Raw genomic sequence first — 115343 nt, 5'->3', positions numbered from 1 at the left:
GAGAGCTGCAAATCAATCGTTTAACTTTGCGTATACACATTCAAGAGATGTCGTTTGGCCTGATGGGGTCAAAGCAGAAGAGCTGATCTATGTTTTGAATCTTTAGTTAACCTGCTTCCTGCTGTTGATCAATTACTGCGTTCAGTCCGGTCTGAACGCAGCAACTGATCTATAAAATACAGCGCATGGAAACAAGCTTTAAAGTTCGTTTTCGTGCGAACTGTTGGGTGCTTTCGGATTATATTGCTGGACATGATCAACTTTGGCAAATAGGTGTGGACCATTCATTTCAATTCCTGCCGCTAAAAAGTCATCGAGGATCAATTGAAAAATTTCAGATTTTGCCAGTTCAATTTCCGCGGATCTAGCGATGTAGACATTCAGTTCATATAAAACATAAAAGTCGTCTAATTTTTTTTGCAAGACGAATGGGGCAGGACTAAGGTTGACTCTTTTTATTCGTGGCGGGATGTTCAGCAGCAATTCGTGGATACGTTGCCAAGGTTCTTCATAACCGACTGTCAATTCCACCTGAAAACAAATTCCCTCTTCAGAGAATGTCGAATAATTGACGGTATTTCCCGAAAGTACCGAGGAATTGGGAATGGTAATTTCTTCATTTTTTATCGTTCGAAGCCTGGTTACCAGGGGGGATTTTTCGATAACAACGCCCGTTTTGTCGGCGATAGTGATACGGTCTCCGATACGGAAAGGACGCATATAGGTGATCACAAGCCCCGCTATGATATTGGAAATCGCAGAAGATGACCCCAAAGAGAACAGGACACCAATAAATACGGATATTCCTTTAAAGATATCTGAATTTGCGCCGGGTAAGTAAGGGAATATGAGCACCAGCGTGAAGGCTTGGAGCAGAAAACGAACAATAGTAAAGGTTGGCATGGCAAAATCGCGATGAAAACCATTGACCTCTAATTTGCCTTTGTCAATTTCGCTAAAAATATACTTTATGAATCGAACGGCATACCGCATGACAACGAGTATGACAAATACAGTAATCAGATTGGGAATATAATCCCAAATGGCCAAAACTGCAGTCTTCAGGGGCTTTGTAAAAAGTCCAATGAGATTGGATGCCCAGCTCTGTGTAAATGGAAAGACACTAAAGACAATCGGCAGCATGATAAAGGCAATGAGTACGATCAAGCCCCAACGTAAGATATTTATGGCATTAATAAACATCCGTGTTTTTTGTACGGAGGTGACAAGGACGTAATTTTTGATCTTAATGTCTTTGATCCGCTGTGTTCTTTCTGTCAATATACGTCGCGTACCATATTTTTTCAATTTGTTTATCAATAGAATCAATATCGAAAAAACGACTAGAATGAGAAATACAAGCCCAATACGCGTAAGAAGTTTTGTAATGCTGTTATCAGCACGTTCCGTTTTGATTGAATCCTGAATTCTTTTTAGGTAGTTTGCCGCAATCTCTTCTTTGCTTTTTCCTTCAAGAAGGGCATCGAGTTCTGTGACGGAAGTTATGACGAGATCTTTATAAACGATGTCGGCACTTATTTCGCTGTTTTCGATTTTAAAGGAATCTACTTTCACAAAATCGTCTTCATATAGATTATGGATTCTGCTGACCACATTGTAGGCGCGGTCTTTGGCTAATGATGATCCAAGTTTATTATAGATATAGAATAGCGTATCCTGAAATGGCGCGACCGCATATCTTTTTGTGTTTTTTTTGATGGAGTCTACTTTAACTTTCAGCTGCTGCTTCCGAAGGTTATTTTCTTCGTCAAACTCATTCAGCTGCTGTTTTAAATTTTCTTTTTTGGGGCTATTTTGACTTTTAAGATCGGCAATTTCATGCTGAAGCTTTACCCGTTCAAGAGAATCATTAATTTGCTGTTGTCTAATTCCGTTCAGTAGGGAACTTAGATCCAATTCTTTTTTATTGACCGAATCTGTTTCTTGTGCATAAAGCGGTGCGCTCGTTGAAAATAGACAAGATATAGTCATTAAGAAATAAACGTAAATACTTCTCATCGTGTTATTGGTAAAATTGAATGCCGATGTTTACTAGGTTATTTTGCGCATAACGATCGGACAGGTTCTCAAAGATAATAATTATCTCGATTAGACGGCAGATCGTCAAATATGATATAAATTGAAGGTAAAATGATACGATGCGACAGCTGAATTTAACTTATTCCGACTTTCTTTGTTAAAACGATTGAGCATATGCTCAATACGAAAAACTGTATAGCTAATTTTATCTAAAAAATATGATTAAACCTTTTCAAAAATCTATTTATGCAATGAACAAACTTGGGAAGATATGTCTCTGTGTTATTGTAGCCTGTGTTTCCACTGTTTTAGATGGACAAGCCCAAGAACGCAAAGCTCCGGCTTATCCATTGATTACACACAACCCCAATTTTAGTATATGGTCAATGACAGATCAGCTTCATGCATCGACAACAAAGCACTGGACAGACGCTGATCATTCGCTGTTGGGCTTAATTGATGTTGATGGTCATATTTATCGTTTTCTTGGCAAAGAGGAACCGAGTTATGCGGTTATTCTACCGACTGCCGAAGATAAATCTTATACGGTACAGTATACAGAATCAAAACCTCAAGGTGGCTGGGAATCTTCCGCTTATAATACGGATACGTGGAAATCGGGACTTGCACCCATAGGTGATGACGAGAAGCAGGTAAAAACCCTTTGGAAATCGGACGATATCTGGGTGAGACGCGAGTTTTCCGTAGCGGATCCGAAGGGTATTAATGAGTTGTTTTTAAAACTCAATCATGATGATAATATAGACGTATTTTTGAATGGGAAGAAGGTTTACGAAAAAGTAGGTTGGACCAACAACTTTCAGTATATACCGATTGACAAGACGAATTTGAAGGCTGGGCAAAATAATATTGCCATCCATTTGAAGAATAGTGCTGGCGGTCGTTATCTCGATTTTGGTTTGGTTGACAGGCTTAAAGAGCGTGGGGCACGGATTGAAGAAGCCGTGCAAAACGATGTAGAAATAACAGCGACGCGTACGGTTTATAACTTTCAGGCAGGTAAGGTTGATCTAAAATTAACTTTTACGTCGCCTTTGCTTATGGAAGATCTGAATTTATTGGCTCGACCGGTAAGCTATATCACGTATAACGTCAAAGCAAACGATGGCAAGCAGCATGCGGTTAAAGTTTTTCTAAGTGCATCCACAAATATTGCGGTGTATAAACCTTCACAGGAGGTGATCGCCGAAAAATATGAGACGGCAAAATTGTCTGTACTAAAGACGGGAACGGTCGAACAGCCTATTCTGCAGAAAGGGGCCGATGATATGCGGATAGACTGGGGGTATTTTTATGTTGCTGCGCCGAAGCGGGATAAAACGCAACAGTTTATTAGTCCGAGAGGCGGAGCCGTAGACGCCTTTAGAAAGGGAACAACGACATCGGTAAAAACTGTTAAGGGGACATCACTTGCGCTGAACACGGTCATTCCATTTGGCAATGTGGGGGCGAAAGTGGAGGAACGTTTTGTAGAGGTTGGGTACGATGAAATTTATGCGATTCAGTATTTCAAAAATAATTTGAGACCATGGTGGAACAACTCCGGTAAAGAAACGATGGAAAATCAGCTGACTTTGGCTGCAGATGAGTATCGTAAGGTACTCGATAAGTGCGTGGCATTCGACAAAACAGTGTATGCAGATGCGCTAAAATCGGGTGGAAAAGAGTATGCACACCTTAGCGTTCTCGCTTATCGTCAAAGTATTGCAGCACATACCTTGGTGAAAAGTCCACAAAACGAACTACTATGGCTTTCCAAAGAAAATAATAGTGGCGGATTCATCAATACGGTCGATGTCACTTATCCTTCAGCGCCATTGTATCTGATCTATAATCCGGAGTTGTTGAAAGGGATGTTAAGTGGAATATTTTATTTTAGTGAGAGCGGTAAATATCCCTATCCTTGGGCAGCGCACGATTTGGGTACGTATCCATTGGCCAATGGTCAAACCTATGGTGAACCTATGCCTGTGGAGGAATCGGGCAATATGATTATTTTAACTGCTGCAATCGCAAAAGTGCAAGGGAATGCTGACTATGCCAGGAAGCATTGGAAAACATTGACAACATGGGTAGATTATCTCGTTAAAGATGGTTTTGACCCTAAAACGCAGCTATGTACAGATGATTTTGCCGGTCACCTTGCACGAAATGCCAATTTATCTGTTAAGGCTATCGTTGGTATTGCTTGTTATGCGCAGCTAGCGGAGGCCATTGGTGAAACCGCAATAGCAAAAAAATACCGTGCAATTGCCGAGGAAATGGTTCCGAAATGGATGGAAATGGCATATGCTGGTGATCATTATGCACTGACATTTGATGATAAAAATACCTGGAGTCAAAAATATAATTTGATCTGGGACAAAGTGTTGGGATTGAATCTATTTCCACAGAAAGTGTATGATACAGAAATTAAGTATTATCTGACCAAGCAAAATAGATTCGGCATACCATTGGATAGCCGTAAAGCGTACACAAAAAATGACTGGATTCTTTGGACGGCATCATTTGCTCCATCAAGAGAAGCATTTGAAGCTTTGATAAAACCAGTCTATAATCATGCGATTCAAACGGAATCCCGTGTCCCATTAAATGATTTTTATGATTCGACTACGGGGATCCGCGAAAACTTCAAGGCGCGTAGTGTTGTTGGAGGTTTTTACATGAAACTTTTAGCGGATATCATGAAACAGAAATAAATGAGGAAAATGAGTAGGAGACGGGAGTCCACAATGAAATATTTAGTTTGTGTTTAGTTAATAAGACGGCGGGCAATTAAAGAATTGCTCGCCGTTTGTTTATAGGGTTATGCGTTTCAATATCCCGTATTTTACGGTATCGAAATTTGGCTCAACATGGTTCTTTTTTCTGATTTCTGTTGAAATACGTGTTGTCTTGCAAGTTCTGTATTGTTTTCCTGAAATTTTCACTGCAGTAGAACCTAGAAAGGACGTTAAATATTCCTTTGTTTGCCATTAATATGTCACTGGTATATGAAGGATGACTGTGGTACCAGCAGTTGGGTTTTTGGTGATCTGTACACTTGCTTTCTTGCCCAACAGCTGCATGCGTTCACGACTGATGGTCCCAGAGAGTGAACGATGGTTAATTACAGGAATGTCTGGATTTACTTTACCACTATCTTTAATCGTCACCTGTAGGATATCTTCAGATAACGTAAACTGGATGTCGATACTGCCATCGCCCGTTTCGAGGTTTATGCCATGCAGAATTGCATTTTCAACATAGGGTTGTATGAGCATTGGTGGTAGCATGACCGCACTTAAATCTTGATCTTCAGGTTGTGTGATATGGTAATGAAAGGCATCTTCAAAACGCATTTGCTGCAAGATCAAATAGTTTTCTAAGGTTTCCAGTTCCTCATTTAATGGAACAAGGTTTTCACGGCTTAATTCGAGATTGCTGCGTAGTAGTCGACTGAAACGATTTAAATATTTGATGGCATTTTCCTTCTTATCCAGGCGCATGAAGCTCTGTACAGCGGAAAGGGTATTGAAAATAAAGTGCGGTTCCATCTGTGTGCGCAACAACTGCTGCTGCAACAAGACCTTTTCTTTCTCTTGTATGGAACGGCGCTGGCGAAAACTGTAATATAGGAAGAAAAGTATGATGATCAATAAAATAACCGCGAGCGAGGATATGATCAGCCCTAAACGATTTTGTTGTAGCTGGAGTTTATTGATCTTGATATTTTCGTTCAGTATTCGAATAGATTGATCCTTCGCCTGGAGTTGATATAGGGCATTCATTTCTGCGATCGCTTGTGTATTCTCCGATTGGTAAATACCCCTTTGTAATTGCACAAGATGATTCAATACGTCTATTGCGGCTTTATTTTTTCCTTGCAAGCGATAGACGGCTGCTAGACTGTTTTGAAATGTAATTTCGTTGTTGGGAAAGATTAATTTTGGAAACTGCGCTTTAAGTTTGCTGGCTTTTTGGATGAATTTTTCTCCCAAGGCCGGCTTATTTAATGAAACATAGATTGCGGCAACATTACTGTAGTCTACGAATAAATTGTTCATCAATATAGAGGACGCTGTTTGTTGGTGCAAACGTTCATCTATCGCTATTTTTAGCAACTCATAATGTAAAATGGAGTCCGGTTTTTTAGCCGTTTCATAGTATTGGATCTTCGAATCATATAGAAAACTAATGTTGTATTTGTCTGGATTTTTGGCATGTAATTCTTCGAGTTGATGAAGGAAGGGGGCAATATCTTTTGCTGGCCGCTGTAAAGTATTCAGCGTCTGGATCATTTGTACCAATACGCGTTGTCGGTTAATGTGTCCTTCAGGCAGCGAATCAATTAGGGGGAGTACCGAACGATTCATTTTTTCTGCAAGGTTATACTGAAAGGAGCTCAAGTTGTTTTGGGCAGCGGACAGTAATATCGCTGATTTCGCTTCGGTTGACAATCCTGATGCGGTATCCGACAAAACAATCGTGGCGGCTTTGTTGTAATAATAGCCCGCTTCGCGTTGTTTTGCTTCTATGCTGCGGATATTTCCTATGCCATTGTAAATAAGAGCTTTGTATTTAGCGTTTCCGGTGGTGAGTTCAATGAGTTCGAGCGCCTGTTGAACAAAAAAAAGAGCCGAATCTTGGCCACTCATAGCATAGAGTCGTGCTAGATAATATTTTACACGGGCAGCGAGTACCGTGTCTTTTTTTACGGTGGCATGCTGGTCTAACTTTAACCAGGCAAGTTTGATGGAATCCCCATTTGCTGCATTTAATCTTTGGTCCTCCAGCGTTTTAATCTCTGCGGCAATAGCATCATGATCGGGCGACAGTGCGTCATTCTTTCGAGCGCAAGCGATCGAAAACAAAGACAGTAGCAGCCAAGGGAAAATGCGGTTCAATAGGCTCATTTTTCAGGGAACAGCTGATTTAAGATCGAGTTTTTTCTGCGTGATGAAATCGGAATTTCCTCTTTGTTCTTTAAGACAATATACTCGGAACGATTGACACCAGAAATATGTGACCTATTAACAAGATACGATTGATGGGTGCGTAAGAAATAGGGCGGTGGCAATAATTCTTCATAATATTTGAGGGGTTTAGAAATTAACTCCTTTGTACCATCATTTAAAAAGAAAAAAGTATAGGGACCGTCTCCTTTGCAGTACACGATGTTGTGAACGGGGACGATACGTACATGGTGTATGGAAGACAAGGCGATGCTTTCGGGAAGTTCGCTGGCGTGTAAAGCTTCCTGCACCATTGATAAACGCTGCATCCATTGGGGATTGTTTTCGCTTTTACGCCGGTAACGTTCTAATGCCTCGTTTAATTCGGTTTGATCGACCGGTTTCAAAAGATAATCCAAAGCACCATATTTGATGGCTTTGATTGCAAAATGATTGTAGGCCGTAATGAAAATAATATTCTGTGGAATAGCGATTAGCTTTTTTAGGATGTCAAATGCTGTACCATCACGGAGTTGAATATCCATGAGTATAACGTCTGGTTGTTTCTCTTCAATCAATTTTACAGCATTTGTCACCGTATCACTCCAGCCAACAAGTTCAACATCAGTTTCCTGTTGGATTAAATAGCTGATTTCTTTGCGTACCGCGGGTTCATCCTCGATAATGGCTACTCTGATCATTTATCAATACTTTATACCCTATAAAAATAATAATTGTAAGTAAGGAAACTGAATCCATTTACAATTCGTTGCAATTATTTACAATCTGGATTTAAGATTCGAGTAGGGGTGAATTGGATTTGATCATTTAAAATTCCAAATAGCAGTTGAAATTTTTATATTTAGTATTGTATAGACCACTAGAAATATGGAGGCTCAGAAGTCATTAAAATCGGTTTTTGCTGGTAGCATTGGTATAATTACCTTGTTTGCAATTGTTGGACAGTTTATCTTAAGTGCTCATACCTCCAAGCTTGACAGGATCGACTATATTATTCAGTTTTTTAGTTATTTTACAATTCTGAGTAATGTAATGGTTATGTTATGCTGTTTTTTTACTATTTGCTGGTCAAAGAGTCGAATGGGCCTATTTTTTACTAGACCCGAAACAATTACTGCCGTAACATTATATATTCTTATTGTCGGAATTATCTATAATACCATACTTCGCTTTCTGTCGCATCCTCAGGGTTTATCAATGGTGGTTGACGAATTATTGCATGTGCTCGCTCCTGTGAGTTTTTTCCTTTTTTGGTGGCGTTTTTTGGACAAGGGAACAATCCGGTGGAGTCATATTTTTTATTGGTTGATCTTCCCATTAGTCTATCTTTTTTATACGTTGTGGCATGGTTCGTTTTCTGGATTTTATCCCTATCCTTTTGTCAATGTTTCCGAATTGGGGATGGACAGGGTTATTTTGAACAGCTTTGGAGTAACGTTGGTTTTCATCGTCATTGGTACATTGCTCATTGTATTGGGAAAGTGGCAAAACAAACGGCGTTCTCAACGGATTAAAAAATAAGAAAACTCAAAGCTCTTCGATATTGTTATATCACAAAACGGCGTTTATTTTTTACTTTAATTGAATTGAAAAATGGTTATACGATTTTTTATCTGTGTCTCTTTGGTATTATGTGCGATTTGTTGTTTTGGTCAAGTGGATGTTGATAAAATGAGAGCCGAGTACGCGACTGCTGTTCAAAACAAAAAGCTCTGTGAAACGAATCTGAAACTATTGGAAAAAGCTGCCAATTCCGCCACAGAAAAGGGTTATCTCGCGGCTTATGAGATATTATGGGCAAAACATATGGGCAACCCGTTTACAAAATTGGGGCAATTCAAGAAAGGAAAAAAGCTCCTCGAAGAAATGATCATGAAATACCCTGACAATATCGATTTACGTTTTATTCGTTGGAGCGTGCAGACGCACGCACCATCTTTTTTAAGCTATGGTAAAGATAGATTGCGTGATAAAGATTTCTTGGTCAAAAATTTACATAAATTGCCCAATCCAAAGGGCCGAGAAGTAATATATACCTATCTGAAAGAAGCGAATGGTTATCTAAAAGGCGAGCATGTGTTTTCGCAGGCTGAATTGAATGAGCTCTCCAAGTAACGAGCTTTCCAAACAAGATTTAGCTATTCCACCAGTTCATTGATGCTAAATAAAAATCTTCGCATAGGCCAAGTTTTTTTTGGACGGAAATTTTCATCTTTGTTAGATCAGTAGCAATTAAACTTTAAATGATGAAACAGATATTTATAAATCTCGCGGTAGCAGATGTGAATAAGTCAATGGATTTTTATACACAATTGGGCTTTACGAACAATCCTCAGTTTTCGGATGAGCAAGGTAAATGTATGGTTTGGAGTGAGCATATTTTTGTTATGCTTTTATCTCCGGATAAGTTTAAAACATTTACGGAAAAACCGCTTGCAGATACAAAAAAACAGATCGCAGGACTATTTTCACTTGCTGTCTCTGGTCTGGATCGTGTGAACGAAATTGTTGATAAAGGACTGAAAGCTGGCGGTATAGAACCCACGCCAATGAAAGACTATGGTTTTATGCAACAGCGAAGTATTGAAGATTTTGATGGGCATACCTGGGAGATATTTTACATGGATATGAGCAAATTTCCAACCGCATAAAAATCACAACGGAATAATCGGTGGAAGCAAGGTCCCTGCAGTAATGTAAGGGACTTTTTCTTTTGATTTTAACGTAGCGAAGCAAGTGTATGCCGACCATTGCCGCGGGCGATTTTTTATAGGAAGTACGAATATTAAATCAGGGTAAGCGAATTATAGTTATGGCTTGTCAAAAACGGATGTGCACCCTACATTTGACGAAATGCTCGTTCGTGTTAGATAAGCGGATCAGTATTAGATCATAAAACTTGACATATGTTTAAAAATAGAAAGCTCAGCAAAAATCCGCTTCATTATGTTTATGCGATAATATGGATTCTTATATTTGGTTCCATCGCTTATTACGTTTATTCAGGTGCCGCATTTAAACCGGAGAATGGTAAAATCCATTTGGTCGCCATACTTATTGCTTGGGTGGTGGAGTATTTGGGGCTTACAATTACGAGTTTACTATTCCTTCTGTATGGAATTTATCGGGCTATAATAACTGTTTTAGATGACGGAAAGAAGCGATCATAAAAGGATAGCGTTTGGGCGTCTACCCAAAACGCTATCCTTTATTAGTTTTAGATCGTGTTATTCAATAGACCATAAAGACTTTTAATCAAGACTCGATGGGCTCCTGCTTGCTTCAAAACGGGTTTTTAAATGCTGTCTTCTTGAGCGGCGCAAACGTGATTTTTTTACAGGATAATGTCTCTTTTTCGTGATATTGTTAAAGATCAGAGCCACCAGGAATAAAATTATGCAACCCGATAGTACTGGACTTAATACATACCAATATCCCATCGCTGAAATTTTTGTTCCGCTGCTGACGGCAATGAGTGCTGTTGCTCCACCAGGAGGGTGTAGCGTGCGTGTATGCTGCATACAAACAATGGACAAGGCCACGGCGAAGGGAGCGGTCAGCCAGATAATATCGGGAAGGAGCTGTGCAACGGTAACCCCGGCGATTGCAGAAACAACATGCCCACCAATTAAGTTGCGGGGTTGGGCAAGTGGACTTTGTATGGCACCATAAACCAAAACCGAGGAAGCTCCGAAGGAGCCTATCAAAAAGATATTTTCCAGCGAAGGTAAATGAAGAGATTGGATATAAGCGATAATAAATATTCCTACAAAGGCGCCAATAAATGACCAAAAATGTTCCCAAGGATCGACTAACGTCTCTCTATAGATCACATATCTATAGATCCGTAATTGTCGGTGAAGATGCTGTTTCATTTTATTTGCAAATATATATAGACTAAGGGCTTTAAACTTTGCGTATTCTATCTCGATTTTTGAAGAATTTATAACATCCGATTTCTTATGTTGGATGTCACCATACTTTGGACAGTAAAGTCCATCGAAATGATGTCTAATGAATACCTCATATTTATAGACTCATGGTAGTTACAAAGCTTTTATTCCTTGTTCAGATCGAGAAATTTAATGGGCAAAAGTACATTAAAATAATAAAATCTATCTGCTATAATTTAAAATCTCCCTCTAATACTGCTAGTTTTAACGTATACTCTTTTATGGCCACCAGCCCAACTTACAATTTTGTAAGTTGTTCCAGTCTCCAGAAAAACACATTAGTTTTGTTCAAAAAATATACTTTATGGAATTGAAAGATAATATTTTGGGTTTTCACCACCTGTCGATTAAGGCTCAGGATTTTGATAAGACAATTGGATTTTATGAAAATCTCGGTTTTATTATTGTGCATGAATGGTCATTACCCGAGTTTAATTTAGAACGTTGTGCTATGCTTTTTAATGCCTCTATTGGCTATTATTTGGAAATTTGTGATAAGAATGCTACTATTCCAACGCAGGGAAGAAGGCGTATAGAAGGGGAGGAATATGTCGAGAATGCGCTACTTCATCTGTGTTTTACGGTAGAAGACGCCGAAGATGCCCGAATACAGGCTATCGCCCATGGTGCTCAAGATTTGAGTGATGGAGTATTTCAACTCATACTCAGCCAAGGTAAAAAAGATGTTTTTGTGCGAAATAGCCTCGTTTACAGTCCGAATGGGGAAGTGATTGAGTTTTTGGAGCGTGTTGATTTTAGTTAAGGTTAGTCGTTGTTAAACCCGGAAAGCGCCGCCAATAGGGGTTTTAGTTTACGACTTTTATCGGTCAGCGAATAGATTGATGCTGTTTTACTTCGGTCTTTTTGAATGAGTCCGTCCAGTTGTAATTCTTTCAATTGTTTTGCGAGTGTACGATCGCTGACTTGGGGCAGGAGAATTTTGAATTCCGAGTAGTTCGTATCCTGCTCCAGGAGTTTGAATAGAATCGAAAGCTTCCATCGGCCACTGAATAATGCCAGCGTCTTGGAGGCGTTACAGAACTGTTGTAATGCTTTTTCATTGATTGCATTCGTCGAATTTTCTTTGCGGTCTTTCATAGCAGCTAATATCGATCATTTCTTCTATTATTATCTAGTCGTGTGTCTGATATAAGAATTCATTTGAATAAGTTTAAAAATAAGGATAATACGCTATGCTATGGTTTGAAGTTGAATTGCTTTCTTCTTTTGGCTTTTTGACGGTTTCTTCTTTCTTCTTTTGTTCAACCATATCCATATTCCTGTGATGGGGAGAGAAGCGGCTAGTGTAACGGCTAAGAATACAATAATCTTAGAAGGTAATCCAAATATCGACCCCATATGAATAGATTTCATCATACGTTGAGCCTGTTGCGCCAAAGGTAATTTTTCTAAAGGGTTATTTTTAAGTAGTTGTCCGGATTTGCTGTCAAAGAAAGCCTGGTTGATCTGTAAAGTTGCATTTGAAAAATTTTCCTTAGTTAGTGCAAAAGCTAAGTCCTTCTTTTCAGGAAACGTGATAATTATATTTCCAGAGCTGGGATATAGGCTGTTTAGCTGCTGATAGATCGTATCCAGCACGAGGTAATCTGAAAAAGCCTGATTGTTGATGTTGCTGATCTTCTCTTTTGTTGATTTTTGCGTTGAACCCAATACTTTATAGAATTGTTTATTGTACCAATCGAAACTCCAGGTCAATCCCGTCAAGGTAAAAATAATTAAAAACAAAGATGCGTAAAAACCGCCCACTGCGTGAAAATCCCAGATTTTTCTTCTGAGAGAGGCTGCCATTTTTATCGTTACACGTTGTTTGAGCATGGATTTATTTTTTGGCCACCACAGGTAAATACCACTTAGGGCAAGAAAGAAAGCCGCTAGAGCTGAGATTCCAGTTAGGGTACTTCCGATTTTTTCGACGAGAAGAAAACGATGGATATCCAAAGTCTTTTGAAAAAAACGGTCACTCTGCCGACCTTTGGATAATAGTGCTCCTGTATAAGGATTTATATATGCATACCAGTATCCGGTCTTTTTTTGTCCATACTGAATACGGAAACTACGGGAAGGATCTGCTGGAATTTCGATGCGAAACAACTTCTTGTCCGGAAAGATAGCTTCGGCTTTTTGGGAAATATGTGCAAGGGAAAGACGATTGCTTTGTACAGTTACCTGCTGTTCTTTCGGCCATAAAAGTGGGGTAAGCTCTTTTTCAAAGCTCAATAACATCCCTGTCACGCAAACAGTAAAAAAGATTATACCAAATAATAAGCCCAAATAAAGATGCAATTTTCTAAGTATATTTTTTAGGCTTTTTTGTTTAGCTCTTTTATGTGTCATAGATGCGCTGTCAATCGGATGAACAGCGCAAAAATATAGTATTATCAGTAATTATTCTAAATAAACGTAAAGTTTAATCGTACCGTTAATCGTCCCAATCCTCATTATCGTCGTAATACTCTTCTGGTCTTCTGTCAAGAGGTACATCTTTGACCACACGAATCGCAGCATTTCCTAAGTTGACATTCACTAGAAAAGAAGGGACATTCACAGAAAAGTTCCATCGGCCATTGGTCATATAGACATATCCGCCCCGATAAGGATCATAGAATGTTTTGTAATCGCTAAAGTACACATGATGTCTCATGTCGTAGTGATGTGCGCTAGCCCATCTTGGACGGCCATGATCATGTTCGTATGCATGTTTCCAGTATTTGCGATCTTGCTTATCGCGTTCGCGCACATATTTGTCGTACTCTTTTTCCCGTTTTCGAATGTATTTTTCACGGTCCTTGTTGCCATGCCAGCCATGGTCGTCATGTCCTCTGTGTTGTGCTTGTGTTAAAGCTGGCGTCACCAGAACTAGGCTTAGACAGCCCACCGCAATTGAAATTAGCTTTTTCATTATTCCCAAATTTTCATAGTTATTTTCTAGAATACAAAATCCTTGCCAATTGATCAGTGGTTATGTCTGATCTAATTGGTGTTGTCTGCCAGAGCTGCTTGGACTTCTTCTCAAAAGATACTGATTAGCGGGATAAGGCCTGAAATGGCGATAAATTAGATAAAAGCCGTATCTAATCAAGTTGAATATACATGTGATAATATTCGCCCCCTACTAAAGGAGTTTTTTTGCCGAGTTTGAAACCAATCCTTTCATAGAGTTTTTGTGCATTGGGATTCTCTAGGTCGACGAGCAAACTTTCTTAAAACCATTTTGCTTGGCATGTGTAATTGCATAATTTAAAAGTTCTGTTCCGATACCTTTGCCCCGTGCCATGGGAGCAACCGCAATTGAATCGATATAAAATTCGTCGCCAGCTGTTTCGGCTTCTGGAATCAAATTATTATTGTACAGTTCCTTCATATGATCCAAAATAGGCTGTCTTAATTCAATAAATCGATCACCATCGTAACCGGTTAATGAGCCTAAAATATGTCCATTGTCGTCAATTGCGACAAACGTATGCTCATAACTATAGAGATTACCTTTTTGCTTGAAGAGCTGCGTTAAGAAATTTACAGCCTCGCTTCGATCTTCTTTTTTGATAAAGCGAAATATAATGTCTTCCATTGCCTGGAGCATAATTTCAGGGACATAATGTGCGTCACTTTCTTGGGCACTTATAATGTTATGATGTATATCCATTTTTTTGAAGAATAAAAGCGAAGTTAGTAAACTTAAATGATTTTCGTTAAAGGGCTTTTGATCGGATTTTTTTTCGAAGAAATTTTACTATAACGAGCGATATCTCGCTGAGGGGATAAAGTCGACCGTTTATTGAATGTAATATGAAATGGCTCAATGTATCGATCCTGACGAAAACGAATAACAGTTAATTAAATCCTTCTTGTGAAAAAAATATATTGTCCACGTTGGATCGAATAGTTGATCAATGTATTTGAATATTGATCGGCTTATATTCATAAGACATTTCTTGTTATTTTTGAATCGTGTTGTTGTCAGTTATACGGCTTTCGGCAGCTTTTTTTGGATTAAAAACAAATTACAATGATTATAAGAGCGACAGTTTCTGCTTTTTTGGTTGCTATCATCAGCCTAATTGCGACCTTACTTGTACAGAATGCAGATCTAAATATGGTTTATGCTGCATTTTGCTGTTCGCCTTATTTTATTGTTATCGCTTTGATTTATTTCTATTTTAATTTCTTTCGGAAGAAGTTAAAGGTCTTAGAGAAACCAAAATTCGCTTTTGAACTTGGCTATGGTTTTCTTTTTTATTGCTTATTTTCTTTATTGCTTCCGGTACTTCTTTTTTTATCAACCTGGGGTGATGAATACGAGCATCGGCTTTATGCAGATTTAGGGGGAGTGATTAAGGAAATGTTTCCTTTGATTTTAACACTCAGTATCTTCCTGACATTCTTTAGTAGCGTGATTATCACATGGGCAATAAAATCCTGGAAATATTTGGTTCCGACTTTGCTTGGATATCTTATTTTACTACCGATTATATTCGCGTTCTCAACGACAATACGTGAGTTTAATGACCTCAGGGAAGAACGCCTAACACAAGAAGATAATATCAGAGAAGGGCGCTATAAATGGTTCTGTGCGATGAGTAATCCAGCAGCTTATCCCGTCCAGTTATATAGTGGCCGTTTTATCTTTCCGAAAGATGAAGATTATGAATTTACATTTAGTGAAGGCAATATCGTAAACTATAACGCCGTGTGGGGACAAGCTGGAGGCGGTACATATGAGCAGGTGATGTCATTGCCTAAGGCATTAGACGTTACTTGGTATTCCTTTGCTGAAGATGTTTTTTATCGCATGAACGGTCCGATTGATTATAGTAAATTGCGGAGGTTGTTCAGTACACCATACCAAGAAAAAGGAGCGATCAAAACTAATGATGAACATTATAATAAGATTATTTTGGGTTTTGCTCCTGGCGGTGTACTTGTAGTATGGGCCAGTGGGACAGGACGTCGTCAGGTCGAAATCGGTCGTTATCAAGCCGAAAAAGTAGTGATCCATGCTACGGATACATCCAAAGATAATGGAGCGTACGGTAATGTCTTTAATCAGGAATGGCGCGATCAAGTATTGTCCGATTATCGATTATTCCTTCGGATGTTCAACAAGCCATTGCAAATAAATCTATTCCCTATGGCTACTGGGATAAATTACGGCAACGTTATCCTGTACAGCCTAAATTTGTATTGTCTTCTGACAGAAAAGCATTTGATGCGGACTTGGAGTTTTATAATTCCGAACGATTTGTCTTTGATGAGCGTCTTCGGGATATGGACATGGCATCTCGAGGTATTCCCAAAGATGTGTACATTAAATGGTATGATCAACATAATAACCGATGTGCTGCGCGGTTTTTGTTTGATGAAACTGAGACATTTAAGAATTTCGCTTCATTTTTTAATGACAAAAAGGACGTTGGGGCTATGCTGGAGTTCAGTGTTGACACAAAGACTAACATAGCAACAGCGACATTAAGAACCGATAGTGAAAGTAAGCTGCTTTTGAAAACTGAAGTAATCGACTATGGGGAGCATTTCTAAAATTTGGAAGTGAATCTACAGATCTTTTTTCATGTTATAATTTGGTATTTCGACTTCAGTTCTTATTTGTATCTGCTCAGCGATAACTTTAAATCCATTTGCCTCAAAAAAGGGTTTCGCGGTTTTACTTACATCAGCAGTCACGAAAGTTCTTTCTAGTCTTCTTGCTTCATCTTCCAATGTAGTATAAAGTTTTTGAGCAATCCCTTGGCGTTGAAAATCTTTATGGACATACATGACATCGACATAGTTTCCATGATTGAGGGAAGCGAACCCAACCATTTTCTGATTTAGCATAGCTACAATAAAATACTGATCTTCGATTAGCCGATGCCAACGGCCATGATTATTGACGGACGATACCCATGCTGCAATTTGCTCGTTATTATAATTATCTGCGCATACAGTCGCAATAGTTTCAGAAAATAGGATTAACATTTCTTGCAGATCTTGCAATACTCCTTTTCGGAGAATCAATCCCATTGTTTTTGTTTGAATTTTGGTCATCTTTTGGAAAAAGTGTTGAATAAAAGGCTTGATATGCCAAACCTAATGGGTTGCAGTGGTATCAAAAGAAGGCGAAATTTTAATGAAAACGTGTAATTATGTTAAAGTTATAAATATTATATTTATAACCGCAAGTCGGCGATCCGATTTACGAACAATAAGTCAGTATTAACCATTTTCTCGGAGGATTTTGCGTATTAATTTCACAGAATTGTTGAAATTAATTTATCGGTTATGCCAATAGGCAGACAGAGCGTTGAAATTGACCTTTTTCAAGCATGAAGACCATATTTTATTTTTTTGTATTCGTTTCTTTGGTATTGTCAAGCAACTTTAATCATGTATGTGGGCAATCTGTAGTGGAAATAGCTGCAATTAAAAACCCTGTTGTCCAACTGGAGGCTGCTCTTCAGTTGCCTATTAGGTTTGATGGTGATACGATAAAATTGAAAAATGCCTTGGCGCCGTTTTTGGAATTGGCAGACAAAAAAAGAAGTGTTGCTTTAAAATGGGCTTATTATATGCGTATGGCTGACGGTTTCTCAATTGCGTTTGATCGCATAAATTCATCATCTGAGCGCTATTATCGTTTGGCTGAGCAGTTGCTCCGTGTACATCCAGATCCTGAATTAGAAATGTTGGGTTGTGCCCGTGAAGGATATTACAACTTTATCTATAGACGGGTAAAGGAAGCATTTCCGTTCTTTTTACGAGCGAATGATTTAAAATCTAAAGTTACTATCAAAAAAATCCCCATGGTAGTCAAGCATTACCAATTTATGGCGAGTTTCTACAGCTACATTGGTGAACAGGCAAATGCTGTTGCTTATTTAGAGGAAGCGCTACCTTTACCACGCCGGCTGCACGGGAACGTGTCGATCTGATCAATTCCATTGCTGTATATCTAGCAAAGGACTCGCTCGATCACCAAGCTTTTACCTATTTGAATCGCGCAATGGATGAAGCTAAATTGGCGAAAGATTCGGTTTGGATTGGTATCATTTCGGGTAATTTAGCAGATCATGCATGGCGAAAAGGTGAAAAGGAAAAAGCTATTGGGTTAGTTAAGAAAAATATTGAGCTTTCTATGCGTTATAATGAGCGGAAAGATGCGATGCGTGCAAATCTCAATTTAGCCAATTGGTATATCGAATTGAAAGAATGGAAATTGGCTGAGCAATATGTGATGACCTGTGAAAGTTTGATGGAAGATAAGCCCTATTTTTTAAAATATAAAGTAGAATTAGCAAAATCCAAGTCTAACATCATGCGGGGGTTAGGACGTGGAGGGGAGGAGCTTAAGCAATTGCATTTGTATCTGATGTTGAAAGATTCGTTGGAAAAAAGGATGAATGATAAAGAGATACAGAAAATGCTGTGGCAAAGGGAGTCTGAAAAATACAATCGGACTATACAGGCTACTGAAGAAAAACGGATTCGGACAAAACGCATGTATCAGTTTATAGGCATTGTTCTTCTCTTGATTTTTGCCATAATTGTATTGTTGGTCAATAAGTCGAAAATTAAAATTAAGATGCGGAATACTTTACTAGAAAAAGACCAACTTGCGCTTGCCGATGAAAAACAATTGCTAGATCAGGAGCTAATGATTTTACGAAACTCTTTGACTGAATTTACAGCCACCATCCGCCAGAATGATGTCGTTATCCAGCAACTTAGGCAGGAGGTGGCGAAGATCTCCGAATCTGATCCGGCGTACATCACGCAGGTTACGGATAATTTGAATGCGCTTTTGCAGCAACACATTATGACAGATGAGCGGTGGCAAAAATTCAAACATGTTTTTAACAAAGTGTATCCCGCTTATCTGACACAAATGCGGCAAACTTATCCAAAGGTTACCGAGAATGATCTTAAGATATTAGCGCTGCTCAAATTGGATTTAAGTAATGCGAGTATGAGTGAATTGCTGTGTGTTTCGGTGGAAGCCGTTCGTAAGGCAAAACAGCGATTGAAAAAAAAAATTAGAGCACACTGAAAAGTAAGGGAGATTCACATTTGATCCATGTCTTGAATAAAGATGATCTCGTATTCGGAGGTTATTTAAATCAAATAGATTAATCAAGTAGAGTCTACCGGATTAATCTATTTGCTAAGAGCGACGAAGCGCTATCGAAATCTATTTCGCATTTTTTGCAGTGACATTAAGTTCAATGTCAACGTTTTGTGCGATCATCCAGTCTTGAGGGTTACCTTCTGTACCGTATGTAAGACCCCAATCTTGTCTTTGGATCGTAAATTTAGAATAGAATGTTACTTCATCACCATTGAAAGTAATTTTTGCAGGGAAAGTTACATTCACCGTTTTATCTTTGATGGTTAAGTTACCACTAACTGTATTTGTCGCATCAGCAACAACACTTTTTCCTTGCGCTGCATCAAATGGGCCAACTTTGGTGATTTCGAATTTTGCAGTTGGATATTTTGCTACGTCAAAGAAATCAGCACTTTTTAAATGTGCATCCAGATCTGATGATTTTTTGCCACCGGATGTCGCAGGATCTACAGAAGCTGTATCTGTCAGAATAGAATTGACATCGATAGTGAAAGTACCACCAGTAACTGCGTTATTTTCAGCTGAAAGTGTTCCTTCGCTTTTCAAAACACCATATCTTGGGTTTAAACCGCCTTTATGGTAACCAGTCCATTTTAATGAGCTTTTATCTGCTTCAACAGTGTAAGTCTGTCCTTTTTGTTCAGTTACTTCCTGAGCAGTTGTTGTTGTTGCTTTGTCGCCATTTGTATTTTGACAAGAAGCTAACAACAGGATAAGGGCTAAACCCGAGATTAATTGCTTTTTCATTTTTAATCGTTTTATTTTTTATATGTTTTTTACACTTTATATTTTGCCGCATCAACTGTGCCAATTTGCAACTGCTGATGTTGTCGATACAAAGGTAGATGATAGATAGTTTATTTTTGGTATCAGTTTCCTTAAAGAAACTACTTTCCAAAAAGATAGTGGTCTGTAACTTTATAAATGCGTATTTTTGTAAGAATAAAGAAATCATGTCAGTGGCACCAAGCTTTGCTTGTGTGTTCATTTATCGTTGATCGTATCGGGGATAAGGAAGCCTGTGAGGGTAGAGCGTACATGAATAAAAAAATAATGTAATGAAAAAGGAAGCAACTTTAACGTCGTCAGGTGCATGCAAAACACGTGTGTTGGCCATTAACGATACCATGGAGATTTTGGCCGGAAAATGGAAATTTCATATTATAGGTACCTTATTGTTGGTTGAGAAATTACGTTTTATGGAACTGCTGCGCGAAGTTGAGGGGATAGGTGCGAAGATGTTGTCTAAAGAACTGCAGGATTTAGAAATGAACCAGCTGATCAGAAGAACAGTATTAAATACCAAACCTCTGACGGTGGAGTATGAATTGACCGAATGCGGAAAAACTTTGGGCCCAATCATCGATGAGATTACTAAATGGGGTATAACTTACCGAAGTAAGCTTTATAACAAGAATGGGGAACTGGAAGCAACGACCTAGTATGTAAACACGCCTTTACTTTTAGTGATAAGAGGGAGGATGCCTGTAAAGAACCTGATACGTTGGTAGCAAATCCCTTTGATAATAGGTTATGAAAACGATAATAATTGTAAGTTTGTTCTAGAAATTACAGTCTAACCTACTAAAAAGAAGACAGGATGCGGTTACAACACTTACTTTATTTGTCTCTTGGAGTTTTGAGTATCAGCAGTTGCGGAGTTACCAAAAACGCCCGACACCAAGAGATTCCCTTTGATGAAGGTATCAAAAAAATTAACCATGTGGTTGTTATTTATATGGAAAACCATAGTTTTGACAATCTTTATGGCGAATTCAAGGGAGCCAATGGCATAGCGAATGTCAGAAAGGGTGATTTTTTACAGGTAGACGAGAATGGTGAAGCCTACCCATACCTCCCCGAAATTCCACGTAACAATTCCTTTCCAACCAATCTACCCAATCAATTTTTTAATATAGACCAATATGTACCTTCGGATAAGGCGACGCCCGATGTTACACATCGGTTTTATCATAATCAATTGCAGATCAATGGTGGAAAGATGGATAAATTTGCACTCTATAATGATTCCAAAGGTTTAGCGATGGGCTATTACAATACAGAGAAGCTACCTTTGTATCCGTTTGCCAAAGCCTATACATTATGTGATAATTTCTTTCAGAGTGTATTCGGCGGATCCTATTTAAATCATATTTATATGATTTCTGCGGCTATTCCTGTTTGGCCTGATGCACCAAGCTCAATGGTTGCTAAACTCGATGCAAATGGAAAGATGATTAAAGATGGTGTAGTTACGCCAGATGGTTATGCAATCAATCATGTGCTTTCTCGCAACAAACCTTATCCTGCGAAATCTGATACTTCCAAATTATTACCTTCTCAGACTATGCCGACCATTGGCGATCGCTTGACAGCGAAAAATGTAAGTTGGGCTTGGTATTCAGAAGGCTGGGATGACGCTGTTGCCGAACGTAAAAATAATTTTGCCTACAATCATGAGCCTTTTTTATATTTTGCTAATTATGAGGATGGTAAGGAAGGACGACAACACATGAAGGATCAAAACGATTTTATCAAGGCCGCAAAAGAAGGAACGCTTCCTAGTGTATCTTTTGTTAAACCAGGTGGGGGCAATGATGAGCATCCTGGAAGTTCGGCAGTCTATTCATCAGAACAACTTGCTGTTAATTTGATCAATGCTGTATTGGAGGGACCGAATGCAAAAGATGCGTTGGTGATTTTGACCTACGATGAATTTGGTGGCTTTTTTGACCATGTTAACCCACCCGTCGTTGACCGCTGGGGACCTGGTAGCCGAATCCCGGCAATTGTCATTGGACCATTTGCTAAGCGTGGTGTAGTGGATCATACGCCGTATGAGACAGTGAGCATCCTTTCATTTATAGAAAAACGCTGGGGAATAGAGCCTCTTGCTGAAAGGGATAAAAAAGCAAATCCCTTTAGAAATGCGCTCGTTTTCAAATAGTCGGTTTTTATATCGAGAGATAGGAAATTGAACTATGTGTAAAAAGGTTGTCGTTTGTATCTTATTGGTTGCAATAGTATTTACCCTCGGATTTACTACAGGGCAGCCTGTTTATACTAAACAAAAAGAGGGTAATGCCCGTGAGCATCTGATTCAGAAAGAATTACTGGATCAGATGCTTTCTTTTAAGACATATATCAAGGATACCCTGCAGGCCGAAGTACAGAAAGGTACGGTGGATACGCTACGTCTCAGAAGAGCCTTTTTGACGACAAGGCTACTTTTTAAAAAGTTTGAATGGGCTTCGGAGTATTTTACTGCAGATCTATCCAGAAGGTTAAATGGACCTCCGGTGGAGGAAGTTGAAAATGCGGATTTGTTGGATCCCTCTTTGGCTAGAGGGGTGGAGCCTATTGGATTGCAGGTGATTGAAGAGCTTATCTATCCCACTTACGATAATAGCAATAGGCAAAAGCTAATTCGTGAAATCGAACATTTGATAACCAATACGGATTATTTGATTTCCTATTTTGAAGATCATCAATTGGAGGATTGGCGCATTTTGGATGCTTCGAAACTTGAAGTATTTCGGATTATATCTTTGGGGATTACCGGATTTGATAATGCACTTTCTCGAAATAGTATGATCGAGTCTTCTATGGCGTTAGGCAGCCTACAGCAAATTCTTTTGCAATATGAAGGTAGAAAAGAAACGCTAACATTGATGCTTAAAGGGGCGATCAAATATTTGCAACAACACGCGGAATTTGAATCGTTCGATAGAGCGCAATTCATTACCCAATTTGCCAACAACATCAGTACAGAGATAGCACAGTTGGAACGTAATCTGCCTGGCCCTAAAATCAGATACAATCGAATGCTTCGGCAAGACGTCAATACGATGTTTGATCTGAATGCATTTAATGTAGATGCCTTTAGCCCGGGACCAAAATTTCACTTCAGCAATGAAAAGGCCGTACTGGGAGAGAAATTATTTTATGATGTTGCTTTGTCAGGAACACATACGAGAAGTTGCGCTTCATGCCATCATCCGGACCTTGCATTTACAGATGGGTTGAACTTGCAAGTGGACATTCATGGTTCGGGACGTTTGCTCAAACGTAATACGCCTACTTTGCTCAATGCGGCCTTACAGTCCAACTACTTCTATGATATGCGTTCGTTGACGCTGGAAGATCAGATACACGATGTCATTGGTAATAAGCAGGAAATGGACGGCTCGGTAACTGATATCGTTCAATATGTTTCTTCGGATAAAATCTATCGGTCATTATTTAATAAAGCATTCAATACAGTGGATGGCCCAATCTCAGCAGAGCAGGTAAGCAATGCACTTGCTTCTTACATTCGTGGCCTGACCAAAATCAATAGCCGATTTGATGATTATATGCGTGGGGATAAGAACGCATTGTCCAAATCGGAAGTGAATGGGTTTAATTTATTTATGGGCAAGGGAAAATGTGCGACCTGTCATTTCCTGCCTTTATTCAACGGTGTTACACCGCCCAAATTTATTCAGAGCGAAGTCGAAGTCCTAGGAGTTCCAAAATCCATGAAAGATTCTGTGCTGGATTCGGATTTAGGCTACTATGATATCATTGGTGTTGATTCTTATAAATATGCTTTTAAAATACCTTCTGTCCGGAATGTAAAGAAAACTGCTCCCTATATGCACAATGGGATCTATCGGACGTTGGATGAGGTCATGGAATTTTATAATAATGGGGGTGGGGCAGGACTGGGGATCAAATTATCCAATCAGACATTGTCAGATGAAAATTTGCATCTGAGTGAAAAGGAAATGAAAGATATTATTGCGTTTATGGAAAGTCTCGAAAGCCAATAAAATGACTACGATTCAATATACGCATTCAAGATGGAAAAGCTGTTATTTTTACCATATCTTGGTTTGCCGGGATTGATCAACAGTCAAGTTAGTTAGCCTTACTGACTATAGGAATAAACTATAATACATGGAGTAGCCAGTTGTTCCGTCGAGCCATTGCACAAGTTCTTTATGACTATAATGAAAACCGGCTTTTTGGATAGCGGCTTTCGAAATCATATTTATTTCACGATGGCTTATCGTCAGTTTTCTTAATTGATTCTCGGTGGCCCACGCCATTCTTATTTTATACAAAAGACTCGATAGACCTAATTTTCTGTACAGCGGCTGTATGAAGGACTGACCAAAGTAGGCCTCTTCTTTATTCAACAGCAGCATGCTGGTTATCCCAATCATTTTTTCATTTTCGAAAAGACCAAAAACAATGCGTGGGTATCTTATGCGTTCTGCCCAATCCAAGTCAGATAGTTCTATTTCAGGAGGAGTGCTCCGTCTAAAAAGTGTAGGTTCGGTTTGAATTGACTCGATACGCATCGCTTTGTAAAGTGGAGATTCGTTCTCTGCAAGCTGACGGATATGGAATGAACCTGATTGAAATGCTAAAACGGGCTCTGACATAACGTAATTAATGCTGTCTTAATGATTATTTCTAATACTATAACGCGAAAGTATGTATTATTATTTATACTTCAAATGTGGTATAGCATTCCTTCTCAATTGCTGATTCCCGATGATTATGGCGCGACAACTACGACTATATATGCCTGCAATTGAGCAAGCCGCAATTGTATTAAAGCAACACATGATCCTATTCGTTTCAATGTGGCCTTATGCGCAATTAGGACATCAAAATATAAGTTTCAGGAGTAGCATTTCCGTAATGGTGCTAAAATATGTAAAGATGCTGAATTATAAGATTAGGAACTACAGTAGTTCGGCTATTCTATTTTCTAAGTCTTCTAAATCAAAGGGCTTGGCGAGATAGCTGTCTGCTCCGGCTTGCTGAGCTAGTGTTTCGATATCGGTATTAGCGGATAGATAGATGACAGGGATATTGCAATATAAGGGATGATTTTTGAGCAATCGTGTGGCTTCTACACCGCCTATTTTGGGTATCCAGTTGTCCATCAAAATTAAATCAGGATGTACCTCTTCTACTTTTTCGATAATATCATGAGACGTTTCAGAGACCGCCATATTATAGCCATTTGTTTCGAGGATTATAGTACATATTTCAAGGACATGTTTATCATCGTCCAACATAAGTATTGTTTTGTTTGACATGTTGCAGCTTTAAAAAAGGTGGAGCTAAATTAAATAAAAAGCTATTGCGAGAATAAGGTTAAAATACCGATTCTAATAAGTATAAACCCGTATTTTCGATATATAAAGATGAAAAAGGGAGTTAATTTGCTGGGTTAGTCTAATTTTGAACTTTCAAAAATAGTATTATCTTTATTTTTTAATTAATATCCAATGTTGTCCTGAATTCTAATGAAAAAATACATTTTTATTTCCAATTGGCATTTCATATTGCCGCTATTATTTATCATGGCAGGAAATTGCCTGTTCGCTTTTGAGAAATCGAAACAAGCGTATTTTCAATTGAAAGTATATCATTATGAGAACGATGAGCAGGAGAAAGTCATTGATCAGTATCTTGAATCGGCGTATTTGCCGGCATTGCATAAATTGGGATTTAAAGAGGTCGGGGTATTTAAGCCCTTAGAAAATGCTGCTGGTCAAGATAGATTGGTTTATGTGTTCATCAGTGCTGCAGACTTCAGTTTGCTGGTTAATTTGGATCAGCGGCTTGCCAAAGATCAAAAATACCTGGAGGCTGGAAAGGCTTATATTGAGGCAGGTTATAGTAATCCTCCTTTCAAAAGGTTGGAGACAATATGGATGAAAGCATTTGAAGGAATGCCCAAATCGGCGCTTCCTAAATTATCTGCTGAAAAAAATAAACGCATTTATGAACTACGCAGTTATGAAGCCGCAACCGAGCAGCTTTCTGCAAATAAGATAGCGATGTTTAACAATGGAGAGATCGATATTTTCAAAAAACTGAATTTTAATGCTGTTTTTTATGGACAGGTGATTGCTGGTAGCACAATGCCCAACCTGATGTATCTGACGGCATTTGAGAACATGGAAGATCGGAATATACATTGGAAAGATTTTGGACCTTTATACAAACCAATGCAGGATTTACCGCAATATCAGAATAACGTTTCCAAAAGTATAAAAGTACTGTTATATCCCACTGCATATTCTGATATTTAGTGGTTGAACTTGTTTATCTTCTCCTAACAAACAAATTGAATTTTTTGCACCAGTCAAAAAAGCTGGCTAACGCCTGTTTGTCCAATTTTTCAAAACTGTAAATCTTATGGGGATAGGGAAGGGCATTCGTATAAATGCCGGTATTTGCTAATATTAGCATCGGATTGCTGTTATTAATTTTGTCAAAATATTTGCCTAGGATGGTGTAGTGTGTTTTAAATAAGGATTCAACAGTTTCGTTATTAGGGACTAATGAAATGGTGTAATCGTAGTCATCATGTTGCATTTTTTCACAGTCGCATATCCTGTTTTTTCCTAAAGCAACTTCATTTCCACTGTCCCAAAAAAAATTTGCGACTTCAAAAAATAAATCTTTTTTGATATGCCCGACGGGCTCAGCGATAAAATATCTCATTCCTTTTCTCTTTTATTTGTGGTGTTCTTCTTGATATTTAATGGACTACAATCTCCTTTCTGTCGGATTTAGATAATCATTAAAGACGCTGTTCGAGTTGTCGCTAACGACGGGCTGAACCAAGCTTTCTAACACAAAGAAATACCAATTCGCTCTAGTTTAAAAGAGATAAAAAGTGGTAAATATTGGACTATTCAAGGTTCCTATTTCGAAAGGTAAGAGCTGTCATACCGGTTACTTTTGAAAATAGACGTGAAAAATATGGATAGTCGTCATAACCTAGCTCTACTGCAATTTCTTTTACAGATTTATTTGAATGGTAGAGCAAACGTTTTGCTTCTAATACAACGCGTTGCTGAATATGATAAGTAACGGGTTTTCCGGTTGTTTTTTTGAGACATTCATTGAGATAGGCCGTTGATATTTTCATTTTCTCTGCATATGCTCTAGGCTGTTTAATGTCAATAAAATCTTTATCTAACAGTGAACTGAACTGTTTGCTGATCAGTTCGAATCTAGACTGTGCATCACTTTTAGTTGATTGGATTAAATACTGCGAGATAATAAGTGCCGCGATGGTATTGCAGCTATCTTTCATTAGTGCAGTATATAGTTTTTCATGTCTTCTTTCGTTGATTTTTAAACAGGTGTCTACAGTCTGGGATAAGACCGCCATTGTATCCTGATCGATTTCGATGGGAGCAATCGTCGTAATATCCTTTAGCGCGTTTACGTAGTCTGAGTTTAGGTTTTCTACACTGATCATTAAGACACTAAAAGCGCTGTAATCCATAGCTAAACCCCGATGTACTTGGTAAGGCTGGATGATCATTACGGCGGAGGAGCCTAATTGATAGCGCTGAAAATCTACTTCAAATATTCCATTTCCCTCTTCAAGAATAAAAAACAAGTAGAAATCATCACGATGTGCCTGACTTATCTTATCTAACTCTAAATTTCTGACAGCATTCCTTTTTATAGCCATTCCCGAATTAAACTCATTAGGAAATGAATTTAATGGGATGGTATTATTTTTTTTTGAGGCTGACGGATTCACGCTCAAATTTAAACATTTGTCAAGATACTAATGATGTTTTTTCTATATCCGGGGTCTTTTTCTCGAAGTTCGAGAATATTGTGTTTTAAATCGATGTTGACATACCATTCCGCGTAATGATGTTTTTCATTTCCGTCGTCAAAGAAAACTTTAGCTTTAATATATTCTTCATCAAAATATTCCGGGTGCCCACTGACGATAAAGGCGGTCGATCCAATATTATCGTGCATTTTAAAGGATGTACCATCAATTTTAAAGAGGCTATTTAAGGCTTTGGTAAAATTGTCACTTAATTTGCCAATCGAATAGAAATTGATCCCTTCGCGATAAAACCTTTGTTTATCGACTTCGGTATCGACAATGCCCAATTTCATGTCGGGACGAAAGGCGATTGCCAAACCAACTATCTCTCTACCCCAAAGCCCCTTAGCTTGGACAATATGATGTTCGTCGTCATCTTTCCAGTATTTTGTGACGGTCAGCTGTAAATCTACAAAATCATCGTCTTCACTAACGTCAATCTGTCTCAAATTACTTTGTCCTTTCAAGAAATTCAAAAAGCGCATAATTATCCTGTTAATTTGGTGTTAAGCTCCATGGCGTAGTTATGATACCAGAAGATATACGATAAGTATCATTTGCGCTGGAAGCCTTTGGCTATTGAATTAAATATACTATTTTTTTTAATAAAAAAATAGACTGGAATTAGCTTAATCGCTTAAAAAATGATTTATTTACAAAGGAAGTTTCTTCGCTGTTTTTTCTGATGCGATCTCTTTGGAGATACGTTCATTGATATTGATTTTTGCATGAATAAAAGTGAAGATTACTGTGCCATATTCCCTGGCGTAGCTATTTGTAATGGAGTCGGCCAATATTGATTTGCCGAAGAAAGGACTTGTTATTGCTAGTTCTCTTTCTCGTTCCCAGCGATCTTTAATTCGAATAACATTGCGGTATGGTTTATTCAAATCAAACCAATTGATGTAGTCAGCATTGAATGAAACAGCCTTAATTCCGCGTTTGGAATAGTAGTTTATGGCGCCGGCCTGCCCATAATTGTCGCAAAGTACCAGCGTATTTTCCGATCTAGGTATTTGGTCATAGAGACTATCGACTTTGCGTGCAAGTTCTTGCCATCCCAACATATCCGCAAAATCTTGCGGGAGCGGATGCTCTTTACCGTCCTCCCAGGTCAACATACCATACTTTCTGTATTTATCGGGATGGTTCACAAAATATGCCGGATTTCTATTGGGAAATGCAATATTATAGACCGGAAGAAATAGGATCGCAGTTAAAGCGATCAAAATAGGTTTTAAAATCTGACCAGTTTTATTTTCCAAAAGTGATGAAATATAAACTGCGCCAAAAGCAAAATATATAGGGTAAAGACCTATTGCATAATAATCTTTAGCTCTTAGAAATAAGAAGATTCCAAGGGTGATAAAGAATGAGTAGAAGAACAGACGATATGTTTTAAATGCAGGATGTTTCAGCAGTGCATATAATCCAAAAATGAGGACGGGAAAGGTCCCGAAAAAAAACAAAAATTGAGAACGTATGAAGCTCCATTGGTTAACATGGACAAGTTGCGTATCTTGAAGTTCTTTGAAATGAACAAATACAGGAAAGTTATTTTTGTATTGCCATATTATATTGGGAAGGATAATTAGTATGGCGATGAGTATTCCGTAATATAGCTTTTTTTCTGTAAATATTTTTCGCTCCGGAACCAATGCGACTGCGGGGATCAAACCCAAGATCAGAAATACGATGTTATATTTATTTAGAAATCCAAGCGCAAAAACAATAGCCATATAAAATAACCACTTGGATTGTCTGTTGTTTAAATATTTTATTATACAGTAATATATGGAGGTCCAACATAAGACATCAAATGAATTAGGTTGATATAAACCATTCAAACGGAATAGTACAGAAAACATAATACAACAGCTTCCAAAGAACTGTGCAAATAGATTTCCTTTCAGCGATTCTATTGTTTTCCAAACGATAAGAATCGTTAAGGCTCCGAAAAGTGCCGGGAAAAACTTGATCCAAAAGACAGAATTGCCAAGTATTTTGATGAGATAGGAAATCCACGATGTTAATGGTGGTACGGAAAGGTAGCCCCAAGCTAAATGGTTTGCTTGATCTATATGTAAGAATTCATCGCGCTGCAATTCGTAGGTTGGGCTAATCAACTGGTATTGCATAATGAATTTAAAAATGATTAGGCTTATTAGGATAATTCGGTTTTTGAGTGCCATCTGAATCTATGTTTATGGATGTCCTCCACCAATTTACGATTAAAATAGATTCTAAACTTTGTTTTTTAATAGAATCGATTGTTTCAGCTAATTTGGGCAGACAGCTAGCCCACTGTTTTGTCTAAATAAAGGAAATCATCACAAAATTTTTTGAAAACGTAAGACTAAGAATCCCCAAGAAAGCAAACGATAGATCGGCATAAAATGTTATTTTCGTGTAAACCAACAAAACATGAGTATAGCATTAATACTGAATAGGGCCAGGGCCGAGGAGTGGAAGGTAGAAATCAATAAATATTTACCTGAAATAAAGGTGGAGATCTTCCCTGAGATTGAAAATTATGATGCGGTCGAATTTGCGCTTTGTTGGAAACCTGAAGCAGATTATTACACTCATTTTCCAAACTTAAAAGTTATCCAGTCTGGGGGCGCCGGAATAGATCACCTTTTTCCCAAAAGTGTTTCATCCCATCTCCGCATTTGTAGGATTATCGATCCCATGTTGAAAAGCGATATGTTTGAACATGTTTTGACTTGCTTGATGCATTCGATGAAGAAGTTTTCGGCTTATATAAACGAAAAAGAAAAGAAACATTGGCAGCCCTTGCTATACAAATCAATTGGTGAAACCAGGGTTACTATCTTAGGATTAGGCGAAATTGGTGGTTATGTGGCTGAAAGGTTGGTCCAATTGGGATTCAACGTAAATGGGTGGGCTAATTCACCTAAAAATCTTAAGGGAGTGAATTCGTTTACTGGAATGAAAAGACTTCGTTCTGCCCTTGAAGACACGGATTTTATGGTTAATATCCTACCATTGACCGATGCAACAAAGGGAATTCTAAGTTGTGATTTGTTCAATTTGTGCCCAAAAGAAACTGTACTCGTGAACGTTGGTCGAGGGGAACATCTCGTGGAAAGTGATTTGTTGGATGCAATTGATGGAAAGAAAATTGCCGAAGCATATCTGGATGTATTTCATCAAGAACCATTACCGCAAGATCATCCCTTTTGGGATTGCCCATCCATTGTGATAACCCCGCATGTTGCGGGTAGGACAAATATTGGCTCTTCCGTCTTACAAGTGGTGGATAACTATCGAAGAATGGTTGACGGGCGACCTTTGCTCAATGAGGTTTCTTTACAAAAAGGTTATTAGCAATTTAAGATGTACGTGGGTTTGCGGCATAATGCATTGATTGGTATTTTATCGGATAAGTTTGCAAAGTTGGATGCTGGAAACTTATAGGCAAATGGATTTTATTTTTTAGATTTATATAGTCAATTATCCTTGCTTTATAAACAATTTATGAAGGTACAAGTATCTACAAACTTTAGGAAACACGCGCGTAAAACAATTTTATCTATTGTTGTGTTTGCGATTACTTATGTTATTCTGCTGCTTTTCGCAATAGGTATTACAGTTGGTTTTACCATACTTGGAATAATGATTTTCACCGCCAAGCCCATGTTTTACACTGCAATTTTATGTTTGGGCTTACTCGCTACAGGTCTGACTATACTGTTCTTTTTATTAAAATTTGTTTTTGCGTCAACAAAAGTTGATACGGGACATCTTACGCAGATATATGAGCGCGACGAACCACAGTTATTCGCACTTATTCATGAGGTCGTAAAAGAAGTTGATACCAGCTTTCCAAAGAAAGTTTTTCTATCGCATGAGGTCAATGCATCTGTATTCTATGACTCTAGTTTTTGGAGTATGTTTTTACCCATTAAGAAAAATCTTCAGATTGGTGTGGGGCTGGTGAATGCAGTTACTCAACAGGAATTAAAGGCTATTCTTGCACACGAGTTTGGACACTTCTCACAAAAGAGCATGAAAGTGGGTAGCTATGTTTACCATGTTAATCAGATTATCTACAATATGCTGTATAAGAATGAATCGCTGGATAATATGTTTGATAAATGGAGCAACATCAGTGGATACACTGCGATTTTTATTGGCATATCAGTGTTTATTATCCAACAGATTCAGCATATTTTGAAGCATCTTTACGAATATGTAAATCTCAATTATTTGGCATTATCGAGAGAGATGGAATTTCATGCGGATGAGATTGCGGCACATGTTGCCGGTTCCCAGGCTTTGGCTGATTCGCTGCTGCGCTTGAGTTTTGCAAATCATGCACTAAATAATGTGCTTACCTTCTATGATAGCAAATTTTCTGAAAATATCCGCAGTCGCAATATTTATCCCGAGCATCGCTATGTCATGCTCCTGTTTGCGGAACGCAATAGATATCAAGTGCGAAATGGCTTTCCCCAGATCGAATTAGCGACTTTAAAAAAATATGATAAATCGAAATTAAATCTTGAAGATCAATGGTCATCTCATCCGTCGGATGAAGATCGGGTAAAGGCATTACAGCAGCTTAATATTGTCAAGAAAGAAATCAACAACGCACCTGCTATTGAATTGCTAGCTAATCGTGCTGCGGTAACAAACCAGATTTCGGACAAGTTGTTTGCGCAGGTACAGTATCAACATCCTCCTTCGCTGTTAGAAATAGCATCTTTCAGTGCGGATTTTGAAAATCGGATGAACAAGTATGCTGTTGATCTAAGATTCAATGATTTCTATGACTACAATCATCCTGTGCGAAAAGGTGAAACGCCAATTTTTCAGGAACAGTCAAAGCCGACTTTTGATGAATTATTTGCCGATAGTAGAGTTGACGCATTATATGAACTTAATAGCCTGAAAAATGATAAGTATGTCGTTGAAGCAATCGGCAAAGGCGAATTAAAGTTAAAGTCGTTTGACTACGATGGTATAAAATATCGTGCTGCGGATGCCTTCGAATTACTGGGGAAAATTGAAAACAATATTGTAGCTACGGAGCATAAAATTACCCTCTATAACCAACAGATCCACTCTTATTTTGCACGCTTAGCGGATAACCAGGGGATGTGTGAAGAGTTTGAACGGAGATATTATGATTTTGCTTTTTTCGATAAAAATTATGAAGAGGCAGAAAAACTTTATGCTGACATGACGGAGAACACCCGGTTTATATTTCAGACTTTGCCTTTCGCAGATATTGAGGCTAGGTTGCGAGACGTCAAACCTATGGAAGGGGAGTTAAAAAAGAAACTGGCAACACTTATGGCACTTCCTGGAAGCAAAGACGAATTGGATGATACGTTGCTTACGTCATTGGACACATATATCAATAGGGAATTAATCTATTTTAATGTAGATCGTTATAATGAGGATAATCTTCAAATTCTTTTTAATGCCATCTCGGTCTATAAAAAGTTATTGGATGATCAGCATTTCGCGAAGAAAAAGCACTATTTAGATTTTATGCTTACCCTTGAGGAGGGTAAGGGGCAGAAAAAAGAACTGTCGTAATTGCCCTTCTATATTGACGGTTTGTCCCCGCCGTACGTCGAATGAAATGGTTTAATTTTGAGAGACAGTAACCCAATTTTAAATTGGATTTGTTTTATTAAAAACTAAAGTTTTTGTTATGCGGAAATTAATAATGAAAATGTCTATTTCCATCGATGGATTTGTTGCGGGCATCCACGGTGAACTTGATTGGATGTTTAAAAGTGGCGACGATCATTCTAGCGCATGGGTTTTAAATATTTGTGAATCTGCCGGCATTCATCTAATGGGTCGAAAGACCTTTGAAGTAATGGCTTCCTATTGGCCTGCTTCGACAAATCCTTTTGCGGCAGCAATGAATGAAATCCCTAAAGCTGTCTTTACAAAAGAGGGCTATCATCCCAAAACAAAAGATTTCGCAGACAATACAAAGCTTCCTGCGAATTCCTCTTGGATGAATGCCCGGGTTTTTGATGCAGGTCTCATTGAAGGAATTAAAGCACTAAAAGCAGAATCTGGGAAGCCAATATTGGCGCATGGCGGAGCTGAATTTATGCGAAGTTTAATTGAAACCGGATTAATTGACGAGTATCATTTGATCACACATCCAATTGCATTGGGTACTGGGCTGCCCATCTTTGACGGTCTTTCCAAACCCTGTGAACTAAAGCTTATGCACGCGCAGGTTTTTCCAGGTGGTGTTGTCGCACATACCTATTGTCCGGCGTAGAATGAACATAATACATCTAGATGTCGTATGTTCATTCCAGCAGCTAGCTTTTTAGAAATTCAGTGAATCGGCAGAGGGGCCATAACTTGCCGGAAGGGGAATATCATTGAGTCTATAGTAAACACCTAATTGTGCCCTGTGATGTGTAATCTGGTTTAATGAGTGACGAATAGCACCGTATTTGCTCCAGCTTGCCAGTTCATGGCCGTCATTTTTAATGGTCCAGCTCGGAATCAAGTCTTCTTCCTTAGCTGTTTCTAAAGCATTTTTTCCGGCTTCGTAATCTTCGTCCAATTTTTTTAAGAGATCATCCCGGGTCAATAGACTTGTGGGCACATAAGCACTTTTGGCAAAGTCAAGTTCTGAAGTCTTTAAAATGGTACTTGGCCATTCGAAAACTTCGACTAAGTGGGTTGCCAGACGCATCATTTTCATGCTTTTTTCATGTGGGGCATATTCATTCTTGCCTTCAGGGAAAAGTGCAATAAAGTTTTTTGTAATTTGATATTCATTCGCTAATTCTTCTTTTAATTGTGGTAATGTTTCCATGTTTTTTACTGTAATAATTTAAAATTCGATTAGTTATCCTACTAATAGCCTTCGCACTGGAATTGTTTTTTCGTTTAATATTTTTCTTTTCCTACTAAGGTTAAACAAAGATATAATCACAGGGTGACAGCTATGTGTCAGTATGAATTATCGATTTATGATAAAAATAAAATAGTGACAGTTCTTATTATCTCATGTTGTTGAAAACTTGGACTGCAAAGTTTCGAGTATTTGTTTTTTTTATAACGTTTATTTACGCAAGCGCAGCAAATAATAAGGCAGGTCAAGCGAATTGTAAAAAGGGTGAAAATGAGCATATAGACTAAGTATATTTGATTGGTAATTAATTAAATAAAATAGAACTATGGGAAATAAGAAAGCAATATTCACTTTTGTAGGCCTGGTATTGGTTGCAGCAATTGGTATCGGTATATGGGCTTACCGTCTTTTGGGAAATATGGAGGCGGATCAGGAAAAAACAGAACAATTATCTTCCCGAATTTTAGCAGGTTTTGGCGATCATACCGCTATTTATAAATATCCAGTACAATTGTCCACAGTAGACTGGGGGAAGAGCTGTCTAATTCTTGAAAATGGCGGTGCCGGTGATTTGGGAATAACTTATAAGGAAAAATGGAACGAGGCATTGGGAACAGTAGATAATTATCCCGGTGATGCTGTCAAAGGCATTGTTATGATAGCGATGGACATGCAGGAAAAAGGTGAGTATGTTAATAAAATCGGCCAAAGGGATAAAGCTTATCAGCGCAATTATATCATTAGCTATGTAGATCTCGACAAGAAGGTAGTCATTGCCCGCGATACTCTATATGGTGAGGAGCCGCCTTTGGTGAATCGTTCCTCCGGTTCGGGAGCTGGTGACTTCCCCTCGGAAACAGCAGTTGTAAATTCGGTCAAAAGTAGGTTGAAGTTATAATTTTTTTTTCTTCGTTTATGGAATTTTGATATTCTTCGCATCCCTGCACGAAAGTTGAAGTGCCGGATGAAAGAATCTAGTACTTGGCTTTAGGTAAATTTATCTATTTTAAAAGAATTTAGCCAGTATCTTAAACATGAAATGGAAATCAATTGTTGTATGCTTTTTAGCTGTTCTGTATTCCGTGGTCCTTTGTGGGCAATCGACCTTATTCAATAGTCCGCGTGGATCTTCTGACTATTATATTTATAAACTGAGCCCAGAAGTTTTAAGAAAAATTCACTTGGGAGAGAAGAAATTCGATGAAACTATGCTCAGCGATTTTTTTCTTAAGTATAAGGCCGGAAGTCCACAGCCGACTTTACCTCCTGGTAATTATGTCCAGGTCCGCGCCAGTGGAGCTGATCTCATCTATCAGGAATTGATTAGTGATAACCTATATGTCAAGATTATCCCAGCAGAAACTTTTGCGATTTGTCTATACGATTCGCTGGGAACGATTATAAAAGATGCACAAGTAAAAGTGAAGGGACGTCGCATGTCATTTGATAAGAAGTTTCATTACTATAAAGTTGCCAATGCAAATAATGACGATATTGTCAGTATTGAACATAAGGGTGTCTATCATTACCTGAGTGTAGAGCGGAGTTGGCCTTACAAAGACAGGGTTCCATTATGGAAAGGGATCAAAAATAGCTTGCTTAGAACAAAGTTTAAGATTAAGAGGTTCTTTCATAAACAGGAAACTGAACAGACAGAAAGCTTTATGGTTTTTAACAAGCCAATGTATAAGCCAAATGAGCAGGTTAAATTTAAAGCTTATCTTGAGGAAGAAAAATGGAAACCTTACCGTGATTCTATTGCCGTACGTCTGACAGGTGGATATGGGTATGCCAAAGATACCGTTTTGACCCGACTTGCTCCCTATCGTCCGGGAATGTACACCTTTGAATTTAATTTGAAGGGGCTTGGCCTTATCCTTGATAAAGATTATGGGATCTCTTTGGAATCTACAAAAACCAAAGTCGTCTTGCATCAACAGTCTTTCCGATATGAAGATTATGAGTTAAAAAGCCTAAGTTTTAATATGACGTCCGAAAAGACGAAATATGCTAAAGGAGACAGTGTGCGACTGAAACTAAAAGCTTTAAATGAAAATGAAATGCCCATATATGATGGGAAAGTAGATTTGCGTGTTGTGACAAGTCCACTTTATACGCTTGATGTAAAAGCCAATAAGGTTAATTTTATTCCAGATACTTTATGGCAAACGAGCGTTTCGCTCGCAGATGTGGCGGAAAAGGAAATTGTATTACCCGATTCAATTTTTCCGGCTGACATTGGTCTTACATTTCGGGCTATTGGCACTTATCTAAGTTCAGATAATGAAAGAATTGAACGAAGTCTCGACCTCAATATACTCAACAGCGAAAAAGAAATTCGTATTGCTGTAAAAGACGGGCATGCAGAGCTGAAATATTTCGAAAAAGGTGTTGCGATGCCAACAACTGCTCAGCTAATGATATTAGGTGAACATCGCGAAATGCTGAAGACTGAAAATTTGAGTTTACCTAATTTGGTTTCTATACCCTGGCAGGCTGAAGAAATTGTTGTCAAGTCGAATGGATTGAGTAAAAGTGTATATTTAGAGGATCAAGAACAGGCACAACTGAATTATCGGTTTTATCGAACTGCGGATTCGGTGATATTGCATGTCAATAATCCCGCTATGATTCCATTTTGGTATCGTGTCCATCGTGCTGGTCGTACGATTGCTTCGGGTTATCATACCACGTTAAATAGTAAATTTTTAGCCCGTGGAAAAGACGGGTATAGCATGGAGATCACCTATCTTTTTGGAGGAAAATCAAAAGTTATCCAGGAAGAATTACCCTATGTGGAGAAGAATTTAAATTTGGCAGTCAACACGGCGACGACAGTTTATCCGGGGCAGAAGGCTGACGTGGAACTTTCGGTTACGGATAAGAATGGTAAACCTTTGAAGGATGTTGATATTATGGCCTATGGTTTTACCTCAAAATTTAGGTCAGCAACCGCTCCAAATATTACTATGGGTGGTCTGATGCGAAGGGCAAGAGTCTCACAAAATCTTAATTTTAGTTTGGATGATGATGAGAAGGCACATCAGGGAGCTCTTCAAAATTGGGTAAAATGGTCTAGAGACATGCAGTTGGATACGATGGCTTTTTATCGGTTTTTATATCCCAAAGATTATTATCAGGAGTCTCTTCCTTTAGATGCTGTCAAGAGCCAGATTTCCCCTTATGTCGTTGTAAATGGTGTAGTGCAGGGGATACATTTAGTCTGGATAGACGGTGTACTGACTTATGCTAAACAAGACCAACAAAATAACAATACTATTTTTGAAGTTTCTGCGGGGCAGCATGATTTTAGATTTAGGACCAAGGATCGCGACATTCGTGTAAGTGGCTTTTATCTTGAAAAGGGGAAAAAGGTCATTGTTTCCTTTAATGCCTCACAGGATACGATTGGTTTTACCTACCCCGAAAAAGCATTCAGCAAAGGCCAGATTTTGGTTTACCGATTACCTAAAGAAGAACGTGGTAAGCTCTACACTAATGAATTGACTGAATTGAAGCGCCAGTTGATTACAGTAACCAACAATTTTGGAGCCTGGCAATTACCCAATAATCATGTGTTGATTGAGAGACCAGCATATATCCAGACAGCTGGAGATCTCTATTACCTCAATCCCCTTAGAAAAACCGTTTACGATAGTCGTTTGCGTACACAGGTTCCTGTGCCACTGATGGTAGGACCATTTCCAAGGACAGAAATTTATAATGGTGTGTCCAAAATAGGTACGCTCATGGTTGACACAGCGAAAATTGGACGTTTTGAAATTGAGGGGGGCTATCAATATAGCATCTATAAAAATTATCAAAAGCAAAAAAGCTGGGATGGCAATCCTATGCGGATTGATCTGTATGATTTCAAGCCAAATTTAGATTTTCAGGAGAAGATATGGTCATTGGAGGATATCAAGTCAAACGTAGAACGTACTTTCAAAGAGATCATGCAAAATAGCACGGGACTAGCACAATTTGCTACGGTGAAGAAAGGAAAAAATGAGGCTATTTTTAAATTGAATTTAACTTTGGGCAATGATGTTGAACAGAAAGGCATTCGGCCTACATTGATCTTTATTGAACCGACGAATGTCGAAGAGAGAATGTATTTTCGACTATTTTACGGTGGACATCGAACTTTTGGAGATCTTCCAGTCGGCGATGTTACATTGCATATTGTAAAGGATGATTCAACTTCTTTTAGTTTGCCAATCAAACTCAAAGCCAATGGGATGAATTATCTCCGGCTGGATTCTATTCAATGGAGCAATGCATCCCAAGCGGCAAGATTGGCTTACAAACTTGTACGTGATGAAATTATTGTGCGTACCTTAGAAAACCCATTGCGGGATTCTATAAGCCATGGGCAAGAGATTGTTCCGCAGCTCTTAAAAATAGACCGGGAAGATTTTAGAACGAAGAGAAAGAATAATAAGGTCGCCAGGGTCTTAGTTTATGATGGGGATACGCCATTAATTGGGGCTAAGGTGAGTGTTCCGGATACCAAAAAACGATATTTCACAAGCTTTGATGGTAGTGTGGAACTTGAGCTCTCCGATGACAAAAATACGGTACTTGAGATTGCTGCTTTAGGGTACAATACCGCTACGGTCAAAGTCTCCAGTGGCAAAGATTATTTCGTGGAATTAAAGCCAAGCGAAAATCAATTGGATGAAGTGGTTGTTGTGGGGTATGGCGTCCAAAAAAGGCAATCATTGAATGCGGCAGTGAAATCGATCAATGCTAGGATGGATGGGGTGACTACAGCTATGCTGCAGGGGGCTGTAGCAGGGATTCGTATTCGTGGCGCTGCTAGTCCGGCCCCCAATGAAAAACCATTGATTTTAGTGGACGGAGTCCCTTTTGAAGGTGATATTTCAAGTCTTGATCCATCGACTATCGCGTCATTGAATGTGATTAAAGATCAATCTATGCTGGGATTGTACGGTGCGCGGGCCGCCAATGGCGTGGTGATGGTTCAGATGAAAGCTGGAGCATCTGCGACATCGACAGGTGCTGTGGATATGCCCTATTTGGAATCTGGAAATACAATGCGCGTGAACTTTCGCGATGATGCATTCTGGCAGCCAAAGCTAACTACCGATGCTCAGGGAAAAGTTAATTTTGAAGCGACCTATCCGGATGATATTACCAATTGGCGAACATTCTTTATCGCTAAAGGAAGTAAAAATTTCGCCGACATAAAAGAGCTAAATGTCAAATCCTTTAAAGCTGTTTCGGCACATTTGGCGACTCCCCGATTTGCCATCAGAAGTGATCAGTTTACAGCCATGGGAAGGGTTGTTAATTATCTTAGCGACAGCTTGCAGCTCTTGCGTACCATCAACAATGGGCTGACAACGCAGGAGGCAACGTTGAAAATTGCGAAGTCCTATCGGGATCCTATATCAGTTATTGCCGCTCAGGGGGACAGCGTCCAACTTGCTTATTCGATCGAATTGTCAAATGGATATTTTGATGGTGAAAAACGTAGCATTCCGATTTTTGAAAAGGGGCTTGAACAACATGAAGGAGATTTTAAAGTACTCAACAGTACCGCAGAATATTTACTAAAAACTTCTCCAGCACTAGGCGAAATCACCTTGCATGCCGAAGCAAATTCGCTGGAATTTTTACAACGGGAAATTGAATCGATCGATCGTTATAAATTTCTATGCAATGAACAGATGGCTTCCAAATTGAGCGCATTACTTTCCAAAAAAGAGCTGACAAAATTGATCGGAAAGCCCTTTACAGAGGATAAGAAAATAAAGGATCTTTTGAAGGAGTTACAGAAAAACAAAAATTCCAATCAGGGCTGGGGTTGGTGGAACAAAAGTGAAACTGTGACCTGGATCAGCAACTATGTGATCGGGGTACTGTTGGATGCCCGAGAAGCCGGCTACCAGGTTGAGATCGATACGGAGATTTATGCAGAACGTGAAAAGACCATGTTGAAAAGCAGCTTGGCTTCGCTGGATGTTCTATTGGATAAAGATAAGCTTCACGGGGCCAAGGAGAATTTGTTTAGCTCCTTGATATATCTACTCCGGTTGGATACTAAAGCTGATTACAAAGATTATTTCTTCGAAATCGACACAAAACTGAAAAGTAAAACCATTAAGGATAAACTGTTGAAATATCTATTGATTTCAAAACTGGGTCTTAAGGATTTACATGCTGCAGATACCGTTCTTAAATACGCGTCAAAGGCTGTCTTAGGTGGGCTCTATTGGACTTCTGGAACTACAACAGATCAGAAAGGCGGATTTTTTATGCGCCCAACGGAAACCAATACCGTGAATACATTGTTGGCTTATGGTGTCTTAAAATCAATCGGTGGTCATGATTCAGATTTAGAAAATATCCGTAATTACTTTTTCGCGCAGCGGCAGCAAAACCAATGGTATAATATCTACGAATCTTCCCGTATCATACGAAGTATTCTTCCTGATGTACTGAAAGAGGGTGAATCTTTCCAGGCACCGGTAATGGTCATCAATGGCAAACGCGTCACTGCATTTCCGTATACGCAAAGCTTTAAGTCGGATGAGCAGATTAAAGTGAGGAAAGAAGGGACGGGGCCGGCTTTTGTGACGGCTTATCAAAATTTTTGGAATCCCAATCCAGCTGTAGAAAAAGAAAAGGGCTTTGCCGTGGCAACGCGATTTAAGGACAATGGTGCTACGGTAGCGGCACTCAAGGAAGGGAAGCCTGTAAAACTTGAAGCAAGCGTAACATTAACTGGTGAAGCTGAGTATGTGCAGATTGAAGTTCCGATACCGGCGGGATGTTCTTATGAAACAAAAACCAATGGATACTATAGAATCGAGGCGCACCGAGAGCATTTCAAAGATCGTGTCGTCATTTTTTGCAACAAACTGGGGAAAGGTACACATACCTTTGAGATCGAACTTTTACCTCGTTATACCGGGACTTATACTGTCAACCCCGCGAAGGCTGAATTAATGTATTTCCCGACATATTATGGAAACGAGAAAATGAAAGAAATCGTGGTGGAGTAAGTGTATTGTTAAAATAAAAAGGGACTTATCACATGATAAGTCCCCAACATATAAAAACTAAAATTAAAAGTGCGCTATTAATGATCCCATCCGCCTCCTAGGGATCTGTATATCGCTACGCTTGCTTTGAGTTGGTTGACCTTCTTCTCAACGAGCTCAAATTTAGATTCCAGGGCATCGCGTTGCGTTAGCAGAACTTCCATATAATCTGCGCGAGCGTATTTAAAGAGGTCGTTGGAAATACCGATAGACTCATTTAATGCATCGACTTCCTTGGTCTTAATTTGTAGGCCATTCTCCAGATTTTTAATTTTGGAGAGTTGGTTTGCAACTTCAATATATGCAGCCAATATGGTCTGTTCATAATGGTAAACAGCCTGAACCTGTCGTGCATTGGCATTATAGTAAGCCGCCTTGATCGCTCGTTTGTTAATCAGGGGCGCAGTAAGTTCTCCAACGAGCGAAGCCAGAAATGATTCCGGCTTAACGAGATAAGTTGGATCAAAGGCCTGAAACCCTACACCAGCAGCAATATCCAAGGATGGGTAAAAGCGGGCTTTAGCCGATTTTATATCCAGTTTGGAAGCTGCAAGTTCATACTCCGCCTGCTTAATATCGGGTCTGTTTTCTAATAGCTCCGAAGGAATACCTGTGTAGACGGTTTGAGGAACAAGCTTGTCAAAAGAGGCTTGGTCTCTTTGAACCGGCTGCGGGAATCTTCCAACAAGGTAGTTTATTCTATTTTCTGTTTCTGTGATCTTCTGCTTGATATCATATTGCATACCTTGGGTTTTCAATATCTGGGCTTCGAATCTTTTGACCGCTAATTTATTGGATCGCGCATTTTTCTTCAGGTCATTCACGACGACAAGGGCGTCGTTTTGAATCTTTACATTCTCATTGATAACCAGGAGTTCGTTGTCCAGCGCCAGGAGTTCATAATAAGAATCTGCAATTTCAGCGATTAGGTGAGTTACCATAAAGTTTTTGCCTTCCACGCTGGCAAAATACCGTTGCAGCTGCGCTTTGGTCGCATTGTGAAGTTTACCCCAGATATCTGTTTCCCATTGTGCCTGTACACCAACTCCAAAATCAAATAGCGGTTCAGGCATTTCACGTCCGGGTTCGATTTCTGTATTCTTTTCCATCGCTCCAATGTTTGTGTAGCGACTTACTTTGTCGACCCCCGCGCCAACTTTTACGCCTACGGAAGGTAGATATTCACCTTTTTTGGCGCTTACCTCATTTTTGGCTATTTCAATTTCCTGAAGCATAATATGTAGCTCCTGGTTGTTTGCTAGTGCCTGACCGATCAGTCCTTGTAAATTGGGATCGCTGAAATAGCTGTTCCATTTTATTTTTCCTGTATTCGCGGTGTCGCTGTCAGCATCGCCATATTTATAAGGAACGGTTCTATTTTCGGCACGTTGTTTTATTTCCAGTGGTTTGCAGGCTGCGAGACTGAGCAAGAAAAGTGCAAAACCTGTATAGTGATATAATCTATTCTTATTCATAATGTATCATGTCTTCGCTTAATGGTGATTCGTCTTCGGCTTGGATCATTTTTCTTCCGTCAGCCAATTTTGCAAAAATGTAGTAAAGTCCGGGAATGACAATAACGCCAAAGATTGTTCCGACAAGCATACCTCCCAGTGCTGAGGCACCTATGGTGTGGTTACCGATAGCTCCCGCGCCGCTGGCAAAGACAAGTGGTACAAGTCCCGCGATAAATGCAAATGAGGTCATGAGAATTGGTCTGAAACGCGCTCTTGAGCCCTCAATAGCTGCTTCCAATATGCTATCGCCAGCTTGGCGCCTTTTCACGGCAAATTCTACGATAAGCACCGCATTTTTACCCAATAAACCAATAATCATGATCAGCCCGACCTGTGCGTAGATGTCATTTTCAAGACCCATTGCCTTTAATAAAAAGAATGATCCAAATACACCCACGGGTAGCGACAACAATACCGCAAACGGAATGATAAAGCTTTCGTACTGCGCAGCAAGTACAAGATATACGAAGACTAAGACGACTAAAAAGACATAAACGGCTTCGTTTCCACGTTGGGCCTCATCATAGGACAAGCCCTCCCAGGCAACTTTATAGCCATGTGGTAATGTTTGAAGTGCAGTTTCGTTGATTGCCTGAATAGCGTCGGCTGTTGTATATCCACTTGCCGGAAGTCCACGGATGGCGGCCGAATTGTACATGTTGTAACGCGTGATTTCGTTTGGTCCCTGTGTTTTTTTTAAGGTCATAAAGGCCGAATAAGGAACCATCTGGTCATGATCATTTTTGACGTAGAGGTTCATGATATCGGAAGGTAGCCTTCTAAATTCTGGTGAAGATTGTACATAGACCTTGAAGAATTGACCGAAACGGATAAAACCCTGCTCGTAGGTACTACCGATAAGGATATTGAGGTTGTCCATGGCTTTACCAATGGAAACGCCTTTTTGCATGGCGGCGTTATTGTCAAATACCAATTCGTATTGTGGGTAATTGGCGGCAAAGAATGTAAAGACTCCGGTGAGTTCCTTACGTTTCTTTAGATTAGCGATAAACGCTTTATTTACTTTATCGAAATCTTGGTAATCGGTGGTTCTATTGAGGTCCAGCAGGCGCATGGAGAAACCTCCTGAAGAACCAAACCCTGGAACAGCGGGAGGTTCGAAGAATTCAACCGTTGCACCAAGATTTTTTGATTTTTCTTCAAGTTCTTCCATGATCTCTTTAACGGAGTGTTCACGTTCACCCCAGGTTTTGAGGTTGATAAGACAGGTTCCGGCATTCGATCCACGGCCTTCGGTCATGATTTCATAACCTGCCAGTGATGAGACAGATTCTACGCCATCTACCCCTTGACAGATCTTTTGGAGCTCTCTGGAAAGCTTATTGGTCTGTTCCAATGTTGATCCCGGAGGAGTCTGAATAATGGCATATATTGTACCTTGGTCCTCACTCGGTATAAAACCTCCTGGAAGCGTTTTGTTAATGACGAAAATGCCGACACAGAATGCTATTAAGATACCCCATGTAATCACTCTTCGGCTGGCAATTTTACGAAGTAAGGAGGCATACTTGCCCGTTATTCTATCAAAAGTACGGTTAAAAAGGTCGAGCGATTTAGTGAATACGTTTGATTTTTTTGGTTTACCATGGTTGTTTTTCAGGAGCATCGCGGCAAGCACAGGAGTAAGGGTTAATGCGACTACTGCAGATATCACGATGGAACTCGCCATGGTAATTGAAAACTGACGGTAAAATGTTCCGACAGGACCTGTCATAAATGAAATGGGGATAAAAACGGCCACCATAACAGCTGTAATAGCGATAATAGCACCTGCGATTTCGCCCATGACTTCTTTTACAGCGCTGTATGGCGATATGGCACTTTCTTCCATTTTGGCATGTACTGCTTCAATGACCACAATGGCATTGTCCACGACAATTCCGATGGCAAGCACCAATGCAAACAAGGTAACTAAGTTGATCGACATACCGAACCATTGGATGACGAAGAATGTACCTATCAGCGAAACGGGCACGGCGATGATCGGAATCAAAGTCGAACGCCAGTCGCCAAGGAAAATAAACACAACAATGGCAACTAAAATAAAAGCATCGCGTAGAGTATGCATCACCTGTTCGATAGAAGCATCCAGGAATTGGGATACGTCATAACTGATTTTATAGTCTATCCCTGGAGGAAAGTTACCTTTCATCTCCGCAAGTTTTGCCTTCACATCTTTAATAACGTCATTGGCATTACTACCATAATTCTGTTTCAACACAATTGAAGCCGAGGGATGCCCGTCTAAATTGGAATAGATGTCAAAGAACTCACTACCCAGTTCGACTTTAGCTACGTCTTTTAACTTGATGTTTTCACCGTCGCCGTTTGCGCGAACGATAATATTGTCGTATTCTTCAGGTGTATTGTATTGCCCTTTATAGGTTAGGACATATTCGAGGGATTGCGCTGCAATACCCGAGCTTTGTCCCAGTCGACCGGGACGGCCGATGATACTTTGTTCTCCTATCGCTTTCATCACTTCATCAACTGACAAGCTATAGGCGCGCATGCGATCGGGATTTAACCAGACGCGCATGGCATATCTACGGCTACCTAAGATTTGTGATTTGGCGATACCATGAATACGATTGATTTCAGGAATGATATTTACAGTTGCATAGTTGTACAAGAATTTTTCATCCATGCTTTTGTTTGTACTGTAAAGATTCACGTACATCAGCATACTGGGCTGAATTGGATTGACGACGACTCCTTCCTTTTGAACAAGTTCAGGCAGTAGTGGCATAACTTGATCCACCCGGGTTTTGACCAGTACGACGGCATCGTTGGGATCTGTTCCTGGATCAAATACGACGTTTACGGTTGCTTCACCGGCACTGGTCGCATCGGTTGCGATATAGCGCATTCCCTGTACACCATTGATTGCATTCTCCAGTGTAATCAGTGAGGATTTTACGAGTACATCGGCACTTGCACCAGGATAGGCAATGGAGACCGCCACTGTAGTCGGTGCGATTTTTGGAAATTGCTCAGTAGGAAGTTGCTTTATGGCCAAACCTCCGATAAATAGGATTACAACCGATATGACAATAGCAAATACCGGTCGATGTATTACTTTTTTAAACATAATGCTGCTTTTTTAATTACTCTGCATATAAATCTAAGTTTGACATGACTTTCTCCGGAGTCTGATATTTGGATTCAATAGTCTGGTTTTCCTGTACCATGCGAAGTCCATTCAGCAGAATCTTTTCGTCCTTGCCCAATCCGGAAGAAACAACATAGATATGCGGCAGTTCGGCAGCAACTTTTATTTCTCTTGCTTTTACTTTATTATCTTTTGTAATAACGTAAACATATTTTTTTTCAAGCTCCTCGAATGTAGCTTTCTGCGGTATCATAAGCGCGTTATTATAGGGCGATGTAATGACGATATTACCTGTCTCGCCATAACGCAATAATCCCTTTGGATTTGGAAAAGTCGCTCTATAGGCAATATTTCCAGTTTCATTATTGAAGTCTGATTCAATTGTTTCAACAATACCCTCATGACCGAATTCTTTTCCATTGGCCATGTTTAACCGTACATGCAGCGGGCTGTTGTCTTGTTTTGCGTCCATTTGATTGAGGTATTCGACTTCGGGTACATTGAAGTAAACCCACATTTTACTGTTATCGGACAGCTCTGTGATCAACTCACCTTCATCGACAAGACTTCCTTTACGGACATGAAGCTTACCAACGATTCCGGAAAACGGTGCTACGATATCAGTAAATTTGAGATGGGTATTCATAGCGGCTAACTCAGCTTTGGCTTTTTCATATTTTGCTTTTGCCATTTCAGTTTCCTGCGGAGCGACAATATCTTTTTCGGACAGATTTTTGGTGTTCTGATATTCGATTTCAGCATATTTTACCTCTGCTTTAGCACGATTAACATCGGACTCATAGAGGTTGGGCATGATTTTAAAGAGGGGTTGTCCTTTTTGTACAAATTGACCTTCATCGACAAATATCGATTGAATGTAGCCTTTTTCCTGTGCGCGCAATTCAATATGGTTGATCGAACGGATTTGGGCTACATAATCTTTATTGACAATTGTATCTTTGACCAAAGGAGTAGTGACATTGAAAACTGCAGCTTCTTTTTTGTCTTTTTTTTCTGACTGACAGCTTGTCGATAGAATAATAAGGCACAGGCTTATATACATAAAGCTTCTCATGACCATGATAATAGTTTTCTAATTATTTTCGAAAAATTGAACAATAGTGTGACCTGCTTCCAAATGGTTTTGAAAGCTATTTTGAGGTTTTTTTAAGAAATTATTAAAAAATCACAGCCTGAATACACTGTAATGGATATATAGGGCGTTTTTTCGTGAAGTAAGCTGGTTGGAATTTGCAAGCGAAACTGCTGTGCGTGTATTGTGAAATTCGGGATGGATATAAGAGACTAGATTTCCAAAACCATCTCCTTTAAGTGCGAATAAGTTAGGGCTATTGGAATCGCTTCCCGTGTCGTCGTTTTCATTATCATTTTCTGAAAAATAAGCCCTTAATTTTTCATGTCGAGGACGTTTAGTTTTGCGAATAACTTTGGTGTCATAATCTTCGCTTTTTACTTGCTTGTTGAAGTGATTGACAGCGTGAAGATTGCAGGAGGGAATATTATTTGGTGTTGGCACATGATACCAGCCAAAACTGATAAGTATTGCGCAAACTACGCCGAACAGATATTGATGGAATTTTCCTTGCATCCTTGAAAGCAAATGTAATTAAACTTTAAAAATGATACAAGTGATTTAGGTATGGAAATTTTAAAGTTTATGTAATATTGTTACAAAGTGTTTAAACTGACGGTGTTTTAGTGGTTAATTGTGTAAAAATTACTTAAATTCCGTTTTTGAAATTGCGTTTAGGATATATTTTTAAAAAATATGACCTAAATAGCTTTAGTTTTCTTTAATTGGTTGTGTTTTTAGGTGTTTTTCGGGGTGATTTTCGTTGTTTTTTTAGTTTGGCTTAATCTATTCTTTCAATTGAGTAAGAATGGCTTGCAGTATTTTTTGATAAGTGACCACCTTAATATCCAATTGGGCTATTCTAAACGGTTTTTAACGTTTTCTGATTATTTCGTAGCATTTGTATTGCTTTTTCAGCTCTTGTTTTTCGGGTTTGTTCCTGTTTTGCTGATCCAACCCAATCACAATAGCCTTGTTTGTATGATTTGGAAAGTGTTTCAAAAAAAGCATTGGCTTTTTCGTCCGTATCCAACAATTGTTGGAGTTCCATAGTAACGCCTTCAATATGTTCACCTTTTTTTAGCATGTATTTTTATCCTTTGATTCCCGATAAAAATACATAAATATCTTCGAGTTGCCGGCCTTTATTGCATGAATACTTTTGACTTGCCCGTTAGGTAATACGATCAGGGGACTGCAATACTTTTTCTTGGAATAAGACTTACATGTTGCCGCTGTCTTCATATGCGTTGAAACATATATCGTTCTTATTTGTAGTTCTATTAGTCAACAAAAAATTTTCAATATGAAAGCAGTACGTTTTTTTGGGCATAAAGATGTCCGCGTTGTGAATGATCTTGTGAAGCCCGTTCCTAAGGGCGATGAAGTATTACTAAAAATTGGTGGTGCAGGTGTTTGTCATTCTGATCTCCACATTATAGATGAGGGGACCGTTGTAGGTACGGTATTTACCTTGGGACACGAAAATGCGGGCTGGATTGAAGAAGTTGGATCGGATGTAAAAGACTATAAAAAAGGAGACGCGGTACTGGTCTATGGCCCTTGGGGCTGTGGGCACTGTAAACCCTGTCAGCAATCAAAGGAAAATTATTGTGATCACCAGTCGGAAATGGCTTATGGTGGTGGGCTAGGCCTTGATGGAGGGATGGCGGAATATATGCTTGTCCCTTCTTCGCGTTTACTGGTCCCAATTTATGACTTAGATCCAGTTATTGCTGCGCCATTAACGGATGCGGCACTTACTCCTTATTCGGCGATAAAACGTTCGATAGGCAAATTGACAGCAGATGAGTATGTGGTTGTGATCGGAGTTGGAGGTTTGGGCCATGTTGCCTTACAAATACTAAATGAAGTAAGCGCGAGTTCAATTATCGCCTGTGATGTCACCGAAGAAAAACTAGCCTTTGCTAAAGAACTCGGCGCAGCCTATGTGGTTAATTCGAAAGATGCAAATGCAGCCGAACAAATCAATAAGATTACTGGCATAAAAAAAGCTAAAGTAGTGATTGATTTTGTCGGCGCAACATCGACTATAGATCTAGGAACAAAGGTTGTTGGTTTGGATGGTGACCTGACAATTGTTGGATTAGGCGGGGGACACTACCAGTACAATATGTCGGGGCTTCCTTTTGGTGTGAGTATGACAAACCCGTATTGGGGCTCTCGGGTTGAGCTTATGGAAGTTGTAGGTTTGGCTAGGCAAAGGAAGATTCATATTGAAATTGAGCAGTTTAAGCTTGATCAGGCTAACGAAGTTTATGATCGAATGCGCAACGGTAAGATCAAAGGAAGGGCTGTACTGATTCCTTAGTGAAAAAAAAAGTCTATCTTTTTGGTAGTTTATTTTGGATTTTATTTTTTTGATGCTTATCTTTGTTGTATCATAATTTAGGTTTATAATTGGTTATTTAAGGTTTTCATTCTCCCCGTTTGAAAACCTTTTTTTTAAGTTTCTCTTTTGATTGATTATTAAAAACCTTCTGCCTTCTTTACTGTTGTAATACTAATAATCCGCGCTGATTTATCTGCAAAATATTTATGGACAAAACAATTCTCGTACTCACCGATTTTTCTGAAAACTCATGGACTGCTATTCGATATGCGGCGAATCTGGCTAAAAAATTTAATTGGACAGTAGAACTTCTGCATACTTATACCATCCCAATAAAAGACAGTGTCCATGCGAAAATGGAGAATATGTTTTTGAAGCCTCAGAAGGAAGAGGCTGAAAGCATGCTCAAGGACTGGCAGATACGTATCGACGATGAATTTCCTGATCTCCGCTGTAAAACCGTAAGTTTGGCCGGCAACTTGGAAAAAACGGTACTAAACTTACTACAAGAAAAGGAATATCATTTTATCGTCATGGGAGCTAAAGGTAAAGGTATGATACAGAAAGCTGTCTTGGGAAGCAATACCTTCGCCCTGATAAAAAAGAGTCCAATCGGTGTCTTGGCAGTACCCATCACTTTCCAAAAATTTGGGTTGCAAAATATCGCATTACTGAGCAATTTTAAAGCGTCCGAATATGATCTACTCGACAGTTTCACCTTACGTGTACCGGAGAAATTTAATCTCAGCCTGTTGCACGTAACACAAAAGTATATCTCTCCAAAACAAGAAGATATTGAAGACTGGAAACAAAAGTTATCCGCCCAATTTTCGTTTAATAAAATTGATTATGTGGAAAAAAATGCGGTCAATCGTTTAGATTACAATATGCCTATACCACGTTGTATCGACTACATGGTGGAAATCGAAGCTATTGATCTTTTACTTGTGTCGTACAGTCCTAAAAGTTTTTTCAAAAGTATATTTTCCCGAAATCTTACGAAAGCAATTTATCGCAACCTGACTGTACCTACCTTTTTTAAGCGTAATTTATATTAATTGCGGGTAATCTCCTCCTGCTTATCACTTTCCATTGGTTGATAGTACACGTTTTAGTAAAGGGAAAATGATTAAACTAAAGTTAGTAGTCGCGATTTTATAATTACTAACGGAGCTTTAAATTGCGTCTCCGATGTGAGGTAATCTATTCATATTTTTCATTAGCTTTATCAATAATTGTATAAAATATAAACATAATGAGCTTTTGGATACTTCCTTTGATCGCAATACTTTCCGTAAGTCCCGATAGTACACATGTAGGAGAATATAAGTTTGCTGAAATGCCCAGTTGGAGTGATGAGTTCGATTACGATGGTCTTCCGGACGCAAAAAAATGGGGATATGATGTAGGCTCCTTGCATAATGGTTGGGGAAATCATGAACTTCAATACTATACAGATGCAAACAGGAAAAATGCAAGTGTTGCAAATGGTGTTTTACGTATTACTGCAATAAAAGAACAATATGAAGGGTTGAACTATACTTCTGCTAGGCTGGTGAGTAAAAACAAGGGCGATTTTCTATATGGTCGATTTGTAGTCCGAGCCAAGGTGCCGAAAGGGAAAGGTACGTGGGCAGCCGCTTGGATGTTACCGACAGATTGGGTTTACGGAGGATGGCCACATTCGGGAGAAATAGATATCATGGAGCATGTCGGTTATGACGAGAATGCAATACATATTACCGTTCATACAAAGGATTATAATCATTCTATCGGAACTCAAAAAGGAGTGATGAAACGAATTGATCAGGCAACATCGGAGTTTCATAATTATCGGATAGACTGGACCCCCGAGTATATTCGTGGTTTCGTGGATGATTTACAGATCTACAGTTTTCCAAATGAAGGAAAAGGCAATGGCGTGTGGCCATTTGATAAAAGATTTCATTTACTATTGAATCTGGCCGTTGGTGGAGATTGGGGCGGTGTGCAAGGCGTCGATAGCAGCGCATTTCCTGCAGAGATGGAGGTGGATTATGTCAGGGTATATGATTTACTGAAACCTTAAATGAATCTTGTTTTCATCTATTTTCTCTAATTTATAAAGATTAATTCAAATGTTTAGGCATCAAGGGAGAGGAAGGAATTATATTCATAATTTAAAGTTAGCCTCTATTTTATCTTGTGTGGCGGGTTTGGTCAATATTACAGGTGTTCTTGCCGTTAGCACTTTAACAACGAATGTCACAGGTCACTTCGCATTTTTTTCAGAACAGTTGATTTTAATGAATTATAAGATGGCTTTGATTTATCTGTTATACATTGCTTTTTTTTTAATGGGAGCTACCGTTTCAGGTTTTATTGTAGAATTAGCTTCAAAAAAGAAATCACATAACGCTTATATCATTCCAATTTGTATGGAGTCTATTATCTTAATTAATGTAGGACTGCTCCCAGCTTTATTTAAAGCAGGGCCAACGTTACCAACCATAATTTCATTTGCCCTGCTTTTTGCTATGGGACTTCAGAATGCCCTGGTAACGAAGGTGTCACAATCAGTTGTCAGAACGACGCATTTGACGGGATTGTTTACTGATCTTGGTATTGAAATCTCGCAGTTACTTTTTTATAGAGAAATTGCTGAAAAAGTGAAATTACACAAAAGTATTTTTCTTAAGTTGATGATTATTGGAGGCTTTTTTATTGGGGGAGTTGTAGGCGGCTTTATGTTTCAATATTTTAAACTGAAAACATTATTGTTACCGGCTAGTATGCTTTTATTTGCCTTATGGTATGACCATATTCTACTTAAGTTTTATCATTTGAAGCGAAGCTTAAGACCGGATGAATAGGTTCGATTAAATTCATATTTTAGCTTAATAACATGAACTATTCCCATATCCTGTTTGAAAAATTAGTATTATCTGCCGGTAGATTCAACATTAGTGAACCATTGTACTGCATTCTTTTATTTGAGAAAGCGACGAGTTTTTCGGTTGATTTGGTGACATACCATGCGGATCCTAAAAGTGTTTTGTTTTTGTCTCCCTATCAGTTGTTTACGATGGATGTGGTGCAGAAAAGTACCTTTAGTGTGCTAAAATTTCACGGCGATTTCTATTGTATAGAATATCATAAAGATGAAGTTGCCTGTAATGGAATTCTATTCAACAACATCTACCAGCAACCTCATGTGTTGCTCTCAACAGCTATTTATCATGAGATATCAACTATCATGGAAAAAATAGATCAGCTCAAAATGTCGTCGGAATCCTATGATCAGTCATTGAGCAGAACCTATTTACAGCTGATTTTAGCGCTGGCGAGTAGACAAAAGCTACTTTTTAACGACCTACAAAAACCGTATTGGGCTCATAGAGATATTATTGATGACTTTGAGCAGTTTTTGGAAAAGAATTATAAAGCGCATAAAGAAGTTACCTTTTATGCAGCGAACTATGGTTTAAGTCCAGCCGTTTTTACGAAAAAAATAAAATTGAAATGGGGAAAATCCCCTTCAAAGTTGATCCAGGAACGCCTCGTATTGGAAATTAAAAGACAGCTCCATTTGACGGCCAAAAGTATTAAAGAAATAGCAGCCAATTTGCAGTACAAAGACGAGTTTTATTTCAGTAGATTTTTTAAGAAGATGGTAGGCGTATCTCCTAAGGTATTTCGGAAGCGGGTCGGTTTATCAATTGTTGCCGAAAAGTCTATGTTATAGATCTATTTGTCCATGTTGTGGATTTAAGCCATTGTTTAGTTTTGCATGGTATTAAACAAACTACGTTATGGAGAAAATAATAAAGCTATTGGCAAAGTCACAATATATCTTTACAAACTTTGCTAGAATTTCAATTTTTATTGTGATGGCATGGATTGGAGGATTAAAAGCATTTCAATATGAAGCTGATGGTATAGTTCCTTTTGTTATTAATAGTCCGGCAATGCGTTTTTTTTATCATAATACGGAAAAACGGGTGTTGGATAAAAACGGAGAGCTAATACCGGAATACCAGTTGTTTAAAAATCCGGAGGGTCGTGTCGTAAAGAAAAATATTGCATGGCACCAAGAAAATGGAACTTATATTTTTTCTTATATACTTGGCTTTGTAATTGTTTCAATTGGTCTGATGATATTTTTAGGTATCTGGTATCCTAAAATCGGAATTTTTGGGGCATTGTGTACCGTGCTTATGTCATTGGTTACACTTTCTTTCCTGATAACAACTCCAGAGGCGTTTGTGCCAAAGCTAGATGGAGATTTCCCGTCACCTAATTATGGTTTTCCTTATTTATCCGCGGCCGGTAGATTAGTCCTGAAAGATGTAATTATGCTTGCAGCAGCATTGATCATTGCAGCAGAAAGTGCCAGCCGTCTGATAAAAAAAACGAATATAAAATAGAGACAGATAGTTTTTGTATGTGAATTAGCAGCAGGTTGTTTGCTGGAGGCGATCACTACTCGGGGTAAATCCACCAACTTTTGGAAGGTATCTTTCATGCCAGCTGTATTTTGGCAGCATCTTTGTGTCTCGTCGTTAAACTATATTGAGTTATACCACGAACGATATGAAAATAATACGAACGACCCTTCCATTTCTTCTGTTTAGTTTCATCCTTTTAGTTGGATGCAACAATAATCAACAGATCAGGATGATTGATAAAGATGGTAACACACATTTGTTGACAAGAGAAGGTGATCGAAAAGGAGAATTGGGACTGCAGCGTATCATCGCTCGTGGCAATGATACAGTAATAACGATTGATGGTGCAGGTCATAAAATGATATGGACAGCTTCAGATGTGACCAATATTGATACAACAAAGATTCAATATTATCTCAAAAAAAGAAATGGAAGCAGTGTTCATATTTATACACCCGTAGATGTAAATCAAAATTTTATAGATGTCGAGGATAGTCAAAATGTTTTGTCAGATCCTTATGATGGTACAGACAAGAAAAAATCCCTACTGTAGATTGCCGCATGAAAAAGCATAATTTGGGCTAAAGAGAAAATCCTAGCAAGTTTACTTGCTAGGATTTTTTTTTGGGTACTTTGGCACCTTCTTTTTTTGCTTCGGAGAGGCCGATAGCAATCGCCTGTTTTCGTGATGTTACCTTTTTCCCGCTACCAGATTTTAATTTTCCTTCTTTCATTTCGTGCATCGTCTTTTCAACTTTCTCAGATGCTTTTTCTGAATATTTTGCCATAATAGTGTTACCCGTTGATCTGTTATTAAACACTTCTGCAAAAAGAACAGCTGTTTCAGTTGAATCGTTTGAAAATTCTTTGAGAGCGAAATAGCGAACATCTGTATCCGCTAATTCAATTCATTTCCAGCTTTAATCACGGCTTGGTTGACTGCTTTTATTCTTTCAAGATCCATTTTTTGTATTTTACGGTCGTAAGTCAATAGGCCATTGACTTCATGTTCCACATCGGTAGTTTGCGTATAAATAGCAACACTCAATCCTTTGTATCGGAGCAATTGTTCGACATTATCCATTAGGAATATATAACGGTCTGTGAGTGCCTCTATAGTGGGTTCGTAGGCATAGGCATTGTTTTCGACAGGCCACATGTGACCGCGGACAAATAAGCCTACGCCACCAAACTCTCCGAGGGAAGCTGCCCTTTTCGAATCAGGTTCTGAGGCACCCTTTGGGCCAACATAGATATGGGTGTCAACAAAATCTCCATTTCCGGGGTCACCATAAGCTTTTTGGTAAGATGGATTGTTGTTAAATCCCGAATTACCGTTCACTAAACGTGAAGGGTCATATTGTTTGGTCCAGTCGGTAATATTGCGTACATCGAAAGCGCCCCAATTTTCGTTAAAAGGAACCCAGGCGATAATGGATGGCGAGTTGTAGTGGTCGTCAACGATGGCCTTGTATTCATCACGAAATGCTTTTCGATAAATCGTAGTATCTTCTTCGGGATACCAAAGGCAGGGCATATCTTGCCACACAAGCAGTCCCATTTTATCTGCCCAATAATAGAACCGTTGGGGTTCGGTTTTCATATGCTTACGAATAAGGTTATAACCAGCATTTTTGGTAAACTCGATATCATATTTGAGAGCTTCTTCCGTAGGTGCTGTTAGAATACCATCGGGCCAATACCCCTGATCCAGGAGACCGAGCTGCATCACAAATTTGTCATTCAAGAGCGGCCTTACAATTCCGTTTACCTTACCAAGTTTAATATCACGCATACCAAAATAGCTCTTAACCTCGTCAATGATTTCTCCATTCTTCCCATGTATACTTAATTTTAAATCGTATAAAAAGGGGGAGTCAGGAGACCAAAGTTTTGGATTTTCTACCGGGATATTAAATTCCATGCCCGACTGAATTACCGTTTTTGAAATTTCTTTTCCCTCTGAAGAAACGATGGCCGTAACTTTTGCCTTCGCTGTGCTAGTGACCTGTATTTTTAGTTGTTTTTCTGCTACTTGAGGCAACAATTTGATTCCCTGTATATGGTTTTTGCTTACTGGTTCCATCCACACAGTTTGCCATATGCCAGAAGAAAATGTATAGTCGCCTCGAGGTCCATTTTTGCCCGAAGGATACTTACCGTCGTTCTTGTCATGCACTGCGACGACAATGTTATTTGGACCGGCCTTTAAAAACTCAGTGATGTTGATCCAGAAGGAGTCGTAGCCACCTGAATGAGTACCAGCTTTTCTACCATTTACAAATATAGTTGCATCGTGATCCACTGCACCAAAATGGAGTATAATATCTTTCCCTTTCCAATGATTAGGTAGCTCGAAATTTTTACGATACCACAGATTAATTTCTTGTTTGCGTTGTATTCCGGATAAATAGGACTCTGGACAATAGGGGACAAGAATGCTTTCTCGGCTGTGGTCAAAGGAAATTGGGACAGCAGGATTTAGTGCGTTCGGAGCATCCTTTCCACCTATATAATCCCATTTACCGTTGAGACATAGCCATTCATTCCTTTCCATTTGGGGACGTGGATATTCGGAAAGTGGGATTTCTGTTTGCTTGGCTATTGCTGTCCATGGGGTTGAAAGCTGTGGCTGTTGTGCCAAAGCATTAAGCCAACCGAAGAACGATAGTGCCAGCACAAAAATTGAGGTTTTGGTTTTTATCATGGTATACTTCTTGGTTTTTCAGAATATGAATATAAGTATACTAAAATGATTTAGTGAATTATAAACAAAATGTTACTAGTGGGGCTTTCGATATTGGGGTTGGTTGGTTCACAAAAGAAATAGATATTGGATTAAAGAAAATTACAGGAGCTGCCTTTTTTGAGACAGCTCCTGTATAATGCTTATTACCAGATTTTAATTCTCTCTTCTGGACTTTTGTAAAGTTTGTCACCTTGTTTAACATCGAAAGCTTTATAAAAAGCGTCAACATTGATCAATGGACCAAAACTTCTGAAATATCCTGGAGAGTGTGGATCAGTTTTAACTTGGTTGACCATATATTTTTCATTGGATAGGGTTCTCCATACCGTTGCCCAGCTTAGGAAAAAACGTTGGTCTTGTGTGTATCCACTTATTTCACCTGGGTTTCCCTTATCTTTTAAATATAGTTGAAGTGCATCATAAGCAATGTTTACACCTCCTAAATCCGCGATATTTTCACCGTTTGTAAATGTTCCGTTGACGAAAGTGCCTTTTACAGGTTCATATTTATCGTATTGAGCTGCGAGTGTTTTTGTTGCTTTTTCAAAATTGGCTTTATCTTCTGGTGTCCACCAGTCGACCAAGTTTCCATCCGCATCAAATTGCGCTCCGGAATCGTCAAATCCATGGCTCATTTCGTGGCCAATTACAGCACCTATACCACCGAAATTAACCGCGGCGTCAGCTTGTGGATTGAAAAATGGAGGTTGGAGAATTGCTGCTGGAAACACGATCTCATTGTTTACAGGATTGTAATAGGCATTTACTGTTTGTGGAGTCATTCCCCATTCTGATTTGTCTACTGCTTTTCCGATTTTCGCCAAATCTCTTTCATATCGCCATGTGGTGATACTTTGCAAGTTAGCATACAGGTTTCCACCTTTGTTTTCCGATAGAATATTTAATTTAGAATAGTCCTTCCATTTGTCAGGATAGGCAACTTTTACGGTAAATTTATTTAGTTTTTCAAGCGCTTTAACTTTGGTGACAGAGGACATCCATGTTAAATCATTGATATGAAGTGCGAAACTTTTCTTTAAATAGTCAATTAATTCCACCATTTGCGTTTTGGCTTCTGCAGGAAAATATTTTTCAACATATAACTTCCCAAAAGCTTCCCCTAAAGTGGAGTTGATAAGTTCAAATCCTCTTTTGTTTAGTGCTCTTTGCTCTTGCTGGCCTCTTAAATATTTCCCATAAAAAGCAAATCGCATATCTCCCAGTTCTTCACTCAAATAAGAGGCACTTCCATTAATAAGATGAAACTTAAGGTAATCTTTAATGACAGGAAGGTTCTGGTTGCTGACCAATTTGTCAAAGTTCTTATAATAACCTAATTCTCCGATGATTACTTTTTCTGTATTGACGCCAACTTTTTTGAGGTACTCAGGTAGATTTACATTTTTGACTAGAGCAGATAGCTCAGCCAAAGTCTGCGGGTTGTATTGTAATGTATTATCCCGGCTTTGTTCATTGGTCAGGTAGGTTTTTGCAATGCTTTTTTCGTAGTCAACAATCCCTTTTGCAGCAGTTTCAGCATTTTTATACCCCAATTCCTTTAACATGGAAGCTACATACTTTTGGTATTCCGCAATTGCTTCGGTATTTTTTTCATTTTCTTTTTGATAATAATCTCTTCCCAAACCTAAGGACGCTTCTCCTAAATAAACCGCGTTCATTTTAGAGTCTTTTAAATCAGCACCGACCCCCCAGCCGTAGAAATTATTCTCACCTTCTTTGGTTACGGAAGTTAAATAATTCTGAAGATCTTTTAGGTTCTTTATCGCATCGATTTTGCTTAGATTTCCCTGGATGGGCTTAATCCCATCGGCATTTCTCTTCTGCAAGTTCATATAGGAGGCGTACAAGTCCTGTATTTTTTTGCCCTCACTTCCTTCAGGAAATTTATCTTTTAAAAGTGAGTTCAGAATTTTCATCGAATTGTTGTCCGTATCTTCTGCCAATTTATTGAAGCTTCCCCAAGTGGGTTTGTCGGAAGGAATTTTAGCCGTTTTCATCCAGGTTCCGCTTACGTAGTTGTAAAAGTCATCCTGTGGACGTACAGATTTGTCCATTAAGCTCAGATCAAGTCCTTTGTCGGGTACTGTACCTGCTGTCTGTGCTTCCGCATGCTGTGTGTAGACTCCAGCCAAGAAAATTAGGGCGAGTGTTAATTTTTTCATTGTTGTTTTAATGTTGTATGATTTTCAATAATTCAATCTGGGAGTACGCACAAATTACGGATAAAATAGGTTATGTTATTTGCTCCGTGTAATTCGATTTGTAGCAGCCATGTCAATAATTAGCTGTGATTTTTTTAAAGCTAAAAAATCATTTACACAAATGACGGAAAATTCTAATTCAGCAACAAGTAAATCTGTGCATAATCTATAATTTTATTATACATTGACCTATGATTTTTAATGCGATCTGTTAACTGCTACCTCAATAGAATCCAAATTTCTTTCCGAATGCAAGTATCGTATGCTGGTTCGTCAGGAAATGATTGCATTTCTTTGGAGCGCGGCTGAAATATAAATCTACATAAATTGATAGATAAATAATCACCTTAAAGCTTCCACAGTGGAATTTAGAAAAGCCGTGCGCGAATTCACTATCGAGCGCAGCAATTCTAAGACATCGTACATCGATGATGGTATTTACCTCTTATTAATTGGAATGATTTTCCAGTAGCCTTGTGAGAAGGCGCTCTATATACAGACTGTCCAGTTCTTTCCCGATAAAAACCATCGTATTCAACTTTTTATCCTCCTGTTTCCATTGGCTGCCATAACTCATTTCGATACGAGAACCTACAGCTTGAATAATGATTTTTTTGTCGCTATTTTTTTTAAATGCGATTCCTTTTACCCTGTAGATTCTGTTTGTATATTTTCCGACAAGCTTGCTCAAACCAAGGAATAAATTGACGAAATTAAACTCTTCGGCAAAGGTGTAGATTCGTGTCGAAATATCTTTGAGATGTGATTTTCCGAAACTCGATTGACCTAATATTGTCGTCTTATTGGGGGACAGGTTTTTGAGAAAAGAAAACGTTTCTATTTTCTTTGTGTACACTATATCTTCAATTATTTCAAAAGGAAATTCCATTGTTCCTTTCGAATATAAAGTTTTTGCAAGTGGATTTAGGTTCGCTAAATAATTGTACAGCGAATCTAGATAAGTTGGGTGTACATCGTTGGTTTTATTAATGATGATGGCGTCAGCCGCCATAATTTGTCTGAGTACTTCATCTCTTTCCTTGATCTGATCTTCGACAAGAGCGGCATCTACGAGACAAATAATTTTTTTTAAAGGGAAGTAGTTATGGAATATCGGGTGCGTCGTAAAGGGCTCTATAATTGCAGTCGGTATGGCTAAACCAGTACATTCGATAACCAACTCGTCAAAACTATCTTGTTTTTTATAAAGTAATTCAAGCGAACTATAGAGCTCGTCATTTAGCGTACAACAGAGACAGCCTTCCTGAAGTGGAACAAGTTGTCCGTAATTTTCAGTCAGTAACATGCTGTCAACGTTGAGTTGGCCGATTTCATTTTCGATAATAGCAAAACGTTTGTTCGGATATGATTTCATTAGGGCGTTTAGATAAGTAGTCTTTCCGGCACCTAAAAAGCCTGTCAGTATCGTGACAGGGCGAGCATGACTTTTATTCATTTTTTATGATTAAATATGCGATCTATAATTGTCAGAAGTACATGGAAAATTATTCCATATGGTATCTTATTTCAATAAATTAAAGAAGTCATTTCTTTGACTTTCCGATGCGAATATCCCACTATACTCCATGGTAGTTGTACTACTGGTCGTATCTTTAACTACCCGTGCTGATACACAGAGATGATCTGCGTCAATGAGCACAATAATATCATCCGTTTCTAAGGTCGATTTAAGTTCATTAAAAATCTGTAACGTAAGCCGTTCCTGTACCTGTGGGCGGTGTGCGTAATAATCTACTACACGATTTATCTTTGATAATCCGATTACTTTTTTCTTTGCTACATAACCAATGTGCGCTCGCCCCACAATTGGCAGAAAATGATGCTCGCAGGCTGAATTTACACGTATATTTTTCTCAACCAATAGTTTGTTGTAACCATATCGATTTTCGAATGTGGAAAGTTGGGGCTTATTGGCTGGATTGAGGCCATAGAACAATTCATTGATATACATTTTAGCCACACGATAGGAGGTTCCACTGAGACTATCATCCTGGAGGTCAAGGCCTAGTTCATGCATGATATCCTGAAAAAGCTGCGCGATCTTTTTAATTTTCTCGCTGTCGGTTCGTGTAAATGCATCATGTCGCATAGGTGTATCAATCGAAGTCATGATATGAAGATCGCCTAGATTTTCGATGGGGGAGGAGATGTCTCTTTTTAATGATGTGTTCATAAATAATTCCTTTGTTAGTGTACGCTGATTAGATATACGAAGGCTCCTGCAATTAGGAGTTGTTAACTTATTTTTATAAATATAGTGAAAAAGTAGTAAATGCAATTTAGTTGCATGTAATGTTTTTTCACTATATTTGATTGTCACATCTTTAATAGGCTATGTTTAAGAAATTTACTCTTGTTTTTTTATTCATTTTTTTAGGTGGAGAGTGTTATTCAGTCTTGGCACAAACGGGGTTGGAATCTCAGCATTTAGCAGACCATAAGCCACTCATGAATGAAGTTTGGAAAACCTTTGATACCATGTTGTATAAAGTGAACAAGAAAAATGGGAAAACGATATACACGCCATTTTTTCCCAGTAAGCTTGCAAAAATGGATGGCATGAAGGTGGAACTTCAGGGGTATATGGTGCCGCTCAAGACAGGTCTCCGACATAACAGGTTCCTATTGTCCGTTTTACCTGTTTTACAATGCATGTTTTGTGGGCAAAATGGAATTCCACCGATGGTAGAGATTACGTTGGCTAACAACGATAAAATTTGGTTGAAGGAGAACCCTATTACTTTAAAAGGATATGTCAAGCTTAACGAAAAAGACAGGACTCGGGTTGAAATTTTTATACAAGATGCATCTATCGTAAAGTAGTAGATTGTTAACTACGCCAAATGGTCCAAAGTATGATCCCATAAACCACAACAACCAAAGCAAGCAACAAAAACAGTTCAAAGCTCGTTTCCGGGAAACCACTTGATTGTGATAGAAAGGCGGCTATTAATAAAATACCAATCAATCCGATACCGATACTTAGTATGAGTTTTCGAGGTTTATTAAATGTATTATTGATTTGGTCAGGTTCTGCTGTATCTGAAATATTGCTTTCCTCTTTCAGTACTGCTATATCCAGCTCAAGTTCCCTTGCTATAAGATTTAGGTTATAGGCCCTTGGAAGGACTTCAGCATTTTCAATACGCTGTACGGATCGCAGATTAAGCTTGACCAGATCAGCAAGTTGCTGTTGTGAGTAGCCTCGGTTTATACGTGCATTTTTGATCAGAAGTGCAATTTTTTCTTTACTTGATTTATTGGTCATCTTACGGCATTTTGCGACGTATTCAAATGTCGTAAAATTAAATGATTTAAGGCCATAGCTTTGTAGAAAAAAAGTATGATTGCTATTGTTATTGAATTGTTGGTTTCTTGGTTTTTACTAAAACACTTCTGTCACCAGGATCTTAGGGTGTTGGGCTTTTATGCGAAAGGCAAACTGTTATTTTTAAGTTTGGTTGTACCAATGTTTTATTTGGTTATCCTCTATTTGGGAATAGCCTATTTGGTAGAAAATCCTTATAAATTTAACCCAGAGTATACACTTGGAGATTTTTTTCGAAGTCTTTATTATGTATCAAAAGCAATTATATTTGAAGAATTGATCTTTAGAGGAGCTCTATTGTATATGCTAGTCAGTCGCTTTGGGAAGACAAAAGCTGCATTCATAACAGCCATAGCTTTTGGAGTTTATCACTGGTTTTCATATGGCGTAATCGGACATGTGTTTGAAATGTCAAGAGTTCTTATGTCGACGGGTGTATTTGGTTATTTACTAGCACGTATATGTATAAAAACAGGTAAAATAATATTTCCAATTGCTTTGCATTTTGCTTATAATTTCACAACAATGGTCGTATTCTCAAAGGAAAAAAATATTGGATTGCAACTTTTGGTAAAAGCTCATGCCGTCGATCCGGTTAGACCTGAAGGAATATTTCCGCTGTTCATTGTCGTTATTTACTATGTAGGCTTTCCAGTATTGTGTTATATTTTCCTTAAATCGTTAAAAAACACGAATGGCTGGTCCTGATCTTTTAATTTTTCCATTACTTGCTTGTTGAGCAGATGCTATTAAAAATATATTTTCCGATGGATTGCCTACTATTGACTAATAATCGCTACACTATCTTTAGGAAAATGATTTTGCAACCATTGTTGTAATTTTTCGTGTTGCGCTAATGGAAGTGGGGTCTTGGTAGCGTATATAAATGCTACGATCCTGGCGACGCTATCGGCCTTTGCATAATGTTGTTGGACACCAATGCTATAGGAATTCAGTTCGGGGAATAATACAGCGATATCGCGATCAAGTTGCGGACTGGCCAACTGGTATTTCGCTAATTCATTATTTAGGGCGCGTATCGTGAGATCCTTTTCACTTACAGCTGCTGTACGTCTGTCTATTTCGCTTAGAATACTCGATTTTAAATCTAAACTATCCTGATGAATGACAAGGTTAGTATTGGTAATACCAAATGATTCCATTACACGCTGTAAAGATTCTACCTCTTTGTCACTGAATTTTTTTGATAAAAAGGCAAGTTCAAGTTTCTTTGGATTACTATTCATCTCCAGCTTTTCATAGATAACGGTGTAACCTTTGTTGCTGAGTTCCTGTTGAACAAATTGGTTTACCTTGCTGGTGTATTTTTTTTCTTGCAGTAGATTGTATGCAAAATAGACACTTGGCAATACAAGAATAATCGTGATGATGGTAATACTTTGAGTAATTCTTTTTTCGCGTTTTTTATCGATATAATGAGTTTTGGGGTAACGCAAATATTTGACAATGATAAATGTAGCAATGCAGATAAAAACACAATTGATGATGTATAGAAATAAAGCACCCGCAAAATAACTGAGATTACCGATAGCTAATCCGTAGCCTGCAGTACAAAGTGGGGGCATCAAGGCTGTTGCTATGGCAACGCCAGGAATAGGATTACCTTTGTCTACCCTAGTAATAGCGATAACCCCTACTAAACCACCAAATAGTGCAATCATTACGTCATAGATATTGGGCGATGTACGCGCTAATAATTCGGATTGCGCTTCCTTGAAGGGGCTTAAAAGAAAATAAATATAAGAAACAACTAAGCTTATTAAAGTTGCTATCAATAGATTTTTTAATGATTTTTTTAAGAGGGGAAAATCAAATGTCCCCAACGCAAATCCAGCTCCAACAATCGGGCCCATTAATGGAGATATAAGCATAGCACCGATAATTACCGCTGTAGAATTTACATTTAGCCCTACAGATGCAACCACAATTGCACATGCTAGAATCCATGCATTAGCACCGCGAAAAGAGATATTGCTCACAACATTTTCTAGAACAGCCTCCTTTCGGTCTTCTCCCTGATGTAGATCGAAAAATCTCAATATTTTATTCATTAGCGTATTAATATAGCGGCTCAGCAATTATTCAGCAATTATTAAGACGCTAAAATTATGCCGATTTTAGTCCTCTGTCGTAATTCTGCTATACAAAGTCTTTACGGACAAAAACACTCGTTAATAACGTGAAATCCATTTTTCATTTGGCTGAAATCCCGGGTGACCGGCAGATATCGTTGTCTGCTTTAGGTTGCTGATACTTTATTTTACCTCATATTTATCGGGTATTTAGCACATTTAAATTTTTTAAGTTAGGTTGATCTGGTGGTTGGTAGATCGGCTTTTCAAAGGGGATTAGCATGCTATTTATGGATAATTGTGAAGAAGATTTTGTTGATTCCTTATAAAATATTATCTTTTAGTAATTTTAGAACTTAGAAACACGGAAGAGAAATGTCATTAATAGATTTATCAAAACGCGTGGCGTTGGGAATAGATATCGGTGGAACCAATACAAAATTTGGTGTGGTCAATCATCGGGGCGAAGTACTTGAAAAAGGAAGCATAAAAACAGATGCTTATCAAACGGTGGAAGAGTTTATTGATGCGTTGTACGAGAAAGCTTATCCCTTAATTGAAGCATTTGGTGGTGAACAAAGCTTTGATGGAATTGGTGTCGGCGCGCCTGATGCTAATTATTACACTGGGACAATAGACCACGCTCCCAATCTCCCTTGGAAAGGTGTGATTCGATTTAGCGATTTAATGACGGCCAAATTTAAGATTCCCTGCACCATTACCAATGATGCAAATGCCGCTGCTTATGGTGAAATGCTTTTTGGTGCGGCACGCGGCATGAAAGATTTTATTATGATTACCTTAGGCACGGGCGTAGGAAGCGGCATAGTGGCCGGAGGGAAGCTTATTTATGGACACGATGGCTTTGCTGGCGAATTGGGCCATACCATTGTCAAACCAGGAGGACGAAAACATTGGAGTACGGGTTCTGAAGGAAGTTTAGAGGCTTATGCATCTGCTACAGGGATCACCATTACAGCCAAGAAAATGCGGGCCGAATTTCCGGAATCGATGTTGAATCAATTCCCTGAGGACGCGATCAATTCGAAGACAGTTCATGAATGTGCGCTCAAAGGGGATGCGATAGCCATTGAGGTATTTAGGTATACTGGGCAGAAACTGGGTGAAGCATTAGCAAATTTTGTGATGTTTTCTTCTCCTGAAGCAATTCTACTTTTTGGAGGAGTAATTAAGGCCGGTGATTTTATCTTAAAACCCGCGAAACTCCATATGGAAAGAAACCTTTTTCCTTTGTTTAGAAACAAAGTTAAACTGGTCTTTAGTGAATTGGAAGAGGCTGATGCTGCTATTCTTGGTGCAAGCGCATTGGTCTGGGAAAAATAATATATTGGTTTGTTCTCAAGGCAGAATTACCGCTTATCGGGACTGTTGTGTTTTGAGAACAACTTGGTTAAATCGCTAAAATACAACGGCACTTTCACAGAATATATATGATCTTGTTGTCGGGGATTTATGGAGAAATAACTGACCATTTAATTTATTATAGCGACTGTTATCTTTTTTTGAGAAGCTAAAGGCATAGTCTTTGCTAATAAGTTCTTTTAAACTTAACACTATTCCAAATGAAAAAGACCATTTTTCTCCTTCTGTTGCTGTGTACAGCTTTATTCTCAAAAGCAGATCAACTTCAGGCCTTGACACAAAAGCAAGCCGAAACGGCCGTTGCATACCTTAAAAAAGAACCCATCGTTATTTTATGGTGTAGTTGTTGTGATAATCAAATACCCAAAAAGATTACTGTTCAAGAAGTATATTTCAAGGCATATCCGGATGGAAAATATTATTCTGTGGTTGTAAAAGGACGGAATGAAAGTGGGGCCGAAGTAGAGGAATATGTAGACTTGGCTTATGTGTTCGTAAAAAAAGGTAAAAAAGCGAAAAGCTTAGGAAAAGTGTTGAAATATGAGTGTGACCCTTGTACAAAACCATTTGACTGGGCGGCTTAAATTCTTGACGCGACATATTATCGCTAATCTATTCTGTTTGCTTCAAGAAATTATACCCTCAATGGTGATAACTTAGCATCAAAAAGTACTGGTCAAAAAACAATCCCAAGCTGAAAGCTTGGGATATTGATAAGTGCGGAAGAAGGGACTCGAACCCCCACGCCTTGCGGCGCCAGATCCTAAGTCTGGTGCGGCTACCAATTACGCCACTTCCGCATTAGGATTTCTTATGATGTCGCAAATATAAAAACCAAAGTGCTATCTTGCAAATCGATAAGCGAGATTCCTCCTCCTAAATACGGATCATCCTGTTTATGAATGGAATATTTTTCAATAGGATCCTTGTTTCTTTAATCATGTGATCAGCAGACGGCTTGTTTATCCAATTTTTTGATGAAATGCTTGCTGTCCTAATCAAGTTTTGTTAAGGCCTTTGAATTTCGTAACAAAAATACATATTGAAAGAAGTCTGTTGTATGATTCGTTTCAGCAGGTATGATATTTTCGCCAAAAAGCCGTGATTTTACAGTTATTAAATCTTGAGAAGTTGCATAAGGTGAATGTGCTGCATTGAGTTTAAATAACGATATACTATTTGGTCGACTTAATTCTTTTAGATCCTGAATGCCTTTCACGAGCATAAGTGGGCCATCTGCATTTACCCAATCTACTTTTTCATCTTCAGGGGTTGGAAATTGAGGATTCTTTGGAAGATACATTTCACTAGCAATGGTATAACTAACAAAGCTAGATACTTTATAGCCGCTACTTTTCAAGCGTATAGCAAAAGGATCATTGGTTGCATCCTTTCCTTTTTGTAAAACATGAAAAAAACCAAATAGTCCATATAGTTTTTGACCATCAATATGGTGATTTTTAATATAATTTTCCAAATTTAACAGCATAGCTGAATCCCTGGATACGTCAGATTTATCCGCTGTAAAGCTTTTTTCTATGCCAATAACAGTGATTTTTGCCGAATCGGCAAGGTGGCGGTTATAATCATAAATTTCGACCCATTTTTGATATAGCTCTAAACTAGACTGTTGCGGGATACGTTTGCGAATGGAGCGAACCACATCTTTCAGTAGGGCGTTATCTTTTAGCGGCTTGGATAAAAAGCTGTTTAGTTTGTTGGCATTTGTACTATCCATCTCAGCAATGTAATATTTAACACCGAGCTTTTTGTTCAAATAAAATAACAGCTCTTTGTCCAACTTTTGATTGTCTGCGTAGCCATGAATTTCCCCGAGTAAAAAAATATCCGAATTATAGAAACTATTATCGAATAGAGAATCTACAATACGATCCTTAATCTCCGTTTTATGAAGCTTGAGGTACGCTATATTTTCCGCGTTGGTATTTCCTATAAATATCCGATTGGAAATGAAAAAATAGAGAAAAAATAGAGAAATAATAGCCCAATAATAGCCAGTATAGAAAAAAATGTAATCTTAATAAATTTAAAAAACTTTTTCATAAATGAGGTTTTGGCAAAGGTATTATTTTTCAAGGAATGAACCAATAAGTATCCATGCATATAATTAAAATATATGTATTGGTGTTTTTAAAAATTGGGTCATTCTTTAATAGAATCGGGTCATTTTTCAATGACTATTTCCATAGGACGATTGTTGGCGCATAGTGAACCGCTGCGGGCTTATTTTACAGTTTTTTGTACAATAACAGCGATTTTGTAGTTACCCCGTAGCGTTTGTGTCCCTTGTTCCTTGTTCGGGTAAGGGGCGATATCCTGTAATGAAATGGTATATCCGTTGGTGTTGGCAGTTCTTTGGTAACCTCTATCCTGTAGGTCTATTGTTGCGAGCTTTATTGTCGTGGGTTTAGTTGCTTTTTCTGCGATCTCAATTTCTGCTACTGCAACTCCAGACCAGATACAGTTGACGCCTTCAGGGCAACGGCTATCTTCTGAAATACCATTAAATTTGATCTTGATCGGATATTCTCGCAATGATTTTCTTTGCCCCTCAGCTAAGGATACACTTTCTCTCTCTGTTCTATTTCCAATATTTTCCTTTTGCGTTGCACAACCCGCTAGCGAACAGAATCCTAGCCCAATAATAAGCGTTTTATAATTCATCATCTTTACCGAAATAAAACTAGTATAAATGTTATCCAGTTATCTAATCATTACTACCAAAATTAAGCCATATTTAAGAAAACGTGCTAATCTTTCGACTCTTAATAGCGCTAAGCTCCCACTTGAATCATTGCTATGGCTTTTGCGATTATTGCTGTGATCCATTTTCATCATGATCTGGCTTTTCAGATTCTTCACAGCGCGGAAAAAATAGACTGGTAATTGACAGTTTTGATGGATCGAATTGTTCGTCTTTCAGAAGCAACAGATTCTGACGGATGTATTTATTTAAGTATCGATCGTCTTGCTCAGGATTGCCCGCAAAATAGGCCTCATTGTCTGATGCAAACTTACTTACATATCGATTGTTGACGGTATCCAAGACGTACTGTTCGAGGTCAGGATAAAATAGGGTATAATATGCGTTACTAAATATTGCTAGGGGGTCAATATAATTTGCCCGATCATAATCCTTCTTCATGGTCAATATTTCGTGCCAGTGTTCTTGATTTGAACCGTCTTGATTTTCTCTTAAAAAACCTCTTTCTCCACCGTAATTGGAGAGTCTGATGGCTAATTTATTCCCTTCAGCCAAATATAGGAAAGCGCTGAAATGTTGACGTGCACGTTGGGGTCTGTTATAAACAGCTATAAAATCATTGAATTTTTCTTCATTGCTATACTGAAAGACTTGATAAGTACTGTCATGTTCCATAAGCTGGTTTTGTACAATAAATTTAAGCGATTGAACCGGTTTGGATTCCTGATGAACAAAAGGGGGGCTGAAACAGTTTGCCTTGTCATTGAAAACCCGATGTGTACTGTCATTATCAAATTGTACATAGGTTTTACCTTCTTCAAAACCTGCCAAATTGATACAAGTGCTGTCTGTGAAATTAGGCTTGTGACGCCCATACAGTTGAAATAAAGGGGCTTCATCTGGATAGAATAGCAGGTAGTCTTTTTCAAAAACATAGGAGCCGAAAACAGATGTAGCATAACCATATAACAGAAATCTGCCATCTTCAAAAAGACAAATCCCGCTATTACCACCATACTGTCCACTGATGGTCTTTGCCTTATCTTTTCCGTTTGGAAAATAGTGCGTGACTTGCTGTGCTTTACTATTTGTTACCATAAGGATAAGACTAATTAAGCCTAGAATTTTTTTAATGAATGACGTGCTTTTACTTTCTTTCCGCATATCTTTTGTTATTTATCAAATTTAAACCATTGCAACACTGGTTCAATGGTGGTATTTACAATCCGTGCAGGCATTTTACGATTCGCCGAAACCTGTAATGGTGCAAACTAACACATATTCACGCGCTTGGTAAATTAGTGGTTTTATCCGTCGTATTTTCAATTTACATTAACATTTTTTTCCACCTATTAGAACAAAATATACCCCTACTTAGACCGCTGGTTCGAATATCTTTGATTCTCGTCTGATGAACACTTCGCCTGCTTTGGATGTTCATGGAAATTTATGATGATTTTATTATAGCCAATAAGATAAATAGATGTCAACACTAACCCGTATAAATGCATATATGCATCTCAAAAAACATATTCGAATGAATGTAATTGCAGATCTTGATATGAGTATTTTCTATTTTAAGAAAAGACCTTTCATCGTGATGGATTTGTCAAATGAAAAGATATATTTCAATGATAGTGGATTAGAATGGTTGCGTTCAGAAAAACAAATAGTGCAGCCTGTTCAATGGACTCGGAGTAAGTATCTTCCCTCCAAAAATTGGGTGGGACTAGCTGTTAATAACCAAAGAGATGATTTGATTATCCAGTTAATTGATGAATTTTATCTGGCGACATGTGATATGCTATCGATAAATCCAATTTCTAAGGGAATTCGCCCGACAAAATAAAGCTTTAGACAGATTTTAATAGATTTAAATGTGATTCGTCCGCCCAGCCGGAATCAAATCATGAAAAACTAGCATTGAAAATTAGAAATACAAAAAAGAGTAAATTAGTACGATATGGTGGAAGCAAATCATGCATTGCGTATTAAAATATAAATAATAATGAGGATTAACAGAAAATAGGCTAACTTATATTAGGTATTTTAACCTGTTTTATAGGTACTTTAACTTGTTTTGTCTTTGCTGCTTTTTTTTAAATTTTTAATTTTCATCTTTAGCGTATTATAAACGTAAAATTTGAGTCCATTACACAACCTTTCTGAAGAAACATTGATTCTTTTATTGAAAAAAAAGAATCAACAGGCTTTTAGTTATCTTTATGATCACTATGCCGATGCACTCTTTGGTGTGGTTTGTCGTATCGTGGTCTCAACGGAGCATGCGGAAGAAGTCATCCAAGATGTATTCGTCAAAATTTGGCGATATATCGATGTTTTCGATGCAGAAAAAGGCCGCCTTTATACCTGGATGATTAACATTGCCCGCAATACAGCCCTCGATCATCGAAAATCAAAAGCTATCGTAAACGAGCAGAAAAACCAACCGCTCTCAAATATCGTAAATAGGGAGGAAGAACAAGATCTAAGTCAGGGCGAACAACACACGAAAGCAGATTTTATTGGATTTAAAAATATTTTAGATAAATTGAAGCCGGAATGGCGAATCTTGATTGAGATGGCCTACTATGAAGGATATACACAACAAGAAATCGCTGAACAGCTTGATGTGCCGCTAGGAACAGTAAAAACACGTACCAGGGCAGCTTTTATACAATTACAACAATTACTAAAAGAGTACCGCTAGTTTTGGATATTAGAGCATACATATCGTCGGGGATTATTGAATCGTACGTTTTGGGACTTGCTTCTGAAGAGGAAGTGAGCATCTTGAATTGTATTCGAAAAAATAATAGCGAAGTGGAACAAGCCATCATCGAAGCAGAGATTGCACTCGAAGATTTGGCCGATAGCCAAGCGATAGAGATGCCTATGCAATTAAAACAGGATATATGGAATAAACTCATTGCAGAAAATCTAGTACCAAACGAAGATCATAAAATTGATGAAACATTAGTACCTTCTTCTACGGACCATAACGACGTAATTGTTATGGATACCGAAAAGAAAACGCTTGTTGCTCGATCATACAAGTGGACTATTGCTGCAAGCCTATTGTTAGCCGTTAGTATTGGTGCTAATATCTTCCTATATCAACGTAAACAAGATACAGCGAATAAGCTAAATCAGACGACGTCCTTACTTGATGCTGAGCAGGCAAAACTTGCTACCCTACAGGATAAATGGGCTCTCGTTCAAAATCCAGCAATAAAAACAATCCCTCTGAAGGGGGTAGAAACTAAACCCGATTACCTTGCTTTGGTATTCTGGGATCAAGTATCAAAGACGGTTTATCTGAGTATTGAGCACATGCCTGTTGCACCCAAAGGTAAGCAATATCAACTGTGGGCAATGGTCGATGGTAAACCTGTTAATGCCGGTGTTTTTCCACTTGACTTAAAAGGAGATACAGCAAGTAAGATGCTGGATATTCCAAAGGCCCAGGCTTTTGCTATTACCCTCGAAGATGAAGGCGGCAAAGATGTACCGACACTCACAGCATTATGTGTAATGGGGAGTATATAAAAAACAATGCCCTGATGGGATAAACCGATCAGGACATGCTAAAAACAGGTAAACTACGTCTTTTGTTAGGATTTTATAAAAAGACCTGCAATATTAAGTACAGCTTCTGCAGTTAGAGGTTCATCGAAAGACTGGGTTGCTGCATTGGTCGAAATTTTCCCCATGGCACCTGCCAATGTTGTAATATCCACTCCCGCTTGTGTTATATTATTTTCGCCTGCATATACCGGATCGACAACTGCGCCAATATCACTGTCGTTACTTCCTGTAATCCAAGGTTTTTGATTGGCAGCTCCACCTCCGCGAGCACGACGCATTTGGCGGATATGAGAGGCATGTCGTGCCTCAACAGAATGGATCTGAAGCGCCGCAGTCAGTACAACACGATTGCCGAGTAAAATTCCCGCTTGCCCTTTATAAGCTCTTACCCCGGTGTCTTCAAATGCTTGTGCGATAGCTAAAAATGTGTCGTAGTCACTGAAAACATTGCCGAAAGTCCCCCCAGCGGTGAAATCAAAGGTTGGCTTTGAAACAGCTTTATTGCCTAATACCTGTTTAAGAAAATTCACATGTGCAATTTCATGGTCACGAATGGTGGTTATCGCACCGAGTGGTTTACCTGTGGGGATAAGACCTGCTTTGGCAACAGCCATAGTGTAGTATTCTGCTTCGAGATATTCCAAAGTCAACGCATAGTTGAGTACTCCATTGACATCTGTGGGAGCCGTAGCACCATAAGCTTTTTTAAAGAGCTCACCTATCATAAAGGGCAGGGCAGCCAAAGTTATTTTTTTGCTCATTGAAGCCAAACTTTTAATTGCTTCGCGACGAGGGCTGATGCGATCGCTGAATTCAGGATCTACAGCATTTATTTGTTCAAAAACGTTTAAGAGATTCATGATAATCAGTTTTTAGGTGAATTAATAAGTTGGTAGATCGCTCACATCAATCTTGGATTTAATAAATGGCGCTGCGGCACTAAGGACAACGCTTGGACTCTTTGCGACATCAAGACCATTTGAATCCACTACTTCCTGATTGGCAAAGCTACCATTGTCGATCATATCCCTGACCCAGGCGGCATGTCTAGCTTCAACAGACACGATCTTGCCAGCCAACAGTAAATAATTGACATCTTTTATTAACCATCCAGCACCATTGTAGGCCGAAACGCCAAGATCTTCAAATGTTTTTGCTGTTGCCAGTACCGTTTCGCGACTGCTGAAATTGATACCGCCTAAATTAAATTCAAGACTTGAAATGGCTTTGGCCCCTAGGGCTACCTTGAAAAACTCACGATGAGCAATTTCATGATCACGGATATCCGTAAAAAAAGTTTTTTCCATGTCCGTCATGCCACTATAGGGGTTGTTGACTAGCTGGATATAAAATGCAGCTTCAAGTTGTTCAAGTGCATAGGCATAATTTAGGATGGCAATGTCGCCGCTACCAAAGTACATGCCCTTACCACCGTTATCCATGCCATCATCGTGGTCTTTTTTGCAACTCGACATACCCAGGATGGCTAATGTAGCAGCACTGGCTCCTGCATATTTTAAAAAATCTCTTCGTCTGAGATCTCTTTTGTCCATGTCACTATTGGAGTTCAATAGTGTTTCGTTGTGGGAGGTTATCTTTTCCATAACAAAAGTCTTTTAGTTTATAATTTTTTTCTGTACTTATACCCATTTACGACTTTTTGGAAAGCTTGGATTTCATAAATTCTTTTTTTTTTAAAATATATTTTTGGCATTGAAAAACCGATATAATCTTCTCCCTTTTGGGAACCGAAGGCAGCACGGCGCTTATTATCGGTGATCTTTTAATCTAATAGTTTGTTTTTTATTTAAAACTATTTTAACACAGCGGTGTTCATGATTATATTTTATCATGCTATTACCGCTGGTTTTCTACTTTTTACGATAGACTAAGAAAAGTTAAAACCAAATCGATATTAATTGGGCATTGGAATGATTCAAATCAATCGTTAAAGATTAGTGAAATATTATTTGTACGTTAGCGCATGCTATACATTTGGACCTATAAAGACTTCGAAGATAAAATTATTAACAATACAGGCTTTTGAATGAACGCTAAATTATCGCCAAAGAATGAATCAGATCGGATACGCGTGTTGCATGAATACGAAATTTTAAACACAGCAGCCGAGGAAGAGTTTGACCGCATTACGAAAATTGCATCACTAGTCTGCGGTACACCCATCTCATTGATTTCACTAGTGGATAAGGATATGCAGTGGTTTAAATCGCGGGTTGGCTTGGAGATAGACGAAACAACGCGCGATGTTTCTTTTTGCCAATATACGCTGGAAGAAGATCAGCTGATGGAAGTTGAGGACGCCAAAAAAGACGATCGCTTCAAATCGAATGAACTCGTTATCTTAGAACCAAACATTCGCTATTATGCTGGATTACCATTAATCGATCCCAACGGATATGCCTTAGGGGCCTTATGTGTTATTGATCGTGTTCCAAGGCAGCTCGATCAGCATCAAAAAGAGATCCTAACCCTTCTTCGGGATGAGGTTGTCGCGCTTATTGTCAACAGAAAAGAAAAAGAAAAGTATAAAGAAAGTGAACAAAAACTGAAAGCATTTTTCGATAACTCTCAGGGACTTATGTGTACGCATGATCTGAAGGGCAATTTTATAGCCGTCAATGAAGCTGGAGCCAAGACTTTGGGCTATACACGGGAGGAGATTCAGTTACGATCACTTTTTGATATTGTCCCATCGGAGGGGCACAAGAATTTACAGGACTATCTGGGCGCAATTGTTCAACGCGGAACAATCAAAGGAGAAATGCGAACCTTGACACGCTCGGGTGAGACGCGTATCTGGATGTTTAATAATATTTTGCAGACCAATGGGAACAAAATACCCTATGTGATTGGCAATGCCGTGGATATTACGGAACAGCATTTTCTAGAAAAGGAACTGAAGCATGCCCAAGCAACATTGATGCGGACTGGAAGGGTAGCTAGAATTGGAGGCTGGGAATATACGCCTGCTGATGGGAAGATTGTTTGGTCCGAAATTACGCGAGAAATTCATGAAGTACCCGAAGACTATGAACCAGAGCTAACAACTGCGTTACAGTTCTATAAAGCGGGATCAAGTAGGAATAAAATACGGACTGCCATTGAACATGCACTCGCTACGGGAGAAGCTTGGGATTTGGAGCTTGAGATTGTCACCTTCGCTGGTCATGAACTGTGGATACGTGCATTGGGAAATGCTGATTTTGAAAATGGCCATTGCGTTCGTTTATACGGTACCTTTCAGGATATTGATAAGCGTAAACGCATCGAAGCAGAGTCTTCGAATTCAAAAAAACTGCTTTCAGAAGTATTGGATGCAACCTCCGCTGTAGCTATTATCGCGACCGATACGACTGGTGTAGTCACATTGTTTAATACAGGAGCGGAAAACCTTTTGGGATACCGCAGTGAAGAGGTCATTGGGAAATTGGGGCTTGAACATTTTCATTTGAAAGAGGAGCTCGTGTTGAGAGCTAAGGAACTGGAAGTTGAATTAGGACGTTCGGTAGATAAACTTCGTTTCTTTGTAGATATGGCAGAGCTGCATGGTGCTGAACAGCGAGAGTGGACCTATTGTCGAAAAGATGGATCTAGATTGTATGTTTCCTTAGCCGTTACATTTATTCGGGATATTAACGAAAATGTTATCGGTTATCTTGCGATTGCAACTGATATTAGCCGGATTATTCATCAACGGGAAGAGCTGGAAAAGGCGAAATTAGTAGCTGAACAGGCAAGTGCAGCAAAATCACAATTTTTGGCAAATATGAGCCATGAGCTTCGTACACCTTTGAATGGGATTGTTGGCTTTACCGATTTGTTGCTTGGGACAGCACTTGAAGATACTCAACGGGAATATCTGAGTATCGTTGATCAATCAGCCAATTTATTGCTTGGAATTGTAAACGACATTCTAGATTTCTCTAAAATTGAGGCTGGCAAACTAGAACTGGACGTTGAACAGACGGATCTTCAGGAATTGGTTATTCAACTGACAAACTTTCTCAATATGCAGATCAAAGCCAAAAATTTAGAGTTTTATCTGAATATCGCGGCCGATGTGCCACATTATATTTGGGTTGATGCCCTCCGTATCAAGCAAGTATTGATGAATTTATTGAGCAACGCCACAAAATTTACCGAGAAGGGAACCGTTGAACTCAGCATTACAGTAGAATCACATGATGCCACCCAGGCTGTTCTGTGCTTTAGCGTCAAAGATACAGGCATAGGTATCAAAGAGGACAATGTGGAACGGATATTTGATGCATTCACACAGGAAGATAACTCGATGACTAAACGTTATGGGGGAACTGGCCTTGGACTAACAATATCGAATAAATTGCTTAAAATGATGGGCAGTGAATTGAAATTGGAGAGTACCTTTGGTGCCGGTAGTCGTTTCTTTTTCACTATTAATGTTCCCGCCGTTTGGGAAATTAATGCGTGGGATGAATTAAAAAAAATAAAGGATGTACTAATTGTTGCAGAGGAAGAGTCGGAGCGAAATGATTTGGATCGGATGTTATCGTTAAAGAAGATTAATACCGTGCATGCAAAAACTGGATTTGAGGTATTACAGATATTAAAAAAGGGACATCATTTTGATGCAATTTTGATCGATCATCAATTGCCTATCATCAGCGGTATTGAAACGATACAGAATATTCGTGAAAAAAATTTCGATAACAATACTGAGCCGACCATTATTCCTATTTTTAGTTCGAATCAGCAGGATATAGAACAGCTATGTCATTCCGTGGCCATAAGTAGATGGTTAGTCAAACCCTTTACGCCGGAGGAGCTGTATACAGCTTTAGTAAAGGTGAACGTTTCTTAGTTTGAAGTAAGCTCTCAAAGTTGCATGAGCCGTATTTACGACCTAAGTTATCCATTTATGCACAGTTAATAGGTTCTCTTGATAGGGAGATGATGAAGTGTCTGATTTCCTTTGAATATGATTTTTGATTTCTAGCGTATCAAGAGCATGTTTATTATCGCAAGTTTCGGATTTTACAGCATTATCTTTCTGGATAGCTTTGTGTTGGATAATAAATAAAACACCATGCAAATTTTTAAAGATAAAGTCATCCTGATTACAGGGGCTAATAGGGGGATAGGAAAGTCACTGGTAAGTGCATTGCTCAATAACGGTGCAGGGAAGATATATGCAACCTGCCGGGATTTAAAAAATATGCCAGCATTCAACGATCATCGAATCGTACCGCTGCAACTAGACATTACCGATGTTAAACAAGTAGAAATGAGTGCGCTAGCAGCCCCAGATACTGAGATTCTGATTAACAATGCAGGAACCTTAAATCCAGGGAATATGCTACAAGGAGAAGTATTGGCTATGGAAAATGATCTGAAGGTAAATTATTTTGGAACAATAAACATGATGCGTGCATTTGCTCCAATTCTGATAAAGAATAGGCCATCTATCATGATCAACATTGTTTCGATTGCCGCCTATTCGCCTTTACCTTCTATTGCTGGGTACGCTGCTTCCAAAGCAGCACTTTATTCTGCTACACAATCTGTTCGAATTGAACTGGCTAAAAGGGATGTGACAGTATATGCTGTTAATCCGGGAGCAATTGATACCGATATGAACAAGGGAAGTGATTGGGATATGCCAGACCCAGATCGTATCGCAATAAAGATAGTAGAAAGTGTCGCAGCCGGAAACCTCGATATAGTCCCGGATGAAATGGGACAAGGTATGTATGCCGCATGGCGAGAAGAGCCTGCGAAATTATCAAAAATATTTTCTGATCTCTATCATCAAGAAAATTAGATGTTCACTATTGTTCGGCGCTATCGATGTTTATGAGTAGCGCCGAACAGTATGCTGACGATAAAAGAAGACGCTGTCTCCAAAGTCGATTTTACAATTCGGATTCAAATAAAATTTGAAACTTTATTACATTAAATGGAAAAGGACCAAGATCGCTTCGAAATGCAACGATTGATTATTCCTTAGATTTTAGGTATGGGATACGATATTGTTCATCAAATCTTTTCTTGTCATCCCGATAGCTGCTGACGGCTCCAAATTTATGCATCATTTTAATATAGCACCATGCGAGATCTATCTGATAAGGCTTAAAGCCACTCCGCGCACTCTTTGGATATAAATGGTGGTTGTTGTGCCATTCGCCTGCTACAATGCCAGGCCATAACTGGTTTATGGATTTGTCTCTCTCATTGAAATCGATACCTTCACGTTGTTTGTCTTCACCTTTTGCATGCCCTTCATAGTTGAATGTGCGCACACCGACTGCCCAAAAGCCGGCGGCTCCAAAGAGTGTACAGGCAAGTGCGTGACCGCCGATTAAATAAAAAGCGGCATACCAAAAAGCCCAGTTTAATATCCAGGATCCTATTGCATGTGAAGGATTGACGTACGACCCCCACTTTTGATATTGCGCATAACTATTAGCTGTTACACCCGTGTGTCGCATAAGCAATTTGACGCGGTTATAGGAATTTTCCGTAAGGTTCTTAGCAATAGGCTGGTGATTTACATCGGCTAAAAAACAGTATAGAAAGCCAGCTTGGGCATTATAGGGATCACCCGGTTTATCGGATTTTGCGTGGTGAACATGATGTGAAATAACATATATTTCTTCGGGAATTACATTGATGGTCAAATTCTGCGTGAAAAAACGCCAGAAACCGTTGCGGAATTTAAATGCGCCGTGTGTCGCAAATCGATGATGCCATATCGTTCCATGGGTCCCCATAACGATCATACTGTACAGGAACGCGGCTAACACAGTCCACCAACTGAAATGGTAAACCAAAAAGATGATAAAAAAGGGGATGAGGCAAGCTACTTTTAACCAGCTAAAAAAGGGTAACCAATTTCGTTTATCCTTAAAAATATTAAGGCGTTTGAAGAATTCAGTGAAAATTTCTTTTTTGCTTGGCTTTACGAGATTTCCATCGGCGTCTTTCCATCCGTAGGTTGGAACTTGCAGAACATGGTCTAAAAAGGGCATTTGTGGTTGATGTAAATTATAATTTTTGCTAAAGGTATCATATTCCATGGTTAAAAAGTGTTAATGTTAAAAGTTTAACATATCCTTAAGATGAATCAAGCAATTCGAGAAGGATGAAATAGCTTGCTGGAAGCTATAATATAAATAAGCAAAGGCATCACGATTAATGCTTATTTTATCATAAAGTGATACGGAAATTAAAGGGAGTTTATAGCTATTCATCCGAATGAGGTCCCTATAAGGTCCGTATGAAGTGCCTATAAGGTCCCTGTTATTTTTAAGGTTTTAAGGGCCATATCCTAACACTTTTTATACTATTGTTCTTTAATGAATTTCATCTCAAACCCATTCTCTTTTCTTACGACTTGTTTCAGGTCAGGCGTAAATTGAAGTTCTATTCCAAGCCCCATTTTGAAGAGATCATTTCCAAGATAATCGAGCGCTACATTTTCTTGACTGGGGGCCTCTAAAATAAGCATACTGTCTTTCTGTACAAAGGTGAGCTTAAATGCGGGCGATATCTCGGCAGCATAGGTGCCCAAATAGCGCTCGATGTGTTCGATAGCCCGTTTTTTTACCTCATAAGGTTCTATGGCGGTAATATTTTCCATATTTTCTAAACGTGCCATCAATCCCCAGCCATAAAAATCATTGGATATTCGAATGAGCAATTGGTTTTCACCTTTTTTAAGTTTTAAGCGGCTATTCCCGTTCTGTACAGATATCCTTCCGTCGGGATACCTTTTCATATTCTGCCTAAAGATATTTTTGTCTGTGTAGGTAATCTGATCATTTAGGTAAAGCCATATTTCATCTGAGAATCCAAGCTGGAGATTAGCTAATGTAGGTTCTTGTGCTGTAATAATAGTTTTTAGCCATATTATCCGACGCTTTTCGGCACTACCGAAGCGTCTTGTAAGGTTTACCAATCCATACCGCTCGGTTGCTATTTTTTCCGTGAAGGCTTCGTCTTTCGGCAGGTCACGAAAAGTAGTTGGTTCTCGCCCTTCTTCCAAAGTCGTGGGTTGGGTTATCGACCAACTTCGGATATAATTGGCCTCATGTCGGGTCAGGTCCACACCTTCGGCTTGCGGTAGGTTCTCAATTTCATTAGGTTTAATCTCGATATTACTGATGTATGCATCGCCGTCGAAGGCAATGCTTCCAGTATTTTCTCGTCCCTCGAGTTTTGGTACGGTCAATCTCAAGCTGTTATTGACAAAAACCTGCATTTGCACACCTGATATGACGAGTTTAATATGATTCCATTCTTCTGTTTTAGCAGCCGCAGGTGCCTGATATTGGGGATAGATGTCCCACATGTTGACACCGTCTAAGATGGGACAGTACTGAATGCCTTCATTAGCGAATGGGTTGGCCATTTTAGGAACTCGGAGATAGACAATCTCCTGTTCTTTTTCATTTTTTCGATGAAAATAAATGGCGCTGGCGAACTCTGTTTTTGAAGGTATCACATCATACTCGATGGTTCCGTCTTTAAAAATTAAGTCTTTAATCACGACCGGACCAGATGCTGGAGCGATTTTCATTGCTTTACGACCTTTAAAGTTTAGAAAATCAACTTTTCCGTGCTGGAAGGACCATTGTTCTGCGTTTAATGGAATGCTCTTGCTTATTGATGCTTTGCTATTTTTTTCTTGAGTATAACTTTGTAATAGAATGACCCATATGAAGGCTAGTGTCAAAAATATCTTTTTCATGTTAATTAAATTTTTGATAAATTTAACGGATAGACCTTATTTCAACTCGCTCAACCTTGCGGCAAGTTTATTCAAGTTTGTTCAAGCAGATTGTTTGTTTTTTAAAATGTTGATATATAATAAATTATGGTTAAGTTGAGTGATCCCGAATTGTTTCTGCATCTTAAGAATTCCATTGAAAATCAACTTGAATGGGGGGAAACAGCTCATTGGAGTACAGCTGATTTTGAAAAACTTTCGGACAAGATACAGGAGAAAACGGGAGTAATACTTAGTGTTTCTACGTTGAAGCGGATTTTTGGTAGGATTGATTACCAGAGCAAACCAGCCCTCACGACATTAAATACATTGGCGCGCTACGTTGATCATGAGGACTGGCGGGCTTTTCGGAATGCTTATGCACAGAAATATATACCGCAGGAGCAGGCATTGCATAAATCCGCTTTTGAACCAAAGGTGAAGAAAAGAAAACAGCACGGTCCTATATTTATTATCGCTATTTCATCTGTTTTCGTCCTTGTCTTGGTCGGACTTTTCGGTAATAGGTTTATTCCAAATAAGAAGCCTATTAATAATAGTGCCTTCCACTTCTCGTCCAAGACAATGCTGACAGAAGGCTTGCCAAATTCGGTCGTTTTTAATTACGATGCTTCTGCTGCAAATGAAAACGATTCGGTATTTATTGCACAAAGTTGGGACACCAGCCGTAAGATACAGGTGGATAGAAAGGGCAAACACCATTCTGCGATTTATTATTATCCAGGTTACTTTAGAGCTAAACTGATTATTGGGAATAAAATTGTTCGAGAACATGATATACAGATTAAAACCAATGGCTGGCTAGGATTAGTAGAAGCAGCCTCGGGAAAGGAGCCTTTGTATTTCAAAAAAACTGAAATCGTGTTACCCCATGAAACTGCCATTACTCAGGAATTGTTGAATAGCTATAACGTCGACCTCCTCCCTGATGCTCCACTGGTAAGACTTTACAATCAAAAGGATACGACAGGAGTTATGACCGACAACTTTAGTTTTGAAACAGACATCAAAACAGGAGCGAGCAATAATGGTAATAATTGCCAGCGTGTGGAAGTACTCTTACAGGCTAAAAACGATATCATCATTGTACCTTTAGTAAATACAGCCTGTATCGGTGACATAGCTCTTACAGCTGGTGGCTTTTATACGGATAGCAAACAAGATGACCTCAGTGGATTTGGCTGCGATCTTTCCAAGTGGACCAAGCTTAAAATAGTTTGTAAAAATCAGCAGGTTAAATTTTGGATCAATGATAAACCTACATACACTACGATGATTAAAAATGCACCAACTGAAATAGTTGGTCTGCAATATCGTTTTAAAGGGGCAGGTTTTGTTAGAAATACCCGTTTAAGTGGGTCGGAGAGGAAGGATATTAGTTTTTGATAGGTAAACCAATTATGCATATGATGATACTAAAAAAGATATTTCCTTTTTTATTTTTCTTACCGATAGCTTGCTTGGCTCAGCAAGAAAAAGGAAAGCCTTTCGAAATACAATTTGATATCTCGGGACTTTCCAATGGCGCAAAGCTTCAATTGAATAGCTTCCAGGAAGGTGGTCGGTCCTATGACGTCATACTTAAGGATGGAAAATGTGCCATAAAAGGAACTCTAGAGGAGCCTTCTTTATATGTACTAACGGCAAAGCCCAATTTGAGGGCAGTCATCTGGATTGAACCGGCTCGCATGAAGATATTAGGCGATAGTTTACATTTTTCGGATATAGCGGTGCTGAATTCCAGATCACAGGCTGATGCCATCCCAATCAATAGGCAACTGGATCCCATGTGGAAAGGAGCAGCTGAGCTTGACCGAAAAATTGAAATTGAAACCGATTCGGTCCAACTGGTGGAGTTGAAAATAGCATCGGACCATTATTATCGGTCCATCAGACAGTTGAGAGTCCACAATATTTTTGATAAAACACCGTCTTATCCACTTATGCAGGAACTCTATTTCTTAAGGACATCATTAACAAGAGATTCCTTGCAGTTGGCTTTTGATAGGTTCCCTCAGAATATGAAAAAAAGTAGAACAGGACGGTTCTTAAAGGAATTTCTCCAAGCAAAGGAACTTAGAAGAGGGGATCTGGCTCCAGCTTTTATTGTCAAAGACCTTAATAATAATGATGTGAATTTGACTGATTTTCGGGGAAAGATTGTTGTTCTCGATTTTTGGGCTGCTTGGTGTGTGCCTTGTAGAAAAAGTAATAAGAAGCTACCGATGTTGTATGCTAAATATAAAAAACGAGGTCTAGAGATCCTATCTTTTAACTTAGACACAAATAGGGAGATTTGGAAGAAAGCAGCGGTCGAAGACGGCATATCCTGGACCAATGTGGGCGATCAGCAAGCGCTGAATAGCAAAACAGCAATTAACTATCGGGTGCAGGGATTACCAAAGGTTTATATCATTGATCGAAATGGTTTTATCATAGATACCGGAGGATCTGGGGTGGACCTAGAACGTACTATAGAAGAATCTCTCGATCCTTTGCTTTAAGTTCCAGTATAAAAACTAGAGTAGGAGCAGAGGGGGAGGTTATGACCTTTCCTAAATGCAGGAAAGGTCTTTCTCCAATGACGTATGTTTTATTCTTCTGATGTGTTCTTTAGTTGCATTAAGAGCGTGTAGGCATTTTTGCTAACGATTTTCTTCCCTTCAAAATCGCGGTAATTCAATACCTTCACTAGTCCTTTTTGAGGCTCCTCAACTGCTATTTCCGCCAGGCGATAACTGCTGTTTCCTTCCGATATGAATACATAATTTTTTCCTTCAAAGTCTACGATACTTTCTTCAGGCAGAGCGTGCCCCAACGTAGCCGTTGTTTGTATTTCAGCATTCATGTATACACCAGGTATCATATTCTGATCATATTTGTCCAAATGACAATGCACATCTGTCATGCCGGAGGGATCGACATCTTTGCCGATCAAATGGATTTTTCCATTGTACTTTTTACTTGGGTTAGCATTGGAGTACGCCAATAGAAGCTGTCCAGGGCGAAGCTGTTCAAGATCCTTTTCATAGACTTTGAGGTTCAGATGGATATCCGTTGGATTGATCAATTCGAAGAGGATATCTGAAGGATTCACATATTTCCCGATGTTGACATTAACCTTGCTCACATACCCATCTATAGTGCTGTATACGGGAGCACTTTTTCGAATATTTTCAGCAGAAACTGTACTGGGCTGAATATGTATGAGCTCTAGCTGTTTTGCAATGGCATTCATTATAATCTGTTGACTGTTCATTTCGGCCTGAGCTTGCTGCATTACTTTATCGCTACTCGCCTGATTCTGGTTGAGTTCCTTTTGACGTCTGAAGTCAAGCTGGGCAAAATGTAACTTTGATTGGGCCGAGAGATAATCTTGCTGAAGCTGCACAAACTGTGGATTTTCCACAACTGCTATAACATCTCCTTTTGAAACCTTCATACCAGGAAGCAGCTTGGTACTTTTTAAGTATCCTCCTAAAGGAATGCTTACCGACACGAAGTTTTGAGGCGGAACATCTATTTTTCCATTGACTTTTAAGATGTTGGTTATCGGTTCATCCGCAAGCGTTACTATTTCTAAATGCGCATTTCGCAACTGGGCATCTGTTAGCGAAACCAGGTTTTCGTCTTTGGGTCCCGGTGGCTTGGAGGCTGCATTTTCCGTATTTCGATGGCAGGAAATACAGACGATAGCCAACACATAAACCATATAGTGGGATAAAAGATTTTTCGTTTTCATTTTTATCGATTTATCATAATGTAATGAAGCAGAATGGCATTTTCATTGAGCTGCCACAACGCATCCGTATAATTACTTTTCAGTGAGATTGCTTGGTTGACCAAAGTGACAAATTCGAGATAATCTATGGCGCCGTTTGAGAATTTTTTCTGTACGGTTTCAAAGACGATTTCAGCATTCTTGAGTCCTTCGGTTTCATATTGATCGACAATATCGAGACTGGTCTGATAGCGTTGAGAAAGCTCTTGTACTCTTTTTTTAAGCTCAAATTGTGCATTTTGCAATTCGTCGCTCGCGATGGTTTCCGCTAGACGTGCAGTCTCGATCCGAGCTCTCTGTCCTTTGGAAAATACCGGTACGGCAACACCTAACTGTACAGAATGGAATCGCGGACTTGCGTCGTAGGTCCTGTTATCTGGACCGGTACCTTTAAAACTATTTAGATTATAGCCTAATAGCAACTCGGGGAGCAATTTAGATTTTTCAACCCTTGTTGCTTGTTCCGAGACTATTTTTTCTTGTTCCAATACCTTGAGCAAAGGATGATCGGCTATTGATAACTGACGAAATTCGATCTTTTCCATAGAACTTAGGGTGTAGGTCTCTTCCGTATTTAGCAGCCACTGGAATTGCAATTGAAGTCCCTTTATCTCATCACGTACCTGTCTCAATTGGATCGTGATAGCTGCTTTTTGATTCTTCGCGGTTACACTTTCAAGGGCATCACTTTCACCTGCTTTTTGACGTAGAATGGTTTTGTCGAGAAAGCTGCTATACAATGACAGTGCTTTAGTCAAAAGCTGTTCCTTTTGTTGCCAATACAGTATGTTGTAATAGGTAAGACTGACAGCCTTTTTAAGCTCAAACTCTTTGAGAGAGACTTGTAGTTGACTTCTTTTCCATTCTTCGGTATAGCGGGCCCGTTGCCTTTTGTAGACCGCAGGAAAACCAAAACGTTGACTGATACTGACCTTTGTATCCTGATAGGCGCTATTGATCTGGCCATAATCCAAACTGATATCCATCTGCGGAATATCGGCAGTGGATGACCCTATTAGCGCTTTGGCATAGGCAGCTCTTAGTTTTTCAATTTTTATGTTACGGTTGTTTTGGAGAGCGAGTTCAATAGATTGATCCAAAGTAACCACAGTCTGTGCTGTTGAATTGTTTGTTGTTAAAAAAATAAATGCAATCAAAAGAGGTGCAACATGTCGTCCTTTTAATTTATTGAGTTTAAATCCCCGTTCTATAGTTACATAAAGCAAAGGGAGAACGAATAATGTTAATAACGTTGCTATAAGCAGGCCACCAATGACAACAGTTGCCAATGGGCGTTGTACCTCAGCTCCAGCGCCATTGCTCAGTGCCATGGGGATAAACCCCAGTGAGGCAACCGATGCGGTCATCAAAACGGGGCGCAAACGATTTTCTCCGCCATCGACAACAATGCGTACAATATTGCGAATGCCACTTTTTTGAAGCCTGTTAAATTCGGAGATCAATACGATACCATTGAGGACAGCCACGCCAAATAAGGCTATAAATCCAACCCCGGCACTGATACTAAAAGGCATTCCCCTTAGTGCCAACAGGAAAACCCCACCTATAATCGATAATGGGATAGCACTATAGATCAATAAACTTTCTTTAACAGATTTAAACGCAAGGAATAGAAGTATAAAGATTAAGGCTAAAGCAATAGGGACAGCAATCAGGAGGCGTTGTTTGGCATTATTGAGATTTTCAAAAGAACCGCCATATTTGATGGAGTATCCTGTTGGAAGTTTGATTTCCTTATCAATTTTAGCTTGTAGTTCATGGACGATACTTTGTACGTCACGGTCTTTGATATTAAATCCGACGACAATCCGGCGTTGTGCGTTTTCACGTTGGATCTGATTTGGCCCTTGCTCAATGGCCACACGTGCCAATTGGGAAAGTGGAATTTGGTTGCCCGTAGGCGTGGGGATTAAGAGGTTACGGATATCGGTAATATTCTTTCGGTCCTTGGCGGCTAGGCGGACGACCATGTCAAAGCGTTTCTCTCCTTCGAATACCAGACCTGTACTCTGTCCAGCAAAAGCAGCATTTATGGTTCTATTTACGTCAGTAATGGAGAGTCGATGCTGGGCGATCATTGGACGGTTATAGGTTATGACGACTTGTGGAAGTCCGCCAATAGGTTCGACGTAAAGATTTTGGGCTCCTTGGACCGTTTCAATGATTTTACCTATTTGCTGTGCATGTAAGGCCAGAGAATCGAGGTTGTCTCCAAATATTTTGAGGACAACATCCTGCCGCGCCCCCGTCATCAGTTCGTTGAACCGCATTTGGACGGGGTACTGAAAGCCGGCCGTAATACCGGGTACATCCGTCAAGGCCATACTCATTTTTGAAGCAAGTTCTGGAAATGTATGGGCCGAAGTCCATTCTTTTTTGTCTTTTAGGATAACCATCATGTCTGATGCTTCCATTGGCATAGGATCGGTTGGCACCTCGCCGCTGCCAATTTTGGTGACTACTTTTTCGACCTCAGGAAATCTGCTTTTCAGAATATGGGCAGCCTTTTGAGTGCTTTCAATTGTCGTAGTCAGGTTACTGCCCGGAAGAACCCGCGTGTCGACTGCAAAATCTCCTTCTTCAAGTGAAGGAATAAATTCCCCGCCGAGGTGACTTAGTGTAACTACGGCAAGTATAAAAAGCGAGATAACCAATGCAAGAATAGTCTTTGGAAGTCGGAGTACTTTGAGTAATACATGGACATAAAATTTTTCAAGTCTTTTCATCAGCCGATCCGAAAGCGAAGGTTTGCTATTTCTCGCACGAAGTAATATTGAACTCATCATCGGTATATAGGTGAGCGATAAAAGGAACGCGCCTAATAAAGCAAATGCAACTGTTTCGGCCATGGGTTTGAACATTTTACCTTCGATTCCTTCCAATGTTAAGATGGGGAGGTAAACGATCAGGATAATGATCTGTCCAAAAACAGCACTGTTCATCATACGACCGGCTGATGCTGTCACCATATCATCCATTTCAGAAGCGGGCACCTTGAGCAATTCTTTGAATCGTTGCTGCTGCATAAGCTGATGCAGCACAGACTCGACAATAATGACAGCCCCATCAATGATTAATCCGAAATCGAGTGCACCGAGACTCATCAGGTTACCACTCACTCCAAAGAGGTTCATCATGCAGATTGCAAATAGCATGGCTAAGGGAATGACGGAGGCCACGAGCAATCCAGCCCGTATATTGCCTAGGAAGAGTACTAGTACAAAGACGACAATTAATGCTCCTTCCAAGAGATTTGTCTGCACCGTACTGATGGCATTATTGACCATTTTGGTACGATCAAGAAAAGGTTCAATAAGGACACCTTTAGGCAATGTTTTTCGGATTTCCTCTACTTTGGCCTTTACATCTGCAATGACTTGGCTGCTATTGGCGCCTTTTAGCATCATCACGACGGCTCCAGCAACTTCACCATTGTCGTTGTAGGTCATCGCGCCATAGCGGGTTGCATAGCCAGGTTGTACTTGAGCAATGTCCCGAATGAAAATCGGTAGGTCGTTTTGCTTACCCCCAATCGCAATATTTTGGATGTCGTCAATGTTGCCGACCAGTCCTTCGCTTCGGATATAAAGGACTGTTGGTCCTTTCTCAATGTATGCGCCGCCGGTGTTTTGGTTATTGGCATTTAGTGCGTCAAAGACATCGTTGATTGTAATCCCATAGGCATTGAGTCTGTCAGGGCTGACAGCGATCTCATATTGTTTCAGCTTTCCTCCGAAACTACTGACTTCAGCTACGCCTTTGACGCCTAGCAGCTGCCTTCTGACAATCCAATCTTGGATAGTACGCAGTTCGGTTACATTATACTTGTGCTCGTATCCCGGCTGGGGTCGAACGACATATTGATAAATTTCTCCAAGACCTGTAGAAATCGGGCCCAGCTGGGGAGAACCTATGCCTGGAGGAATTTCTTGCTGTACCTGTTGCAGACGTTCAGCGACTTGTTGCCGGGCCCAATAGACATCAATGTTGTCATCGAAGACAATGGTTACAAGGGATAGCCCAAATCGCGAAAAACTCCGGATTTCCTGTAATCCAGAAATATTACTGTTGGCCTGTTCGATTGGAAAGGTGATTAATCGTTCAATATCCGTTGCACCAAAAGAAGGGGCAATAGTGATGACCTGCACCTGATTGTTGGTAATATCAGGTACAGCATCAATAGGAAGTTTGGTCACCTGATATGTGCCTATCCCGATTAATGCCAACATCAGTAGTGCTACAATGAGTTTGTTCTTTACAGAGAACTCAATGATTTTCGTAAGCATAATAAATAGATTCTGTTAAATCGTAAAATAATAGCGGAAGACTTCAGCCAAGCGTAGAATCGCAGCGATAAAAAAGGATGCAATTGTGACATGACAAAACTTAAACTTTTACTGACGTGAAAGTTATGGTCGGGTGGAAGTCTTCAACCGAAATAATAAGAAGTATGATGTATTAACAGAATTTGGGCGGCTGCCAAATGGAAGTTATGAATGTATCCTCTATAAACTGATCATTCCAAACAGCGGTATTGTTATTTTTTTCGGGTAAGGATCTATTTTTAATTTTGATAGCAGCAATTTGAGGGCACACAAAAACAGCGTTGTATGAGGTTGTATGCATCATAAAAGGAAGTTTTTGATCTTTCTCATAGTCATCGTCATGTGGGTGATTCTCTAGGTGGTACCCACTGTAGTGTACGTTCAGAAAATCGACGACAGAGAGGCTTGGATTTTTTACTTTGTGCTCAAAATAATGCTCAATCAACAACGGAAATCTCAATAATTGTGAAATTTCGGTTGCCGACGCGATGTAAATCGTCAAGAAGCATATAGCCAGCAGCTTTTTCATCCTAAACAAAGCTATAAAAAATATCATTAAAATATTAATCAAACTTTTCAACGTTCTGCAGCGTTTTATTGAAAAACAAACAAAATGATTGCTGAACCTTAAAAAATTGACTAACCTGTGAACGATATGTGCTAAAGCATAGTCACAGCCATAACAGGTTGCTTAAGGCTAGGTATAAATTTTACAATTCTTTTAACGTATTTGTTGATCAAAATTTATTTCGAATGACTAAAAATACCCCCCAAAAGGTAAATGACCATCTTGCTAATGAACGAACTTTCCTTGCTTGGATCCGGACGAGCCTAGGGATTATGGGATTCGGTTTTGTAGTTGTTAAATTTTCATTATTTATTCGTCAGATTGAGCTCATTTTAAAAAAAGATGTAGTTGCAGGCTCACAGCATGAACATTCTGGCGCTGTTGGCGTTTCCATTGTAGTCATAGGTGCATTGACAGTTATTGTCGCTTTCTTTAAATATCGTAAAACGAACAAACAAATTGAAGCGGAAAACTTTACTCAAACTTCAAATAGCATCACGATTGTGGCTGTATTAATTTTTGTCATAGGTATTATTCTGAGCTGGTATCTTATCGATGGTCTTTAAGGAGAAAGCGTTAGATCTAGTTCGCGCTGGAATGATTATGCACGCTAACTAGATCTAAATTGACCGTGCATTCGCTATTTACGATACGGGCAAAATATATTATTGCGATGTACACTGCGCGACCGTTATTTGCTTTATTGCGCTACGTTTTTCTAGAAACTGTCGTAGGGCGATCATCAAAAAAGCAAGAAAACCAAAGCTCATCGTAAGCCATGGCGAAAATTCTACACCTTTCGAAACGATAATCCAGCCACCTACGGTAGTTCCCAAGGTTACCCCAAGATTGCCAAATGAAGTCGCTAGACTATTGGCAAATTCTAGCGCCTCGGGTGCAGAGGAAATCATATAGGTAGATGCGTTTAAGAAGCTAGGAGAATAAAGAAATCCCCACAAGGCAATCGTACAGACCGTGGCGAATAGATTGCCATCGGAAAAATACAGTAGTAAGGGGATAATAAGTGTACCCGATAAGAAAAAGGCCGTGGTAAACGTAATGTTTCGGTTGAGCATTTTCCCTGCAACCCAGTTAGCAATGACTCCGATAATACCAAATACAAATAACATATAACTAACCATGGTACTGTCCATATTCTTTGCTTTGTTTAAATACTCGGCGAAGTAACTATAGGTAGAAAACCAAGCTGATACCATAAAGAAATTCATGGCGGTGCTGACCAAAAAGATGGGCTTGGTTAATATTTTCATTTGACTTCCATAGGTTTTTTTTTCTTTCACGGGCAACGGAGGAATGGCAAGATAGATCGCCAATAGCGCGATTATACTGACAACTGCCTGTATTGTGAAAGAATATGTCCAAGAAGAGAGACTGGCAATGTAGGTGGCGAAGGGGACGGTTGTTACCATGGCTATCGCAACACCACTGAAAACAATACTCATAAGCTCATTTTCATTTTGTTTCCCCCCTTTTAAAATGGCGACAGACAATGCTGTTGCAATATAGACAGGTTGGAGAAAGGCCGGAAGAATTCTTACAATAAGCAGGAACCAAAAAGGAGGGGATAATGAAGAGACAATCGCTGTGACTAAGAAAATAGCGATGGCAGTTAACATGACTTTCTTGCGGTCGAATCCCGAAGCGAGTAATGTCATAAATGGCCCAGTTATCGCAATGATCAAAGCAAAAGCACTCAATAAATAACCTGCTTTATCGATACTGATATGATAATGATCGGCTAGTTGCGGTAAGATGCCAATAATGCCAAACTCTGTTGTGATTACTGCGAGAAAACCCAAAGCGCCTATATATGCGTATTTTTTCATAAATAAAAACTGTTGTGTATGACTAATTATACGAGCAAATGTAAAGGCAAATACTTGCTTCTGGGTGTCAAGCAGCTATTTGTGTGTTACTAACAAATTTGTAAGTAATGGAAAAAGAAATTGTTCTATTGGTCGGCTTGTGGCGAACCCAAGGAAGGAAGAGAATGTTGTTTGATGTATAGCGCTTAAAGTCTGACTAATTGCTTCCATGACGGATTTTATACCTTATTTCCTGTAAGGCTACTAAACTTATTGCCAAGTTTGTCCTTATAAAAATCGCCTTCCTTCTTAAAGCTTCTTGCATCTACTTCTTCAAGCAACTGGTTTTTATAAAACACATTTTTTGTGTCTTTTCCAAAATCATTGCCCAAGGGTATAAATGTTTTTACATCGGCACCTGGGATTATTTCCTGATTATAGAACACGTGACTTTTGTCTTTTGAATAGGAGTTGCTTCCGTAAGAGTCAATTTCTTCATCAATAGGATATAATTTAAAAGAGGGGGCATCAACATGCACATATTTAAAATCTTTTCCTCTGAATAGGATAGTTTTATTGTCGATATTGATATGGTCCTGATCAAGCACACGAATTTTGTGAATGGTGTTAAATGGCCTCTTTACAACAGCTAACCCCTGTTGAAATGGCGGATAATAAATCGTGTCATAAATTTTTATGTAATATTTGTTAATCGCTTCAACGTTTCCAGTATTGGCTAAAATTGCCTTAAAAGTACCGATATTAGGTGAAATATATACGGAGTCTTTATCCTTTAGAAAGTAATCGTTGATGAACGAAAAGGTGTTCCTGTCGACTTTTATGGGATCATTCGAATAGAAGTAATGATCCTTGTCGCGTGCCCAGTTTATATGACCCGCAACCGCTTCATATGTCTTCGGATCTGCGCCTTCGATAATATGGAAGCCCAGGACCTGATCGATATAATAAACGTGAAAACGATCTTTTGGAATCTGCTGGTCAACATAAAAGGAACTTTTGTCCACAAGTTTTTGGGGCATCCCACGAAAATAGACCGCATTTTTGTCTTTGGCGATATCTTCTGACAGGACTTCAAACGATTTGGCGTCAGCCTGCATTTGTGAAATACCCAAGCTAAACCAATTTCCATTCTGACAATAAGCGATCTGCCCTTTCGAATCAATAAAATAGGAACCCGATTTTTGTTTATTGACGGGTTGGCCAATATTTCGACAAGAGATAAGAAAACAAGAAAAAATACAAGCTACAAAAAAAGCACGTTTTTTAATTTTTGTAATGCAGACAAGTGCTAACATATTCTTTTTTTAATTAGTTATTACCAATTATTTATGAGGGTAATTGCATAAAACTTGCCCCAATAACCTTTAATGAGTTGTCAATGCGTTTCCAGGTTCTAAAATACCGGAATTTTCCTTCGAGTGGTGCCCCCATAACCTGACCTTTGGCTGTCATTGTAACGACTGAAAGTGCGGTATCTCCCACGAGCTTGATCGCATCGATTTCTGTTGTGGCTTGTTCAATAATCATTGCTTTTGACCTATGCGCATTTAGATCCATTTCTTTTGTTAGCATTTGGCCATCTGGCGCAATTGCTACCAGGCTATCGTACAGAAGGAGGTCAAGAGCATCTACATCACTTGCTAGCTGAGCCGCAAAAAGCTGATTATCAGCTTCGACAATATCTTCTTTTGTTATTTTGCCCATAGTTAAATCTGATGATTACCATCTTTGTTTTAAGTGTTTATTATTTTAAAAATACTAAATCATTGTTGAGCTTTCGCCATTAGACAATTTCTTTTTTGCGCGCTATGTTCCACGAGAACAGTAACTGTTTAAGTTCCTTATGACAATTTGAGATAATTAATTACACCTTCTTTTAGCTCCTTATTTATTTGGTGTAGGTAGCTCCTTAATCCATATATTCTTAAAATCTACGGGTTGACCTTCACTCTGTAAAGCGATAAATCCACTGCTGAGCAGCTTACCGTCGATCTTCATTTTGGGGTCATACCCATTGGCCGTTCCACCTCCAATCTGAGGTTTTGAATATTCTAGTACGGTATCTCCGTTAATGATGTGTTTGATTAACGAATCTCCCAATACAATCAATTCCCCTTTAACCCATTGATCACCATCATAGGTCTTCGAAGTAGAATTTAAACAATGTGAGGAAGCTATTTTGCCCTGATAGACCACATTGGTTCCAGGGGAACACATATTTCCTGTAGGACGGGGTTGACCATCGCTCAATCCTCCTAAAAGTTGCATTTCGACAGAAATAGGCCAGTCCTGTTCCTTCAACATTGTTCTGGGGTCCTGCGAATGAAACATCACGCCGCTGTTACGAAGCGTATAGGAGGGGGCACCTTTATGGAGCGCGCCTACAAATCGATATTCAAACTTTAAATGATAATAAGAAAAGGGTGTTTTATAATATAAATGGCCAAATTGATCATTAAAATCATCATACTGATCATATCTGACCTTAATTATTCCATCTTCGACTCTAAACGTATTTCCGTAGTTTACACCGACATCATGATGATGAATTTTAACAAACCAATCATTGATGTCTTTTCCGTCAAATAATGATTTCCAGCCAGTATTATCTCCCTGGCTTTTCATTCCTGCGCATCCTGCAAAAATAAGGCCGGTAGCTAATATGGAGTAAAGGATTCTTCGCATAACATTGATGTTTGGTTTAAAATTGGATAGCAAGATACGATATATTACACTAAACTACACATTGCTTCAGCGGGTACCTCCGAACTTTACACTTTATTTGATTTGGAATAATCTGTTATTCCAAGTTTGTTTCCGGATGGATCGTTAAATTCAACTGCTAAACCTGTCATGATCTCAAATGGCTCGCTTAAAAATACGATCCCTTTTTCCTTAAGCCGTTCATATGTTGTTTTGACATCGGCAACGGTAAACCAAATCGTCGGTTTATTATGTTGTACTGTACTAAGAATGATTGCAGGTTCATTGTCACCTATCTTGAAAGCCGTCATTCCCTTATCCGAAAAATCGAATTTAGTTTCTAGGCCAAGTAGATTTCCATAAAATTCCTTTGCCTTCTCGAGATTTTCTACGGGTAGAAAGAAATTGTCGTAATCCAATATTAAGCTCATTTTGTTCAGGATTTAATTTGCGATAGGTCAATACCAAATGCCGTCAATTGAGATGCTCCAAATTCAGTGATATAGAAATTTTTATCACTAGGATCTGCTTTTGCTAACCAGCCTTTTACAATCAGAGCCTCTAGTAAAAGTTGGCCGAGTTTTCCGCCGATATGTTCGTAACATAATTTTGCAGGCTTCATTTTATTGTTATTTTTCATTTTCGTCTCTTATATCAAGTTAATCGTTGATTTATAATTTCTTACCTGTAAAAGTATAAAACTTCAAGTGGAAGCTAAATGACCAAAATCATTGATTCAAGTGGCTATTTGACACAATTCAGCGAGCGAATCTTTGCGAGTAGGAAAACAAAATGTATGCAAATTTGGTATCTAGAGTAGGGATTTTTTTTTATGAGAAAAGAACAGGATAAAGAGCAGCAGGTAAGAAGTTTGTTTGGACGATTTAAAGGTGAATTAAGGGATCCTGCTTATATAAACGTTGATTTTTTGGTTTTACTCGTGGACATCATCCGGCCAAAGCATGTTCATGTACTTTATCAGGTTGATATTCAATTTTTACTGGATTATCTCAATGCCGCACCGAAGGAGTTGGAAGGCTTTCAGCTTTATCTCAAAAGAATCTTGGCTGAAAAAGATTTTGATCAATTGATTTCTGATACTGGTATAATTAGTTATGCAGATTTTTTTTATGAACTAAAAAAAAGAATCACCGAGCGGTATTTGCCTTTTCAACCACCAAAGTCTACTTTACAATATCTGTTAAATCAGGTTTTTTATAGACCTGGGGATGCGGACTGGGTTGCCGCGATTCCGCAACATCAGTTCGATGAGCTGTTTCGTGTATCTCAATTTGAAACGATTTACGATGACAAAACGGGTTTTGGAATGACCGAAATATTGTATGGCTTGGAACTGTTGGTTCAACGTATTACCGGGCGTGCAATGGAAACAGACGTAAACAAGATGGTACCCGAGTTTCAAAATTTTGATAGCCCATTTATTGCTATTATGCGGGAGTTTACCGAATTGAATGATCGTATTTTACAATCAGAATATAAGTTTATTTCCTCGGATGATCTTTCTTATAAACAAATCTTGGTACTTCATAAGCAATGCGAATCGTATATTGAAACGGCTTTCGATAATTCACATCGTTTTGGAATTTCCATCAAAGTGAATCAATCGCTCTTACGTATGCGGCAACAACTGGAAAGGATCCGAGAAATCTTGTCGTTTTTAGTCATCGATCATGCAGATGAAAAGAGGCAAAAGACGATTGCGCTGGGCACTACACTTATTGGTTATAATTCCCGGAAAAGCAATATTCGCAAATTGGTTGGACAGAGTACACAGCTCTTGGCCTACGAAATTACGCATCATACTGCGCAGACCGGTGAGCATTATATTACCTCAAGTAAACAGGAATATTGGAAAATGTTCCGTTCAGCCTGTGGAGGAGGCCTCATTGTCGGCGTTATGTGCATCGTTAAATTATTGTTAGGTAAGATACACAGCAGTGAATTTGGTCATGCATTTCTTTACAGCATGAATTATGCGATTGGCTTTACGTTTATTTATCTTCTTGGTGCAACTTTGGCAACCAAACAGCCTGCGATGACAGCTTCTGCATTGGTGAACGCTATTGAGCAAGGGATTTCCGAACAGGGGGACAGCAAACATCGTTATTGGAAATTTGCTGAATTGTTTGCCCGATTATTTCGGTCTCAGTTTATTGCCTTTATTGGTAATGTTGTGATGGCTTTTCCGATGAGCCTTTTTCTTGTCGGGGTAATTCAACAATTGTTTCAGGTCAATATTGCGAGCGCCAAGTGGTTACATCTGGTCAATGATCTTAATCCAATAAAAACACCGCTGATCTTGCATGCGTCTATCGCCGGTATTTTTCTATTTCTTTCCGGGATTATTGCCGGCAGTATTTCAAACCGAGACAAACACAACTCTGTGTACTACCGCATTCAAGAACATCCCCTATTGAAAAAAATATTCGGCCAGGCAAAAACAAACAAACTAGCTTCGTTTTATGAAAAAAAATGGGCTGGTATCGTATCCAATATTTGGTTTGGGATCTTTATGGGAACGACAGCTTCCGTTGGACTTTTTTTAGGTTTAAATCTAGATATAAGGCACATTACATTCGCCAGTGGGAATCTGGCATTGGGACTATTTGGTCATGGGATGGAGCTATCTACTGATATATGGATTTGGGGCATTTTAGGGATTGGTATCATAGGATTCTTTAATTTTATGGTCAGCTTTTCCCTTTCCTTACTGTTAGCGTTTCGCTCGAGGAACCTTCCATCAAAAGAATTGATTAAAATGGGAAAGGCGGTTTGGATCTATTTCAAAATAAATCCAAAACTATTTTTCTTTCCACCACAAAAAAATTAAAAATGGGAAGCTTCTTCCAGTGTTAGCTGAGCAATCTTGCTATTTTAAGGTCGGCGCAACACCTATACAGCTAGCAGAAGATGTGGCCCTATCTAGACATTGATATCACCCGAAAGATCAGGTTTATCTTCATCATCTTTTTCTTTCTGCTCGGCTTGCGCTTCCTCCCTGTCATGGGTACGATCATCTTTAATACCCGATTGATTGGTATTGGGATCTCTATCTTCTTTGGAAGTGCCCTCTTGTTGAGCTTCGGATAAGTCTGGGCTTGGCTCCCGTGGATCTGGGTTTGGAATGGCTGCGATGATAAGAACAAGCATGCCAACATGCGTTTCTTTGGTGTTTTTAGATCTGTTCATTTTAACGAGTTTTTTAAAAAAGAACATTTTTTGATCCATTATCGTTGGTTCAAATCATATTTTATTTATTGCCAGTGACAATTTCAACTATACCTTCGAGCGAGGTAAGCTTCAATTGTTGGCCGAAGTAACTCTTGTGCTCATCATCGATGTGTATTTCGTTGCCTTCCCATTCCATCGCCAATCGACTAGCCCGGATAGGTTTTATTTTAAATTCGACGTTGGTTCCATTCAATAGTCCATCGATATAGCTAATAAGTTCCTGGCGTTGATCGACAGTGACAATGATGATATCAAATTGTCCATCTCCAGGGTCAGCGTCAGCAGCAAGAACTAGCCGCGGTCCCATACTTGATATATTCATGATCTCAACAAGTATGCAATCTTTTTCATAATTATTTCCAGCCACTGTGAGTCTTAGTGTGGTAGCTCGGAATGTTTCTACCAGTTTGCGAAGCTGCCTTAGTGCGGTTTTGATTTCATCTTCTGCGCTCAGCTCTTCTGTATTTTTTTTATCCATTTTCTTCATCAGTAAAGGAAATACACCAAAGCCAATGGATTCAATAAAATACAACGGCTTTCTTTCTAGCCCCATAACCATTCCTACATCGAATTTTTTAAGTTGGCAATTTTTCCAGAGATCGATAGCTTTTTCAATGTTCAAAGGAATACCAAGAGAAATAGCAATATTGTTTGCAGTGCCTTGTGGGAGTATGGCGATTGGCCTTTTAAATCGTAGTTTTTTTTCCAATAGCGCCATAATTACCATTCTTATAGTCCCATCACCGCCAGCAAGGGCAATGATGTCTGTCTGCGGGTCGATTTTTTTGACAGCATCTTTTTTGGTTACTACAATGCAATTGTGGCCAAGATCTTCAATCAATTGGCATAGTTCATCTTTGTCTCCGTTTGAGTCATCCCCAGCAGCAGGATTATGTACTAACCTTATGTTTTTGCCATGTTCTTTCATAAAAGCTGAACAAAGCCTGCTTGAGATTGGTTTTCATAGAAAAGGACAGTTATGAATATACTTATTACCAATGATGATGGCATTTATTCACCGGGGATTGCGGCACTGGCAAATGCAGCAAAGGAGTTTGGGACGGTAAAGATTGTTGCGCCCGATGTGGAGCAATCTTCTATGGGACATGCTATTACGCATTCCCGGCCCTTAAGCTACCGACGTGCACCGATAACTTTTGAGGATATTGAAGCGTTTAGGGTAAATGGCACTCCAGCAGACTGTGTGGCGTTGGGTCTACATATGTTTCCCGATACGCAGGTTGTACTTTCGGGTATTAACATGGGACCAAATTTAGGCAATTCCATGTGGCATTCCGGAACTTTGGCTGCGGCAAAGCAGGCGACACTGCTCGGTATTACCGGTATAGCATTGAGCACACCCGTAGGAAAGACCGAGCCGGATTTTGAAGGATTGTATCCGTGGACAACCGATGTGCTGAAGATTTTACTGAAAAATAAAGGCCCTGCTCTCTATAATGTGAATTTTCCAGCCAACCCGGAGGGGCTTTCCTGGACAAGACAATCAGTACGTTTATATGATGGCCGTGTGGTGCCCGGAGAGGATCCTATGGGAAGGAAAAACTATTGGATCACAGTGGTGCCATTAGAACCTGCTGAAAAAGGTACTGATCGCTGGGCAGTAGAACACAATTTGGTTTCTATTACGCCTTTACGTCTTGATCTTACTGCACATGATGAACTTGCAGCAAGGGAGACAGGCGAACATAAATAATAGGTAGTAATAAAAGAAAATACGATGGTAACAGCCGAAAATTTAATACGAAATCTTGGTTTATACTTTACTATTGAACAACTGTAGTTGAATCTATTGGGATCATCAGGTTAAAAGTTATTTTATTGTCCTTTAAATTTACGGCTATTTTTCCCTTATGAATTTTTACTATTTCACTCACAATAAACAATCCTAATCCGAGCCCATTACTATTGACTCCTTTTACAAAAGGTTTAAATAGATCTTTAAGATCCGAATATTGAGGATAGGAGACCTCATTTGTAACACTAAAAATGAAATTTTCTTTTTGAATGAATGCATTTATTTCGATATTTTGAAAAGGATTACCATGTTTTATCGCATTTCCAATTAAATTAGTGAATGCACGCCCCATTTTCTGATGATCACAAGGTACATCAACTGGAAGGTTGATGTTGGCAATTAGTGCTCTGTTATGTAATACTTCAAATTCAGATAAAATTTGCTTGATCAATGCATCCATGCGATAATGATCATTAATTCTAATTAGCTTGTCTTGAAGACGGATACTACTGAAATCTAAAATATCATCTATCACTCCTTTGACGCGTGATGAAGCCTCTTGTATTTTCTTTATTAAGTTTTTTTGGCTTTCATCTTTAATGTTTTCGCCAAGATATTGTGATATCACTTTTACGATGCTGACGGGATTATTTAAGTCGTGAGCCAAGGACGATAAAAAAAGTTCTCTGTTTTTGGAATAATTAAGTTCCTGCTCCAATTTTTTCCTCGTATTTCTACGTTCAATAATGGTTTTGAAATCTATTGCAATCAAATCACTGCAAACAGGTAGCAGCGTCTCTAATTTAATTGGGTCGAAGTGTACTGGTTCAGCGTTCATGAAACTCAAGTGCCCAACAATAGAATTATTTTTGTTAATAATTGGGTAAGAGATATAGCTTTTTAAACCGAATTCGTGAAGAACTTGTGTCCATTCGTCGACAGAACACTGCTCGGTATCATCAATGTAAATAGGGGAGAAACCTTTCCTTATTTCCTGATATATTTTAACGTAGTGTTCACTATTTTTATTGACGATCTTCTGAGAATGATAATCGTAAACACACCAATTTCCCCATTTCCGGCCATCTTTCTTGCGTATCATGCCATATCTCATTTTCGTGTGGCCACATAAAGCCTCCAAAATTCTTTGACAGGAGTCGAAGTCGCTCTTCTGGTTATGCATATCGTACCATTGATTTTGATTTAATTGGCTTGGGATCGTCATCTTTATTGCCGGTCGATTGGTTTATTAATAGCTTTGATTTACTGTTGAGGTTGATTCACCTTAGAGTTGTTAAAACCCTTAATTGCACGAAATATAAACACTATCATCGCAAAAAATAAAAGTATATGAATAAAATCTTCAGTTATGAATCCGCCTAAAAAAGTGACCGCCCACATGATCACCATACCGATACCTGCCAAATATAATAGATCTTCCATATTAAATACGATTGTTTATTGAAGAACAATATTATCAGCGAATCGTTTCGTAATTTTATAACGCGATAGGAAAAACTACTAAAAAGAAGCTGTGTTAAGTGAACTCAAACGCTTTAAGAAGAATCATCAGGTTTGAAGATATTGAATATTGTTGTTATAAGCAATACTGATGCGCGTAAAATAGGTATAGTAAAGAATATATATAATGGTTATATTAGTTATTATTAAAATTTCTTTTATGAAACGTATAAACCAATTACTCAAGGGGCTTCTTGCCGTCTTCATTTTATTCTTTTTTATCCAGTGTAGCAAAAATTCTGCTGAAAGCAATGAGAAAATAATGATTGTGGGACCGCAGTTGGTTGATTGCGAAGGTGTAAGCCCAATGAAGTGCATGCAGGTCAAGGCGAAAGAATCAGATAACTGGGAATATTTTTATGGAAATATCCAGGGATTTAACTACGAATCAGGATATGAATATGTGATCAAAGTAAAGGTCGAAGAGGTCAGAAATCCTCCTGCTGATGGTTCATCTCAGCAATATACACTGATAACTCAAGTGTCAAAAACAAAAAAGTAATTTGATTATATACTAAGAAAGTCCCTTTTTGAGAAATTGGGACTTTTTTATTTTCTTATCCAGACTGCCAAACGGAAAAGACCTTTATTCCTTTAGGAAAAGGGTAAAAGTGATGAAAACGGATGATACGCTTTTTTTAAACGGAAGGTAATCTACGGAATAAGCTTATGTAAAAGCGATCCCGCAGATGGTTAAACAAAATAAAAATACTTATTTGCTTTCTAGTGCGACTTCCTGTGCTTTATAATAGCTTTCTATTAAAGCTTGATAATTAGGCATCACCAAGGAAAGTGCATGTGCATATTTCGCAGCGTCCGTATTTTTCCAACTTTTTAATATTTCGCTAATTACAGCTGTGGTCGTAATGGGAATAACGCCTGCCAACTGTAATCGAGAAATTGTTACTTGTGTTGATAATGGACTCATATCGCCTGAAGCATCAATGACCGGAAAAACTTCATAACCTTCCGAAATTGCTGAAATTGCAGGAAACGCCACACAAACACTTGTTAATACACCTGCAATAACCAATTTTTTCTTACCAATAGCTTTAACAGCTTCAACAAATGCAGGAGCATCCCATGCATTTACTTCACCAGTACGTCCGACATATTGTGCATGTGGGGCATTTTCGTGGATTTCTGTCATCAATGGACCATTCGGACCCTTTGGTTCTGAAGCAGTTGTAATAACAGGAATGTTTTCAATAGCGGCGACCTGTGAAAGAGCGACTACATTACTTCTCAATGTAGGTACTTCAATATCTTTTACTGTCTGGAATAGACCACTTTGATGATCGATCAATAAAAACGCTACATCGTCCGCGTTGATTCTTGTTGTAAGTGCCATGACTTTAAGATTTAAAATGTTAATACTAATTTTTTATAATGTCAATGGTTCCGGTATTCATGAAATCTGACCTAGAGGAACCTGTTTTCTTTTGTTTGATAAAGTTAGGGACTGTTGAAGCAGCAAAAAATGGAGTACAACAAGCATAAAACATAATGTACATTAAGATTTATTGCTGCTATTATCATTCTGCATCCTAATGGAATAATCGATGGAGTTATTCGATCGCTTATTATTCTAAATTTTTAGCTTTAAGTATTTCCCAACTTTACTATATTTGCCGCTAATAATAATTAGTCTAAATAGTAATTATGTCTTTTTGCAGAGCAGTATTTCCAGGATAGCAAGGTTTGGAAATAGAAAGACATCAATATGCAGACAGGGCAAATGATTTTTTTAACACCTTAAATACGTGAAAAAAACAACAAGATCTTGGTTTATTACCCAGAAGACAATATTGGCTAGTAGTCTATTGGTTTTAAGTTTTTCTATAATTCCAGCAATAAGTTTTTCCATGGAAAAACCGATGACTCTTAAGAAAAATGGTCATGGTCAAGAACCAGGGATAATTAAGGGCAAAGTGAAAAATTCAGTGGGGAAAGGTTTGTCCAATGTGTATATCAATATTGACGGGATAAATAGTACCAAGACTGATAATGAGGGGAATTTTATTTTTTCAAAGATTCCTAAAGGAATTCACTCCATGACCGTAAAGCATATTGGTTTTCAAGAAATCAGATCGCAGATCGCACTGGAAGGGGAAATTCTGGAGCTTCCGGACTTTGTCATGGAACAAACAAGTAATCATTTGAATGAAGTTGTCGTGACGGCGAGCAGATTGGCTGAAAGCATAGACGAAGTACCATCTTCAATTACCTATATCGGAGGTAAGACCTTAGAAGATCAGCGTCTGATAAATGACAACTTACCCAATATCCTAATGCAGAAAGTGCCAAGTATCTCTCCAAGTGAGGAAAGCCAAAACAACTTCATCGCTAAAATACGTGGTCGGAATTTTTTGGTACTTATCGATGGGATTCCTCAATCTACTCCTTTAAGAAATGGCGGAAGAGATATGAAGACGATTGACGCTAGCGCAATTGACCATATCGAAGTCATCAACGGTGCCTCTGCAATGTATGGAAATGGTGCCGCCGGTGGTATTATTAATTACATTACAAAGAAGCCAAAGATAGACAAGAGTTTTCATTCGTCAACCTCTTTAAATAATTCCCTAAGCTTGGTCAAACCAAGTGAAACATATGGGTATAATTTGGCACAAGTATTTTCGGGATCGCAAAACAAGTTTGATTATGTCGTGCAAGGAAAGATTGCGCGAACCGGCGTGGTCCGCAGCTCTGATGGTACCATTGTAAGTCCATTCTATGGTCTGGGAGAGACAAAAAGTTATAATACCTTGGCGAAGATCGGTTATCAGATTAACGATAATCATCGCATTGAATTGATGGGTAACTATTATAGAAGTGTTCAGGATAGTAAATACGTCGGCACTAAGGGGGAGTTTGGAAGTAAACCCGCTATTGGGATCCCTTCAGATACAGTGATTAATGGCGGAACACCTTACAATAAAGCTTTTCATGTAAAGTATGATGGCAACTTTGGTCGGACTTCAGCAAATATGAGTCTGTATTATGAAGATATGAACACGGTATTTGAAACCTACAACCAAACCTATTCAGATCATAAGGGAGCTAGACTAAATTTCAGTACGCCCTTTGATCTATCCAACAACAATAAAGTAACCTTAATTTATGGAGTAGATCTTTTAAAAGATCACACGGTTCAAAAAACGTTGAGCGATGGATTAGTGACACCCGATATGAACATGAAAAGTGGGGCTTTATATCTTCAAAGTAAATTTAATCTCGCCGATTACTGGATAGTGAAAGGTGGTGTGCGGTACGAAAACTTGGATTTTAAGGTAGGGGATCTGACAAAAGCAGGGAAAGTCACTCCGGGAGACAAGAGCAATTCAAATGCATTTGTATTCAATTTGGCAGGAAGGTATAATAAATTGAAATACCTACAGCCCTTTGCTTCATTTTCGCAAGGATATTCTATCGGCGATGTGGGGCTTGTATTGCGAAATGGAGTACCTTTGAGTCAAATCGATCCGAAGCCAGTAGTTGTCAATAACGTTGAGTTGGGTCTAAACGGGACCTATTCTATGTTGAGCTACCAATTGACAGGGTATTATAGCTCCTCCAAAAAAGGCAGTACGTTCGCAGAAACGTCAACACCTGGTAATTATGAATTGATTCAAGTGCCGCAACGTATTTACGGTTTGGAGTTTGTTGTCGATATTACTCCTGTTGACTGGTTCAAGTTTGGTACTATACTCGGGTACATGGATGGTAGGCAAGATTTGAAAAATGAGGGAAAGTATAAGGATAAATTGGACAACTCCATTATTTCGCCTTTTAAAATAAATATTAATGCCGATTTCAAATTGACAGATCGGTGGAACGTCTATCTCCAATATTTACATTTGGGTAAACGCGATGTTTTTCGACCTTCTGAATATAATTATGGCAAATACCCGATTTCGGGCTATGGGCTGATGGATTTCCAAACGCGCTATAAATTAAAGAATCTAGCTTTCATTTTTTCAGTTAATAATATCCTAAATAATGATTACTTCCCGCTGCACGCGGAGGTGAGAGGAGCCACCAATGAAGGCCGTTATTATGTAAAAGGAAGCGGGACAATAGCAAATTTAGGTATTCAATTGGATCTGTAATTATTTATCGTAATTTCTATATTGCAACTGGAATAAAATTCATAAAATAGAATTGATTCGAAGGTATTATAAGCTGCTCCCATTAGACGTATAAGAGTTGGATTCATCTGTGCTAGCTGATATATATGAGTTTTCAGTCTGCACGATGATAGGTGGCCTTTGAGATAAGCTTGCGCTCGCTATGATTTGTATTCAACGTTTTCAAATGCTTAATATGTATCCGGAATGAAATTCGCTATTAGACCTATTCAACATTTTTTCAAAGTCCCGATGCTCGCAGATCGGTAGGCGTGTAACCAAAATGCTTTTTAAACGCATAGGAGAAATGTGAAAGATTTTCGAATCCTACCGCGTAACAAACTTCGATTGGTTTCATTCTTTTTTCAACAAATTGATAGTGTGCTAGCTCCAATCGTTTTTTTGTTAACCATCGCTGCGGTGTGAGGTTGAAAATCTTGCTAAAATCCCTTTTGAAGGTGGTTAAACTTCGTCCTGTCAGATAACCGAATTTTTCCAGCGATAAATTGAACATAAAGTTCTTTTCCATATAGCCTGCCAGGTCAATTTTGCCGGGTTCTTCAAAGTTAGCCAAAATAGGATCTATTTCTTTATCTATCGCCCGGAGGATACTGATTGCTTCCGTGATTTTCAGGGAGGCAATGTTCTCGGGCAGTTTCTGTAGTTCAAAATCAGGAATCAATGAGGAAAGACAGCTTTCCAGTAAAGGATGATTGTTAAAGCTGTATATCTTTTCCGATTTTCGAGCAGAAGGCTCTATGGTCAGATTTGCATAGAAATTTTTTAGCTTCTCACTCGTTAAGTGCATCACGACCGTTTTGTGAGGCTGTCCATCTTTTGGGTAGTTGATAATTGTTGCTAACTGATTTCTTGGAATTAGAAAAATATCACCTTTTTTAAACACGTAAGTAGCATCGGCTTGTACAATTTTTGTTTCACCGGAAATAAACCAGATTAACATATGGCACTCGAAACTGATATCCGATTTGAAAAACTTATCCTCATAACAGGATAGCTTAATATCATCTGTTATATATTTTGCTTTATACTCCATGATTCGAATTTTCTGTTCGGCTTTAAAGGCATTGTGATGACATAAATATAAAAAATTAATAGCTAAATCTTTTATCGTAAGCCGTTTGGATATTAGTCTATATTGAACTTTACTCCGATCATTTCTTCACTAAGGTGCCAAAGGCGTTTTGCTGAATCTTTATCCAATGAATATTGTTGGACACCGTTCTGATGCAGTTTTGTATGGGTTGGGATTAAAGGATCTGTTGGTAGCAACTCTGCGATATCGTTATCTTCCAGATATACACCGCCTATTTCATCTAATAACGGACTGGTCGCTGCAAAAACCGTAGTCGCAGCACCTTGTGGAATGGTCTTCAATGCAGCCATCATCGCTGGGTGTATATTTCCATTTTCATCTAAAAATCCTAACTTCCTCCATTGTTCCGGGTCTGCATCCCGCCCCAATTCTGTACCTCCGATCGAGCCGGGATGTAAAGAATACGCCCTTATATTAAAATCTTTGGCTCGGTTATCTAGCTCTAAAGTGAAAAGATTGCTTGCCGTTTTTGATTGACCATAAGCCTGAAGAGTTTCATATTCGCGATTTTCAAAATTTGGATCTTCAAAATTGAAGGAAGAATTATGGTGTCCAAGAGAAGATACATTGACAACTCGTGCAGCACCCGCCTGTTTTAATGCGGGCCACAGTCTAGCTGTAAGATGAAATTGCCCTAAATAATTTGTCGCTAGTTGCGATTCAATTCCACGTTGGTCACGCTGCAAAGGGACCCACATAATACCGGCATTGTTGATTAGTAAATGAAGTGGTCTGCCTGATAAAATGAATTTTCTAGCAAATCTGTCAATAGAAGCTGGTTCAATCATATCCACTTCTTCGATTTCGATATTTACTATACCTGCTAAATTTACTTTTGCTTTTTCAACGTTTCTTGCAAGAACGATAACAGTTGCACCGGCAGAAGCGAGCGTTTTGGTAGTTTCAAGTCCGATTCCCGTATTACCTCCCGTTACAATTGCGATTTTATTGCTTAGATCAATTCCTTTAATGACGTCCTCTGAAGTAGATTTTGCTGTGAAGCCAGAACCGATTGGTTTCTGTAATGCTCCTTGATAATTGTTTGCTTTCATTTTAAAAATTTGATTTTGTTAAGACAAAGGTAGGAGGGATTTTGACGCATTGTTTTGTTTAGACGTCCTAACTTACTTTGTTTAAAAGATCAATGAAAAATATAAGGCGAACAACTCATTCAATTGACTTGTACAGGTTTTGAACGATGTTGGGGAATCAATCTTTTTCTTTTTACTGTTAATGATACCGCTGATAATACTCTTCTATCAATTTTTTGAGCTCATTGAAGTCAAGCGACAACTGATCGACCGAAATGGCTATTCCATTTTCGAGCACATGTTGTTGTACTTGTGGAGCGAACTGCTGGATATAATTTTCGGGATTGTGTAGCTTCAAAAAAACAAAATGGACACCATGGGCTATCCCTGTTGAGACGGATTGAATCGCAGTCCATTTTACAGTCCCAACCTTTATTCCTACTGGTGTACCGTTATATCGAATACCATCTGCGTTTAATAGGAGGCCGGTTCGATCTTTATTAAATAGGGCCTTTATACCACCAATCAGACAATAACACCCTAAGCCTCCTAAGGTCAACATCAGTGCCCCAGGGAAAATTCTTATTTTTTCGGCGACAAAGAAGATATAGTAGGCAAATGCCAAAGCCGCTATCGTCATCAGCAAACCAAACAGCGCTAATTTCAGGCGCTTTTTATTATCAAATTCTATGATAGTCTCATTCATAATTCACTTTTTCTTCTATGTATTTATAGGACTAAATTAGAATAACTTTCCTCAAATTTTCAAGGGAATTCCAATTCGTGGTGAATCGTTTTAAATTCGCGGTATTTTAATGTCTATCTGTATTTAAACTATTTTCTAAACTCAATTATATCCAGCGCTATGCCTCCACGAATCATCTTTGATGATCAAAGTATTGATGGGTTAATCTATCCTCGAATCCTTTTCGAGCTTTTTGGTCTGTTTTGCTGAAAAGGTTTTTCCAAAATTGTAGCTGAAACTCAATTTTGCATAGCGCGACTTCAATTTATTCACTGTTTCAATGCTAATCACATTGCCTAAACTGGAAATAGGTGCTTTTTGTAAGTTGAAAATATCCTCAATCGTGAGGGATATATTTAACTTGTCCTGAAGCACTTTTTGCTGTAAACCCGTCGTGATATATCCCGTTGCGCCATATTGCATTTGAAAACTATTTCTTTTCGATGCATAAAAGCCGAGTATTTGAACAGTAGTCTTTGGCAGAATATAGATAAAAGTATTGATCGCCCCACTAAAGTTGACAATCCCTGGTAACAAAATATCTTCTGTATTGTTCGATCTGAAAGTTGGGCGTTGTGCTGATAAATATGTACTGACATTCACGCTGCTTCCAAACTTGTTTTGCGACATGACATAACCTCCGATTTGGTTTAGATTATAATCATTATAATAGTTAAACTCTGGACTTCCAACCTCCTCATTATATCTGGAGATATATGTAAACATATTCTTCGAAGAGTTTCCATATAAAGAAAAGATCAGTGAGTGGTTGCTATTCCACTTATGTGAATATTGCAGATCTAGCCTATTCGCAAAATATGGCTTCAAATGTGTGTTACCGTTGGTGAAATGGATAGGATTATTGTTCACCGCAAATGGATTGAGCATACTATACCCGGGACGTTCGATTCTTCTGTTCCCTGATAAAGCAATGCTGTTTTTAAGGTCTTTGAAATCATAACGTATATTAAAGTTGGGAAATAAATTAAGATAGTTGTTTTTAATTTGTTCGTCAGTTAAAACGGCTCGTAATTTATAGTCGAATGATTCTAATCGCAAGCCTAAATCGAAGGAGAAGTGTTTCAATTTGCCATTCAGAGAAGAATAGGCTGCAAGTATATTTTCGTTATATTGAACCTTATTTTCACTATTTAATTCACCTGCATCGATAATTCCATCTGTGGCTAGATTCTTAAAGAAGCTTTCTGTATTTGCACGGGCATATTTTGCACCGAATTTTAGATCAATACCCTTTCCAATGTTTGTTTTGTAATCTGTATTGAATGTCCAGATTTCATATGGTCTGGAAGTAATAAAATTTCTGCTATCATTTTCTGAGGAATTAATTTCCGTGTTAGAAAAATCATATGCCTTTCTCCAGAATGAAGTGTTATTCTCATTCGAGTATTTCGCGTAATTCATACCGATCGAAAGCTTGCTTTTCGTTTTAAAATCTTTATCATAAATGAAGTCGGCGATATGAAAATTATTGTCCAAAAACATGAAGTCCTGCTGTTTAAGCTGCCTTTGAAATTGATCTTCCCGATTATAGATCGTAGCGTCTCTTTCATTAGGAAATTTGCCATAAAAGCTGGCGTACCAATAATTAAAAGAGAGTGTGCTCGTCGAATCAATATTATAAAGTGTATTGGTTTTCATGGAATGTGTTCTTTGGGATCTTTGGCTGGCCTGTTCTTGTCTATAGAGATAACTAGAATCGGGTAAGTAATAGTTTTTTATTAGATCGTTTCGTTTATGTAGGTTTTCACTATATGAAAAATTATAGCCCACTGAAATTTCAAACTTACTTTTTTTAAGATTTAAATTGAGCGATTGGTCCGTCCCCCAAAGGGTGGAAACACTTGTACTTGCCGACCCAAAGAAGCCCAAATTGGAATTTTTCTTAAGTCTGATATCGAGCACACCTCCATCTCCGGCGGAATCATATGCCGCACCCGGACTTGTAAGCACGTTAACGGACGAGACCTCATTGCTCGGTAGAGATTTCAGGTAGTTCAATAAATCTTGACCACCCAAATTGACTTTCCGACCATTGATCAATACAGTAGCTCCTTTTCCAAGCAATTGTAATTTGCCTTCCATTTCATCAACTGTTAATCCCGGAACCTGCTTGAGCAGTTCTGCTATATTTGTACTATTGCCTAGTATATTGTTTTCCGCATTAAATCTATACCCACCGGTAATAAGTTCTAGGGGAGGTTTTCTGGAAGAAACTGCAACCTCCTCAAGCTTATTGTCAATCTTATGAAGCTTTATAGTACCCATATCTATATTGCTCCCGTTGGGTATTACAATTCTTTTTATCTGAAACTGAAAGCCCATATGATTGATTTTTAGGTAAAATGAACGCTGACTATGGGTCAATTGGAAGTCCCCACTTTCATTTGTCACCACTGTTCTGACAGGATTGCTGCCACTTTGATGATCCAGTAAGGATATGGAAACTAAATGAACAGGTTCGTTAGTAATAGAATCAACTACTTTGCCCGTAACAGTAAAGGTTGAATCGATGAATGAAATGATCGTCGTGTTAGACGAAGCATGAGATATAGCGAAAAACAACAGGTATGGGAGAACTAGGGCAATTTTTTTTAACTCTTTCATGTATTTAAGGTTCTTCTGCAAAGCTTGATGACAATTGTTTGCAGTTAGTGACTATAGGTTAGTCGAGCTCACGGAAAAAATGTTGCACGTGTAATAATAAAAACGAACATAACTTTAGAACCTTGGTCTTGTTATAGTTAAAGCAAGTCTCTATCCTCGATGGGTTACAGTTTGCCACTATTAAGGCTATGATGTTGGTTTATTTTTATTCTAAAAAATATTATTTTTAAAATAATTAAAACAAATATGGTATATTTATGTTCTAAATAAAGTGTATGAAATATCAGCTTTTAAAAGAAATCATTGGATTAGTTGAAGAGTTTGAACAGGAAAACGTAGACGGAATCTATAGCACTGACGCAAATGGATTTAAACGTTGGATAGTAACAAAGGCAACCGATGTTCTCGAAGAACCCAATTGGGACGGTAAGGAAAATGGGCGTAGTCCGGAAAGTGTCATCAGCACGTTAATAGTGCATATGAATAGGTTCGCAAAAAGTTATTCAAAGGCTGCTATTTGGGAATCTGATTTTTCCACACAAGAGGAGTTTATCTATCTTATTACACTACGGTCCTTTGGTGAGATGACAAAAATGGAATTGATCAGAAGGAATATTCATGAAAAACCAGCCGGCATGGCCATTATAAACCGTTTGATCAAACAAGGTTGGATACGTCAACACGATTCAAAACTGGACCGCCGCAGTAAGTTGCTGTACATCACGGAAAATGGCTTGTCGGCATTGGACCGGCAAATGGGAAAAATACGTCATGCGACGCAGATTGTTTCAGGCGATTTGACCTACCACGAAAAAATAACATTGATAAGTTTATTGGATAAACTGAGCAAATTTCATCAATTAATCTATGATAGAAATATTGCACCGGAAAAATTGCTGGAGCAAGTGAAGTTATAATCCACATCGGGATGCGATAGAAATGACAAAAATCAATAGGATGTGTACATTACTAGTTGCGGTGCCAATAAGTATTGGGAATTGCCCAAGTAGTTTAGCTAAAAAAACAAATGAAAAAGAAGGTAGCCGTTATTGGCGCAGGTTTTTCGGGTCTTTCAGCGGCAGCCTATCTTGCTAAAGCAGGGTACGATGTGCATGTTTTTGAGAAACATACGCAGCCCGGTGGAAGGGCGAGACAATTCAGTACGAAAGAAGGATTTAAATTTGATATGGGACCGAGCTGGTACTGGATGCCCGATATCATTGAGTCCTTTTTTTCGGATTTTGGATGCAGCACAGCTGATTTTTTTGAGCTTGTATCGCTCAATCCTCAATTTGAAATGATATTTGACTCCGGACAAGTTCGTGTTCCGGAATCCTATCAGCAATTAAAACTATTATTTGAACAGATCGAACCTGGGGCTGGTACGCAGTTAGATCGATTTATGGAAGCTGCAAAATTTAAGTATGAAGTGGGGATGCGGGATTTCGTCAATAAACCCTGTCACAATTGGGGCGAATTTCTCTCTCCAAAGATTGCACTTAGCGCTTTTAAGCTAGATTTGCTTTCCAATTTCCGATCCTATGTTGCCAAATATTTTAAGGACCAACGATTGCGGACATTAATGGAATTTCCGGTCATATTTCTGGGCGCCTCACCCAAGGATATTCCGGCATTATATAGCCTGATGAACTACGGCGGTTACGCACTTGGCACTCATTATCCGAAAGGAGGTTTTTTTCAATTAGTACTGGCGATGCAGCAAGTAGCGGAGAGGCAAGGTGTCACTTTTCATTTCGATCATAATGTTGATACATTAAAAATTGAAAAGAATAAGATCACTTCATTAGGTGTTAATGGCGTAGATTACGCATTTGATCTTGTGGTTGCATCCGCTGATTATCATCATATCGAAACACTACTTACCAAGGATTTGAGAAACTATGATGAAGATTATTGGAAGAGTAGGACCTTTGCCCCTTCGAGTTTGATATATTATCTGGGGATGAAATCGTCCATTCCAAATCTAACACACCATACACTGTTCTTTGAGCATCCGTTGGACGATCATATTGACTGTATATATGGTGAAAAAAAATGGCCCCAAAATCCACTGTTCTATGTATGTTGTCCATCCAAAACGGATCCTCATGTGGCTCCCCCAGGCAGTGAGAACCTCTTCTTGTTGATGCCGTTGGCGACAGCTATCTCAGACGATGATGAAACACGTGAAAAATACCTAATTAAGATGTTAGAGCGTTTGGAAAAGCATACTGGTACAAAAAACCTATACGAGCAGATTACATACAAGAGAAGTTACTGCGTAAGCGACTTTATCAGCGATTACAATGCTTACGCTGGAAATGCTTATGGGCTAGCAAATACATTAAAACAGACAGCGGTATGGAAACCCAAGATTAGAAATAAGAAAGTCCATAATCTTTTTTATTCAGGTCAGCTGACAGTTCCTGGTCCCGGAGTACCTCCATCCATCTTATCGGGGAAAATTGTTGCCAAAGAAGCCATTGATTTATATCGTAAAACATAAGACCATGAAAAAGCTATTTGATGAACTCGCTTATGAAGTAAGCAAAAAAACAACTGAAAAGTATAGTACAAGTTTCTCGCTTGGTATATTGGCCCTCAAGCCAAGCATTAGGGCTAGTATTTATGCAATCTATGGCTACGTAAGGTTGGCTGATGAAATAGTCGATAGTTTTCATGGTTATGATAAGCAGCGACTTTTGGCGCGGTTGTACCTCGAGACTAACTGTGCTTTAGAGGAAGGTATCTCATTAAATCCGATATTACAGTCTTTTCAGGAGACGGTGCATAAGTATGCTATCGACATCGAGCTGATCCGACAATTTCTGCATAGCATGGAAATGGATCTGAATAAGGTCGACTATAATTCCGAACGTTATAAAGAATATATTTATGGTTCGGCTGAAGTGGTGGGGCTGATGTGTTTACAGGTTTTTACAGAAGGTAATAGAGAGCGCTATGAGGAGTTAAAACCTTACGCCATGAAACTGGGTTCTGCATTTCAAAAAATAAACTTCTTGCGTGACCTCAAGGACGATTATCAGGTGCTTGGACGTACCTATTTTCCAAACCTGGATATGGCGGTGTTTGACAATGCACTCAAAAGCCAGATTGAGGATGAGATACACAGCGAATTTAAGGAAGCGCTTTTGGGAATCAAAAAATTGCCTGCATCGGCAAAATTTGGCGTTTATCTGGCTTATAAATATTATCTTTCATTATTTGCGAAGATTCGGAAAAAATCCTCCAAAGAAATTCTGGAAAGTAGGATTAGAATACCTAATGCACAAAAAGCCTATGTTGCTTTTAAAAGTTATCTACGTTACAAAGCTGCTTACTTATAAAATAGAGTTATGAATTTTATTACAGTATTGGTCACTTTTATTGCTATGGAGGGCGCCACCTGGCTTATCCATAAATACATTATGCACGGCTTTCTCTGGATATTACATCGCGATCACCATGATCACAGCAATGCGGGGTTTCTGGAAAAGAATGATTACTTTTTTATCATTTTTGCCCTTCCCACGATCGCGTTGATGTATTTTGGGTCTTTAAAGGGGTACAATTATCTGTTTTATATTGGATTGGGAATTATGCTCTACGGTATGGCATATTTCTTTGTGCATGATATATTTATCCATCAACGTTTCAAATGGTTGAGTAAAACGAATAACCGTTACTTTTTGGCGCTTCGTCGCGCCCATAAACAACATCATAAACATTTAGGCAAAGAGGAGGGCGAGTGTTTTGGCTTTTTATATGTTCCAATGAAATACTTTAAAATGTATACTAACAATGAAAAAATATGATGCAATATACTTATTCGCTTATCTTATTTTTTACGGTCATAATCTGTTTTGTCGCATCCTTCGACAAGCGGCTTCGATTCGATCGTGAGTTCATCCCATTTTTAAGGGCATCAGCGCTTGTTGCTGTATTTTTTATAGCTTGGGATGTCTGGTTTACCAGTAAGGGAGTGTGGTGGTTTGACACAAGATATACCTTGGGACTGGCCATAGCAGGACTACCATTGGAAGAATGGCTATTCTTTATCTTCATCCCTTTTTCATGTATTTTTACCTATTTCTGCATCGATAAATTTTTTAGATTACAATCGCTATCGGCCTTCAATAATATTGTTGTCTTTGTAAGTTTCATTATATGTGCTGTTGTTGCCCTTCGATATGCTGACAGAATCTATACCGTAGTTACCGCTGCTGTGACTATGTTGACATTGGTGCTTTTTCACTTTGTATTTCGGATACAATGGATTACGCAGGCCTCTTTAGTCTTCACTTTGCTGATGCTGGGCTTTTTACCTGTCAACGGTATACTTACCGGAACAGGATTGGAGTCCCCTATTGTCAATTACAATCCAATGGAATTTATGGGGATCAGGGTACTTACGATTCCGGTTGAAGATGCAGTGTACGGATACACTCAGTTTTTGTGGGTTCTTTACTTTTTCAAAAAGTTTCAAAGTATGCCCCTAAAATCCAATCTATAAAGTGGATGCATTTGGACAGCTCAAATAAGCTCAGAAATCCGCTGCTTGATTTTTTGGAAGAGTCTGTCTCAAAAAGGCAGTCTCTTTTTTTTCATTATCTAAGGTTTATTATTTGTTTTAACTGTTTGATTTTCATATATTTATAGTGTGAACAAAAAGGATATATGCCATCTCAAAGACCTACTTTTAAGCCTTACTATCAGGACCAGATCATGGCCATTCCTCCAACTTTGGACGAACTGGTGTCCAAAGGTCATCCGGTACGAATCGTTAACGATGTAATCAACC

102 protein-coding genes and 1 tRNA gene (1 of these 103 running past the window's edge) are annotated in these 115343 nt (G+C 38.8%); 48 read left to right on the top strand and 55 right to left on the bottom strand.

Features of this window, described 5'->3' with window-relative positions:
* A protein-coding gene (locus B4Z47_RS03935; protein WP_286726848.1) for a GNAT family N-acetyltransferase crosses the window boundary here: on the top strand, positions 1-106 show its final stretch. It extends 389 nt beyond the left edge of the window; 106 of the gene's 495 nt are visible here — the last part of the coding sequence; its start codon lies beyond the left edge, outside the window; its stop codon occupies positions 104-106.
* A 92-nt stretch (positions 107-198) separates the two neighbouring features.
* On the opposite strand, the gene B4Z47_RS03930 is transcribed toward B4Z47_RS03935, so the two are convergent.
* Positions 199-2019, bottom strand: coding sequence for a mechanosensitive ion channel family protein (locus tag B4Z47_RS03930; RefSeq protein WP_083295994.1), 1821 nt, complete (start codon positions 2017-2019; stop codon positions 199-201).
* 272 nt (positions 2020-2291) lie between these two features.
* Here B4Z47_RS03930 and B4Z47_RS03925 point away from each other — a divergent pair, with 272 nt between their 5' ends.
* Positions 2292-4760 carry a glutaminase family protein gene (locus B4Z47_RS03925; protein WP_070567163.1) on the top strand — a complete coding sequence of 823 codons (2469 nt, stop codon included), beginning with the start codon at positions 2292-2294 and terminating at the stop codon, positions 4758-4760.
* A 276-nt stretch (positions 4761-5036) separates the two neighbouring features.
* Here the strand turns inward: B4Z47_RS03925 and B4Z47_RS03920 are convergent, their stop codons facing one another.
* Together B4Z47_RS03920 and B4Z47_RS03915 are read right to left on the bottom strand one after the other, a co-directional pair.
* Positions 5037-6956: a sensor histidine kinase gene (locus B4Z47_RS03920; protein ID WP_286726846.1), complete on the bottom strand. Its 1920-nt coding sequence runs from the start codon at positions 6954-6956 to the stop codon at positions 5037-5039.
* Entirely contained in the window at positions 6953-7696 is a 744-nt protein-coding gene (locus tag B4Z47_RS03915; RefSeq protein ID WP_083295993.1) for a LytR/AlgR family response regulator transcription factor, read from the bottom strand. Before B4Z47_RS03915 ends, B4Z47_RS03920 begins: the two co-directional genes overlap by 4 nt.
* A 187-nt stretch (positions 7697-7883) precedes the next feature.
* On the opposite strand from B4Z47_RS03915, the gene B4Z47_RS03910 reads away from it, so the two are divergent.
* The 4 genes from B4Z47_RS03910 to B4Z47_RS03895 all read left to right on the top strand — a co-directional run bounded on the left by B4Z47_RS03910 (position 7884) and on the right by B4Z47_RS03895 (position 10186).
* Positions 7884-8537 (top strand): Pr6Pr family membrane protein, encoded by a 654-nt coding sequence (locus B4Z47_RS03910; protein ID WP_070566966.1) that lies wholly within the window; start codon positions 7884-7886, stop codon positions 8535-8537.
* 72 nt (positions 8538-8609) lie between these two features.
* A complete protein-coding gene (locus B4Z47_RS03905; protein WP_070566963.1) occupies positions 8610-9131 on the top strand; it encodes a hypothetical protein in 522 nt (173 codons plus the stop codon).
* A 128-nt stretch (positions 9132-9259) separates the two neighbouring features.
* Positions 9260-9667 (top strand): VOC family protein, encoded by a 408-nt coding sequence (locus B4Z47_RS03900; protein WP_046675059.1) that lies wholly within the window; start codon positions 9260-9262, stop codon positions 9665-9667.
* A gap of 255 nt (positions 9668-9922) precedes the next feature.
* Positions 9923-10186: a hypothetical protein gene (locus B4Z47_RS03895; RefSeq protein WP_070566961.1), complete on the top strand. Its 264-nt coding sequence runs from the start codon at positions 9923-9925 to the stop codon at positions 10184-10186.
* 81 nt (positions 10187-10267) lie between these two features.
* Here B4Z47_RS03895 and B4Z47_RS03890 read toward each other — a convergent pair whose 3' ends face one another.
* A complete protein-coding gene (locus B4Z47_RS03890) occupies positions 10268-10891 on the bottom strand; it encodes an HPP family protein (RefSeq protein ID WP_070566959.1) in 624 nt (207 codons plus the stop codon).
* Positions 10892-11273: 382 nt separating this feature from the next.
* Here B4Z47_RS03890 and B4Z47_RS03885 point away from each other — a divergent pair, with 382 nt between their 5' ends.
* Entirely contained in the window at positions 11274-11732 is a 459-nt protein-coding gene (locus B4Z47_RS03885; protein WP_070566955.1) for a VOC family protein, read from the top strand.
* A 2-nt stretch (positions 11733-11734) separates the two neighbouring features.
* Here the strand turns inward: B4Z47_RS03885 and B4Z47_RS03880 are convergent, their stop codons facing one another.
* The 4 genes from B4Z47_RS03880 to B4Z47_RS03865 all read right to left on the bottom strand — a co-directional run bounded on the left by B4Z47_RS03880 (position 11735) and on the right by B4Z47_RS03865 (position 14633).
* A complete protein-coding gene (locus B4Z47_RS03880) occupies positions 11735-12067 on the bottom strand; it encodes a winged helix-turn-helix transcriptional regulator (RefSeq protein ID WP_046675064.1) in 333 nt (110 codons plus the stop codon).
* Between the two features lie 93 nt (positions 12068-12160).
* The gene (locus tag B4Z47_RS03875) at positions 12161-13324 is read right to left on the bottom strand and encodes a PepSY-associated TM helix domain-containing protein (protein ID WP_070566953.1); all 1164 of its coding nucleotides are present in this window, start codon (positions 13322-13324) and stop codon (positions 12161-12163) included.
* 85 nt (positions 13325-13409) lie between these two features.
* Positions 13410-13889 (bottom strand): hypothetical protein, encoded by a 480-nt coding sequence (locus B4Z47_RS03870; RefSeq protein ID WP_070566950.1) that lies wholly within the window; start codon positions 13887-13889, stop codon positions 13410-13412.
* Between the two features lie 279 nt (positions 13890-14168).
* Complete coding sequence (locus B4Z47_RS03865; RefSeq protein ID WP_254667721.1) at positions 14169-14633, bottom strand: GNAT family N-acetyltransferase; 465 nt, start codon at positions 14631-14633, stop codon at positions 14169-14171.
* 363 nt (positions 14634-14996) lie between these two features.
* On the opposite strand from B4Z47_RS03865, the gene B4Z47_RS03860 reads away from it, so the two are divergent.
* Complete coding sequence (locus B4Z47_RS03860) at positions 14997-16445, top strand: DUF2931 family protein (RefSeq protein ID WP_070566948.1); 1449 nt, start codon at positions 14997-14999, stop codon at positions 16443-16445.
* A 95-nt stretch (positions 16446-16540) separates the two neighbouring features.
* On the opposite strand, the gene B4Z47_RS03855 is transcribed toward B4Z47_RS03860, so the two are convergent.
* Complete coding sequence (locus B4Z47_RS03855; RefSeq protein ID WP_070566947.1) at positions 16541-17032, bottom strand: GNAT family N-acetyltransferase; 492 nt, start codon at positions 17030-17032, stop codon at positions 16541-16543.
* A 278-nt stretch (positions 17033-17310) separates the two neighbouring features.
* Here B4Z47_RS03855 and B4Z47_RS03850 point away from each other — a divergent pair, with 278 nt between their 5' ends.
* Together B4Z47_RS03850 and B4Z47_RS03845 are read left to right on the top strand one after the other, a co-directional pair.
* The gene (locus B4Z47_RS03850) at positions 17311-17916 is read left to right on the top strand and encodes a hypothetical protein (RefSeq protein ID WP_070566945.1); all 606 of its coding nucleotides are present in this window, start codon (positions 17311-17313) and stop codon (positions 17914-17916) included.
* A gap of 71 nt (positions 17917-17987) precedes the next feature.
* Positions 17988-19031 carry a hypothetical protein gene (locus B4Z47_RS03845; RefSeq protein WP_070566943.1) on the top strand — a complete coding sequence of 348 codons (1044 nt, stop codon included), beginning with the start codon at positions 17988-17990 and terminating at the stop codon, positions 19029-19031.
* A gap of 141 nt (positions 19032-19172) precedes the next feature.
* On the opposite strand, the gene B4Z47_RS03840 is transcribed toward B4Z47_RS03845, so the two are convergent.
* Positions 19173-19856 carry a YceI family protein gene (locus B4Z47_RS03840; RefSeq protein WP_070566941.1) on the bottom strand — a complete coding sequence of 228 codons (684 nt, stop codon included), beginning with the start codon at positions 19854-19856 and terminating at the stop codon, positions 19173-19175.
* Between the two features lie 311 nt (positions 19857-20167).
* On the opposite strand from B4Z47_RS03840, the gene B4Z47_RS03835 reads away from it, so the two are divergent.
* From B4Z47_RS03835 to B4Z47_RS03825, 3 genes are all read left to right on the top strand, one after another.
* Positions 20168-20551 (top strand): winged helix-turn-helix transcriptional regulator, encoded by a 384-nt coding sequence (locus B4Z47_RS03835; RefSeq protein WP_070566939.1) that lies wholly within the window; start codon positions 20168-20170, stop codon positions 20549-20551.
* 158 nt (positions 20552-20709) lie between these two features.
* Positions 20710-22056 (top strand): acid phosphatase, encoded by a 1347-nt coding sequence (acpA, locus tag B4Z47_RS03830; protein WP_070566937.1) that lies wholly within the window; start codon positions 20710-20712, stop codon positions 22054-22056.
* 34 nt (positions 22057-22090) lie between these two features.
* Positions 22091-23923: a cytochrome-c peroxidase gene (locus B4Z47_RS03825; RefSeq protein ID WP_083295992.1), complete on the top strand. Its 1833-nt coding sequence runs from the start codon at positions 22091-22093 to the stop codon at positions 23921-23923.
* 105 nt (positions 23924-24028) lie between these two features.
* Here the strand turns inward: B4Z47_RS03825 and B4Z47_RS03820 are convergent, their stop codons facing one another.
* Both B4Z47_RS03820 and B4Z47_RS03815 read right to left on the bottom strand, forming a co-directional pair.
* A complete protein-coding gene (locus B4Z47_RS03820; RefSeq protein WP_046675073.1) occupies positions 24029-24541 on the bottom strand; it encodes a GNAT family N-acetyltransferase in 513 nt (170 codons plus the stop codon).
* A gap of 306 nt (positions 24542-24847) precedes the next feature.
* Positions 24848-25207 carry a response regulator gene (locus tag B4Z47_RS03815; RefSeq protein ID WP_046675074.1) on the bottom strand — a complete coding sequence of 120 codons (360 nt, stop codon included), beginning with the start codon at positions 25205-25207 and terminating at the stop codon, positions 24848-24850.
* A 210-nt stretch (positions 25208-25417) separates the two neighbouring features.
* On the opposite strand from B4Z47_RS03815, the gene B4Z47_RS03810 reads away from it, so the two are divergent.
* Positions 25418-26209, top strand: coding sequence for an NIPSNAP family protein (locus B4Z47_RS03810; protein WP_070566935.1), 792 nt, complete (start codon positions 25418-25420; stop codon positions 26207-26209).
* Positions 26210-26222: 13 nt separating this feature from the next.
* On the opposite strand, the gene B4Z47_RS03805 is transcribed toward B4Z47_RS03810, so the two are convergent.
* From B4Z47_RS03805 to B4Z47_RS03790, 4 genes are all read right to left on the bottom strand, one after another.
* Positions 26223-26624 carry a hypothetical protein gene (locus tag B4Z47_RS03805; RefSeq protein ID WP_070566934.1) on the bottom strand — a complete coding sequence of 134 codons (402 nt, stop codon included), beginning with the start codon at positions 26622-26624 and terminating at the stop codon, positions 26223-26225.
* A 190-nt stretch (positions 26625-26814) separates the two neighbouring features.
* Positions 26815-27681 (bottom strand): AraC family transcriptional regulator, encoded by an 867-nt coding sequence (locus B4Z47_RS03800; RefSeq protein ID WP_236560262.1) that lies wholly within the window; start codon positions 27679-27681, stop codon positions 26815-26817.
* 8 nt (positions 27682-27689) lie between these two features.
* Positions 27690-28247: a hypothetical protein gene (locus tag B4Z47_RS03795; RefSeq protein WP_046675076.1), complete on the bottom strand. Its 558-nt coding sequence runs from the start codon at positions 28245-28247 to the stop codon at positions 27690-27692.
* A gap of 168 nt (positions 28248-28415) precedes the next feature.
* A complete protein-coding gene (locus B4Z47_RS03790; protein ID WP_070566930.1) occupies positions 28416-29954 on the bottom strand; it encodes an ArnT family glycosyltransferase in 1539 nt (512 codons plus the stop codon).
* A 232-nt stretch (positions 29955-30186) separates the two neighbouring features.
* On the opposite strand from B4Z47_RS03790, the gene B4Z47_RS03785 reads away from it, so the two are divergent.
* From B4Z47_RS03785 to B4Z47_RS03775, 3 genes are all read left to right on the top strand, one after another.
* A complete protein-coding gene (locus B4Z47_RS03785) occupies positions 30187-31113 on the top strand; it encodes a 2-hydroxyacid dehydrogenase (RefSeq protein WP_070566928.1) in 927 nt (308 codons plus the stop codon).
* 150 nt (positions 31114-31263) lie between these two features.
* Positions 31264-33333 carry a M48 family metalloprotease gene (locus B4Z47_RS03780; protein WP_070566926.1) on the top strand — a complete coding sequence of 690 codons (2070 nt, stop codon included), beginning with the start codon at positions 31264-31266 and terminating at the stop codon, positions 33331-33333.
* Between the two features lie 118 nt (positions 33334-33451).
* Positions 33452-34042 carry a dihydrofolate reductase family protein gene (locus tag B4Z47_RS03775; RefSeq protein WP_046675080.1) on the top strand — a complete coding sequence of 197 codons (591 nt, stop codon included), beginning with the start codon at positions 33452-33454 and terminating at the stop codon, positions 34040-34042.
* Between the two features lie 51 nt (positions 34043-34093).
* Here B4Z47_RS03775 and B4Z47_RS03770 read toward each other — a convergent pair whose 3' ends face one another.
* Positions 34094-34591 carry a DinB family protein gene (locus tag B4Z47_RS03770; RefSeq protein WP_070566923.1) on the bottom strand — a complete coding sequence of 166 codons (498 nt, stop codon included), beginning with the start codon at positions 34589-34591 and terminating at the stop codon, positions 34094-34096.
* A gap of 364 nt (positions 34592-34955) precedes the next feature.
* Here B4Z47_RS03770 and B4Z47_RS03765 point away from each other — a divergent pair, with 364 nt between their 5' ends.
* Both B4Z47_RS03765 and B4Z47_RS03760 read left to right on the top strand, forming a co-directional pair.
* Entirely contained in the window at positions 34956-35528 is a 573-nt protein-coding gene (locus B4Z47_RS03765) for a hypothetical protein (protein WP_070566921.1), read from the top strand.
* A 136-nt stretch (positions 35529-35664) separates the two neighbouring features.
* A complete protein-coding gene (locus B4Z47_RS03760) occupies positions 35665-41664 on the top strand; it encodes an alpha-2-macroglobulin family protein (protein ID WP_286726844.1) in 6000 nt (1999 codons plus the stop codon).
* Between the two features lie 77 nt (positions 41665-41741).
* Here the strand turns inward: B4Z47_RS03760 and B4Z47_RS03755 are convergent, their stop codons facing one another.
* The 5 genes from B4Z47_RS03755 to B4Z47_RS03735 form a co-directional block, all read right to left on the bottom strand.
* A complete protein-coding gene (locus B4Z47_RS03755; RefSeq protein WP_070566915.1) occupies positions 41742-43178 on the bottom strand; it encodes a TolC family protein in 1437 nt (478 codons plus the stop codon).
* The gene (locus B4Z47_RS03750; protein WP_286726841.1) at positions 43171-46332 is read right to left on the bottom strand and encodes an efflux RND transporter permease subunit; all 3162 of its coding nucleotides are present in this window, start codon (positions 46330-46332) and stop codon (positions 43171-43173) included. Before B4Z47_RS03750 ends, B4Z47_RS03755 begins: the two co-directional genes overlap by 8 nt.
* 16 nt (positions 46333-46348) lie before the next feature.
* Complete coding sequence (locus B4Z47_RS03745; RefSeq protein WP_070566911.1) at positions 46349-47434, bottom strand: efflux RND transporter periplasmic adaptor subunit; 1086 nt, start codon at positions 47432-47434, stop codon at positions 46349-46351.
* Between the two features lie 105 nt (positions 47435-47539).
* Positions 47540-47962: a hypothetical protein gene (locus B4Z47_RS03740; RefSeq protein WP_070566908.1), complete on the bottom strand. Its 423-nt coding sequence runs from the start codon at positions 47960-47962 to the stop codon at positions 47540-47542.
* 346 nt (positions 47963-48308) lie between these two features.
* The gene (locus B4Z47_RS03735; protein ID WP_070566906.1) at positions 48309-48533 is read right to left on the bottom strand and encodes a YdeI/OmpD-associated family protein; all 225 of its coding nucleotides are present in this window, start codon (positions 48531-48533) and stop codon (positions 48309-48311) included.
* A 219-nt stretch (positions 48534-48752) separates the two neighbouring features.
* Here B4Z47_RS03735 and B4Z47_RS03730 point away from each other — a divergent pair, with 219 nt between their 5' ends.
* From B4Z47_RS03730 to B4Z47_RS03700, 7 genes are all read left to right on the top strand, one after another.
* The gene (locus tag B4Z47_RS03730; protein WP_070566904.1) at positions 48753-49778 is read left to right on the top strand and encodes an NAD(P)-dependent alcohol dehydrogenase; all 1026 of its coding nucleotides are present in this window, start codon (positions 48753-48755) and stop codon (positions 49776-49778) included.
* 227 nt (positions 49779-50005) lie between these two features.
* Positions 50006-50857, top strand: coding sequence for a universal stress protein (locus tag B4Z47_RS03725; protein WP_070566902.1), 852 nt, complete (start codon positions 50006-50008; stop codon positions 50855-50857).
* Between the two features lie 197 nt (positions 50858-51054).
* Positions 51055-51867, top strand: coding sequence for a glycoside hydrolase family 16 protein (locus B4Z47_RS03720; RefSeq protein WP_070566900.1), 813 nt, complete (start codon positions 51055-51057; stop codon positions 51865-51867).
* A 49-nt stretch (positions 51868-51916) separates the two neighbouring features.
* Positions 51917-52651, top strand: a complete 735-nt coding sequence (locus B4Z47_RS03715; protein ID WP_070566898.1) for a YoaK family protein — start codon at positions 51917-51919, stop codon at positions 52649-52651.
* A 32-nt stretch (positions 52652-52683) separates the two neighbouring features.
* Positions 52684-53523 carry a helix-turn-helix domain-containing protein gene (locus B4Z47_RS03710; protein ID WP_286726840.1) on the top strand — a complete coding sequence of 280 codons (840 nt, stop codon included), beginning with the start codon at positions 52684-52686 and terminating at the stop codon, positions 53521-53523.
* 67 nt (positions 53524-53590) lie between these two features.
* Entirely contained in the window at positions 53591-54205 is a 615-nt protein-coding gene (locus B4Z47_RS03705) for a DUF417 family protein (protein ID WP_046675093.1), read from the top strand.
* 166 nt (positions 54206-54371) lie between these two features.
* Entirely contained in the window at positions 54372-54779 is a 408-nt protein-coding gene (locus B4Z47_RS03700; RefSeq protein ID WP_139145018.1) for a hypothetical protein, read from the top strand.
* A gap of 58 nt (positions 54780-54837) precedes the next feature.
* Here B4Z47_RS03700 and B4Z47_RS03695 read toward each other — a convergent pair whose 3' ends face one another.
* Complete coding sequence (locus B4Z47_RS03695) at positions 54838-55014, bottom strand: DUF6496 domain-containing protein (protein WP_167450483.1); 177 nt, start codon at positions 55012-55014, stop codon at positions 54838-54840.
* A gap of 110 nt (positions 55015-55124) precedes the next feature.
* Positions 55125-56933, bottom strand: coding sequence for a glycoside hydrolase family 2 protein (locus B4Z47_RS03690; protein WP_083295991.1), 1809 nt, complete (start codon positions 56931-56933; stop codon positions 55125-55127).
* A 53-nt stretch (positions 56934-56986) separates the two neighbouring features.
* Between B4Z47_RS03690 and B4Z47_RS03685 the strand changes: the two genes are divergently transcribed.
* Positions 56987-57112, top strand: coding sequence for a hypothetical protein (locus B4Z47_RS03685; RefSeq protein WP_286726839.1), 126 nt, complete (start codon positions 56987-56989; stop codon positions 57110-57112).
* A 6-nt stretch (positions 57113-57118) separates the two neighbouring features.
* Here the strand turns inward: B4Z47_RS03685 and B4Z47_RS03680 are convergent, their stop codons facing one another.
* From B4Z47_RS03680 to folE, 3 genes are all read right to left on the bottom strand, one after another.
* A complete protein-coding gene (locus tag B4Z47_RS03680; protein ID WP_070566893.1) occupies positions 57119-59158 on the bottom strand; it encodes a M13 family metallopeptidase in 2040 nt (679 codons plus the stop codon).
* A 487-nt stretch (positions 59159-59645) separates the two neighbouring features.
* Positions 59646-60653 carry a CobW family GTP-binding protein gene (locus B4Z47_RS03675; RefSeq protein WP_070566891.1) on the bottom strand — a complete coding sequence of 336 codons (1008 nt, stop codon included), beginning with the start codon at positions 60651-60653 and terminating at the stop codon, positions 59646-59648.
* Positions 60654-60719: 66 nt separating this feature from the next.
* Complete coding sequence (folE, locus tag B4Z47_RS03670; protein ID WP_070566888.1) at positions 60720-61391, bottom strand: GTP cyclohydrolase I FolE; 672 nt, start codon at positions 61389-61391, stop codon at positions 60720-60722.
* Between the two features lie 161 nt (positions 61392-61552).
* On the opposite strand from folE, the gene B4Z47_RS03665 reads away from it, so the two are divergent.
* Positions 61553-62041 (top strand): hypothetical protein, encoded by a 489-nt coding sequence (locus B4Z47_RS03665; RefSeq protein WP_070566887.1) that lies wholly within the window; start codon positions 61553-61555, stop codon positions 62039-62041.
* 7 nt (positions 62042-62048) lie between these two features.
* Here the strand turns inward: B4Z47_RS03665 and B4Z47_RS03660 are convergent, their stop codons facing one another.
* Positions 62049-62486 carry a helix-turn-helix domain-containing protein gene (locus tag B4Z47_RS03660; protein WP_070566885.1) on the bottom strand — a complete coding sequence of 146 codons (438 nt, stop codon included), beginning with the start codon at positions 62484-62486 and terminating at the stop codon, positions 62049-62051.
* 75 nt (positions 62487-62561) lie between these two features.
* Between B4Z47_RS03660 and B4Z47_RS03655 the strand changes: the two genes are divergently transcribed.
* A complete protein-coding gene (locus tag B4Z47_RS03655; RefSeq protein WP_070566883.1) occupies positions 62562-63254 on the top strand; it encodes a CPBP family intramembrane glutamic endopeptidase in 693 nt (230 codons plus the stop codon).
* A 71-nt stretch (positions 63255-63325) separates the two neighbouring features.
* Here the strand turns inward: B4Z47_RS03655 and B4Z47_RS03650 are convergent, their stop codons facing one another.
* Entirely contained in the window at positions 63326-64618 is a 1293-nt protein-coding gene (locus B4Z47_RS03650; RefSeq protein ID WP_112375866.1) for a DUF389 domain-containing protein, read from the bottom strand.
* 396 nt (positions 64619-65014) lie between these two features.
* Here B4Z47_RS03650 and B4Z47_RS03645 point away from each other — a divergent pair, with 396 nt between their 5' ends.
* On the top strand, positions 65015-65983 hold the full coding sequence (locus B4Z47_RS03645) for an ROK family protein (protein WP_046675099.1): 969 nt from the start codon (positions 65015-65017) through the stop codon (positions 65981-65983).
* 239 nt (positions 65984-66222) lie between these two features.
* On the top strand, positions 66223-66606 hold the full coding sequence (locus B4Z47_RS03640; RefSeq protein ID WP_115050136.1) for a hypothetical protein: 384 nt from the start codon (positions 66223-66225) through the stop codon (positions 66604-66606).
* Positions 66607-66740: 134 nt separating this feature from the next.
* Here the strand turns inward: B4Z47_RS03640 and B4Z47_RS03635 are convergent.
* The 4 genes from B4Z47_RS03635 to B4Z47_RS03620 form a co-directional block, all read right to left on the bottom strand.
* Positions 66741-66822 (bottom strand) — tRNA-Leu (locus B4Z47_RS03635).
* 194 nt (positions 66823-67016) lie between these two features.
* The gene (locus B4Z47_RS03630) at positions 67017-67760 is read right to left on the bottom strand and encodes a hypothetical protein (RefSeq protein ID WP_286726835.1); all 744 of its coding nucleotides are present in this window, start codon (positions 67758-67760) and stop codon (positions 67017-67019) included.
* A 506-nt stretch (positions 67761-68266) separates the two neighbouring features.
* Positions 68267-68710 (bottom strand): hypothetical protein, encoded by a 444-nt coding sequence (locus B4Z47_RS03625; protein ID WP_286726834.1) that lies wholly within the window; start codon positions 68708-68710, stop codon positions 68267-68269.
* Positions 68711-68855: 145 nt separating this feature from the next.
* Entirely contained in the window at positions 68856-69845 is a 990-nt protein-coding gene (locus B4Z47_RS03620; protein WP_286726833.1) for a preprotein translocase subunit SecD, read from the bottom strand.
* Between the two features lie 439 nt (positions 69846-70284).
* Here B4Z47_RS03620 and B4Z47_RS03615 point away from each other — a divergent pair, with 439 nt between their 5' ends.
* From B4Z47_RS03615 to B4Z47_RS03605, 3 genes are all read left to right on the top strand, one after another.
* Positions 70285-70596, top strand: coding sequence for a hypothetical protein (locus tag B4Z47_RS03615; RefSeq protein WP_156167694.1), 312 nt, complete (start codon positions 70285-70287; stop codon positions 70594-70596).
* Between the two features lie 294 nt (positions 70597-70890).
* Positions 70891-71457 carry an RNA polymerase sigma factor gene (locus tag B4Z47_RS03610; RefSeq protein WP_112375870.1) on the top strand — a complete coding sequence of 189 codons (567 nt, stop codon included), beginning with the start codon at positions 70891-70893 and terminating at the stop codon, positions 71455-71457.
* A 2-nt stretch (positions 71458-71459) separates the two neighbouring features.
* The gene (locus B4Z47_RS03605; RefSeq protein WP_112375871.1) at positions 71460-72296 is read left to right on the top strand and encodes an anti-sigma factor; all 837 of its coding nucleotides are present in this window, start codon (positions 71460-71462) and stop codon (positions 72294-72296) included.
* A gap of 65 nt (positions 72297-72361) precedes the next feature.
* Here B4Z47_RS03605 and B4Z47_RS03600 read toward each other — a convergent pair whose 3' ends face one another.
* Together B4Z47_RS03600 and B4Z47_RS03595 are read right to left on the bottom strand one after the other, a co-directional pair.
* On the bottom strand, positions 72362-73096 hold the full coding sequence (locus tag B4Z47_RS03600) for a ferritin-like domain-containing protein (protein WP_313396105.1): 735 nt from the start codon (positions 73094-73096) through the stop codon (positions 72362-72364).
* A 120-nt stretch (positions 73097-73216) separates the two neighbouring features.
* Positions 73217-73939, bottom strand: a complete 723-nt coding sequence (locus B4Z47_RS03595; RefSeq protein ID WP_046675105.1) for a ferritin-like domain-containing protein — start codon at positions 73937-73939, stop codon at positions 73217-73219.
* A gap of 443 nt (positions 73940-74382) precedes the next feature.
* Between B4Z47_RS03595 and B4Z47_RS03590 the strand changes: the two genes are divergently transcribed.
* Positions 74383-77196 (top strand): PAS domain S-box protein, encoded by a 2814-nt coding sequence (locus tag B4Z47_RS03590; protein ID WP_286726831.1) that lies wholly within the window; start codon positions 74383-74385, stop codon positions 77194-77196.
* Positions 77197-77421: 225 nt separating this feature from the next.
* Positions 77422-78156, top strand: coding sequence for an SDR family NAD(P)-dependent oxidoreductase (locus B4Z47_RS03585; protein WP_070566866.1), 735 nt, complete (start codon positions 77422-77424; stop codon positions 78154-78156).
* A 175-nt stretch (positions 78157-78331) separates the two neighbouring features.
* Here the strand turns inward: B4Z47_RS03585 and B4Z47_RS03580 are convergent, their stop codons facing one another.
* Both B4Z47_RS03580 and B4Z47_RS03575 read right to left on the bottom strand, forming a co-directional pair.
* On the bottom strand, positions 78332-79411 hold the full coding sequence (locus B4Z47_RS03580) for a fatty acid desaturase (RefSeq protein ID WP_236560257.1): 1080 nt from the start codon (positions 79409-79411) through the stop codon (positions 78332-78334).
* Between the two features lie 266 nt (positions 79412-79677).
* On the bottom strand, positions 79678-81084 hold the full coding sequence (locus tag B4Z47_RS03575; protein ID WP_115050155.1) for a hypothetical protein: 1407 nt from the start codon (positions 81082-81084) through the stop codon (positions 79678-79680).
* 126 nt (positions 81085-81210) lie between these two features.
* Here B4Z47_RS03575 and B4Z47_RS03570 point away from each other — a divergent pair, with 126 nt between their 5' ends.
* Together B4Z47_RS03570 and B4Z47_RS03565 are read left to right on the top strand one after the other, a co-directional pair.
* Positions 81211-82509 carry a hypothetical protein gene (locus B4Z47_RS03570; protein ID WP_115050157.1) on the top strand — a complete coding sequence of 433 codons (1299 nt, stop codon included), beginning with the start codon at positions 81211-81213 and terminating at the stop codon, positions 82507-82509.
* A gap of 20 nt (positions 82510-82529) precedes the next feature.
* On the top strand, positions 82530-83627 hold the full coding sequence (locus tag B4Z47_RS03565; RefSeq protein ID WP_159333211.1) for a TlpA disulfide reductase family protein: 1098 nt from the start codon (positions 82530-82532) through the stop codon (positions 83625-83627).
* 89 nt (positions 83628-83716) lie between these two features.
* Here B4Z47_RS03565 and B4Z47_RS03560 read toward each other — a convergent pair whose 3' ends face one another.
* From B4Z47_RS03560 to B4Z47_RS03550, 3 genes are all read right to left on the bottom strand, one after another.
* Positions 83717-84865, bottom strand: a complete 1149-nt coding sequence (locus tag B4Z47_RS03560) for an efflux RND transporter periplasmic adaptor subunit (RefSeq protein WP_115050161.1) — start codon at positions 84863-84865, stop codon at positions 83717-83719.
* Between the two features lie 2 nt (positions 84866-84867).
* Entirely contained in the window at positions 84868-89211 is a 4344-nt protein-coding gene (locus B4Z47_RS03555; protein ID WP_115050163.1) for a CusA/CzcA family heavy metal efflux RND transporter, read from the bottom strand.
* A gap of 172 nt (positions 89212-89383) precedes the next feature.
* On the bottom strand, positions 89384-89779 hold the full coding sequence (locus tag B4Z47_RS03550) for a hypothetical protein (protein ID WP_046675112.1): 396 nt from the start codon (positions 89777-89779) through the stop codon (positions 89384-89386).
* A gap of 224 nt (positions 89780-90003) precedes the next feature.
* Between B4Z47_RS03550 and B4Z47_RS03545 the strand changes: the two genes are divergently transcribed.
* A complete protein-coding gene (locus B4Z47_RS03545) occupies positions 90004-90384 on the top strand; it encodes a YidH family protein (RefSeq protein ID WP_046675113.1) in 381 nt (126 codons plus the stop codon).
* Positions 90385-90483: 99 nt separating this feature from the next.
* Here the strand turns inward: B4Z47_RS03545 and B4Z47_RS03540 are convergent, their stop codons facing one another.
* The 6 genes from B4Z47_RS03540 to B4Z47_RS03515 all read right to left on the bottom strand — a co-directional run bounded on the left by B4Z47_RS03540 (position 90484) and on the right by B4Z47_RS03515 (position 95008).
* Entirely contained in the window at positions 90484-91665 is a 1182-nt protein-coding gene (locus tag B4Z47_RS03540; RefSeq protein ID WP_115050166.1) for an MFS transporter, read from the bottom strand.
* A 218-nt stretch (positions 91666-91883) separates the two neighbouring features.
* Positions 91884-92960, bottom strand: a complete 1077-nt coding sequence (locus tag B4Z47_RS03535; RefSeq protein WP_201303567.1) for a DKNYY domain-containing protein — start codon at positions 92958-92960, stop codon at positions 91884-91886.
* A 31-nt stretch (positions 92961-92991) separates the two neighbouring features.
* Positions 92992-93369, bottom strand: coding sequence for a nuclear transport factor 2 family protein (locus B4Z47_RS03530; RefSeq protein WP_115050167.1), 378 nt, complete (start codon positions 93367-93369; stop codon positions 92992-92994).
* Between the two features lie 180 nt (positions 93370-93549).
* Positions 93550-94350 carry a 3-keto-disaccharide hydrolase gene (locus B4Z47_RS03525; RefSeq protein WP_070566848.1) on the bottom strand — a complete coding sequence of 267 codons (801 nt, stop codon included), beginning with the start codon at positions 94348-94350 and terminating at the stop codon, positions 93550-93552.
* Positions 94351-94436: 86 nt separating this feature from the next.
* Positions 94437-94799, bottom strand: a complete 363-nt coding sequence (locus tag B4Z47_RS03520; protein ID WP_236560256.1) for a VOC family protein — start codon at positions 94797-94799, stop codon at positions 94437-94439.
* 5 nt (positions 94800-94804) lie between these two features.
* Entirely contained in the window at positions 94805-95008 is a 204-nt protein-coding gene (locus tag B4Z47_RS03515) for a hypothetical protein (protein WP_046675125.1), read from the bottom strand.
* A gap of 192 nt (positions 95009-95200) precedes the next feature.
* Between B4Z47_RS03515 and B4Z47_RS03510 the strand changes: the two genes are divergently transcribed.
* A complete protein-coding gene (locus B4Z47_RS03510) occupies positions 95201-97219 on the top strand; it encodes a recombinase (RefSeq protein WP_115050169.1) in 2019 nt (672 codons plus the stop codon).
* A 92-nt stretch (positions 97220-97311) separates the two neighbouring features.
* Here B4Z47_RS03510 and B4Z47_RS03505 read toward each other — a convergent pair whose 3' ends face one another.
* A complete protein-coding gene (locus tag B4Z47_RS03505) occupies positions 97312-97578 on the bottom strand; it encodes a hypothetical protein (protein ID WP_139145015.1) in 267 nt (88 codons plus the stop codon).
* A 61-nt stretch (positions 97579-97639) separates the two neighbouring features.
* Positions 97640-98548: a diacylglycerol/lipid kinase family protein gene (locus B4Z47_RS03500; RefSeq protein ID WP_070566842.1), complete on the bottom strand. Its 909-nt coding sequence runs from the start codon at positions 98546-98548 to the stop codon at positions 97640-97642.
* A gap of 51 nt (positions 98549-98599) precedes the next feature.
* Here B4Z47_RS03500 and surE point away from each other — a divergent pair, with 51 nt between their 5' ends.
* Positions 98600-99334 carry a 5'/3'-nucleotidase SurE gene (gene surE / locus B4Z47_RS03495; protein WP_070566840.1) on the top strand — a complete coding sequence of 245 codons (735 nt, stop codon included), beginning with the start codon at positions 98600-98602 and terminating at the stop codon, positions 99332-99334.
* A 70-nt stretch (positions 99335-99404) separates the two neighbouring features.
* Here the strand turns inward: surE and B4Z47_RS03490 are convergent, their stop codons facing one another.
* The gene (locus tag B4Z47_RS03490; protein ID WP_286726861.1) at positions 99405-100559 is read right to left on the bottom strand and encodes a GAF domain-containing sensor histidine kinase; all 1155 of its coding nucleotides are present in this window, start codon (positions 100557-100559) and stop codon (positions 99405-99407) included.
* Positions 100560-100639: 80 nt separating this feature from the next.
* The gene (locus B4Z47_RS24675) at positions 100640-100819 is read right to left on the bottom strand and encodes a lmo0937 family membrane protein (RefSeq protein ID WP_115050173.1); all 180 of its coding nucleotides are present in this window, start codon (positions 100817-100819) and stop codon (positions 100640-100642) included.
* Positions 100820-101057: 238 nt separating this feature from the next.
* Here B4Z47_RS24675 and B4Z47_RS03485 point away from each other — a divergent pair, with 238 nt between their 5' ends.
* Positions 101058-101399 carry a DUF4377 domain-containing protein gene (locus B4Z47_RS03485; protein WP_112375886.1) on the top strand — a complete coding sequence of 114 codons (342 nt, stop codon included), beginning with the start codon at positions 101058-101060 and terminating at the stop codon, positions 101397-101399.
* Positions 101400-101609: 210 nt separating this feature from the next.
* Here B4Z47_RS03485 and B4Z47_RS03480 read toward each other — a convergent pair whose 3' ends face one another.
* Positions 101610-102248 (bottom strand): isochorismatase family protein, encoded by a 639-nt coding sequence (locus tag B4Z47_RS03480; protein WP_115050175.1) that lies wholly within the window; start codon positions 102246-102248, stop codon positions 101610-101612.
* A 526-nt stretch (positions 102249-102774) separates the two neighbouring features.
* Here B4Z47_RS03480 and B4Z47_RS03475 point away from each other — a divergent pair.
* Positions 102775-105009 carry a TonB-dependent receptor gene (locus tag B4Z47_RS03475; protein WP_159333210.1) on the top strand — a complete coding sequence of 745 codons (2235 nt, stop codon included), beginning with the start codon at positions 102775-102777 and terminating at the stop codon, positions 105007-105009.
* 259 nt (positions 105010-105268) lie between these two features.
* Here the strand turns inward: B4Z47_RS03475 and B4Z47_RS03470 are convergent, their stop codons facing one another.
* From B4Z47_RS03470 to B4Z47_RS03455, 4 genes are all read right to left on the bottom strand, one after another.
* Complete coding sequence (locus B4Z47_RS03470) at positions 105269-106081, bottom strand: helix-turn-helix domain-containing protein (protein WP_115050179.1); 813 nt, start codon at positions 106079-106081, stop codon at positions 105269-105271.
* A gap of 92 nt (positions 106082-106173) precedes the next feature.
* The gene (locus B4Z47_RS03465) at positions 106174-107193 is read right to left on the bottom strand and encodes an SDR family NAD(P)-dependent oxidoreductase (protein WP_115050181.1); all 1020 of its coding nucleotides are present in this window, start codon (positions 107191-107193) and stop codon (positions 106174-106176) included.
* 178 nt (positions 107194-107371) lie between these two features.
* Positions 107372-107878, bottom strand: coding sequence for an STM3941 family protein (locus B4Z47_RS03460; protein ID WP_115050183.1), 507 nt, complete (start codon positions 107876-107878; stop codon positions 107372-107374).
* A 201-nt stretch (positions 107879-108079) separates the two neighbouring features.
* Positions 108080-110542, bottom strand: a complete 2463-nt coding sequence (locus tag B4Z47_RS03455) for an outer membrane beta-barrel protein (RefSeq protein ID WP_115050185.1) — start codon at positions 110540-110542, stop codon at positions 108080-108082.
* A gap of 275 nt (positions 110543-110817) precedes the next feature.
* On the opposite strand from B4Z47_RS03455, the gene B4Z47_RS03450 reads away from it, so the two are divergent.
* The 5 genes from B4Z47_RS03450 (at position 110818) to B4Z47_RS03430 (ending at position 115055) form a co-directional block, all read left to right on the top strand.
* Positions 110818-111459, top strand: a complete 642-nt coding sequence (locus tag B4Z47_RS03450; RefSeq protein ID WP_070566814.1) for a MarR family winged helix-turn-helix transcriptional regulator — start codon at positions 110818-110820, stop codon at positions 111457-111459.
* 110 nt (positions 111460-111569) lie between these two features.
* The gene (locus B4Z47_RS03445; protein ID WP_115050187.1) at positions 111570-113048 is read left to right on the top strand and encodes a phytoene desaturase family protein; all 1479 of its coding nucleotides are present in this window, start codon (positions 111570-111572) and stop codon (positions 113046-113048) included.
* Positions 113049-113052: 4 nt separating this feature from the next.
* Positions 113053-113889: a phytoene/squalene synthase family protein gene (locus B4Z47_RS03440; protein WP_046675142.1), complete on the top strand. Its 837-nt coding sequence runs from the start codon at positions 113053-113055 to the stop codon at positions 113887-113889.
* A gap of 9 nt (positions 113890-113898) precedes the next feature.
* Positions 113899-114357, top strand: a complete 459-nt coding sequence (locus B4Z47_RS03435; RefSeq protein WP_115050190.1) for a sterol desaturase family protein — start codon at positions 113899-113901, stop codon at positions 114355-114357.
* Positions 114354-115055 (top strand): lycopene cyclase domain-containing protein, encoded by a 702-nt coding sequence (locus B4Z47_RS03430; protein WP_115050192.1) that lies wholly within the window; start codon positions 114354-114356, stop codon positions 115053-115055. The genes B4Z47_RS03435 and B4Z47_RS03430 overlap by 4 nt, the downstream gene beginning before the upstream one ends.
* Positions 115056-115343: the final 288 nt, after the last annotated feature.

Origin of the sequence: Sphingobacterium sp. UBA2610, assembly GCF_002339225.1 — a bacterium.
GTDB classification, from domain to species: domain Bacteria; phylum Bacteroidota; class Bacteroidia; order Sphingobacteriales; family Sphingobacteriaceae; genus Sphingobacterium; species Sphingobacterium multivorum.
Note: the sequence above shows the minus strand (reverse complement) of the source record. Positions and strands in the feature narration are given on the sequence as shown.

Coding starts and splice junctions, on each gene's coding strand:
- B4Z47_RS03540 (WP_115050166.1), bottom strand. CDS start 91,665: ATGAAAAAATACGCATATATAGGCGCTTTGGGTTTTCTCGCAGTAATC.
- B4Z47_RS03655 (WP_070566883.1), top strand. CDS start 62,562: ATGATTGCTATTGTTATTGAATTGTTGGTTTCTTGGTTTTTACTAAAA.
- surE (WP_070566840.1), top strand. CDS start 98,600: ATGAATATACTTATTACCAATGATGATGGCATTTATTCACCGGGGATT.
- B4Z47_RS24675 (WP_115050173.1), bottom strand. CDS start 100,819: ATGGAAGATCTATTATATTTGGCAGGTATCGGTATGGTGATCATGTGG.
- B4Z47_RS03865 (WP_254667721.1), bottom strand. CDS start 14,633: ATGGATATACATCATAACATTATAAGTGCCCAAGAAAGTGACGCACAT.
- B4Z47_RS03735 (WP_070566906.1), bottom strand. CDS start 48,533: ATGCTAAAAAAAGGTGAACATATTGAAGGCGTTACTATGGAACTCCAA.
- B4Z47_RS03455 (WP_115050185.1), bottom strand. CDS start 110,542: ATGAAAGAGTTAAAAAAAATTGCCCTAGTTCTCCCATACCTGTTGTTT.
- B4Z47_RS03880 (WP_046675064.1), bottom strand. CDS start 12,067: ATGAAAGACCGCAAAGAAAATTCGACGAATGCAATCAATGAAAAAGCA.
- B4Z47_RS03890 (WP_070566959.1), bottom strand. CDS start 10,891: ATGAAACAGCATCTTCACCGACAATTACGGATCTATAGATATGTGATC.
- B4Z47_RS03580 (WP_236560257.1), bottom strand. CDS start 79,411: ATGGAATATGATACCTTTAGCAAAAATTATAATTTACATCAACCACAA.
- B4Z47_RS03505 (WP_139145015.1), bottom strand. CDS start 97,578: ATGAACAGATCTAAAAACACCAAAGAAACGCATGTTGGCATGCTTGTT.
- B4Z47_RS03665 (WP_070566887.1), top strand. CDS start 61,553: ATGTTTAAGAAATTTACTCTTGTTTTTTTATTCATTTTTTTAGGTGGA.
- B4Z47_RS03905 (WP_070566963.1), top strand. CDS start 8,610: ATGGTTATACGATTTTTTATCTGTGTCTCTTTGGTATTATGTGCGATT.
- B4Z47_RS03705 (WP_046675093.1), top strand. CDS start 53,591: ATGGAGAAAATAATAAAGCTATTGGCAAAGTCACAATATATCTTTACA.
- B4Z47_RS03795 (WP_046675076.1), bottom strand. CDS start 28,247: ATGCGCTTTTTGAATTTCTTGAAAGGACAAAGTAATTTGAGACAGATT.
- B4Z47_RS03575 (WP_115050155.1), bottom strand. CDS start 81,084: ATGAAAAAGATATTTTTGACACTAGCCTTCATATGGGTCATTCTATTA.
- B4Z47_RS03450 (WP_070566814.1), top strand. CDS start 110,818: ATGAAATATCAGCTTTTAAAAGAAATCATTGGATTAGTTGAAGAGTTT.
- B4Z47_RS03785 (WP_070566928.1), top strand. CDS start 30,187: ATGAGTATAGCATTAATACTGAATAGGGCCAGGGCCGAGGAGTGGAAG.
- B4Z47_RS03895 (WP_070566961.1), top strand. CDS start 9,923: ATGTTTAAAAATAGAAAGCTCAGCAAAAATCCGCTTCATTATGTTTAT.
- B4Z47_RS03565 (WP_159333211.1), top strand. CDS start 82,530: ATGATGATACTAAAAAAGATATTTCCTTTTTTATTTTTCTTACCGATA.
- B4Z47_RS03695 (WP_167450483.1), bottom strand. CDS start 55,014: ATGGCAAAATATTCAGAAAAAGCATCTGAGAAAGTTGAAAAGACGATG.
- B4Z47_RS03435 (WP_115050190.1), top strand. CDS start 113,899: ATGAATTTTATTACAGTATTGGTCACTTTTATTGCTATGGAGGGCGCC.
- B4Z47_RS03845 (WP_070566943.1), top strand. CDS start 17,988: ATGGATGAAGCTAAATTGGCGAAAGATTCGGTTTGGATTGGTATCATT.
- B4Z47_RS03915 (WP_083295993.1), bottom strand. CDS start 7,696: ATGATCAGAGTAGCCATTATCGAGGATGAACCCGCGGTACGCAAAGAA.
- B4Z47_RS03530 (WP_115050167.1), bottom strand. CDS start 93,369: ATGGGCAAAATAACAAAAGAAGATATTGTCGAAGCTGATAATCAGCTT.
- B4Z47_RS03765 (WP_070566921.1), top strand. CDS start 34,956: ATGGGAAATAAGAAAGCAATATTCACTTTTGTAGGCCTGGTATTGGTT.
- B4Z47_RS03560 (WP_115050161.1), bottom strand. CDS start 84,865: ATGAAAACGAAAAATCTTTTATCCCACTATATGGTTTATGTGTTGGCT.
- B4Z47_RS03470 (WP_115050179.1), bottom strand. CDS start 106,081: ATGGAGTATAAAGCAAAATATATAACAGATGATATTAAGCTATCCTGT.
- acpA (WP_070566937.1), top strand. CDS start 20,710: ATGCGGTTACAACACTTACTTTATTTGTCTCTTGGAGTTTTGAGTATC.
- B4Z47_RS03475 (WP_159333210.1), top strand. CDS start 102,775: ATGACTCTTAAGAAAAATGGTCATGGTCAAGAACCAGGGATAATTAAG.
- B4Z47_RS03680 (WP_070566893.1), bottom strand. CDS start 59,158: ATGAAAAAATTAACACTCGCCCTAATTTTCTTGGCTGGAGTCTACACA.
- B4Z47_RS03885 (WP_070566955.1), top strand. CDS start 11,274: ATGGAATTGAAAGATAATATTTTGGGTTTTCACCACCTGTCGATTAAG.
- B4Z47_RS03780 (WP_070566926.1), top strand. CDS start 31,264: ATGAAGGTACAAGTATCTACAAACTTTAGGAAACACGCGCGTAAAACA.
- B4Z47_RS03810 (WP_070566935.1), top strand. CDS start 25,418: ATGAAAAAATACATTTTTATTTCCAATTGGCATTTCATATTGCCGCTA.
- B4Z47_RS03555 (WP_115050163.1), bottom strand. CDS start 89,211: ATGCTTACGAAAATCATTGAGTTCTCTGTAAAGAACAAACTCATTGTA.
- B4Z47_RS03485 (WP_112375886.1), top strand. CDS start 101,058: ATGAAACGTATAAACCAATTACTCAAGGGGCTTCTTGCCGTCTTCATT.
- B4Z47_RS03805 (WP_070566934.1), bottom strand. CDS start 26,624: ATGAGATATTTTATCGCTGAGCCCGTCGGGCATATCAAAAAAGATTTA.
- B4Z47_RS03740 (WP_070566908.1), bottom strand. CDS start 47,962: ATGCAAGGAAAATTCCATCAATATCTGTTCGGCGTAGTTTGCGCAATA.
- B4Z47_RS03920 (WP_286726846.1), bottom strand. CDS start 6,956: ATGAGCCTATTGAACCGCATTTTCCCTTGGCTGCTACTGTCTTTGTTT.
- B4Z47_RS03675 (WP_070566891.1), bottom strand. CDS start 60,653: ATGAATAAAAGTCATGCTCGCCCTGTCACGATACTGACAGGCTTTTTA.
- B4Z47_RS03625 (WP_286726834.1), bottom strand. CDS start 68,710: ATGATGAATTATAAAACGCTTATTATTGGGCTAGGATTCTGTTCGCTA.
- B4Z47_RS03900 (WP_046675059.1), top strand. CDS start 9,260: ATGATGAAACAGATATTTATAAATCTCGCGGTAGCAGATGTGAATAAG.
- B4Z47_RS03510 (WP_115050169.1), top strand. CDS start 95,201: ATGAGAAAAGAACAGGATAAAGAGCAGCAGGTAAGAAGTTTGTTTGGA.
- B4Z47_RS03720 (WP_070566900.1), top strand. CDS start 51,055: ATGAGCTTTTGGATACTTCCTTTGATCGCAATACTTTCCGTAAGTCCC.
- B4Z47_RS03825 (WP_083295992.1), top strand. CDS start 22,091: ATGTGTAAAAAGGTTGTCGTTTGTATCTTATTGGTTGCAATAGTATTT.
- B4Z47_RS03440 (WP_046675142.1), top strand. CDS start 113,053: ATGAAAAAGCTATTTGATGAACTCGCTTATGAAGTAAGCAAAAAAACA.
- B4Z47_RS03515 (WP_046675125.1), bottom strand. CDS start 95,008: ATGAAAAATAACAATAAAATGAAGCCTGCAAAATTATGTTACGAACAT.
- B4Z47_RS03930 (WP_083295994.1), bottom strand. CDS start 2,019: ATGAGAAGTATTTACGTTTATTTCTTAATGACTATATCTTGTCTATTT.
- B4Z47_RS03760 (WP_286726844.1), top strand. CDS start 35,665: ATGAAATGGAAATCAATTGTTGTATGCTTTTTAGCTGTTCTGTATTCC.
- B4Z47_RS03750 (WP_286726841.1), bottom strand. CDS start 46,332: ATGTTTAAAAAAGTAATACATCGACCGGTATTTGCTATTGTCATATCG.
- B4Z47_RS03480 (WP_115050175.1), bottom strand. CDS start 102,248: ATGGCACTTACAACAAGAATCAACGCGGACGATGTAGCGTTTTTATTG.
- B4Z47_RS03545 (WP_046675113.1), top strand. CDS start 90,004: ATGACTAAAAATACCCCCCAAAAGGTAAATGACCATCTTGCTAATGAA.
- B4Z47_RS03855 (WP_070566947.1), bottom strand. CDS start 17,032: ATGACCAAAATTCAAACAAAAACAATGGGATTGATTCTCCGAAAAGGA.
- B4Z47_RS03465 (WP_115050181.1), bottom strand. CDS start 107,193: ATGAAAGCAAACAATTATCAAGGAGCATTACAGAAACCAATCGGTTCT.
- B4Z47_RS03700 (WP_139145018.1), top strand. CDS start 54,372: ATGAAAATAATACGAACGACCCTTCCATTTCTTCTGTTTAGTTTCATC.
- B4Z47_RS03590 (WP_286726831.1), top strand. CDS start 74,383: ATGAACGCTAAATTATCGCCAAAGAATGAATCAGATCGGATACGCGTG.
- B4Z47_RS03925 (WP_070567163.1), top strand. CDS start 2,292: ATGAACAAACTTGGGAAGATATGTCTCTGTGTTATTGTAGCCTGTGTT.
- B4Z47_RS03745 (WP_070566911.1), bottom strand. CDS start 47,434: ATGGTCATGAGAAGCTTTATGTATATAAGCCTGTGCCTTATTATTCTA.
- B4Z47_RS03790 (WP_070566930.1), bottom strand. CDS start 29,954: ATGGCACTCAAAAACCGAATTATCCTAATAAGCCTAATCATTTTTAAA.
- B4Z47_RS03630 (WP_286726835.1), bottom strand. CDS start 67,760: ATGGATAGTACAAATGCCAACAAACTAAACAGCTTTTTATCCAAGCCG.
- B4Z47_RS03535 (WP_201303567.1), bottom strand. CDS start 92,960: ATGTTAGCACTTGTCTGCATTACAAAAATTAAAAAACGTGCTTTTTTT.
- B4Z47_RS03660 (WP_070566885.1), bottom strand. CDS start 62,486: ATGACCAATAAATCAAGTAAAGAAAAAATTGCACTTCTGATCAAAAAT.
- B4Z47_RS03500 (WP_070566842.1), bottom strand. CDS start 98,548: ATGAAAGAACATGGCAAAAACATAAGGTTAGTACATAATCCTGCTGCT.
- B4Z47_RS03725 (WP_070566902.1), top strand. CDS start 50,006: ATGGACAAAACAATTCTCGTACTCACCGATTTTTCTGAAAACTCATGG.
- B4Z47_RS03875 (WP_070566953.1), bottom strand. CDS start 13,324: ATGACACATAAAAGAGCTAAACAAAAAAGCCTAAAAAATATACTTAGA.
- B4Z47_RS03775 (WP_046675080.1), top strand. CDS start 33,452: ATGCGGAAATTAATAATGAAAATGTCTATTTCCATCGATGGATTTGTT.
- B4Z47_RS03585 (WP_070566866.1), top strand. CDS start 77,422: ATGCAAATTTTTAAAGATAAAGTCATCCTGATTACAGGGGCTAATAGG.
- B4Z47_RS03620 (WP_286726833.1), bottom strand. CDS start 69,845: ATGGTAACAAATAGTAAAGCACAGCAAGTCACGCACTATTTTCCAAAC.
- B4Z47_RS03820 (WP_046675073.1), bottom strand. CDS start 24,541: ATGTCAGAGCCCGTTTTAGCATTTCAATCAGGTTCATTCCATATCCGT.
- B4Z47_RS03850 (WP_070566945.1), top strand. CDS start 17,311: ATGAAGACCATATTTTATTTTTTTGTATTCGTTTCTTTGGTATTGTCA.
- B4Z47_RS03525 (WP_070566848.1), bottom strand. CDS start 94,350: ATGCGAAGAATCCTTTACTCCATATTAGCTACCGGCCTTATTTTTGCA.
- B4Z47_RS03860 (WP_070566948.1), top strand. CDS start 14,997: ATGATTATAAGAGCGACAGTTTCTGCTTTTTTGGTTGCTATCATCAGC.
- B4Z47_RS03710 (WP_286726840.1), top strand. CDS start 52,684: ATGAACTATTCCCATATCCTGTTTGAAAAATTAGTATTATCTGCCGGT.
- B4Z47_RS03650 (WP_112375866.1), bottom strand. CDS start 64,618: ATGAATAAAATATTGAGATTTTTCGATCTACATCAGGGAGAAGACCGA.
- B4Z47_RS03430 (WP_115050192.1), top strand. CDS start 114,354: ATGATGCAATATACTTATTCGCTTATCTTATTTTTTACGGTCATAATC.
- B4Z47_RS03595 (WP_046675105.1), bottom strand. CDS start 73,939: ATGGAAAAGATAACCTCCCACAACGAAACACTATTGAACTCCAATAGT.
- B4Z47_RS03755 (WP_070566915.1), bottom strand. CDS start 43,178: ATGAATAAGAATAGATTATATCACTATACAGGTTTTGCACTTTTCTTG.
- B4Z47_RS03870 (WP_070566950.1), bottom strand. CDS start 13,889: ATGAAAAAGCTAATTTCAATTGCGGTGGGCTGTCTAAGCCTAGTTCTG.
- B4Z47_RS03460 (WP_115050183.1), bottom strand. CDS start 107,878: ATGAATGAGACTATCATAGAATTTGATAATAAAAAGCGCCTGAAATTA.
- B4Z47_RS03550 (WP_046675112.1), bottom strand. CDS start 89,779: ATGAAAAAGCTGCTGGCTATATGCTTCTTGACGATTTACATCGCGTCG.
- B4Z47_RS03910 (WP_070566966.1), top strand. CDS start 7,884: ATGGAGGCTCAGAAGTCATTAAAATCGGTTTTTGCTGGTAGCATTGGT.
- B4Z47_RS03770 (WP_070566923.1), bottom strand. CDS start 34,591: ATGGAAACATTACCACAATTAAAAGAAGAATTAGCGAATGAATATCAA.
- B4Z47_RS03520 (WP_236560256.1), bottom strand. CDS start 94,799: ATGAGCTTAATATTGGATTACGACAATTTCTTTCTACCCGTAGAAAAT.
- B4Z47_RS03840 (WP_070566941.1), bottom strand. CDS start 19,856: ATGAAAAAGCAATTAATCTCGGGTTTAGCCCTTATCCTGTTGTTAGCT.
- B4Z47_RS03730 (WP_070566904.1), top strand. CDS start 48,753: ATGAAAGCAGTACGTTTTTTTGGGCATAAAGATGTCCGCGTTGTGAAT.
- B4Z47_RS03715 (WP_070566898.1), top strand. CDS start 51,917: ATGTTTAGGCATCAAGGGAGAGGAAGGAATTATATTCATAATTTAAAG.
- B4Z47_RS03645 (WP_046675099.1), top strand. CDS start 65,015: ATGTCATTAATAGATTTATCAAAACGCGTGGCGTTGGGAATAGATATC.
- B4Z47_RS03490 (WP_286726861.1), bottom strand. CDS start 100,559: ATGCATAACCAGAAGAGCGACTTCGACTCCTGTCAAAGAATTTTGGAG.
- B4Z47_RS03835 (WP_070566939.1), top strand. CDS start 20,168: ATGAAAAAGGAAGCAACTTTAACGTCGTCAGGTGCATGCAAAACACGT.
- B4Z47_RS03815 (WP_046675074.1), bottom strand. CDS start 25,207: ATGTCAAACAAAACAATACTTATGTTGGACGATGATAAACATGTCCTT.
- B4Z47_RS03445 (WP_115050187.1), top strand. CDS start 111,570: ATGAAAAAGAAGGTAGCCGTTATTGGCGCAGGTTTTTCGGGTCTTTCA.
- B4Z47_RS03570 (WP_115050157.1), top strand. CDS start 81,211: ATGGTTAAGTTGAGTGATCCCGAATTGTTTCTGCATCTTAAGAATTCC.
- B4Z47_RS03615 (WP_156167694.1), top strand. CDS start 70,285: ATGAATGTAATTGCAGATCTTGATATGAGTATTTTCTATTTTAAGAAA.
- B4Z47_RS03600 (WP_313396105.1), bottom strand. CDS start 73,096: ATGAGCAAAAAAATAACTTTGGCTGCCCTGCCCTTTATGATAGGTGAG.
- folE (WP_070566888.1), bottom strand. CDS start 61,391: ATGAACACATCATTAAAAAGAGACATCTCCTCCCCCATCGAAAATCTA.
- B4Z47_RS03640 (WP_115050136.1), top strand. CDS start 66,223: ATGAAAAAGACCATTTTTCTCCTTCTGTTGCTGTGTACAGCTTTATTC.
- B4Z47_RS03690 (WP_083295991.1), bottom strand. CDS start 56,933: ATGATAAAAACCAAAACCTCAATTTTTGTGCTGGCACTATCGTTCTTC.